The 115,343-nt window shown below is 61.6% G+C and carries 100 protein-coding genes and 1 pseudogene (2 of these 101 cut by a window edge); 57 read left to right on the plus strand and 44 right to left on the minus strand.

Going from position 1 to position 115,343, the window contains the following annotated elements; genetic code table 11:
* From HX899_RS00255 to HX899_RS00270, 4 genes are all read right to left on the minus strand, one after another.
* Positions 1–961, minus strand: the 5' portion of a protein-coding gene (locus tag HX899_RS00255) for an SIS domain-containing protein (protein WP_181291400.1). 62 nt of this gene lie to the left of the window's left edge; the window shows 961 of its 1,023 coding nt (coding positions 1–961); the start codon lies at positions 959–961; the stop codon falls past the left edge of the window.
* Positions 958–1,803, minus strand: a complete 846-nt coding sequence (locus HX899_RS00260) for a carbohydrate ABC transporter permease (protein ID WP_181291401.1) — start codon at positions 1,801–1,803, stop codon at positions 958–960. Before HX899_RS00260 ends, HX899_RS00255 begins: the two co-directional genes overlap by 4 nt.
* A complete protein-coding gene (locus HX899_RS00265; RefSeq protein ID WP_138330156.1) occupies positions 1,803–2,687 on the minus strand; it encodes a carbohydrate ABC transporter permease in 885 nt (294 codons plus the stop codon). Before HX899_RS00265 ends, HX899_RS00260 begins: the two co-directional genes overlap by 1 nt.
* Positions 2,688–2,759: 72 nt before the next feature.
* Positions 2,760–3,998 (minus strand): extracellular solute-binding protein, encoded by a 1,239-nt coding sequence (locus HX899_RS00270; protein WP_181291402.1) that lies wholly within the window; start codon positions 3,996–3,998, stop codon positions 2,760–2,762.
* Between the two features lie 223 nt (positions 3,999–4,221).
* Here HX899_RS00270 and HX899_RS00275 point away from each other — a divergent pair, with 223 nt between their 5' ends.
* From HX899_RS00275 to HX899_RS00295, 5 genes are all read left to right on the plus strand, one after another.
* On the plus strand, positions 4,222–5,427 hold the full coding sequence (locus HX899_RS00275; protein ID WP_181291403.1) for an ROK family transcriptional regulator: 1,206 nt from the start codon (positions 4,222–4,224) through the stop codon (positions 5,425–5,427).
* Positions 5,428–5,789: 362 nt separating this feature from the next.
* Entirely contained in the window at positions 5,790–7,145 is a 1,356-nt protein-coding gene (locus tag HX899_RS00280; protein ID WP_138330159.1) for an extracellular solute-binding protein, read from the plus strand.
* Between the two features lie 232 nt (positions 7,146–7,377).
* On the plus strand, positions 7,378–8,262 hold the full coding sequence (locus tag HX899_RS00285; protein ID WP_072637366.1) for a carbohydrate ABC transporter permease: 885 nt from the start codon (positions 7,378–7,380) through the stop codon (positions 8,260–8,262).
* A 10-nt stretch (positions 8,263–8,272) separates the two neighbouring features.
* Positions 8,273–9,187, plus strand: a complete 915-nt coding sequence (locus HX899_RS00290; protein ID WP_138330160.1) for an ABC transporter permease subunit — start codon at positions 8,273–8,275, stop codon at positions 9,185–9,187.
* Between the two features lie 12 nt (positions 9,188–9,199).
* Complete coding sequence (locus tag HX899_RS00295; RefSeq protein ID WP_029872477.1) at positions 9,200–10,309, plus strand: sn-glycerol-3-phosphate import ATP-binding protein UgpC; 1,110 nt, start codon at positions 9,200–9,202, stop codon at positions 10,307–10,309.
* A gap of 86 nt (positions 10,310–10,395) precedes the next feature.
* Here the strand turns inward: HX899_RS00295 and HX899_RS00300 are convergent, their stop codons facing one another.
* Positions 10,396–10,869: a cupin domain-containing protein gene (locus HX899_RS00300; protein WP_027683319.1), complete on the minus strand. Its 474-nt coding sequence runs from the start codon at positions 10,867–10,869 to the stop codon at positions 10,396–10,398.
* 129 nt (positions 10,870–10,998) lie between these two features.
* Here HX899_RS00300 and HX899_RS00305 point away from each other — a divergent pair, with 129 nt between their 5' ends.
* Positions 10,999–11,541, plus strand: coding sequence for a hypothetical protein (locus HX899_RS00305; RefSeq protein WP_138330161.1), 543 nt, complete (start codon positions 10,999–11,001; stop codon positions 11,539–11,541).
* Between the two features lie 4 nt (positions 11,542–11,545).
* Here the strand turns inward: HX899_RS00305 and HX899_RS00310 are convergent, their stop codons facing one another.
* From HX899_RS00310 to HX899_RS00345, 8 genes are all read right to left on the minus strand, one after another.
* Positions 11,546–13,648 (minus strand): beta-galactosidase, encoded by a 2,103-nt coding sequence (locus tag HX899_RS00310; protein WP_181291404.1) that lies wholly within the window; start codon positions 13,646–13,648, stop codon positions 11,546–11,548.
* Positions 13,649–13,756: 108 nt separating this feature from the next.
* Positions 13,757–14,629, minus strand: a complete 873-nt coding sequence (locus HX899_RS00315; RefSeq protein WP_181291405.1) for a 2-hydroxy-3-oxopropionate reductase — start codon at positions 14,627–14,629, stop codon at positions 13,757–13,759.
* Entirely contained in the window at positions 14,626–15,420 is a 795-nt protein-coding gene (gene otnI / locus HX899_RS00320) for a 2-oxo-tetronate isomerase (RefSeq protein WP_181291406.1), read from the minus strand. Before otnI ends, HX899_RS00315 begins: the two co-directional genes overlap by 4 nt.
* Before the next feature lie 10 nt (positions 15,421–15,430).
* On the minus strand, positions 15,431–17,158 hold the full coding sequence (locus HX899_RS00325; protein WP_181291407.1) for an ABC transporter ATP-binding protein: 1,728 nt from the start codon (positions 17,156–17,158) through the stop codon (positions 15,431–15,433).
* Positions 17,159–17,168: 10 nt separating this feature from the next.
* A complete protein-coding gene (locus HX899_RS00330) occupies positions 17,169–18,359 on the minus strand; it encodes an ABC transporter permease (RefSeq protein WP_181291408.1) in 1,191 nt (396 codons plus the stop codon).
* A gap of 10 nt (positions 18,360–18,369) precedes the next feature.
* The gene (locus HX899_RS00335) at positions 18,370–19,356 is read right to left on the minus strand and encodes an ABC transporter permease (RefSeq protein WP_130683780.1); all 987 of its coding nucleotides are present in this window, start codon (positions 19,354–19,356) and stop codon (positions 18,370–18,372) included.
* 104 nt (positions 19,357–19,460) lie between these two features.
* A complete protein-coding gene (locus HX899_RS00340) occupies positions 19,461–21,569 on the minus strand; it encodes a family 10 glycosylhydrolase (protein WP_181291409.1) in 2,109 nt (702 codons plus the stop codon).
* Positions 21,570–21,655: 86 nt separating this feature from the next.
* Positions 21,656–23,581, minus strand: a complete 1,926-nt coding sequence (locus HX899_RS00345) for an ABC transporter substrate-binding protein (protein ID WP_138330167.1) — start codon at positions 23,579–23,581, stop codon at positions 21,656–21,658.
* A gap of 177 nt (positions 23,582–23,758) precedes the next feature.
* Here HX899_RS00345 and HX899_RS00350 point away from each other — a divergent pair, with 177 nt between their 5' ends.
* Positions 23,759–24,778, plus strand: coding sequence for a LacI family DNA-binding transcriptional regulator (locus HX899_RS00350; protein ID WP_138330168.1), 1,020 nt, complete (start codon positions 23,759–23,761; stop codon positions 24,776–24,778).
* Here the strand turns inward: HX899_RS00350 and HX899_RS00355 are convergent.
* Complete coding sequence (locus tag HX899_RS00355; RefSeq protein WP_181291410.1) at positions 24,775–25,545, minus strand: TIM barrel protein; 771 nt, start codon at positions 25,543–25,545, stop codon at positions 24,775–24,777. The two genes, HX899_RS00350 and HX899_RS00355, sit on opposite strands and share 4 nt — an antisense overlap.
* A gap of 142 nt (positions 25,546–25,687) precedes the next feature.
* Here HX899_RS00355 and HX899_RS00360 point away from each other — a divergent pair, with 142 nt between their 5' ends.
* Positions 25,688–26,476, plus strand: coding sequence for an SDR family NAD(P)-dependent oxidoreductase (locus HX899_RS00360; protein ID WP_129421472.1), 789 nt, complete (start codon positions 25,688–25,690; stop codon positions 26,474–26,476).
* A gap of 176 nt (positions 26,477–26,652) precedes the next feature.
* On the plus strand, positions 26,653–27,117 hold the full coding sequence (locus HX899_RS00365) for an Rrf2 family transcriptional regulator (protein WP_033180647.1): 465 nt from the start codon (positions 26,653–26,655) through the stop codon (positions 27,115–27,117).
* Position 27,118: 1 nt separating this feature from the next.
* Here the strand turns inward: HX899_RS00365 and HX899_RS00370 are convergent, their stop codons facing one another.
* Positions 27,119–28,246: a monooxygenase gene (locus HX899_RS00370; protein ID WP_180195090.1), complete on the minus strand. Its 1,128-nt coding sequence runs from the start codon at positions 28,244–28,246 to the stop codon at positions 27,119–27,121.
* 164 nt (positions 28,247–28,410) lie between these two features.
* On the opposite strand from HX899_RS00370, the gene HX899_RS00375 reads away from it, so the two are divergent.
* Positions 28,411–29,187 (plus strand): metallophosphoesterase family protein, encoded by a 777-nt coding sequence (locus HX899_RS00375; RefSeq protein WP_173883605.1) that lies wholly within the window; start codon positions 28,411–28,413, stop codon positions 29,185–29,187.
* 30 nt (positions 29,188–29,217) lie between these two features.
* On the opposite strand, the gene HX899_RS00380 is transcribed toward HX899_RS00375, so the two are convergent.
* From HX899_RS00380 to HX899_RS00390, 3 genes are all read right to left on the minus strand, one after another.
* Positions 29,218–32,406, minus strand: coding sequence for an efflux RND transporter permease subunit (locus tag HX899_RS00380; RefSeq protein ID WP_138330171.1), 3,189 nt, complete (start codon positions 32,404–32,406; stop codon positions 29,218–29,220).
* The gene (locus HX899_RS00385) at positions 32,403–33,578 is read right to left on the minus strand and encodes an efflux RND transporter periplasmic adaptor subunit (protein ID WP_138330172.1); all 1,176 of its coding nucleotides are present in this window, start codon (positions 33,576–33,578) and stop codon (positions 32,403–32,405) included. Before HX899_RS00385 ends, HX899_RS00380 begins: the two co-directional genes overlap by 4 nt.
* Positions 33,579–33,841: 263 nt before the next feature.
* Positions 33,842–35,386 carry a sodium:proton antiporter gene (locus HX899_RS00390; RefSeq protein ID WP_181291411.1) on the minus strand — a complete coding sequence of 515 codons (1,545 nt, stop codon included), beginning with the start codon at positions 35,384–35,386 and terminating at the stop codon, positions 33,842–33,844.
* A 244-nt stretch (positions 35,387–35,630) separates the two neighbouring features.
* Here HX899_RS00390 and HX899_RS00395 point away from each other — a divergent pair, with 244 nt between their 5' ends.
* From HX899_RS00395 to HX899_RS00405, 3 genes are read left to right on the plus strand one after another with little or no spacing between them, the layout of a single operon-like run.
* The gene (locus tag HX899_RS00395; protein ID WP_003562008.1) at positions 35,631–36,095 is read left to right on the plus strand and encodes a MarR family winged helix-turn-helix transcriptional regulator; all 465 of its coding nucleotides are present in this window, start codon (positions 35,631–35,633) and stop codon (positions 36,093–36,095) included.
* A complete protein-coding gene (locus tag HX899_RS00400) occupies positions 36,088–37,317 on the plus strand; it encodes an HlyD family secretion protein (RefSeq protein ID WP_181291412.1) in 1,230 nt (409 codons plus the stop codon). Before HX899_RS00395 ends, HX899_RS00400 begins: the two co-directional genes overlap by 8 nt.
* Positions 37,310–38,851: a DHA2 family efflux MFS transporter permease subunit gene (locus HX899_RS00405; RefSeq protein WP_138330175.1), complete on the plus strand. Its 1,542-nt coding sequence runs from the start codon at positions 37,310–37,312 to the stop codon at positions 38,849–38,851. Before HX899_RS00400 ends, HX899_RS00405 begins: the two co-directional genes overlap by 8 nt.
* Before the next feature lie 61 nt (positions 38,852–38,912).
* On the opposite strand, the gene HX899_RS00410 is transcribed toward HX899_RS00405, so the two are convergent.
* Genes HX899_RS00410 through HX899_RS00420 form a run of 3 tightly spaced genes read right to left on the minus strand, consistent with a single transcriptional unit; the run spans position 38,913 to position 40,846 of the window.
* Positions 38,913–39,530 (minus strand): DNA-3-methyladenine glycosylase, encoded by a 618-nt coding sequence (locus HX899_RS00410; RefSeq protein WP_138330176.1) that lies wholly within the window; start codon positions 39,528–39,530, stop codon positions 38,913–38,915.
* A 53-nt stretch (positions 39,531–39,583) separates the two neighbouring features.
* Positions 39,584–39,898, minus strand: a complete 315-nt coding sequence (locus HX899_RS00415) for a hypothetical protein (RefSeq protein ID WP_012758722.1) — start codon at positions 39,896–39,898, stop codon at positions 39,584–39,586.
* Positions 39,899–39,937: 39 nt separating this feature from the next.
* Entirely contained in the window at positions 39,938–40,846 is a 909-nt protein-coding gene (locus HX899_RS00420; RefSeq protein WP_138386775.1) for a LysR family transcriptional regulator, read from the minus strand.
* A gap of 119 nt (positions 40,847–40,965) precedes the next feature.
* Here HX899_RS00420 and HX899_RS00425 point away from each other — a divergent pair, with 119 nt between their 5' ends.
* Positions 40,966–41,709, plus strand: coding sequence for an SDR family oxidoreductase (locus tag HX899_RS00425; RefSeq protein ID WP_181291413.1), 744 nt, complete (start codon positions 40,966–40,968; stop codon positions 41,707–41,709).
* 87 nt (positions 41,710–41,796) lie between these two features.
* Positions 41,797–42,699: an SDR family oxidoreductase gene (locus tag HX899_RS00430; RefSeq protein WP_181291414.1), complete on the plus strand. Its 903-nt coding sequence runs from the start codon at positions 41,797–41,799 to the stop codon at positions 42,697–42,699.
* Positions 42,700–42,965: 266 nt separating this feature from the next.
* On the opposite strand, the gene HX899_RS00435 is transcribed toward HX899_RS00430, so the two are convergent.
* Complete coding sequence (locus HX899_RS00435; protein ID WP_138330180.1) at positions 42,966–43,877, minus strand: LysR family transcriptional regulator; 912 nt, start codon at positions 43,875–43,877, stop codon at positions 42,966–42,968.
* 162 nt (positions 43,878–44,039) lie between these two features.
* On the opposite strand from HX899_RS00435, the gene HX899_RS00440 reads away from it, so the two are divergent.
* From HX899_RS00440 to HX899_RS00470, 7 genes are all read left to right on the plus strand, one after another.
* Complete coding sequence (locus tag HX899_RS00440; protein WP_029872452.1) at positions 44,040–44,852, plus strand: alpha/beta hydrolase fold domain-containing protein; 813 nt, start codon at positions 44,040–44,042, stop codon at positions 44,850–44,852.
* A 46-nt stretch (positions 44,853–44,898) separates the two neighbouring features.
* Complete coding sequence (locus tag HX899_RS00445) at positions 44,899–46,089, plus strand: efflux RND transporter periplasmic adaptor subunit (protein ID WP_171598546.1); 1,191 nt, start codon at positions 44,899–44,901, stop codon at positions 46,087–46,089.
* Between the two features lie 119 nt (positions 46,090–46,208).
* Positions 46,209–49,409 (plus strand): efflux RND transporter permease subunit, encoded by a 3,201-nt coding sequence (locus HX899_RS00450; RefSeq protein WP_181291415.1) that lies wholly within the window; start codon positions 46,209–46,211, stop codon positions 49,407–49,409.
* 161 nt (positions 49,410–49,570) lie between these two features.
* Complete coding sequence (locus tag HX899_RS00455) at positions 49,571–50,482, plus strand: NAD(P)-dependent oxidoreductase (protein WP_180195085.1); 912 nt, start codon at positions 49,571–49,573, stop codon at positions 50,480–50,482.
* Positions 50,479–52,263 carry an IlvD/Edd family dehydratase gene (locus HX899_RS00460; RefSeq protein ID WP_138386782.1) on the plus strand — a complete coding sequence of 595 codons (1,785 nt, stop codon included), beginning with the start codon at positions 50,479–50,481 and terminating at the stop codon, positions 52,261–52,263. The genes HX899_RS00455 and HX899_RS00460 overlap by 4 nt, the downstream gene beginning before the upstream one ends.
* 131 nt (positions 52,264–52,394) lie before the next feature.
* On the plus strand, positions 52,395–54,218 hold the full coding sequence (locus HX899_RS00465) for a bifunctional diguanylate cyclase/phosphodiesterase (RefSeq protein WP_181291416.1): 1,824 nt from the start codon (positions 52,395–52,397) through the stop codon (positions 54,216–54,218).
* A 358-nt stretch (positions 54,219–54,576) separates the two neighbouring features.
* On the plus strand, positions 54,577–55,425 hold the full coding sequence (locus HX899_RS00470) for a GNAT family N-acetyltransferase (RefSeq protein ID WP_171598542.1): 849 nt from the start codon (positions 54,577–54,579) through the stop codon (positions 55,423–55,425).
* A gap of 24 nt (positions 55,426–55,449) precedes the next feature.
* Here the strand turns inward: HX899_RS00470 and HX899_RS00475 are convergent, their stop codons facing one another.
* The gene (locus HX899_RS00475) at positions 55,450–56,367 is read right to left on the minus strand and encodes a DMT family transporter (protein WP_181291417.1); all 918 of its coding nucleotides are present in this window, start codon (positions 56,365–56,367) and stop codon (positions 55,450–55,452) included.
* Between the two features lie 191 nt (positions 56,368–56,558).
* Here HX899_RS00475 and HX899_RS00480 point away from each other — a divergent pair, with 191 nt between their 5' ends.
* Both HX899_RS00480 and HX899_RS00485 read left to right on the plus strand, forming a co-directional pair.
* Positions 56,559–57,857 carry an adenylosuccinate synthase gene (locus HX899_RS00480; RefSeq protein ID WP_128408122.1) on the plus strand — a complete coding sequence of 433 codons (1,299 nt, stop codon included), beginning with the start codon at positions 56,559–56,561 and terminating at the stop codon, positions 57,855–57,857.
* 60 nt (positions 57,858–57,917) lie between these two features.
* The gene (locus HX899_RS00485; protein WP_181291418.1) at positions 57,918–60,482 is read left to right on the plus strand and encodes a hypothetical protein; all 2,565 of its coding nucleotides are present in this window, start codon (positions 57,918–57,920) and stop codon (positions 60,480–60,482) included.
* 106 nt (positions 60,483–60,588) lie between these two features.
* On the opposite strand, the gene rpoH is transcribed toward HX899_RS00485, so the two are convergent.
* Together rpoH and HX899_RS00495 are read right to left on the minus strand one after the other, a co-directional pair.
* Positions 60,589–61,497: an RNA polymerase sigma factor RpoH gene (rpoH, locus tag HX899_RS00490; protein ID WP_003542378.1), complete on the minus strand. Its 909-nt coding sequence runs from the start codon at positions 61,495–61,497 to the stop codon at positions 60,589–60,591.
* 190 nt (positions 61,498–61,687) lie between these two features.
* The gene (locus HX899_RS00495) at positions 61,688–62,713 is read right to left on the minus strand and encodes an RluA family pseudouridine synthase (protein ID WP_180195080.1); all 1,026 of its coding nucleotides are present in this window, start codon (positions 62,711–62,713) and stop codon (positions 61,688–61,690) included.
* Between the two features lie 42 nt (positions 62,714–62,755).
* Between HX899_RS00495 and HX899_RS00500 the strand changes: the two genes are divergently transcribed.
* Both HX899_RS00500 and HX899_RS00505 read left to right on the plus strand, forming a co-directional pair.
* Complete coding sequence (locus HX899_RS00500; RefSeq protein WP_181291419.1) at positions 62,756–63,142, plus strand: hypothetical protein; 387 nt, start codon at positions 62,756–62,758, stop codon at positions 63,140–63,142.
* Positions 63,143–63,149: 7 nt separating this feature from the next.
* Complete coding sequence (locus tag HX899_RS00505) at positions 63,150–63,974, plus strand: RNA methyltransferase (protein WP_181291420.1); 825 nt, start codon at positions 63,150–63,152, stop codon at positions 63,972–63,974.
* 74 nt (positions 63,975–64,048) lie between these two features.
* Here the strand turns inward: HX899_RS00505 and HX899_RS00510 are convergent, their stop codons facing one another.
* Together HX899_RS00510 and HX899_RS00515 are read right to left on the minus strand one after the other, a co-directional pair.
* The gene (locus HX899_RS00510) at positions 64,049–65,212 is read right to left on the minus strand and encodes a hypothetical protein (protein ID WP_138330191.1); all 1,164 of its coding nucleotides are present in this window, start codon (positions 65,210–65,212) and stop codon (positions 64,049–64,051) included.
* 116 nt (positions 65,213–65,328) lie between these two features.
* Positions 65,329–65,916, minus strand: a complete 588-nt coding sequence (locus HX899_RS00515; protein ID WP_181291421.1) for a DUF1134 domain-containing protein — start codon at positions 65,914–65,916, stop codon at positions 65,329–65,331.
* A gap of 194 nt (positions 65,917–66,110) precedes the next feature.
* On the opposite strand from HX899_RS00515, the gene chpT reads away from it, so the two are divergent.
* Positions 66,111–66,758 carry a histidine phosphotransferase ChpT gene (gene chpT, locus HX899_RS00520; RefSeq protein WP_003542366.1) on the plus strand — a complete coding sequence of 216 codons (648 nt, stop codon included), beginning with the start codon at positions 66,111–66,113 and terminating at the stop codon, positions 66,756–66,758.
* Between the two features lie 121 nt (positions 66,759–66,879).
* Entirely contained in the window at positions 66,880–67,242 is a 363-nt protein-coding gene (locus tag HX899_RS00525; protein ID WP_003542364.1) for a response regulator, read from the plus strand.
* Positions 67,243–67,463: 221 nt separating this feature from the next.
* On the opposite strand, the gene ctrA is transcribed toward HX899_RS00525, so the two are convergent.
* Positions 67,464–68,165 (minus strand): response regulator transcription factor CtrA, encoded by a 702-nt coding sequence (gene ctrA / locus HX899_RS00530; protein WP_003542362.1) that lies wholly within the window; start codon positions 68,163–68,165, stop codon positions 67,464–67,466.
* A gap of 436 nt (positions 68,166–68,601) precedes the next feature.
* On the opposite strand from ctrA, the gene HX899_RS00535 reads away from it, so the two are divergent.
* A complete protein-coding gene (locus HX899_RS00535) occupies positions 68,602–68,952 on the plus strand; it encodes a hypothetical protein (protein ID WP_003542353.1) in 351 nt (116 codons plus the stop codon).
* A 169-nt stretch (positions 68,953–69,121) separates the two neighbouring features.
* On the opposite strand, the gene HX899_RS00540 is transcribed toward HX899_RS00535, so the two are convergent.
* Positions 69,122–69,400 (minus strand): GNAT family N-acetyltransferase, encoded by a 279-nt coding sequence (locus HX899_RS00540; RefSeq protein WP_003542350.1) that lies wholly within the window; start codon positions 69,398–69,400, stop codon positions 69,122–69,124.
* Positions 69,401–69,455: 55 nt separating this feature from the next.
* On the opposite strand from HX899_RS00540, the gene HX899_RS00545 reads away from it, so the two are divergent.
* Positions 69,456–70,022, plus strand: coding sequence for a paraquat-inducible protein A (locus tag HX899_RS00545; RefSeq protein WP_017961758.1), 567 nt, complete (start codon positions 69,456–69,458; stop codon positions 70,020–70,022).
* Positions 70,023–70,045: 23 nt separating this feature from the next.
* Here HX899_RS00545 and HX899_RS00550 read toward each other — a convergent pair whose 3' ends face one another.
* Positions 70,046–70,321, minus strand: coding sequence for a DUF1153 domain-containing protein (locus HX899_RS00550; protein WP_007533628.1), 276 nt, complete (start codon positions 70,319–70,321; stop codon positions 70,046–70,048).
* 398 nt (positions 70,322–70,719) lie between these two features.
* On the opposite strand from HX899_RS00550, the pseudogene HX899_RS35520 reads away from it, so the two are divergent.
* A pseudogene (locus HX899_RS35520) lies at positions 70,720–71,565 on the plus strand (LuxR C-terminal-related transcriptional regulator).
* A 214-nt stretch (positions 71,566–71,779) separates the two neighbouring features.
* Here HX899_RS35520 and HX899_RS00560 read toward each other — a convergent pair.
* Complete coding sequence (locus HX899_RS00560; RefSeq protein WP_026158830.1) at positions 71,780–72,505, minus strand: sugar transferase; 726 nt, start codon at positions 72,503–72,505, stop codon at positions 71,780–71,782.
* 651 nt (positions 72,506–73,156) lie between these two features.
* A complete protein-coding gene (cysQ, locus tag HX899_RS00565) occupies positions 73,157–73,954 on the minus strand; it encodes a 3'(2'),5'-bisphosphate nucleotidase CysQ (protein WP_181291422.1) in 798 nt (265 codons plus the stop codon).
* A gap of 543 nt (positions 73,955–74,497) precedes the next feature.
* On the opposite strand from cysQ, the gene HX899_RS00570 reads away from it, so the two are divergent.
* The 6 genes from HX899_RS00570 to HX899_RS00595 all read left to right on the plus strand — a co-directional run bounded on the left by HX899_RS00570 (position 74,498) and on the right by HX899_RS00595 (position 80,032).
* The gene (locus HX899_RS00570; protein ID WP_003542342.1) at positions 74,498–75,400 is read left to right on the plus strand and encodes a branched-chain amino acid ABC transporter permease; all 903 of its coding nucleotides are present in this window, start codon (positions 74,498–74,500) and stop codon (positions 75,398–75,400) included.
* A gap of 4 nt (positions 75,401–75,404) precedes the next feature.
* On the plus strand, positions 75,405–76,796 hold the full coding sequence (gene livM / locus HX899_RS00575; protein WP_138386792.1) for a high-affinity branched-chain amino acid ABC transporter permease LivM: 1,392 nt from the start codon (positions 75,405–75,407) through the stop codon (positions 76,794–76,796).
* Entirely contained in the window at positions 76,796–77,674 is an 879-nt protein-coding gene (locus HX899_RS00580; protein WP_027663854.1) for an ABC transporter ATP-binding protein, read from the plus strand. The genes livM and HX899_RS00580 overlap by 1 nt, the downstream gene beginning before the upstream one ends.
* Entirely contained in the window at positions 77,674–78,417 is a 744-nt protein-coding gene (locus HX899_RS00585; RefSeq protein ID WP_003542336.1) for an ABC transporter ATP-binding protein, read from the plus strand. The genes HX899_RS00580 and HX899_RS00585 overlap by 1 nt, the downstream gene beginning before the upstream one ends.
* Before the next feature lie 19 nt (positions 78,418–78,436).
* Positions 78,437–78,790, plus strand: coding sequence for a DUF6867 family protein (locus HX899_RS00590; protein ID WP_138330195.1), 354 nt, complete (start codon positions 78,437–78,439; stop codon positions 78,788–78,790).
* Positions 78,791–78,910: 120 nt separating this feature from the next.
* Positions 78,911–80,032, plus strand: a complete 1,122-nt coding sequence (locus HX899_RS00595; RefSeq protein WP_138330196.1) for a branched-chain amino acid ABC transporter substrate-binding protein — start codon at positions 78,911–78,913, stop codon at positions 80,030–80,032.
* Between the two features lie 316 nt (positions 80,033–80,348).
* Here the strand turns inward: HX899_RS00595 and HX899_RS00600 are convergent, their stop codons facing one another.
* Both HX899_RS00600 and HX899_RS00605 read right to left on the minus strand, forming a co-directional pair.
* Positions 80,349–81,266, minus strand: a complete 918-nt coding sequence (locus tag HX899_RS00600) for a DNA-binding response regulator (protein WP_138330197.1) — start codon at positions 81,264–81,266, stop codon at positions 80,349–80,351.
* Entirely contained in the window at positions 81,259–84,645 is a 3,387-nt protein-coding gene (locus HX899_RS00605) for an ATP-binding protein (protein WP_138330198.1), read from the minus strand. The genes HX899_RS00600 and HX899_RS00605 overlap by 8 nt, the downstream gene beginning before the upstream one ends.
* Before the next feature lie 179 nt (positions 84,646–84,824).
* On the opposite strand from HX899_RS00605, the gene HX899_RS00610 reads away from it, so the two are divergent.
* The 19 genes from HX899_RS00610 (at position 84,825) to ureG (ending at position 101,971) form a co-directional block, all read left to right on the plus strand.
* Positions 84,825–86,729: a phosphatase PAP2 family protein gene (locus HX899_RS00610; RefSeq protein WP_138330199.1), complete on the plus strand. Its 1,905-nt coding sequence runs from the start codon at positions 84,825–84,827 to the stop codon at positions 86,727–86,729.
* 185 nt (positions 86,730–86,914) lie between these two features.
* Positions 86,915–88,207: an urea ABC transporter substrate-binding protein gene (urtA, locus tag HX899_RS00615; RefSeq protein WP_017961750.1), complete on the plus strand. Its 1,293-nt coding sequence runs from the start codon at positions 86,915–86,917 to the stop codon at positions 88,205–88,207.
* Between the two features lie 114 nt (positions 88,208–88,321).
* Complete coding sequence (gene urtB / locus HX899_RS00620; RefSeq protein ID WP_171598536.1) at positions 88,322–89,944, plus strand: urea ABC transporter permease subunit UrtB; 1,623 nt, start codon at positions 88,322–88,324, stop codon at positions 89,942–89,944.
* Complete coding sequence (urtC, locus tag HX899_RS00625; RefSeq protein WP_138330202.1) at positions 89,941–91,104, plus strand: urea ABC transporter permease subunit UrtC; 1,164 nt, start codon at positions 89,941–89,943, stop codon at positions 91,102–91,104. Before urtB ends, urtC begins: the two co-directional genes overlap by 4 nt.
* A 5-nt stretch (positions 91,105–91,109) precedes the next feature.
* Positions 91,110–91,865 (plus strand): urea ABC transporter ATP-binding protein UrtD, encoded by a 756-nt coding sequence (gene urtD / locus HX899_RS00630; RefSeq protein ID WP_026158829.1) that lies wholly within the window; start codon positions 91,110–91,112, stop codon positions 91,863–91,865.
* A 76-nt stretch (positions 91,866–91,941) separates the two neighbouring features.
* Entirely contained in the window at positions 91,942–92,460 is a 519-nt protein-coding gene (locus tag HX899_RS00635) for a hypothetical protein (RefSeq protein WP_138330203.1), read from the plus strand.
* 18 nt (positions 92,461–92,478) lie between these two features.
* Positions 92,479–93,174, plus strand: a complete 696-nt coding sequence (gene urtE / locus HX899_RS00640; protein ID WP_138330204.1) for an urea ABC transporter ATP-binding subunit UrtE — start codon at positions 92,479–92,481, stop codon at positions 93,172–93,174.
* Between the two features lie 152 nt (positions 93,175–93,326).
* On the plus strand, positions 93,327–94,148 hold the full coding sequence (locus tag HX899_RS00645) for an urease accessory protein UreD (protein ID WP_180195073.1): 822 nt from the start codon (positions 93,327–93,329) through the stop codon (positions 94,146–94,148).
* A gap of 33 nt (positions 94,149–94,181) precedes the next feature.
* Positions 94,182–94,484, plus strand: a complete 303-nt coding sequence (locus HX899_RS00650; RefSeq protein WP_003561955.1) for an urease subunit gamma — start codon at positions 94,182–94,184, stop codon at positions 94,482–94,484.
* A 10-nt stretch (positions 94,485–94,494) separates the two neighbouring features.
* On the plus strand, positions 94,495–94,746 hold the full coding sequence (locus HX899_RS00655; protein WP_181291423.1) for a DUF1272 domain-containing protein: 252 nt from the start codon (positions 94,495–94,497) through the stop codon (positions 94,744–94,746).
* A 10-nt stretch (positions 94,747–94,756) separates the two neighbouring features.
* Positions 94,757–95,062, plus strand: coding sequence for an urease subunit beta (locus HX899_RS00660; RefSeq protein WP_003542314.1), 306 nt, complete (start codon positions 94,757–94,759; stop codon positions 95,060–95,062).
* Between the two features lie 22 nt (positions 95,063–95,084).
* Positions 95,085–95,492, plus strand: coding sequence for a lysozyme inhibitor LprI family protein (locus HX899_RS00665; protein WP_181291424.1), 408 nt, complete (start codon positions 95,085–95,087; stop codon positions 95,490–95,492).
* Between the two features lie 16 nt (positions 95,493–95,508).
* Positions 95,509–96,132, plus strand: coding sequence for a Urease operon accessory protein (locus HX899_RS00670; RefSeq protein WP_171598590.1), 624 nt, complete (start codon positions 95,509–95,511; stop codon positions 96,130–96,132).
* Positions 96,133–96,135: 3 nt separating this feature from the next.
* Complete coding sequence (gene ureC, locus HX899_RS00675; protein WP_020051336.1) at positions 96,136–97,848, plus strand: urease subunit alpha; 1,713 nt, start codon at positions 96,136–96,138, stop codon at positions 97,846–97,848.
* A 31-nt stretch (positions 97,849–97,879) separates the two neighbouring features.
* Positions 97,880–98,551 (plus strand): TIGR02117 family protein, encoded by a 672-nt coding sequence (locus HX899_RS00680; RefSeq protein WP_181291425.1) that lies wholly within the window; start codon positions 97,880–97,882, stop codon positions 98,549–98,551.
* A gap of 331 nt (positions 98,552–98,882) precedes the next feature.
* Entirely contained in the window at positions 98,883–99,746 is an 864-nt protein-coding gene (locus HX899_RS00685) for a GGDEF domain-containing protein (protein WP_181291426.1), read from the plus strand.
* Positions 99,747–99,894: 148 nt separating this feature from the next.
* Positions 99,895–100,491, plus strand: coding sequence for an urease accessory protein UreE (gene ureE, locus HX899_RS00690; RefSeq protein ID WP_171598529.1), 597 nt, complete (start codon positions 99,895–99,897; stop codon positions 100,489–100,491).
* 6 nt (positions 100,492–100,497) lie between these two features.
* On the plus strand, positions 100,498–101,169 hold the full coding sequence (locus HX899_RS00695) for an urease accessory protein UreF (RefSeq protein WP_181291427.1): 672 nt from the start codon (positions 100,498–100,500) through the stop codon (positions 101,167–101,169).
* A gap of 190 nt (positions 101,170–101,359) precedes the next feature.
* Positions 101,360–101,971, plus strand: a complete 612-nt coding sequence (gene ureG, locus HX899_RS00700) for an urease accessory protein UreG (RefSeq protein ID WP_003542294.1) — start codon at positions 101,360–101,362, stop codon at positions 101,969–101,971.
* A gap of 121 nt (positions 101,972–102,092) precedes the next feature.
* Here the strand turns inward: ureG and HX899_RS00705 are convergent, their stop codons facing one another.
* The 7 genes from HX899_RS00705 to HX899_RS00735 all read right to left on the minus strand — a co-directional run bounded on the left by HX899_RS00705 (position 102,093) and on the right by HX899_RS00735 (position 112,079).
* A complete protein-coding gene (locus tag HX899_RS00705) occupies positions 102,093–102,776 on the minus strand; it encodes a Crp/Fnr family transcriptional regulator (RefSeq protein WP_181291428.1) in 684 nt (227 codons plus the stop codon).
* Positions 102,777–102,942: 166 nt separating this feature from the next.
* A complete protein-coding gene (locus HX899_RS00710) occupies positions 102,943–106,269 on the minus strand; it encodes an efflux RND transporter permease subunit (protein ID WP_181291429.1) in 3,327 nt (1,108 codons plus the stop codon).
* A 12-nt stretch (positions 106,270–106,281) separates the two neighbouring features.
* A complete protein-coding gene (locus tag HX899_RS00715) occupies positions 106,282–107,472 on the minus strand; it encodes an efflux RND transporter periplasmic adaptor subunit (protein WP_181291430.1) in 1,191 nt (396 codons plus the stop codon).
* 505 nt (positions 107,473–107,977) lie between these two features.
* A complete protein-coding gene (locus tag HX899_RS00720; protein WP_003542286.1) occupies positions 107,978–108,949 on the minus strand; it encodes an ABC transporter substrate-binding protein in 972 nt (323 codons plus the stop codon).
* A 58-nt stretch (positions 108,950–109,007) separates the two neighbouring features.
* Positions 109,008–110,135 carry an ABC transporter permease gene (locus HX899_RS00725; protein WP_138330218.1) on the minus strand — a complete coding sequence of 376 codons (1,128 nt, stop codon included), beginning with the start codon at positions 110,133–110,135 and terminating at the stop codon, positions 109,008–109,010.
* A complete protein-coding gene (locus HX899_RS00730) occupies positions 110,132–111,061 on the minus strand; it encodes an ABC transporter permease (protein ID WP_138330670.1) in 930 nt (309 codons plus the stop codon). Before HX899_RS00730 ends, HX899_RS00725 begins: the two co-directional genes overlap by 4 nt.
* Before the next feature lie 241 nt (positions 111,062–111,302).
* Positions 111,303–112,079, minus strand: a complete 777-nt coding sequence (locus HX899_RS00735; protein ID WP_181291431.1) for an ABC transporter ATP-binding protein — start codon at positions 112,077–112,079, stop codon at positions 111,303–111,305.
* A 94-nt stretch (positions 112,080–112,173) separates the two neighbouring features.
* Here HX899_RS00735 and HX899_RS00740 point away from each other — a divergent pair, with 94 nt between their 5' ends.
* Positions 112,174–112,587 (plus strand): cupin domain-containing protein, encoded by a 414-nt coding sequence (locus HX899_RS00740; protein ID WP_003542280.1) that lies wholly within the window; start codon positions 112,174–112,176, stop codon positions 112,585–112,587.
* Between the two features lie 58 nt (positions 112,588–112,645).
* Here HX899_RS00740 and hydA read toward each other — a convergent pair whose 3' ends face one another.
* The 3 genes in view from hydA to HX899_RS00755 are tightly spaced (at most 4 nt apart) and all read right to left on the minus strand, a layout consistent with a single transcriptional unit that may run on beyond the window.
* A complete protein-coding gene (gene hydA / locus HX899_RS00745; protein WP_181291432.1) occupies positions 112,646–114,103 on the minus strand; it encodes a dihydropyrimidinase in 1,458 nt (485 codons plus the stop codon).
* 4 nt (positions 114,104–114,107) lie between these two features.
* Positions 114,108–114,566 (minus strand): hypothetical protein, encoded by a 459-nt coding sequence (locus tag HX899_RS00750; RefSeq protein WP_181291433.1) that lies wholly within the window; start codon positions 114,564–114,566, stop codon positions 114,108–114,110.
* A protein-coding gene (locus tag HX899_RS00755; RefSeq protein ID WP_181291434.1) for a Zn-dependent hydrolase crosses the window boundary here: on the minus strand, positions 114,563–115,343 show its 3' portion. The gene runs 476 nt beyond the window's last position; only the last 781 of its 1,257 coding nucleotides appear in the window; the start codon falls outside the window, past its right edge — the gene reads right to left on this strand; its stop codon occupies positions 114,563–114,565. The genes HX899_RS00750 and HX899_RS00755 overlap by 4 nt, the downstream gene beginning before the upstream one ends.

Below are 115,343 nucleotides of genomic sequence, written 5' to 3' on the forward strand. Positions count from 1 at the left end.
CGGCAAAGGCGATCATCAGCCGCTGGGCGACCGGCAGCATGGCGAAGATCGCGGCAAGACCGGTTGCAGGTGCAAAGCGGATCGTCACCGCGCCGGCGACCGGCGCTTGCCCGGATGCGTCGAACAGGATGACCGGAGCGCCGGTCTCGACGGCGGACACCGCCATTGCCGTCACCAGGCCGGCGGTTTGGTCCAGGCCGCGGAACAGCACGACGCCGATTTCCGGCCCCAGCATCTCCATCGGACCGTGGCGCAGTTGGCCGCCTTCGAGCGAGAAGCAGGGACGGCGCGACAGCTCGGTCAATCCGAGCGCGAGCGCCTCGGCGATACCCTGCAGCCGGCGGCCTGACGTGACAATGGTCGCGACGTTTTCGAGCGCCGAGAGGGCGGCGGCGATGTCATGATCTTCCGGCGCCTTGAGGGCGGCAAGGGCGGTGTCAGGATTTTCGCCGAGGGCGGAAAGGATTGCCAGATGCAGGGCGAAGGTCACCGTCAGGCTGCGGGTCGCGGCGAAGGCTAGCTCGGTGCCGCCGCTGCCCACCAGCGACGGGGCGGTTCTTGCGAGGAAGGAATTGCCTTCGAGTGTCAGGCCGAAAGTCTCTTCCGTGCCGCCGGTCTGGTTGAACCAACGCACGACCTCGGCGCTTTCGCCGGATTGCGAGGTGACGAAGATCGTCCTGCCGGCGATCGGCAGCGGCTGGCCGAGCTGTTCGGACAGCGGCAAAGCGACGGCATCGATGCCGAGCGTCCTGTAGAGCGGCTCGACGGCGCGGTTGACGGCATGCGAGCCGCCCATACCGATGAGCAGCAGGCTGCCGGTCTTCTTCAGCGAAGCGGCGGCCCTCACCGCCATCGGCTGGGCCGCTTGATAGGAGGCGATGGCATCGGCATGCTGGTGCGCCATTTCGCGGTCGATCGCCGCAAGTCCGGCGGGTCGGGTTCTTTCTTCTGTCATGTTCATCCCTTGACGCCGCCGCTGGTGAGCCCCGAAATCAGGGCACGTTGCATGAGAAGACCGATCAGTACCGGGGGCAGGGCGGCGAGCACGCCTGCCGTCGCGATCAGTCCGTAATCGGAAACGCGGCCGCCGGCGAGATCGGCAATGGCGACGGTCAGCGTCTTGGCGCGTTGGTCCGAGGTGAAGAGCAGCGCATAGAAGAATTCATCCCAGGCAAGCAGGAAGGCAAAGAGGCTCGACGTCGCGACCACCGGGGCGGCCAGCGGCAGCGTGATGATCCTGAGCGTCTGGAACAGGCCGGCGCCGTCGATCATCGCGGCGGATTCGATTTCGCGCGGGATGGAATCGAAACCCGACTTCATCAGCCAGGTGGTGAAGGGCGCAAGGATGGTGAGATAGACGAGCGCGAGGCCGAAGACGTTGTTCAGCATGCCGAGATGGGAAAGCCCCATATAGAGCGGCACGGCGAGCGCTACTGGCGGCAGCATGTAAGTGGCGATCACCATTGACAGCGACCAGCCAACGGACGGCGTGCGTGACACGGCCCAGCCGGCCGGAATGGCGAGCGCGATGGCGGCGATCGTCGCCATGCCCGCCACCTCGATGCTGTTTCGCAGCGACGAGGTGAAGGCGGCGCCGGCGCTGTTTTCGAGCGTCGAGAGCAGCATGCCGTAGCGCGAGAAGTCCGCCGTCTGCGGCCACCAGCGCAGCGGCTTTGCCGCAAGGTCGGCGGCCGGCGAGATGCTCATGATGAACAGCCAGAGGATCGGCGCCAGGATGACGGCGGCAAGCAGCAGTGCGCAGAGATGGATGAAGGCGGAAAAAAGCGGGCTCTGGCGTTCCATCAGGCAGCGCTCCCGGCGGTCTTGCGCACCAGAGCGGCGTAGCCGGCAGCAAGCAGCGTCACCAGCAGCGTGACGATCAAAGCCAGCGATGCGCCGGAGCCCGCCCGCTGGAAGGAGAAGGCTTCCTGATAGACTAGGATCGACAGCGTGCGCGTGCTGTTGGCCGGGCCGCCGCGGGTCATGACCCAGATGATGTCGAACACTTTGAAGGCCTCGATCGTGCGCAGCACCAGGGCCACCATCAATGGACCGGCGAGATAGGGCAGGATGACGAAACGGAAGCGGGCGAAAGCGCCGGCGCCGTCGACCAGCGAGGCGGCGGTGATGTCGCGCGGCACGGCCTGGAGTGCGGCCAGAGCGATCAGCGCCACCAGCGGGAAATTCTTCCAGCAATCGGCGACGATGAGGGCCGCCAGCGCCGTGCCCGGTTCGCCGAGCCAGGAGCGGTAGGCCTCCAGCAGGCCGAGTTGAGTGAGCGCGGCGTTCAGCGCGCCGTATTCCGGATTGTAGATCAGCCGCCAGAGCGTGGCGTTGACGACGGTCGGCAGCGCCCAGGGCAGGATCATCAGGGCGCGAAGCGCGGTGCGGCCGCGAAACTGCTGGTTCAGCAGCAGGGCTGCCAGAACGCCGATCACCATTTCGGCGGCGACCGAGACGATCGCGAACCATGCGGTGGTAACAAGCGTGCGCTGGAAATTCGAGCCGGAGATCATCTTCGCATAATTCTCGATGCCGACGAAGTTTCCTTCCGTGCCGACGAGCTTGGCATCGGTGAAGGAGAGGCCGACGGTATCGATCAGAGGCCAGCCAATGACTGAAATCATGACCACGAGAAGCGGCAGCATCAAAAGCCACGCGCGGGTTGTCAGCCAAGTGCCCGACATCAAGGCGACCCTTCTTCTTTATAGGTTTGGAGACCGGGCGACGGCAGACGCCGCCCGGGTCTTCATGCTTGATCAGAGGCCGCTATTGTCGGCGGCCGACTTCAGCGCGTCCTCGGGAGAGGACTGGCCGAGCAGCGATTCCTGGATCGCTTGCTGCAGCGCGGTCGAGAGCTCCTGATATTTCGGCGTCGTCGGGCGCGGATACATGGCGGCCAAGCCGATCTTGGCGGCGGAGATCAACTCTTCTTGGCCCTTGGTGACGGCTGGGTCCTCATAGGAGGAGGCCCAGATCGGCAGGCTGAGTTTGGCATAGGCATTCTGCGTCGCCTGCGAGGTCATGAAGGTAATGTATTTCCAGGCCTCATCGGGATGCTGGCTGGCCGAGGTGATGCCGAGGCCCATCGAGCCGTTGACGGCCGAAGCCTCGCTCTTGCCGGCAATACCCGGCGCCGGCACGACGCCGACCTTGCCCGCGACCTTGCTGTCCTTCGGATTGTTGGCCATGTTGTACATGTAGGTCCAGTTCAGCGCGAAGGCGGCATCGCCGTTTTCGAAGACCTTGCGGACGTCCTCTTCCAGGAATTCCTTGGAGTTCGGATTGGTGAGGCCCGAGGAATAGCTCGAAACCATGTATTTCAGCGCATCGAGGCCGCCGCCGGTCTGGAAGGCCGGCTTGCCGTCCTTGAGGAAATCGCCGCCATAGGCGCTGACGAGCGTGGTGTAATCGCAGATCGCGGCTTCGGCCTGCGACCAGCTCCAGGCGATCGGCGTGGCGAGCAGGCCCTTGTCCTTGATCGTCTTTGCCTGCTCGGTCAGCTCGTCCCAGGTTTTCGGCGGAGCCTTGATGCCGGCCTTTTCGAGGATTTCCTTGTTATAGAACAGATATTTGGTGTCGAGGATCCACGGCATGCCGTAATATTTGCCGTCATATTGCACGGTGGTCCAGGCGCCCGGCAGCACGCCCTTCTTCATCTCGTCGGTGACGCGAGAGGAGACGTCGACCAGCACCTTGTTGGTGGCGTATTCGGCCGGCCAGATGACGTCGAAGAGGACGACGTCGTAGCCGCCGCCGGAACCCTGCGCCAGCACCGTCTTGTCGTGCAGGCCTTCATAGGGAACGAATTCGAGATTGACCTTGATATCGGGGTTCGCCTTGGCGAAGGCGTCGGTCATGGCGCGCACATCGGCCTCGCTATAGGCGGCCTGCGCCATGAACAGCGCGTTCAGCGTCGTTTCGGCGAAAGCGTGCGGAGCAAAGGATGCGCCGATCAAGGCCGCACCCAGAAGCGTCTTGTTAAAGGATTTCAGCATTGCAGCCTCCAGTTTTTGACATTTACGCATTGCCGAGGGCGGTCCTCCGCCATCGGTGTTCGAGAGGGCACGCGCGGAAAGCGTGCCGGTTCGTCGTCTCGGAGCGTCGTCAGAGCCGTTGCCCGGCTCCTGCGTTCCCTGGAACTCTCCGGTTCCTTATTAAGTCAAGTGTCTTGACTTATTACTTCTTCAACATTCTATTGGAGTCAAGAGGGAATTGCACATGAATGACAGCCGCCCGATCCGGGCCAAGAGCGGCACCAATCACGAAGGCACCAGCGCGCATAACCGGCGCGTGATGATCGATGCCCTCAGGGTCAACGGTGCGCTTTCCCGCGCCGATCTGGCGCGGGCGACGCGGCTGACCAAGCAGACAGTGTCCAATATCATCGATGAACTCGAGCGCGACGGTCTCGTCAGTTCGCAAGAGGCGGTGAGGAGGGGCAGGGGCCAGCCGTCGACACCCTATCGTCTCGTGCCCGAAGGCGCCTTTGCGATCGGCCTGCAGATCGACCGGCATGTGACGCGGGCGGTCGCCGTCGATCTCGTCGGCAGTGTTCTCGTGCGTGATGAGGCCGGCCTCCCGCCCGGAGGTCCGTCGAACGGGACGAAGGTCATTCTCGACCTCGTCGCCGGCATACGCTCAAAGCTCGCCGGGATCGTCCAGCAGTCGGAAAAGCGGCTGGTCGGCCTCGGTGCCGCCATGCCCGGGCCTTTCGGAGTTGCCGGCAGCGGCGATGATCCGTGGATGATGGAGGCCTGGCAGAAATTTCCGTTGTTGGAAACGCTGACCGCCGGCACCGGGCTCGATGTCGGCCTGCAGAACGATGCGGCGGCGGCGGCGACTGCCGAACGCATGGTGGGAGCTGCCCATGGCCTCGACCATGCCGTCTGCCTCTTTGTCGGCTATGGCATCGGCGCCGGCCTCATTCTGAACGGCGAACTCTACCGCGGCACCAACGGCAATGCCGGCGAGATCGGCATGGCGCTGCTGTTTGCCGACGGCAAATCGACGCCGCTCGAACATCGCGCCTCGCTCGCCTCGCTCTATCAGCATCTATCGGTCGATCCCGCCGATCCTCATCTGCACGCACATATCAACGATCTTGCCTTGAGAGGCGATCAAAGCATCGACGTCTGGGTCGAGGCGGCCGCTGTGGACCTGCGCTGGAGCATCCATCTCATCGAGACGCTGTTCGATCCGCAGACGGTGATCCTCTGCGGCAGCGCGCCGGAAGCGCTGGTGAACAGGTTGATTGCGGCAATCGGCCCGTTGCTGCCCTCGATCGCCGAACGGCGCGGCCGGACGCTGCCGCGCCTCCAGCCGGGCATGGCCGATCCCTGGTCGGTGGCGCTCGGGGCTGCCGCCGGACCGATCAGCCGTGCATTCGATCCGCATTTTGCTGCAATTTTGAAGGATTCCCTCTAATTCAGGGGCTGAAACCGGGCGTTGCACAGCAGTGCAACAGCAGAAAAGACGGCCATTTTTGCAGGTTTCATGCAACGATTTCAGCGAATAAAGACGCGCCGCCGCAATATAGGCAAATATTAAAAATCCTTGAAAATTATATTTATTCGAATATAAATATAACAGTTCGGCAGTGCGCTGGAGTGGCTGGCGAGGCTTCTCTAAATATAGCCTCGGCCGTGGCAAATAACATCCGCATGACGGTTTTGTGACGATACGATTTCGATCGTTTCATGTCATGTAATATTCATTGGCCGCGGCAATTTGAACCAGCTAATAGGGCGTGCGCTGAAAGTGCGCGTCCTTTTACGTTCGAGGTTCTCATGCAAGCCAAGCTTCTCGGCGCCGTTGGCGCCCTTCTCGCTACAGCGTTTCTTGCCGGTCCCGCTGCCGCCGCCGATAAGACCAAGATTGACTTCTGGTTCGGCAATTCCGGTGACATCGCAAAGCGTGTCCAGGAGCAGTGCGATCGCTTCAACCAGTCGCAGGCCGACTACGAAGTCGTCTGCACCAGCCAGGGCAGCTATGACGCGTCCCTGCAGAACACCATTGCTGCCTTCCGCGCCGGCAAGCAGCCGACCATCGCCCAGGTCTCCGACGCCGGCACCCTCGACATCATGCTCTCCGGCGCCTACTACCCGGCCAACAAGCTGATGGCCGACATGGGCTACACCGTCGACTGGAAGGACTACTTCTCCGGTATCTCCGGCTACTACGCGACATCGAAGGGCGAGATGTACTCCTTCCCCTTCAACTCCTCGACCGCTCTTCTCTACTGGAACAAGGACGCCTTCGCCAAGATCGGCAAGGATCATGCTCCGGCGACCTGGAAGGAAGCAGGCGAAGACCTCAAGGCTCTGAAGGATGCAGGCTATGCTTGCCCGCTCGGCTTTGACATCTCCAACAACGAAGTCTGGCAGTACATCGAGCAGTTCGAAGCCGTCAACGGCGAAGCGATCGCCACGAAGAAGAACGGCTTTGAAGGTCTCGACGCCGAGCTGGTGTTCAACAAGAACCCGCTTCTCGTCAGCTACATCAAGGACCTCAAGTCCTGGTACGACGACAAGCTGGTCGTCATCAAGAACAAGGCTGTCGGCCAGACCTTCGTCGAAGCCTTTGCCGCTGGCGATTGCCAGGTCATACTGACCTCCGTCGGCGACCACGGCAACGTTGGCCGCACCGCCAAGCAAGGCATGAACTGGGATGTTGCCATGTTGCCGACCTACGGCGACGCAACCCGTCACAGCTCTTATGTCGGCGGCGCTTCGCTCTGGGTTCTGCAGGGTCACTCCGACGCCGAATACAAGGCTGCTGCCGCCTTCTTCAACTTCATCGCAAAGCCGGAAGAAGCTCTTACCTGGTCGACCGTTACCGGCTACATCCCGGTTCGCAACTCCGGTTTCGAATATCTGAATAAGCAGGGCTTCTACGGCAAGGCGCCTTATGCCGGCCGCGAACTCGCCATTCAGAGCCTGACCGCTTCTCCGGCTGGCGATGCGGCTCCGCAGGGCATCCGCCTCGGTGGCCTGCTGCAGGTCCGCACCGAAATCGCCAATGGTCTGCAGGCAATCTTCGTCAACAATGCCGATGTCCAGGCTTCGCTCGACAGTGCTGCCGAACGCGGCAATACACTCCTGCGTCGCTTCCAGCAGACCTACAAGAACGTTCAGCTCCCCTGATCGGCTGATATGAGCCGCACCCGGCCCGCGTTTTGCGCGCCGGGTGCGTCTTTGTAAGTTCTTTAGTCGGCCGCGGATGCGAGCTCGCCGCCCGCGCCTAAAGCGCGCCGCAATCTTTCAGGTTCGCTCCTGGCGCTTTAGATCTATATTTTTACGCATGTCGCTACAGCAAAACTGCTGCACAGTTTTGCGCGACATGCTTTAAACCAAACCAGGACGAAAACGGCCACTCATGGAAAAGCGCGTCACTTTCTCCTCGACGACGATCGGACTGCTCTTCGCATTTCCGATGCTGTTGCTGATCTTCGTCTTCTTCTACTGGCCGAGCGCGCAGGCGCTGTATTGGGCGTTCACGCTCGAGCAGCCATGGGGCGGCGGTAATGCCTGGGTCGGTTTCGACAATTTCAGACAGCTGCTCACCGATCCTGTTTATTGGGACTCGATCACCCGCAGCATGATCTTCGGCTTCAGCTCGACGGCCATTGCCATGGGTCTGGCGCTGATCCTGGCGCTTTTGACGGATCGTGAGCTGCGTGGCCACAAAGTCTACCGGTCGGTCTTCATCTGGCCTTACGCGATTGCCGCTCCCGCTCTCGGCCTCGCCTTCCGCTTCATCCTGGCGCCGGAAGCCGGCCTTCTATCCGTCATCAACCATGTCTGGCCCGGCCTCTGGAACCCGGCACTCGACGGAAAGGACGCGATGATCGCGGTCATCGTCGCCTTCTCCTGGAAATATATCGGCTACAACTTCATCTTCTTTCTCTCGGCGCTGCAAGGTATTCCGCGCTCGCTGATCGAGGCCGCCGCCATGGACGGCTCGGGGCCGATGCGCCGTATCTGGGATATCCAGCTGCCGCTGCTGACGCCGACGCTGTTCTTCCTGCTCGTCATCAACATCACCGAGAGCTTCCAGGATTCCTTCGGTATCGTCGACGTCATGACGCAGGGCGGCCCGGCGCGCGCCACCGAACTCATGGTCTACAAGATCTATTTCGACGGCTTCAGAGGTCTCGACTATTCGGGCGCTGCAGCGCAGTCCATCATCCTGATGGTGCTCGTTGTTCTTCTCACCATCTTCCAGTTCCGCTTCATCGAGCGGCGCGTGCACTACAAGTGAGGTCGCGGACATGATCGAACGCACGCCGATATTCAACTTCATCTGCTATACGCTTCTCGCGCTCGGCATGGTGATCGCGCTTCTGCCTTTCGCCATCGTCATCATCGCCTCGACGCTTGATCTGGAGACGGTCAATCGCGTGCCGCTGCCGCTGATACCGGGCTCGCATTTCTGGGAAAACGCTGAGACCGCCTGGGTTCGCGCCGATCTCGGCAACAAGCTGTTCCACAGCATCATCTTCGCCGCGACCGTCGGCGCCGGCAAGGTCATCCTTTCCTCGATGGCAGCCTTCTCGATCGTCTACTTCCGCTTTCGCGGCCGGTATGTGATTTTCTGGATCATCTTCATCACGCTGATGCTGCCGCTGGAAGTCCGCATCGTGCCGACCTATTCGATTGCGGCCAACGCGCTGCAGCCTTTCCAGACGATCCTCGACGTCACCGGGATAAGCTGGCTCGTTGCGCAGATCACCGGCGTCCAGATCAAGCTCGAATGGGGCCTGCTGAATTCCTATCCCGGTCTCGTTCTGCCGCTGGTCGCAACCGCGACCGGCACCTTCCTATACCGGCAGTTCTACCTGACGGTTCCCGACGAGCTGGCCGAGGCCTCGAAGATGGACGGATCGGGCCCGGTCCGGTTTTTCTGGGACATTCTGCTGCCGCTCTCGCGGCCAAATATGATCGCGCTCTTCACCATCATGTTCGTCTGGGCCTGGAACCAGTATCTCTGGCCGCTGCTGATCACCACCGATCCGAATTTCGGCATCGCCGTGACGCAGCTCAAGACCCTCATCCCGTCCGAATTCGGCCTGCCCGACTGGAACGTCGCCATGGCCGGAACCCTGATCATCATGTCGCCGCCATTGATCCTCGTCATTCTGATGCAGCGCTGGTTCGTACGCGGCCTTATCTCCACCGAGAAGTGAAGGAGTACTCCCTTGGCACCGATCTCCATTCGTGGCGTGAAGAAAAACTACGGCAAGACCCCCGTCGTTCACGGCGTCGATCTCGACATTCAGTCGGGCGAGTTCATCGTCATCCTTGGCCCATCCGGCTGCGGCAAGTCCACACTGCTGCGCATGATCGCTGGCCTCGAGGAAATCACCGGTGGTGAAATCGCCATTGACGGCCGCGTCGTCAACCAGCTGGAGCCGCGCGAGCGCGGCTGCGCCATGGTATTCCAGAACTATGCGCTTTATCCGCATATGAGCGTTGCCGAGAATATCGGCTACGCATTGAAGGTGGCCGGCGTCTCGAAGGCGGAGCGTCAGCGGCGTATCGGCGAGGTCGCCAAGGCGCTCAGCCTCGAGCCTTTCCTCGACCGTCGGCCCGCCGCTCTTTCCGGCGGTCAGCGCCAGCGTGTCGCCATGGGCCGCGCGATGATCCGCGAACCGAAGGTGTTTCTCTTCGACGAGCCGTTGTCGAACCTCGACGCCAAGCTGCGCATCGCCATGCGCGCCGAAATCCGCCGCCTGCACCGCCGCCTTGGCGCCACTTCGATCTTCGTCACGCATGATCAGACCGAAGCGATGACGCTGGCCGACCGGCTGGTGGTGATGAACGGCGGCAGGGTGGAGCAGGTCGGCACGCCCGAAGAGGTCTATCATCATCCGGTCTCGCGCTTCGTCGCGGGCTTCGTCGGCACGCCGGCGATGAACCTGCTCGAGGGCACGATCAATGACGAGGGCGTCTTCGTCTACGATCAAAGCCGCAAGGTCGCGCTGCCGCGCGAGCGCGCCGCACCGCTGAAAGGCAAACGCGTCGTGCTCGGCATGCGGGCCGAGGCCGCCCGGCTGGTGGCCCCGGATGCGCCGGGTGCCCTTGTCGCAACGGCCGATTTCATCGAAGAGCTCGGCGCAAGCCGCATCGTCCACGCTGATTTCGATGGGCTGCCTTTTGCCGTGGCGCTGACTGAGGCCGTGAAGGTGAAGTCGGGCGATCCGATCGGTATCGCGATCGATTACGACCAGATCCACCTTTATGCCGCCGATACCGGCCGGATCATCGAGAACCCTGTTATGAACAGCGCAGGCGCCGTCCACGCCTAAAGCGGTCTGCGACGATTCTTTGCGATGATCTTGGCAGAGCGTTCGGCGGCTGAGGATGTCAGCCGCTTACTCGAAGGTGAATTGCTCTAGCGATGGATCGGGTCGATCCACGCGACGTCCTCCGGCTTTTCGACCGGCTCGATGTCGAGGTTGACGACGACCGGTTCCTGGCCTGAGCGGACGAGAACGCATTCCAGCGTCTCGTCGCGGCTGGCGTTGATTTCCTGATGCGGCACATAGGGCGGAACATAGATGAAGTCGCCTGGGCCAGCCTCCGCGGTATATTCCAGATGCTCGCCCCAGCGCATGCGGGCCTTGCCCTTGACCACGTAGATGATGCTTTCGAGATCGCCATGGTGATGGGCGCCGGTCTTGGCGTTGGCATGGATCGTCACCGTGCCGGCCCAGATCTTTTCGGCGCCGGCGCGCGCATTGTTGATCGCGGTCGCGCGGTTCATGCCCGGCGTCTGCGCAGTGTTCGGATCGAGCGAATTACCGGGGATGACCTTGACGCCATGTTCCCGCCAGTCGACATGGTGATGCTCGTGATCGTCGCTCATGCCTTGCCTCCAGCTTCGATTTGATCAGTCTAGGCTTGAGCCGGGCGGCGGCCAAGCGGATTTGCCGCTGCGCAGCCGCATAACGTCTCGGCCCGATAGCTTCTGCGCACAAAGGAAAGAACGGACCCGATGAGCCACCTCCCGCAAATCGACTATGACACCGCTTCGGAAGAGGTTCGTGCGGCGCATGACGAGGAAGTCAGGCTGCGCGGCCGGATGACCAACATGAAGCGGACACTGCTGCACTCGCCGGCGGCTCACCGCATCTATGCCGAGTGGTTCACGCTGCGCGCCGAACTCGATCCCGCGATCAACGACCGGGCGATCTGGGTTTTCTCGCATGCGATCTCGAAGGCGGCGAAATCGAAGATCGCCATCACCTTCTTTCGCCGGGCGCTGATCAACAAGGGGTTCAATCCCGATGCGCTGGAGTTTTCAGACGAGGAAGCGCTGCTCGACGCCTTCGGCAAGGCGATCGTCGCCGATTCCAACGCTGTTCCCGCCGAACTCTGGGCGAAGCTGAAAGAGCGCTACGAGACCAAGGTGCTTGTCGATCTCGTCGCCTTTTCCGGCATCATGCTGGCGACCGCCGTCTTCAACAATGTCGTCGAGGTCGATTTCGATCCCGAGCTTGATGCCTTTGCCGAAGGCGCCAGTTCATCCGCATCCTGAAGTTTCAGCTATCGAGCGGCAGGATCAGCACATCGCGCGGCGGCACCTCGATGCCACTATTGCCGATATGGTCGATCGGCCAGACTGCCTGGCTTTGCGCAAGCGCTCCTCGGGCCAGCGTCACCTCGGTCTTCTGCGCCGTTCTCGTCGGATTGACGAGCCAGAGGAAGCTGCCTTTTTCCCCCTTGTGGATACGGGCGAAGAGTGCGGCATTCGACAACGTCACGTGGTGCTTCTTCCCACTCCATCTCAATAGCTCAGTGAAGAAAGCGCCGTTCGTCTTCCCTTGCGTGCGGTAATAGGCAACGGAGGGATTGGTGCCGATCAGCAGCGTGCGGCCCTTGCCATAGGCATTTTCGACGACGGCAAGACGGCCGTCGGTGAAGTGGCCGCGTCCCGTTCCGCCGGCCAGCCGATAAGACTGCAGGAAGCCGCCGCCGTCGACCGCCGCGCCGTCGAGATCGAAATGGATGTGGTCGCCGATATCGGGCATGAACTCGACCTCTTCCTCTCGCGCGCCGAAGACCTCGTCGAGGCCCATGTTCGGCTGCACGGTGCCGACATGGCCGCGATCGCCGAAATAGCCGGGGCATGCCTCGGCAATCAGCGTGCCGCCGTTTTCGACCCAAGCTTTCAGGCGCTTCGCCTGCTCTGATGTGAACATGATCGGATAGGGGAAATAGAGGAAATCATAGGCCGCGATGTCGTCGATATGCACCCAGTCCGGCTGCACGCCGTTTTCGAGGAAGGCGCGATAGGCGCCCCACATGGCTTCGGGATAGGGTTTCTCCTTGCGGTCGTGGTTCAGGAGGTAATCGAACTCTTGCGTTTCGCGGACGACGAGGATGCCGACTTCGCCGCGCACCGGCTTTGCCTCCCAGAGGGGAGCCTGTGCCGTGTCGTTGGCCCATTTCGCCATGGCGCTTGCCATATCGGAGCGCGGCGTGCGCGAGCCGTCCATGCCGTAGGAGCCGAAGGCGCCGAAGAGTGGACCATCGAGCAGCGGGCGCCAGCGCAGATTGATCACGCCGCGGGCGCCGCCGGCAAGTGAGGTCATGCTCCAGAGACGGATATCCTCGGGCTCGGCGACGCGGCCATCTTCCTTGTCGCGGCCGATCACCTGCGGCTGCAGCCAGAGCGGCCCGCCCTGGCGTTCGGCATGCCAAAAAGGCTTGCCGCGGGCGGCGGCACGGTTGATGTCGACGCCATACCAGTTCTTCCAGGCTTCCGACCCCTTGCGGGCCTGGATCCAGGTGAAGCCGTAAACCTCGACCTTGGAGGCGGCGAGCCAGTCGTCGCAGCCGTTGGCCGCCATGTTGGGAATTGCGCCGGATATGCCGTGGGCAACGATGGTGTTCTTCTGGTCGACGGCGCGGATCGTGTCGATGCGCCATTGCATCTGATCATAGAAATTGTCGCGTTTGAACTGCAGCCAGTCGATGCATTCGGGGTAGGGCGCCATGTGCACCGGCGGCTCGATATCGTCCCATTCGGCATAGCTGTAGCGGTACCAGGCCTTGGCCAGAACCTTCAGGCTGCCGTATTTCCTTTCCAGCCATTTGCGAAAGGCAGCCTTGGCATAGGGGCTGTAATCGACATCGGCGGAATAGTTGCACTCGTTCCAGACGTCGTAGCCATAGATCGCCGGATGATCCTTGTAGCGGGTGGCGAGCGCGGTCAGGAACTTGCCCGCGGCTTCCTTCACTTCGGGGCAGTTCAGCGTCAGGGCGCCGGCGCCGCCACCATTGTTGGAGAAGCCGCCGGTCGCCGACGACACACCCATATAGGAACCGAGTTTGGTGCCGTCGGCATTGACCTGCAATGCATGAGCGTATTTGCGCACCGCCCAGTCGGGCACGGCATGGATAAGCTCGGCGATAACGGTCTTGATGCCGTTTGCGGCGGCAAGGTCCATCTGACGGTCATATTCCTCCCAGTCGTAGACGCCGGGGGCGGTTTCGATCGCGCTCCACATGAACCAGTGGCGGAAGATGTTGAGGCCGTCTTGCCCGGCGGTCGTGTAGTCGCGCTCCCAGTCTTCGCGGGGTGGGTTCGACTTGCGGAAATAGACGGCACCGTAGGGCAGTTGGATATCTTTGTTGAGCATTGTCCTGTCCTTCTCTATCGATGTCCGGACATGGCTTCGCCGTCCGGAAAGTAGGCTCCGGCAGTCGGCAATCGAAGTGGCGTCCGGCTATTCTAAAAAAGCGTTGATCTAGCGTCCTCCGGCGAGGAGTTCCAGGGTGCGGATGAGGGCGGAATGGTCGCGTTCGCCGTCGCCATTGGCGATCGCGGCATTCATCAACTGTTGCGTGGCGGCCGTGTTCGGCAGCGACAGATCGAGCGCGCGGGCGGCATCGACGGCAAGCGTCATGTCCTTGCGGTGCAGGCGGATGCGGAAGCCGGGCTCGAAGGTCTCCTTGACCATGCGCTCGCCATGCACTTCGAGGATGCGCGAAGCGGCAAAGCCGCCCATCAGTGCTGCGCGCACCTTGGCTGGATCGGCGCCGGCCTTCCTTGCAAAGAGCAGCGCTTCGGCAACCGCCTCGATCGTCAGGCCGACGATGATCTGGTTGGCGACCTTGGCGGTCTGCCCGTCGCCGCTGCCGCCGACATGGGTGATGTTCTTGCCCATCTTTTCGAAGAACGGCTTGGCGCGTTCGAAAACCTGCTCCTTGCCTCCGACCATGATCGTCAGCGAGGCGGCCTTGGCGCCGACCTCACCGCCGGAAACGGGAGCATCGAGATAGTCGCAGCCGAGCGCCTCGATGCGTTTGGCGAAAGTCTTGGTGGCGACCGGCGAGATCGAGCTCATGTCGATAACCAGCTTGCCCTGGGAAAGGCCGGAGGCGACGCCGTCTTCGCCGAACAGCACCGCCTCGACATCTGGTGTATCCGGCAGCATCAGGATGACGATGTCGGAAGCGTGCGCCACCGCCCTTGCGCTGGCGGCGGCTTTGCCGCCCTTGTCGACAAGATGCTGCGAGGTTTCCTTCACGCGGTTCAGATGCAGCGTGTGGCCGGCGTCGATCAGGTGTTCCGCCATCGGGCGGCCCATGACGCCCAGTCCGATAAATCCGATGTTCATGCTGTCCTCGCTGTCTTCAGATAGGGTTTCATCCAGCCGAGGCCTTCGCTGGTGCCGGATTTCGGCTTGTACTCGCAGCCGACCCAGCCGTCGTAGCCGAGGCGGTCGAGCTCGGAGAGGATGAAGCCGTAATTGATCTCGCCGGTGCCGGGTTCGTTGCGGCCGGGATTGTCGGCGATCTGGACATGGGCGATCTTCTCCTTCAGCCGGATGAAGGTGGGGATCAGGTCGCCCTGCATGATCTGCATGTGGTAGAAATCATACTGGATGTAGAGATTGTCCGAGCCGACCCGGTCGAGAATGCGTTCGGCATCAGCGGTGGTCGACAGGAAGAAGCCGGGAATATCGCGCAGGTTGATCGGCTCGACCAGCAGCTTGACGCCGACGTCGGCACAACGCTTTGCAGCATATTTCAGATTGTCGACCAGCACCGTTTCCAGCGTTTGGAGGTCCGCACCCTTCGGCACCAGCCCGGAGATGACATTCACCTGTGGGCAATCGAGCGCTGCGGCATAGTCGAGCGCCTGCGCGACCCCGTTGCGGAACTCCTCTACGCGGTCCGGCAGGCAGGCAATGCCGCGCTCGCCGCCGGCCCAGTCGCCTGATGGCACGTTGAAGAGCGCCTGTTTCAGGCCACTCGCTTTCAACGTCTCGGCGACCTTCTCCTTGGGCTCGGCATAGGGGCCGAGATATTCGAGGGCGCCGAAGCCGTCCTTTGCGGCTGCCGTGAAGCGGTCGAGAAAGGGCAGGTCCTGGTAGAGGAAGGAAAGGTTGGCGGAAAATTTCGGCACGGGATCGTCCTTAGATATTGGCAGGCGCGACGAAACGATGCCGGTGCAGCATGCGCTTGTCGCGGGGGTCGGGATTGGGAACGGCTGATATGAGGCTCTTGGTATAGGCCTCCTCGGGAGCGGTGCAGATCTGTTCGGCCTCGCCAAGTTCGACGATTTTGCCGCGATGCATGACGGCGACGCGATCGCAGAAATAACGGACGACCGAAATGTCGTGGGAGATGAAGATGAAGCTCAGGTTCAGTCGTTGACGGATATCGAGTAGCAGGTCGAGGATCTGGCTGCGGATCGAGACGTCGAGTGCCGACGTCGCCTCGTCGGCGATGATGATGCGCGGATCGAGCGCAAGGGCGCGGGCGATGCCGATGCGCTGGCGCTGGCCGCCGGAGAAGGCATGCGGATAACGCTCCATGCCCATCGGATCGAGGCCGACGAGGCGCATCAGCTCGGCGACGCGGTCCTCCAGCGCCTTGCCCTTGGCCAGCCCATTGACAACAAGCGGATCACCGATCACCTCCTTGACGGTCATGCGCGGATTGAGCGACGCGAAAGGATCCTGGAAGACCAGGCGGACTTCGCGGTGGAAGGTGCGGAGTTCGCGCTTGGTGAGTTTCGTGACGTCGATCTCGCTACCGTCCTTGCCGCGATAGCTGATGCTGCCCGATGTCGGCTCGACGGTGCGCAGGATGAGCCGGCCGAGCGTCGTCTTGCCGGAGCCGCTTTCGCCGACGATGCCGAGGTTTTCGCCGGGATAAAGATCGAAGCTGGCGTCGTCGACGGCGCGCAGCGTGTTTGATTTGCCGTGCCAGCCGTAGATCTTGCCGAGGTTGCGGACGGACAGGATCGGCTGCGGCGCCTCCGGCGATAGTGCCACGGCGGGCAGCCTGCCTTCGACATGGTGGGTGAGCTTGACCGTCGAGGCCAGCAACTGCCGGGTATAGGGATGCTCGGCGGCATGGTAGATCGCATCCACCGGTCCGCGCTCGACGATGCGGCCGAAGCGCATGACGGCGACATCATCGGCCACTTCGGCGACGATCCCCATGTCATGGGTGATGAGCAGCATGGCCATGCCGCGTTCGACCTGCAACCGCTTGATCAGGTCAAGGATTTCGGCCTGGGTGGTGACGTCGAGCGCCGTCGTCGGTTCGTCGGCGATGAGAATATCGGGATTGCCGGCAAGCGCCATGGCGATCATGGCGCGCTGGCGCATGCCGCCGGAGAACTCGAAGGTGTAGCGGTCGGCCATCTTGTCCGGGTTCGGGATCTCGACCTGGCGCAGCAGTTCGACGGTCCTTTCGCGGGCGGCGCGATGATCGAGATTGCTGTGCAGGCGCACCGCCTCGATGATCTGCGAACCAATGGTGTGAACCGGCGACAGCGAGCTCATCGGCTCCTGGAAGATCAGGCCGATGCGGCGGCCGCGTATGGCGCGCATCGCCCGGTCGGACGGCTTCAAGGCGGCAATGTCGATGACCCCGTTACCCCCGGTGACCCCGTCGCCATTGCTGAGCAGGATGCGGCCGGAAACGATGCTGCCGGGGCTGTCGACGATCTGCAGCAGCGAACGGGCGGTGACGCTTTTGCCGGAGCCGCTTTCGCCGACGAGGCAGAGCGTCTCACCGCGCTTCAGCTCGAAGCTGACATTTTCGACGGCGTGCAGGATGTGGGTGCGCAGCCTGAAATCGATCGAGAGGTTTTCGACGGAGAGAACGACGTCTTTTGAAAGATCGGCCATGGTTTCCTCCTCAATTGTCGTAAGGGTCGGCGGCATCGCGCAGGCCGTCGCCGAAGAAATTGAAGGACAGGACGGCGACGACGACTGCGAGCGACGGCCAGATCAGGAGCCACGGCGCGGTGGCGACGGTGCGGATGTTCTGGGCGTCCTGCAGCAGCACGCCCCAGCTGACGACCGGCGGCTTGAGGCCGATGCCGAGGAAGGACAGCGAAGTCTCGGCGACGATCATGGTCGGCACGGCCAGCGTCACGACCGCAAGGATGTGGCTCGTCAGTGACGGCAGGATGTGGCGGAAGATCAGCCGCGCTTCGCTCGATCCGTCGAGCCGGGCGGCGACGACGAAATCCTCGCTGCGCAGCGCCAGGAACCGGCCGCGCACCTCCCGCGCCAGGCTGGTCCAACCGAGCAGCGAGACGATGATCGTTATGACGAAATAGACATTGACCGGCGACCATGTCAGTGGGATCGCCGCCGCCAGGCCGAGCCACAGCGGGATGGTCGGCATGGCGCTGACGACCTCGATGACGCGCTGGATCAGCGTATCGACCCAGCCGCCATAGAAGCCGGAGATCGAGCCGAGTACGACGCCCAATATCAGCGACATGGCGACGCCGACGAGGCCGATCGACATGGATACACGGGTGCCGTAGACGAGGCGCGAGAAGACGTCGCGGCCGAGCCGGTCGGCGCCGAGCAGATACATCGGGTCGTTCTGGTCGAGGGGGCCGATCAGGTGGCGGTTCATCGGGATCAGGCCCCAGAGATCGTAGGCCGCGCCTTTGACGAAGAAGCCGATTGGGACAACCTTGGTGTCGTCGACAACGAAGGTGCGGCGCAGTGCCACCTTGTCGATCTCGACCTTGTAGCCCTTCACGTGAAAATTGAACTCCGAACTGCCGTCCCGTTTTTCGACGAAGAAGCTGAGGCCCTGCGGCGGGGCATAGGTATATTGCGGCCGCGAGGTCATCGGCAAAGCCGGCGCCAGGAATTCGGCGAAGAGGCCAACCAGATAGAGGAAGAGGATGATGGCGCCGGCCACCATCGCCACCTTCTGGCGGATCAGTTTGCCGGCAACCAGCCGCCAGGGGCCGATCGCAGCGGTCGAGACGGTCTTGCCCTGTTTCAGCGGGCTGATCGAGGGACCATCGGCAACAGTGTGAAGCGGACCAGCGTGGTTTCCGAAGGTTTCGTGCGTGCTCATCGCATTCCCCTCAATTGAACCGGATGCGCGGATCGAGCAGCGCCAGCAGCAGATCCGACAGCAGCATGCCGACAAGGGTCAGCGCGCTCAATAGCAGGATGAAGCTGCCGGCGAGATACATGTCCTGCGAGATCAGCGCGCGGAAAAGCAGGGGACCTGCGGTCGGAAGGTTCAGCACGATGGCGGTGATCGTCACGCCCGAGACGAGATGCGGCAGCACCCAGCCGATCGCCGAGACGAAGGGATTGAGCGCGATTCTGACCGGATATTTGAGGATCACCTTGTATTCCGGCAGTCCCTTGGCGCGGGCGGTGACGACATAGGGCTTGTGCAGCTCGTCGGTCAGGTTGGCGCGCAGGATGCGAATCATCGCTGCCGTTCCGGATGCGCCGATGATGATGATCGGGATCCAGAGATGGGCGAGGAAATCGCCGACCTTTGCGAGGCTCCAGGGGGCCTCGGCATATTCCGGCGAGATCAGCCCGCCGACGCTCTGGCCGAGATATTTATAGGCGACATACATCAGCGTCAGCGCCAGGATGAAGTTCGGCACCGCAAGGCCGATGAAGCCGAGGAAGGTGAATACATGGTCGCCGACGGAGTGGCGGCGGACGGCGGAATAGATGCCTATCGGCAAAGCCACGATCCAGACGAAGAGCAGGCTCAAGAGCGAGATCACCAGCGTCGAGCCCATACGCGCCCATATCAGCCCGGAGACGGGCTGGCCCCACTCGAAGGAGTAGCCGAAGTCGCCGCGGCTGACGATGCCCCAGATCCATTTCAGATATTGGACATAGAAGGGGTCGTCGAAGCCGTAGATTTCCTTCAGCCGCTCGATCTGCGCGGGATCGACGGTCTGGCCGCTGTCGCTCATGGTGGCGATCATCGACGTCAGATAGTCACCTGGCGGCAACTGGATGATCAGGAACGAGATCAGCGACATGCCGAACAAGGTCGGGATCATGTAGAGCACGCGCTTGAAGATATAGCCAAGCATCGAAACGTTTCTCCTCCCGTCGGGAACGCTGTGACGCGCTTCCCCCGGATCTTCCCCCGCCTTCGGCCCTCCAGGCCGAAAGCGCTCCTTCGTCGCGTGTCACCTCATTTCCAGGTGAGATGCAGGACTTCCAGCCGATCGATACCAGGCACCTCCACCTGCGCGCGGCCATTCCCGAAGCTGAAGCTTGCGGCGCGGTCGGCAACGACGAGCCACGCCTTCGCCACCGATCGACCCTCCGGAATCTCCACCGAAACGGTCTGCGCTGCCAGAGGGTAATTGTCGCGGATCGGGCCTTTCATCATCATCGGGTTGGTGAGGTTGAAGATGCTGAGCGCCAGGCCCTCACCGTTTTCACGCAGCGCCAGATCGACGACGCCCTTGCCTTTGACGGTGACACGCGGCGTCTTGCCGAGTGCCCAATGGACGGTGTTGGTGATGAGCCGGGCGTGGTCGACGGCAAAGACCTCCCAGAAGATCTCGCCGATATTCCAGGGGATGTAAACCGTGCGTCCGCCCTTGCCGGTCTCGCGGGCGATGACGGCAGCACCTTTCGGGGCCTCGCGCGGGTAGACCTCTTCCATCGGCAGATCGGGAAAATCCGGGACATAGAGGAAGGGCGTCTTCGCATCGGTCGACGGTTCGGCATGGATCAGGCGGGTTCCGCCCATGATGCGTTCGGCGCCGTCGAAACCCTGATTGATCGGGTGATCGCTGGAAAGGGCGACATAGGTGTTCTTGACGATGCCGCGCGGGCCGGAGACGTATCTGGCGCCGAGCACGTCGGCCAGGCCGAATTCGTCACGCTTCTTGCCGAATTCGTCACGCAGCGACGTCTCGTAGGAGGCAATGACGCTGCCGCCGCGATCGACATAGGCGCGGATCGCCGCGTTCTGCGCATCCGAAAGGCAGGAAGCGTTGGCAAGGATGATCAGCTTGAAGCGGTCGAGGTTTTCCTCGGTCAGCACCTGGTCCGAGAGCAGCTCGAAGGGCAGTCGAGCTTCGACGAGGGCGTGATAGAGACCGAGATCGTGCTTCTCGGCGGAATGCCGCTCTTCCGGCGCCCAATGGCGCAGCGTCGTCGAGGGATCGATGACGGCGATTTCGGCGGTCGGCTTCATGCTTTCGAGCACCGGCTCGACGGCTGCCTGCAGGCCGAATGCGTCGGCCACCGGCTCGACCCAGCGTTTGTCGGGCACGACACCGTTGAACTTGGTGAACCAGGCGTAGAGGCCGTGGGCGGTGCCGTCGTTGATCCAGAGCTGCATCTCCTCACCCGAGGTGACGGCATCCTTCCAGCGATATTCCTCCTCCGGGCCGATCGAGGTGATCAGTACGACCGGGCGGTCGGGGAAGGTGGCGCGGATGCGCTTGCCGTTGCGGCCAGCCGACCAGCCGAGCTCGAGGCCCTTGCGGCCCTGATGGTCGACGACGAGAAAGGGGCAGTGCCTGGCGATGACCGAGAGGTCGAATTCCATCAGCGACGCGCCGCCCATGTTCGGAATGAAGCTCGCATGCGGGCGGATCGCTTTGACGGCATCGTCCCATTGGGCGATCATGTCGGTAAGCACGCTGCGGCGCCATTGTACCCAGGCCTGCCAGGCGGGATCCTCGGCATCGGGTTTTACGGGCAGGGCGTGGCCGGACATGTCCTTGAAGCGGCGGGCGCTGTCTTCGCTATAATCGACGCCGTGGCCCTGCCAGCGATTGGCGAAGACCGCATCGATATCGTATTTGCGGACGATCTCCTTGACCACCTCAGGCATGAAGACGCTGTTGTAGTCGCCATAGGCATTGGTCACCCAGGCATCGGGATAGGCCCAGTGGCGGCGCGGCGTGCCGTCGGCGTTGATCATCACCCATTCCGGATGGGCTTCGGCGGCATCGTCATGGATCGCATGCGGGTCGACGCGGGCCATGACATGCATGTCGAGTTTGCGGGCGGCGTCGACGAGCGCGCCGAAGATATCCTTGTCGCCGAGATATTTGCTCACATAGTGGTAAGGCACTTCGCTCGGATAATAGGCGATATAGCCGCCGGCACTGAGGCAGACCGCGTTCGATTTTGTGCGTTTGAAGACATCGATCCAGAAGGCCGGGTCGTATTTCTCCGGGTCGTCTTCCACGAAGGTCAGCTGGGTCCAGCGGGTCGCGGTCTTGAACCAGTCCGCCGTCCTCAGCGTGTGGGTGTTCTGTTTTCTGGCATCGAGCATCGTCTTCATCCAATCATTGGCAAAAGAAGGTCCCCGGCGCCAACCGGCGGGGCCGGCGCCTAACTAGGCTCCTGGGATAAAGGTCTTCAGACCTTGTAGAACTGCTCCGGCATGGTCGGAGCGGGCGTCGGCCAGCCGAAAGAGTTCGGCATGATCTTCGTGACGTTTTTCATGTTGTTCTTGACGACGCCGTATCCATCGGGCGGCAGCGAGATGCCGAAGACATAAAAATTGTCGGCGGCGCCTTGCAGGATCTGCTTCATGACCTCGCGTTGGCCTGATGCGTCGGAGGTCGCCTTCAGCTTGTCGTAGAGCGCAAGCTGGTTCTTCGTGCTTTCCGGCGGTTCCTCAGCATTGGCATTGGCGCGGTCGCGATACCAGAGCTGCCAAGCCGGGGCATACATGGCGTTGGCATCGGTCGGCACGTAATAGCGCGGGTCGAGCATGGCGGCGACGCCGCCATTTGCGCCGAACTGGTGGGCGGTCGCATCGAAATCACGGCCTTGACGGACGCGCGTTTCCCAGAGCGAACGGTCCATCGAGCGCATCTGTGCATCGATGCCGACCGCCTGGAACATCGGGATCACCAGCTGGAAGAGATCGAGGAAGACGGCGCGCGCCTGGTCGATCTCGAAGATGATCGTCAGGCGGCGGCCCTTTTCGTCGAGGCGGAAGTTCTGGTCGTCGCGCTTCGGCACGAGCTGGTCGAGCATGGCATTCGCCTTGTCGACGTCATAGGCCGTGAACTGCGTGGCGAGCTGCTCGTTGTAGAGCGGGTCCTCCTTCTTGACCGACGGCTGGGCAGGCGCGCCCTGGCCGACGAGCACCGCATCGATCAGCGACTGCCGGTCGAGTGCTGTCGAGAGTGCCGCACGGAAATCCTTGTTCCGGAAGAGCTTCCGCTTGGTCTCGTCGTTGTGGTTCAGGTTGAAGATGAAATTCATCACATTGGCTTCGGTCGAAGTCAGCGTGTAGAAATCATAGCCGCCCTGCTCACGCGCATCGTAGAGAACCGACTTGTTGTTCGGCGTGGCGATATACTGGTCCATCAGGTCGACTTCGCCCTGCATGGCCTTCAGCAACAGAACCTGAGGGTCGGCGACCATCTGGTAGACGATGCGGTCCATATAGGGCAACTGGTTGCCCTCGGTGTCGACCTTCCAATAGTAGGGATTGCGTTCGGCAACGGCGCGTTCGGTGTTTTCTCCGGGCGCTATCGTGAACATCCAGGCATGCACGCAGGGCTTCTTCGAGGAGTTCAGGAAGAAGGCGTTGTCGTCCTGGAAACCGGCGGCCGCCTGGAAGGAGGCGATCCAGCTTTCAAAGCCGCGTTGCTTGGCGAGTTCATCGGCCTTCGGATTGAAGTCGATGTGGAACTGCTCGAGATAATGTTTCGGTGTGCGCGTCGTCTGGTCGTTGTTTGCCCAGGCGACCTGCAGCGGGAAGAGGCCGTTCGGCTTGTCGAAGGTGACCTTGAAGGTCTGCTCATCGACGATCTCCAGCTTGGCCGGCTTGCCGCCGGACTTCCAATGATCCTGGCCGACGAAGGCGACGCGCTTGTCGGTGAAAACGGTGTCGTACCAGAACTTGATGTCGGCGGTGGTGTAGGGATGGCCGTCCGACCATTTCATGCCCTTGCGCAGGCGGATCGTATAGACCTTGGAGTCGGCGTCGCCCTCGAAGGACTCAGCGACATTCAGCGTCACGCCAGACCAGTCGGGCGTATAGCGCAACAGCGGCTCGTAGGCCTGGTAGCGGAACAGCATCGACAGCGACCCGCCGCCGACCAGCGCCATGTTCCAGTCGCCGCCGTACTTGCCGACGCTTTCGACCGGTTTGACGACGAGCGGATTTTCAGGAAGCCGCTCCTTCAGACCCGGCAGGGCGCCGCTCGACACTTTCGCTTTCAGGATATCCGCTTCCTTGAAGTCAGCGGCGAAAACCGGCAGGGCCGGCAATATCAGGGCGGCCGACGTCCCGGCCAGAAACGCACGTCGTTTCAGCTTGATCATAGGAATCTCCTCCAAAAATCCGGCCCTTATCATTATTTTTGCTGTGGGCTGGGATGAGGGAAAGATTACATTTGGATATTGTTAGGTAAAGCGTTATGTTTCTGTTAGTGCGAAAATTTGCCTTACCGGCGCGGTTGATATAGCCAGCGTCGCATCAATCGAACGGCGAGGTGCCACGTGGGAAGCAGGGGCCGGGTTACATTGCAGACGATCGCGCGGGAGGTCGGCCTGTCAAAATACGCCGTGTCGCGCTCGCTTGCCGGCAAGAGCGGCGTCAGCGAAGAAACGCGCGCGCTGATCCGCGAGACGGCGCAGCGCCTCGGCTATACCAAGCCCGCCGGGCAGGGTACTGCCGGCGAGGTCGCGGTCGTCTTTCACGATCTCGATGCCATCAACAGTGAGCTCTATATGCAGGTGCAGAACGGTGTGCAGCGCGAGGCTCATCGGCTTGGCATGACGCTGCGCGTACGCTGGACCCATGATTCCGGCCAGTTGGAAGAGCTGGCGCGCACTTGCGACGGGCTGATGCTCGTCGGCCCGCATGCCCGTGAGGCCGTGGCGGCGGTGAGTGCCACCGGCGTTCCAATCGTGCGTTTCGGCTGGGTCGATGCGCTCGAACAGATCGACCATGTCGGCGGCACCGACCATGAGGCAGGGCAGGCGGTGCTGGAGTATCTGGTCGGGCTCGGCCATCGGTCCATCGTTTACGTCTATGGCATGCCGGGCCTGCGGGGGCGCCAGGAGCGGCATTACGGTGCCCGAGAAATCGCCGAACGTTATCCTGACGTTGCGCTTCATGTTATGCAGTTTGACGAAGAGAATGGCTTCAGCGCAGCCTTCCGGGCACTCGTGGAAAAAGGCATCCGGCCGACGGCCTTTTTCTGCGCCCATGACGGGCTGGCCCTGACCGTGGTTTCCGAGTTGCTCGGTCAGGGATACCGCATTCCCGACGATATTTCAGTCGTTGGTTTCGGCGACTACTCGCCGGCGACGCAGATCTCGCCGGCGCTGACGACGGTGAGGATGGAGGGGCAGGAATGCGGGGCGGTCGGGCTGCGGCTTTTGCTCGAGCGCATCGAAAATCCACGCCTGCCGGGCATGCCGGCGCGGCGCATCATGATCGCCTCGCGCATTATCGAGCGCCGCTCGGCCGGACCCTGCAAGGCGGCGGCAAGCGTCGATGCCGCCGAGGTTTAACCGCCGAGCGAAGCAATCGCGGCCTTGACTGCGTCCGCGCCGGGCCCAGTCGGTCGGTATTCCAGACCGACGGCGCCGGCGTAACCGTTGGCGAAGATCCAGTCGAGACGTCGGGCAAGGTCGATATCGCCGGAGCCTGGTTCGTTGCGGCCAGGGTGATCGGCGACGTGGACGTGGATGATACGGTCGAGACGGCCGTTCAGCACCTCCTCGGTGCGCTCGTCCATCACGGCAGAATGGTAGATGTCGTAGACGATGCCGATCTCGGGGCGAGCGACGTCATCGATGATGTCGAGGCCTTCGCGGGTCGAATCGAGGAAATAGCCGACATGGTCGATGCGGATGTTGAGCGGCTCGACGCCGAGGCGGACACCGCTGCCTTTGAGGATATCGGCGCCGGCTCTCAACGTTTCGGTCAGCGCCCGGCGCTGTTCTTGGCGAGTCAAGCCCGGGAGATCGTCGCCCGCCTGGGCAATCAGCACCGGCGCGCCGAGACGTTCCGCGACAGTGACGGATTCGGCAAGGCCTTTCAGCCAGGCCTGCCGGTTGGCGGTGTCGGTCAGCGCGATCATCGGTTCGGCGACGAGGCTGGAGACAGCAAGGCCGGTTTCCTTCAGCGCCGCCTCGATCGCATCCAGATCCTTGCCGGTCCAGCGCCAGAATTCGATCGTCGTCAGGCCGGCCGCACGGGCGCGGCGGATGCGATCGGGAAAGCTGTCGCCCTCTTCGGCAAACAGCCATTCTATGCAGGCTGAATAACGTCGCATGAAAACTCCTCCCATCTGTTGATGCAGGCATGCGACAGATCGGCGCTTGCCGCAAGAGGTGTTCGGGCGCTTGACGCCCGGGTTCATTGGCGAAACACTTGGCACATCAGGCCGGAATCTCCGGCCGTTTGCGGAGGAAGACATGGATCTCGGATTGAAGGGTAAGACTGCCGTCATAACAGGTGCGTCGGTCGGCATCGGGCTGGCGATCGCTGAGGGGCTGGCGGCTGAGGGCGCCGACCTCGTGCTGGCAGCACGCGGCGGCGAACGGCTCGAGGCGGAAGCCGCCCGTATTGCCGAGAAGTACGGCGTCAGCGCCGCCGCTGTCGCGGCCGATGTGGCGACGGTTGCGGGAACCGAGGCGATCATCGCGGCGGCGGCCGAAAAAGGCGGCGCCGATATCCTCATCAACAATGCCGGCACCGGATCGAACGAGACGGTGATGGAGGCGCCCGACGAGAAGTGGCAGGACTATTGGGACCTGCATGTGATGGCCGCCGTGCGGCTGGCGCGCGGCATTGCGCCGCAGATGAAGGAACGCGGCGGCGGGGTAATCCTGCACAATGCCTCGATCTGCGCCGTCCAGCCGCTCTGGTACGAGCCGATCTACAATGTCAGCAAGTCGGCGCTGATGATGTTTTCGAAGACGCTCTCGACCGAGCTCATCAAGGACAATATCCGCGTCAACTGCGTCAATGCCGGCCTGATCCTGACGCCCGACTGGATCAAGACCGCCAAGCAATTGACGGCTGAAACCGGCGGCAACTGGGAAGGTTATCTGCAGAGCGTCGCCAACGAGCACGCCGCCTCCAAACGCTTCGGCACGCCCGAGGAGCTGGCCAACGTCTTCGTCTTCCTGAGTTCGGAGCGTGCGAGCTATTGCATCGGCTCGACCTATTTCGTCGATGGCGGTATGCTGAAGACGATCTGACCGAGACTCCCGGCAGGGCGCGCGGCGGCCGGTCTTTCTCGAGGCTGCCGGGCGTTTCTGTGGACGTTGCCGATACAAGCTATAAATAATAGCTATTTTGTTGTATGTTCACGCTTTTGACGCTATTTGCCTGCTATTGGCAGGATAAATACTGCGACTTCTACAAGGCGACGACGATGCTGACGAAAAAGGGAAAATACGGGCTGAAGGCGCTGGTCGATCTGGCGCGGCTGGCGCCGGGTGAGACCGCCTTCATCAATGACATCGCGGCCCGCAACAATATCCCGAAGAAGTTTCTCGATACCATCCTGCTCGAACTGCGGAATGTCGGCATCCTGCGCTCGAAGAAGGGACCGGGCGGCGGCTATTCCCTGTCGCGGCCGGCAACCGAAATCCGCATCGGCCATGTCATCCGCACGCTCGACGGGCCGTTGGCGCCGATCCGCTGCGCCAGCCGTACGGCTTACGAGGCCTGCGACGACTGTGCCGATCCGGAAACCTGTCAGGTGCGGCGCTCGATGACCGATGTTCGGGACGCGATCGCCGCCATTCTCGACAATATGACCCTCGAGCAATTCGTCGCCGATGGCGGCAGCATCGACGGCGCCAAGGAAGAATTCCCGATCTCCGCCGCCAGCTGATTTAGACCCTGCCGGGCTCCGACATATATTCGCCTGCGGTATGCACCAGCTTATCCCGCGGCAGCGATAGCGCGTGAATGCGGGCGTTGCGCCAATGGCGGTCGAGATTGAGGCCGATACCGGCCGATGTTTCTCCTGCAAGTTCGAACAGCGCGTTTGCTGTGTCGAGCGCCGTTTCCCCGGCAAGGATTGCGGCCGCCGAGGCGGAAAAATGCGCGTCCGCCATCGCTGCCTCCACAGGATTGACCTGGGCAATGTCGAGTTTGCGGCCAGCCCGTTCCAAGGCTGCCGCCGTCGCTTCGATGCGGATGGCGCGTTCGCCGATCTGGGGAAGGACGGTCGTGCTGCGATCGCCAATTGCAGTCATTAGGTCGCTCCATGCGGCCCGGGCGATGCCCAGGCTGACGCCCGCCTTGAGCAGCAGGCCGAGCGAGATGCCGGTTGAATATCCGGAGGAGGGAGCAGGCGCAATCGCATCGGCATTGACATGAAGCGTTCCGACGATCGCCGTCGCCGATCCATTGGTGCGCTGGCCGAAGCCGTCCCAATCGTCGACCACCTGCACGCCTTCTTCACCGGGTGCGAGGTAGAGTGTCACCGGGCGGCTGGGCGGAGCGGTGGCGGCAGCGGCGATCCAGTCGGCGAATAGAATACCGGGCGCCTGACGCGTGCGCCCGCTCAGGCGGTAGCCCGGGCCTTCGGCGGTCAGTTCGGTCCCGTCGGTGAAGGCGGCGCCCGCGAAGCGGTCGCCGAGCAGCACACGGGCAAACAGCGATGCCTTCAAATCCTCGGCAGCCTGGGTGCGGAGCGTTTCCAGTACGCAAAAGTGATTTTCCAGCGCCTCGCCGATCGAGGCATCGCCCTCGGCGATGATTGCAACGATTTCGGCGAGCAGGGCGTTCGACACGTCGAGCCCTTCATGGTCAGGCGGAACAGTGATTGCCGTCAGCCCTGATACCGACAGCGCGTCAAGCTCGGAAAAGGGCAGGATGCGGTTGATATCACGTTCGCTCGCCTGATGCCGGAATGAGGCGGCGAGGTCGCGGGCCGTGGATATCGCCTCCTCTTCGCTTTCGATGCGATGCGCGGGAGGCCTCAGGCTCTCATGAAACTGCGATACCGTTCCCATCGGTCACTCTTTCCTCGACGGTTACAGGAGTGAGGGATTGCCCCTCGAATGATAAGGCCGGTTTTTCTACAAAAGCCGTGTGCTTTGAATTTTCTTACCAGCTTGATTGCCTTGTCCTTTACTCTACTTACGGTGAAGTGGGGCTTTCTTGATCGAGAAATATGATGAGCGACTCTCGTGCTCGCAACAGCGAGGTTTCGAAAATGGCGCGCCAGCCGAGACCGCGTCTGACGCTGGATATTGCCGCTATGCCAACCTATGCGATCGGCGACATTCACGGTCGGTACGATCTGCTTGTGAAAGCCGAGGCGGCGATCCTGCGCGATGGCGCGCAGTTGCCCGGGCGTAAGCTGATCGTCACGCTCGGCGACTATATCGACCGCGGCCCGGAATCGTCACAGGTCATCACCCATCTCATGGAGCCACCGCCTGATGGGTTCGACCGCATCTGCCTTGCCGGCAATCACGAAATCGCCATGCTCGACTATATCGACGGCTGGATCTCCTATGACGATTGGATGCAGATGGGGTCGGCGGAGTCGCTCAAATCCTATGGCCTCGATCCGGAGCATCTGCCGCTGGTCTTCCCCACCGGCGCGAAGCTCGATGTCTTCATCCGCCAGTCGCTGCCGCGTACGCATATCGATTTCATGCGGGCGATGCCTGTCCTGCTGGAAACCCCAAGCGTGATTTTCGTGCATGCCGGCATCAATCCGAAACTGCCGCTCGACAGGCAGACGGACGAGGATCTGGTCCTCATCCGCCAGCGGTTTCTCGAAAGCCGGGTGCCGTTACCAAAACTCGTCGTTCACGGCCATACACCGAACGACAAACCCGACATACGGCCGAGGCGGCTCAATATCGATACGCGCGCCTATCGCAGCGGCAAACTCACCGTCGCCCGCTTGTGGCAGGGCAAGGTGCATCTGTTTTCGACCTGACTTCCGTTTCCTCAGCCGGGTGGGATCGTCTCAGACGACCCCTTCCTCGACCGGCTCTGTCCTCGCTGGTTCTACAGTGGCCGGCCGGTTACGGCGCCAGCCGCGCAGCACGACGTAGAAGACCGGCGTCAGGAACAGGCCGAAGATCGTCACACCGAGCATGCCCGAGAAGACGGCGGTGCCGAGCGACTGGCGCATTTCGGCGCCGGGGCCGGTGGCGATGGCAAGCGGCAGAACGCCGAAGATAAAGGCGAATGCCGTCATCAGGATCGGGCGCAGGCGAAGATGGCTGGCCTCGATAGCCGCCTCCACCGGCGACTTGCCCTCGTCTTCCGCCTGCCTGGCGAACTCGACGATCAGAATAGCGTTCTTGGCCGCAAGGCCGATCAGAACAATCAGGCCGATCTGCGTCAGGACATTGTTGTCCATTCCCCTCAGCGAGACCCCGATCAGCGCCGCGAGCACCGCAAGCGGGACGATGAGAATGATCGCGAGCGGCAGAACCCAGCTTTCATATTGCGCCGCCAGCGCCAGGAAGACGAAGACGACGGACAGGGCGAAGATGTAGATGGCGGTGTTGCCGGTGTGGGTTTCCTGATAGGCGAGTTCCGTCCATTCGAAGGTCGTCCCCTGCGGCAGGATCTTCGCTGCTAAGGCCTCCATCTTGGCGATGGCATCGCCCGTCGACGTGCCCGGCGTCGGATTGCCCTGAAGCGGCACCGAGACGTACATGTTGTAGCGCTGGACAAGCGCCGGGCCGCTGGCATCCTGGATGTCCATCAAGGTTCCAAGCGGAACCAGTGCGCCGGTCGCCGAGCGGACCTTCAGGGCAAGGATGTCTTCCCGGTCCATGCGGTATTGCCGGTCGGCTTGGGCTCGAACTTGGTAGACGCGGCCGAACGCATTGAAATCGTTGACGTAGGAGACGCCGAGATTGATGGAAAGGGCGTTGAAGATATTGGGGATCGGCACATTCAGGAAACGTGCCTTGTCGCGGTCGATCGCCAGGAAATATTGCGGGCTTGCATCGGAGAATGTCGTAAAGACGCCGGTCAGCCCCTCGGTCGTTGCCGCCGCACCCATCATCTGCCGGGCGAGGCCGAGGACGCGCGTCATGTCGGCGTTTTCGAGATCGGAAATCTGCATCTTGAAGCCGCCGGAATTGCCGACGCCACGCACGGATGGCGGCGGGATGGCGATGATGAAGGCTTCCTGGATGCTTTGCAGCTTTCCGTAAAGCTCGCCGATGATCTTGTTGGCGTTCTCTCCGCCTTCTTCACGTTCGGCAAAGGATTTGAACGGGACGAAGACGACGCCGGCATTCGAGGCATTGGTGAATGTCGCCCCGCTGAAGCCGGCAAATTGAACGGCATTGCCGACGCCGGGCACGGTGCGGGCGATATCGCCCACCTGTTTGACGACGGCATCGGTACGCGCGAGCGAGGCGCCGTCAGGTAGCTGTATGACGATGATGGCGTAACCCTGGTCCATGGTCGGGATAAAGCCCGCGGGAACTTTCGTGCCCATATACCAGGTCGCTCCGAGCAGGCAGACGAAGGTGACCATCGCGGCTGTCAACCCTACCCAGCTGCTGACCAGATGCCGAACGGTCCATGAATAGCCGGAACTCAGCCGATCGAATCCATGATTGAAGCCGTCCGCAAGCCCTCTTCCCAGACGGGATGCGACATTCGTGCGCTTGGTTTCATGGTCATGGGTTTTCAGTAATATGCCTGCGAGCGCGGGCGACAGTGTGAGCGAATTCAATGCAGAAATTGCAGTGGTGACGGAGATCGTGACCGCGAACTGCCTGTAGAACTGGCCAGAGATGCCTGGAATGAAGGCTGTCGGCACGAACACGGCGATCAACACCAGCGAGATGGCGACGACGGCGGTTCCGACTTCGTCCATCGTGACATGGGACGCCTGCTTCGGCGTCATCCCGCGCGCCAGATTGCGCTCGACGTTTTCCACCACCACGATCGCGTCGTCGACGACGATACCGATCGCGAGGACGAGGCCGAACAGCGTGAGCATGTTGAGCGAGAAGCCGAAGGCGAGCAGGACGGCGAAGGTGCCGATCAGCGATACCGGGATGGCAATGATCGGAATGATCGCGGTTCGCCAGGATTGCAGGAAGACGAGAACGACGATTGCCACCAGGATGGCCGCTTCGGCGATGGTTCTATAGACCTCGTTGATGGAATCCGAGATGAATTCGGTCGTGTCGTAGACGATACGATATTCTAGGCCCGGCGGGAAATTCTGGGAGATGTCCTTCATGAGCGTCTGGACCTGATGCGCAGTGTCCAGGGCGTTGGTTCCCGGCCGGGCGAAGATGCCGAGAGCAACTGCGGGGTCATTGTTGAGATAACTGTTGGTGACGTAATCCTGTGCGCCGAGTTCGATACGGGCGACGTCCTGCAACTGGACGAGCCGGCCTGATGTCGTCGATTTCACGATGACATATCGGAACTCGCGCACGTCGGAGAAGCGGCCGTCCGTTCGCACCGTATATTCGAAAGCATTCTTGCCGGTGACGGGTGGGGCACCGATCTTGCCGCCCGACACCTGGACGTTCTGATCTCTCAACGCGGAGACGACGTCATCGGATGTCATCCCGTAAGCGGAGAGCTTTTCCGGATCCAGCCAGATTCGCATCGAATACTGGCGCTCGCCAAAGATCTGCACGTCGCCGACGCCGTCAAGTCGCACGAGAACGTCGCGGATGCGGTTGCGGGCGTAGTTCGAGACGTAAAGCTGGTCATAGCGGTGCGACGGCGACAGCAGGTGCACCACCATCATCAGATCCGGCGAGCTTTTGTCGGTGGTCACGCCAAGCCGCTGGACTTCCTCGGGAAGACGGGGAAGGGCGATGGAAACGCGGTTCTGGACGAGCACCTGGACCTTGTCGAGATCGGTGCCGAGCTTGAAGGTGATCGTCAGCGACATGGCGCCGTCGGCGCTGGAGTAAGAAGACATATAAAGCATGTCTTCGACGCCGTTGATCTGTTGTTCGAGCGGTGTCGAAACAGTATCGGCGATCGTCTGCGGGTCGGCGCCCGGATAAGAGGTGCGCACGACGATGGTCGGCGGCGCTATCTCCGGATACTGCGATACCGGCAATTGCGTGTAGGCAATGCTGCCGACGACGAGAAAAAGGATCGAGATGACGGCCGCAAAGATCGGCCGGTCCACGAAAAAATGAGCAAATCTCATTGTCCGCTCTCCGCGCCGGCAGTTTCCGGCGGAGCGTCCTGCCGCTCCTGCGGCAGTTCGGTCATCTGAGGCGTGATCTTTGCGCCCGGCCGGGCGCGCATCAGGCCGTTGACGATGATCGTCTCGGTGCCGTCAAGGCCCTCGCGTATGACGCGGTAGCCGTAGAGGCGCGGTCCGGGCCTTACGGGCTTGGTCGAAACCGTGCCGTCTTCGGCGACGACATAAACGACGCGCTCATTCTGGTCCGAGCCGATGGCCTCGTCGGGGACGAGAATGGCCTGGTAGGTGTTGGAGGCTTCGACCTGTATGCGACCGAACAGGCCGGGCTGAAGGACGAGATCAGGATTGGGGAAGCGGGCACGCAGACGAATGGTGCCACTCTCATTGTCGACCCGGTTCTCGGCGAAATCGAGCTTTCCCTTGAACGGTTTGGCACTGGGATCCGAGATCGTGACGGACACATCCAGTCCGCCACCGCCCTGCTGGAGATCCTTGCCCAGTTTGCGCGCCGTGTCGGCGAAATTCAGCAGCCGGCGCTCGTCGACGTCGAAATAGAAATCGATCGGATCGAGCGAAACGATCGTCGTCAGCACAGTCTGGTCGGTCTGCACAAGGTTGCCGGCCGAGATCAGCCGGCGGTCGATGCGGCCGCTGAGCGGCGCCTTGATCTCGGTATATTCCATGTCGAGAGAGGCGCGGTCGGCTGCGGCCTGTGCGCCGCGGACATTGGCCTCGGCCGAATCGAATTCGCGGCGGCGATCATCCAGCGTCTGCGCTGACTGGCTGCCGCTCGAAGTTAGCGATTGCGTGCGCTTATATTGCGCATCGGCAAAGACCAGGGCGGATTGCGCCGATTCGAGTGTGGCCTTTGCCTGATTGAGCGCGGTTACGAACGGCCGCTGATCGATGACGAAGAGCAGATCGCCCTGCTTGACCAATGCGCCGTCCTGGAAATGAATTTCCTGCAGGTAACCACCGACGCGCGATCGAACCGAGACCTCGTCGACCGGCTCGAAGCGGCCGATGAATTCGTCGCTGTCGACGACATCGCGAACGACCGGCTTGGCGACGGTGACGGGCGGGGGCGGCGGGGCGCTCTGGGCCAGCACGGGGAGGGGCATGAATGCGGCGATACAGCCAAGCACCACCATCTGTCGAAGCGCGTAAGTCATACCGGTCCCCCAATCTCGACGGTCGATTTCACTGCCGCCAAACCTAAGATGAAGTGATGCTGTACATGTCTTGCTGCTTTGACCGAGGGTCTCTGCCCCCGTGATTTCCCCGGCGTTCAATCCCTTGGAAAAGGAAGGCCGGCACGCAATGCACATCCGAAAAATCGTAACCCTATGGAATTGGACTATAAACGGCAGCGGCGAAAAATTGCAAATGCCAATTGGTAACGATTCCGGAATCCATCAAAACGTCACAGAGGGTATCAGCTCTCGACGATTTCGTCTTTGCCGGGCGGCAGGGCGGCGAGTTCGGCCCAGTCGAGCTCCTGTTCCAGCATGTGAAAAACATCGTCGTCGATCTCGTCGGCGCGCCGCATCGCCGCCAGTCTGCGGCGTTTGGCGACGATGACGTTGCGGCGCTGCTTGTCGAGCCTGCTGACCTCGCGCGGGTGTTTCCCATCAGCGGTGATTTCGCGCTCGGAGGTGTAGACGTCGCGCAGGATGCGGGTGGATTTGTCCTCGCCGCCGGCGAGTTCGGCAAGGGCCGCATCGATCAACGTGACGCGGGCCTTGGCGAGGTCGCGATCCAGGGAGGTGTCCGGGTCGAATTTCAGGAAACGGATCAGCGGCCCGAGCGTCAGCCCCTGGACGATGAGCGTGCCGAGAACGACGGCCAGCGCGCTGAGCAGGATGATATCGCGATCGGGGAAGTCGATCGGCAGAGCGAGCGCGGTCGCCAGCGTGACGAGGCCGCGCATGCCGCACCAGCCGGCAAGCAGGCTGGTCGCGAAAGTCGGAACGGCTTGTGTCGTGCGTCCGCGCGCGGCGAGAAAGTTGATGACGCGGTTATAGATGAGCACCCAGGCCAGGCGGACGACGATGACGGTGACGAAGACCATGGCGGCGAAGGTGATCGCGAAATTCAGGCGGCCGGGATCGAGGTCGAGGACAATCTGACGGGCCTGCAGACCCATCAGCAGGAAAGCGAGCACGTTGAGCAGAAAGACCGCGGCTTCCCAGACCGAATAGGAATGAATGCGGTGGCGGGCCGTCTGCCGCTCGGGCATGTAGCGGGCGATCACCATCGCATAGACGACGATGGCCAGAATTGCCGAAAGGTGCAGCCGCTCGGCGATGATCCAGGTGCCGAAGGTGGCGACGAATTCGAGCAGGGTGCCGCCGAGCGTGCCGGCAAGCCTCAGGCCGACGACCATATAGAGACGGCCCATGAGATAGCCGAGGATGAGGCCGCCAGGCACGGCAGCCGCCAACTCCGCCAGGGCGCCGGCGAAGAAGGCGGGACTTGCGGCGGCTGCCACCGCAGCGCTGAAGATCAGCAGCGCGACTGCGTCGTTCAGGAGGCTTTCACCCTTCAGGATCACATAGGTCTGGCGCGGCAGGGTGAAGCGGTCGAGCATGGCGGTCGCGGCGGCCGCATCCGGCGGGGCGACGATGGCGCCGAGTGCGACAGCTGCGGCAAGCGGCAGGCCGGCCATCGTCACGCTGACGGTGGCGACGGCTGCGGCCGTCAGGATCACGGCGATGGCGGCGAGCGAGAACAGCGGCAGCCAGTTGCGTCTCAATGTCCTCGGCGGCAGATCATAGGCGGCGTCGAAAAGTACGGGCGCAATCAGCAGCGCTAGCGCAAGCTCGGGATCGATCGCGACCTCGGGCGCCCAGGGCACGGCCGCGACGATGACGCCGGCGATCGCCAGCATTGTCGGATAGGGAATCCGGAATTTCCTGGAGAATTGCAGAAAGACGATCGCCACCAGCAGCAGCGTCAGCATGCTTTCGAAGAACGCCATCGAGCTCCCCAATGCGCGCCTCCGGCGGAGGCTGTTCCTGCCACAGAATTAGGGCGGAGCTGGGCTGCGGCTACCGTCTGGTGCTTGTAAACGGCGAAAGGAGAAACTGCAGGATATGCTTGACCCGGTCTGCGGCATTTTAGCCGCCATTGCTGAATCTGCCGTCCATGCCCTTGTGCAGTGCACATGCTCAATATATCTACCGATATTATAAGGATGCTTATAAATAACGGTCACAGGTTTCATGAACGCCACTCCGACCCTCGGTTTCCTTCTCCACGACGTCGCACGGCTGCTGCGCAAGCGGTTCGAGCAGCGCGCGAAGTGCCTTGGGCTGACACGGTCGCAATGGCAGACGCTTGCCTATCTCTCGAACAATGAAGGCATCCATCAGGGCGGCCTTGCCGAAATCCTGGAAGTCGAGCCGATCACGCTGGTGCGCATTCTCGACAAGCTCGCCGAACGCGGGCTGATCGAGCGCCGCCAGCACCCGACCGACCGGCGCATCTGGCTGCTCTATATGCGCGACGAGGCGCACCCGTTGCTCGCCGAAATGCGCGAGCTCGGCGACACCACCCGCGCAGAAGCGTTGCAAGGCGTTTCGCCAGAGCAGCGCGAGCTGCTTTTCCACATCCTATCCGTAATGAAGACGAACCTGGTTCAGGCATGCCGGAGCCCGGTTGACGAGAACGAGACGAACGATGGCTGATCAATCCTCCCTCCGCGTCGTTGCCGACGCCAATGCCAAGACCGAGACTCCTGTCGAAGACAACGAAGCGAAACAGCAGGAAACGGTAGCCGAAGCGCCTTCATCCAGTTCAGCGCCGGCTGCCGCCGTGGCTGCGCCTGGCGGCAACAAGGTCCGCCGCCGGCGCAGTCTCACGCGGCCGATCCTGTTTGCCCTGCTGCCGGTGGCGCTCGTCGTCGGCGGTTATTATTACGTCAATGGCGGCCAGGTGATGTCGACCGACAACGCCTATATCCAGGCCGACATGGTCGGACTTACCACCGACGTCTCGGGCATCGTCGACCAGATCAACGTACATGAGAACGAGGCGGTCAAGGCGGGGCAGGTGCTCTTCAGCCTGCGGTCGGATTCTTTCAAGATCGCGCTTGATGGCGCCAAGGCGCAGCTCGGCGCGCAGCGCAACCAGATCATGAATCTCAAGGCCAGCTATCAGCAGTCGCTTGCCGAGATCACGCAGGCGCAAGCCGATCTGCCCTATTATCAGGATCAGTTTGACCGGCAGCAAAACCTCGTCAACAACGGTAGCGCGACGCAATCGGCCTATGACGAAGCCAAGCACAATCTGGAAGCCGCGCAGCAGAAGGTGACCGTCGCCAAGGCGGAAGCCGCAACGACGCTCGCCCAGCTTGGCGGCAATGCCGACCAGCCGGTGGAGGAAAACCCGCTCTATCTGCAGGCCAAGTCGCAGGTCGATAATGCCCAGCGCGAACTCGACCACAGCGTCGTCAAGGCACCGTTCGACGGCATCGTCACCAATGTCAACGCGCTGCAGGTCGGCTCCTACCTGCAGGCTTCGCAACAGGCCTTCTCGCTTGTTGCCACCGACCATCTGTGGATCGCCGCCAGCCCGAAGGAAACCGAGCTTACCTATGTCAAGCCCGGTCAGACGGCCGATATCTATGTCGACACCTATCCCGGCGTGACATGGAAGGGCAAGATCGAGAGCATCAGCCCGGCCTCCGGCTCCAGCTTCTCGCTGCTGCCGGCGCAAAATACTACGGGCAACTGGGTGAAGGTCGTCCAGCGTATTCCGATGCGCGTCAGCATCGAGGACACCGACGGCAAGCCGCCGCTACGTGTCGGCATGAGCACGGTGGTCGATGTCGAGACCGGTCATGCCCGCGGCCTGCCTGATTTCGTCAACAAGCTTCTGGGCCGGCCTCAGGGCAAGGATCATGAGTAACGCTGCTGCTTCTCCGGCGACGCCGATTGCCAATCGCGGCGCGATCACGGCCTGCGTCATTCTCGCCGTCATCATGCAGGCGCTGGACACGACGATCGCCAACGTGGCGCTGCCCTATATCCAAGGCAGCGTGTCGGCCTCTGCCGACCAGATCAACTGGGTGCTGACCTCCTATATCGTCGCGGCGGCCATCATGACGCCGCCGTCGGGCTTTCTCGCCGCCAAGTTCGGCCGCAAACGCGTGCTGCTCGTCGCCATTGCCGGCTTCGTGGCGGCCTCCGTTCTCTGCGGCCTGGCGCAATCGCTGAACCAGATCGTCGCGTTTCGCCTGCTGCAGGGCCTGTTTGGGGCATCGCTGGTGCCGCTTTCCCAGGGCATCCTCCTCGACATCTACACGGTCGAGGAGCGCGGCTCGGCGATGGCCCTTTTCGGCGTCTCGGTCATGGTCGGGCCGGTGCTTGGGCCCGTCATCGGCGGCTGGTTGACCGACAATATCAGCTGGCGCTGGGTGTTTTATATCAATGTGCCGATCGGCGCGCTGGCCTTCATGGGCATTGTCGTCTACGTCACCGAGACCAAGAGGGATCTGCTCGCCAAACTGGACTGGTTCGGCTTCGGGATGATGAGCCTCGGCATCGCCGCGCTGCAGCTCTTCCTCGACCGCGGCGAGCAGCTCGACTGGTTCTCTTCCGGTGAGATCATGCTCGAGGCGTTGATCTGCGCCTCAGCCTTCTATCTGCTGATCGTGCATACGCTGACGGCGGAGAAATCCTTCGTGAACCCGAAGCTGTTCCTCGATCAAAATTTCTCGATCAGCATGATCTTCATCTTCGTGGTCGGCATTACCTATCTCGCCTCACTGGCACTGATGACGCCCTATCTGCAGACGCTGATGGGCTATCCCGTCATCACCGCCGGCATCGTCATGGGGCCGCGCGGGCTCGGCACCATGCTCTGCATGTTCATCGTCGGGCGGCTGGTCGGCAAGGTCGATACGCGCGCGTTGCTGGCGCTCGGCTTGGGGCTCACCGCATGGGCGATGTACGACATGACCGGCTGGACACCCGACGTCTCGCAATGGACGATCGTCTCGGTCGGCTTCATCCAGGGCGCCGGCCTCGGCTTTCTGTTCGTGCCGCTGACGACGATCGCTTTTTCCACGCTGCCCGCCCATATGCGCGGCGACGGCACCGGTCTCTACAATTTGTCGCGAAACATCGGCTCGGCGGTCGGCATCTCGATCGTCTCGGCGCTGATCGTCGAAAACACGCAGAGCAATCATGAATCGATCGCCGCCTATGTGACGCCGTTTAACCACGCCTTCAATGCGGTGGCTGCGCAGGGGCTCAGCCCGGTGACGGCGGCCGGCCGTGCTTCGCTCAACGAGATCATCACGCTGCAAGCGACGATCATCGCCTATATGGACGATTTCAAGCTGCTGATGCTGATGTCGCTTGCGGTCATTCCGCTGGTTCTGCTGTTGCGCAAGCCGAAGGCAGCACCCGCCGTCGACCACAGCGCCGTCATGGAATGAACTCCAGGCGTTGCCGCAATTCCGGACGGAAAAACCGCTTCGCACTTTTCCTGGAATTGCTTTAGCGAAACGGCTTGCTGAGATATCGAGATCCCTGAATGCCGAAGCGCCATGGTGCTTCGGCATTTTTCGTGATGCCGATGCGTTTTCCCGAGACGATCGGCACCGGGGCCGACGGCGCGATCGCATAGGGCGGGCGATCGAGCAGCCTGTCATTGATCTCGATGTCGATGCCGAGCGCCTGGCAGAGCTTGCCGGGGCCGCTGCAGAGCGACGTCAGCATATCGGTGCCGCGCCGCTCCATCATTAGAGGGATTCCCGTTTCCGGCTCCAGGGCGCGGATGAGTGCAGCCGAGCCAGGATGGCAGACGAAATTCAGGCACCAGTACATGCCGTAGATGCGGTAGATATAGACATTGCCCGGCTTGCCATACATGGCGCCGTTGCGCTTGGTCGGGCCGCGGAAGCTGTGCGAGGCCTCGTCATCGGGGAAATAGGCTTCGGTCTCGGTGATGCGCCCGCCGACGCCGTCCACGGTCAGATGGCAGCCGAGCAGGTCGCGGGAGACGGCGATCGCATCGCGCTCGAAAAATTCCCTGAGGCTTTCGCCGGTGAGCGTGCCGGCGCCGATCGCGCCTGATATCGTTCCACCATCGGTCATATCAGACGCAGATAACATTCAGCGCGCTCGCCGTCATCCCGAAACCGCTTCATGTTTTTCGGCCAGAGACATCAGCGGCCCGCATTCGGATCGCGCATCGGGATCGAGGATGATGTGACCGAGACCGGGTCGCTCGCCGGGAAGGAATCTTCCAGGCCCTCTTCCAGCTCTTCTTCGAGCAAAGCAGGATCCTTGCTGCGCGCGCCGTCGCCATGGGCAGGTTCGATTGCTGCGGCAAGCAGGGCCTTGGCCCGCAAGACGGCATTTTCCGACGTTAGCTCAGGCGTGCTGCGCAGCGTCACGGCAATGCTGTCTTCGCCTTCGCCGCCGAATTCGACGACGAAGCCGTCTTCCGTCTGGTAGACGGTGATATCGTTGAGTGCCATGGCCGTTCTCCGAGGGCGCTCATATTAGCAAGGCGCAATTTAGTGAAGCGCGTTTTCGGAATTTTGTCGAGCGAAGACCTTTACCAGCCAGTCGATGAAGACGCGCACGCGCGGCGAAAGCTGGCGGTTGCGGGGGTAAAGCAAGGAAACCGGTGTCGGGGTCAGCGGAAAGTCCTGCAGTATCTGGACCAGCGTTCCCGCGGCAAGATCTCCTTCGGCGTGATAGCGTGGGATCTGGATCATGCCGAGGCCCATCCTCGCCGCTGAGATATAGCTTTCGGCGGCGTTGACCGCGATGGTGGCGGGAATGGTGATGTTACGCACCGTGCCGTCGACGGTGAATTCGAGCGGCAGCAGGCTGCCGGTGCCGCTGGAGTGGAAGCCGACCATGCGATGGCCGGCAAGCCGATCGGGATGCTGCGGCAGGCCGTTGCGGGCAATGTAGGCAGGAGAGGCGAGTGTCACCTCATCGAGCATGGCGACGCGCCGGGCGACCATGTCGCTGTCTTGCGGCGTGCCGACGCGCAACACGCAATCGATGCCCTCACGCACCAGATCGATCAGCCGATCGCCCTCACTCATGTAGAATTCGATCTCCGGATAGGTCTCCAGGAAGGACGGCAGGCTCGGCAGTACGAAATGGCGGGCGAGCGTGCCGTGCACGTCGACACGCAGCATGCCCTTCGGCTTGGCGCCGGCAAAGGCTCCTTCGGCTTCCTCGATATCGGCAAGGATCGACAGGCAGCGTTGGTAATAGGCTTCGCCATCAAGCGTCGGACTGACGTGGCGCGTCGTGCGCTGGAGCAGGCGCACGCCGAGGCGGGCTTCCAGCCCCTTGACCGCATCGGTGACAGTCGAGCGTGGCAGACCGGTGTCATCGGCGGCAAGCGTGAAGCTGCGGCGTTCCACGATACGGCAAAACACGCGCATGGCGTCAAATCTGTCCATCTGTTTGTTCGTTATTCTCGGATAGTGATGCCGAAGAATGCCAGATTATCCGCAAAAGGAAAAGGCGCATCTTCTCCTCATCGAAAACGCGCTGCGGCGCAGAATGAAGGAGAAGGACAATGGCTTCCCACGAAAACAGCAAGGTCGCACTGGTGACCGGCGCTTCCCGCGGCATCGGCGCAGCAGTCGCCGAGCGCCTCGCCAAGGACGGTTTCACCGTCGTCATCAATTACTCCGGCAATGCCGCTCCGGCCGAGGAACTGGCAAAGAAGATCGAGCAGGCCGGCGGCAAGGCGCTGACGGCGAAGGCCGATGTCAGCGATGCGGATGCCGTCCGCCGCATGTTCGATGCCGCGGAAACCGCTTTCGGCGGCGTCGACGTGCTCGTCAACAATGCCGGCATCATGATGCTCTCTTCGCTTGCCGAGGCCGATGACGCCAATTTCGATCGCCAGATCAGTGTCAACCTCAAGGGCACCTTCAATACGCTGCGCGAGGCAGCCAGGCGTCTGCGCGACGGCGGCCGGGTCGTCAACTTCTCGACATCCGTCGTCGGCCTGAAGCTCGAAACCTACGGCGTCTATGCCGCTACCAAGGCTGCGGTGGAAACGCTGACGGCGATCATGGCCAAGGAGATGCGTGGCCGCAACATCACCGTCAACGCCGTCGCGCCCGGTCCTGTCGCCACCGAGCTTTTCCTTAACGGCAAGTCGGACGAACTCATCGCCCGCACGGCGAAAATGAACCCGCTGGAACGCCTCGGCACACCGGAAGACATCGCTTCTGCGGTTGCCTTCCTCGCCGGCCCGGACGGCGGCTGGATCAACGGACAGACGCTGCGCGCCAATGGCGGCGTGATCTGACGAAAGACCGGCGGCGGTCTCCAGGCTGCCGCCAACTCAAAGTTTCCACTTCAAGCAATCCCAATCGAACCCAGAAGGAATAGGATCATGAGCAAGCAAGTCATCGTCACAACAGGCGCTTCCAGTGGTTTCGGCGCGCTTACCGCCCGCGCTCTCGCTAAGGCCGGCCACACCGTCTATGCCGGCATGCGCGCCACGGAAAGCCGCAACGCTCCCGCCGTCGCCGATGCGGCTGAATTCGCCAAGGAGAACAATGTCGATCTGCGCTCGGTCGAACTCGATGTCGCCTCCGACGCGTCGGTTGTATCAGGTATCGCCAGGATCATCGCCGATGCGGGTCGCCTTGATGTCATCATCCACAATGCCGGCCATATGTCCTTCGGCCCAGCCGAAGCCTTCACGCCGGAACAGTTCGCCGAACTCTTCGACATCAACGTGCTCTCCACCCAGCGCGTCAACCGCGCGGCACTCCCCTATCTGCGCAAGCAGGGCAAGGGCCTGGTGGTCTGGGTATCGTCGTCGAGCAGCCGCGGCGGCACGCCTCCCTACCTCTCGCCCTATTTCGCCGCCAAGGCGGCGATGGATTCACTTGCCGTCTCCTATGCCGGCGAGCTTACCCGCTGGGGCATCGAGACCTCGATCATCGTGCCCGGCGCCTTCACCAAGGGCACCAACCATTTCGCCCATTCCGGCTCGCCCGCCGATACGGCCCGCGCCGCCGAATACAATGAAGGGCCCTACAAGGGCGTGCCGGAACAGGCGCTGCAGGGCCTGGCAGCGCTCGAACCTGCCGACGCCGATGCCGGCGCGGTTGCCGTCGCCATCGTCGATGTCGTTGGTAAGCCGTTTGGCACCCGGCCGTTCCGCGTCCATATCGATCCGTCCGAGGACGGCGCGGAGATCGTCAACGGCGTCGCCGATCGTGTCCGGGCGGAATTGTTCCGCCGCATCGGTCTCGAGGACCTACTGAAGCCGGCGGCCGGGAATTGAAACCCGGTCCGCCACCGCGCGGGGGAACAAGGAGCCAGCCATCATCGCAATTATGTGAACGTGATTGCGGAATTTTTCCTTACAATCCTGTGGGGAGTGCGTATATCTGCTTTATCGCGAGAGAGTGGAATTCCCTGCCGTTCTCTTTGCGAACCTCCAGAGTCTGCCGCGCCCTTGCTACGGTGCGACAGGCTTGATGTTCAAAGTTGTAGATTGCGGCCCGTCGAAGGTTTCCCCTGCCTTCCGGGCCGTATTTGTTTTGGCGCTCAACCGTCGTTCAGTTTTGCCTCGACCAGAAGTTTCACCAGCCAGTCGACGAAGACGCGGACCTTGTTGCTGAGGTGGCGGTTCGGCGGATAGACGACATAGAGCGGCAGCGGATCGCGGCGCCAGTCCGGCAGCACGCGGACGAGTTCGCCCCTTGCCATCGGCTCGCGCGCCATGAAGATCGGCACCTGCGCGATGCCGAGGCCGGTCAGCGCCGCCGTCAGATAGGTGCGGCTATCGTTGACCGAGGCGATGTAACGCGGGCTGGTCTCGATCACCTCGTTGTGCCGGCGGAATTCGAACGGCAGCGTCCGGTTGTTTTGGGCGCGGAAATAGTTGACGGTGTAATGATCCGCCTCCAGATCCTCGGGCCGCTCGGGCATGCCGAATTTCTGGATGTAGCCCGGAGAAGCGCAGGTGATCATCTCGACTTCGGAGACGCGCCGCGCAATCAGCGACTGGTCGGCCGGCGTGCCGGCGCGCAGCGCGCAATCGACGTTTTCTGCAAGATAATCGACCGTGCGGTCGCCGACACCGAGGTCGATACGGATATCGGGATAACGCTGATAGAAATCGCAAAGTGCCGGAACGACAATCCAATCGGCGAAAGCGCCGGCCATCTCGACACGCAGCCGTCCGCTCGGCAAGCTCTGCGAATTGGAGAGGCTGCCATCGAGTTCTTCCAGTTCCGAAATGATCTGGGCGGCGCGTTCGTAATAAAGCGCACCGTCCGTGGTCACCATGACCCGGCGCGTGGTCCGATTCAAAAGCTTGGTGCGCAGATGCGCTTCCAGGCCCTGGATGAGATTGGTCACCGTCGCCTTGGGCATGGCGAGCATGTCGGCGGCGCGGGTGAAATTGCCCGTCTCCACGACACGAATGAAGACGCGCATTGCCGAGAGCTGATCCATCGGTTTCAAATCCGCAGTTTGCGTTGCACCATTGTTCGAGATCTGGAACAGTGTTATCGCGTTATAGCTTCTTATTCCCTGGTTGGAATAACAATATCTTTTTTGTAGAAAATGCAAGCGGCGGACGTTGTCTGCTTGTGGCCGACAAAAGAGACCGGAAGCATGACGGTGGAATGGAAAGATATGATGCTGGATAAGGTGGCCATCGGCCCCGTTTCCGCACGCATCTACCAGGGCGCCGATTACGGCAAGGGTCCGCCGATCGTGCTTTACCTGCATGGCGGCGCGTTTCTGGATAGCGACAAACACGTCGACCGGCCGGTGGCGATGAGCCTCGCCAAGGCCGGCGCCATCGTCGTTGCCGCCGATTACAGCAGCCTTTCCGGCAACCTGTTTCCAAAGGCGCTGGAAGTCTCCTTCTCCGTTTTCACCTATCTCGCCAACAAACGCGCCGGTCTCGGCGACCGCAAGTCGCTGCTCTTCGTCGCCGGCGAGGAGGCGGGCGGCAATGTCGCCGCCGGCGTGGCGCTGAAGGCGCGCGACCAGATGCCGGACGCGCTCGACGGCCAGGTTCTGATTTCGCCGCTGCTCGATCCCTTCATGGGCACTTCCTCGATCCGCAAGGCTGAAGCCATCGGCATGCGCCAGCGCTGGACGGAAGGTTGGAGCCACTATCTGAGCGGCGGCGGTTGCCATCCTTATGCGGCGCCTTGCCTCTGTTCGCGTATTTCAGGCGTCGCGCCGGCGCTGATATTCACCGCGGAGGATGATCCTCTGCACGACGAAACGATTGGTTACGGTGTCCGCCTGAAACAGGCCGGCGTCGGTGTGCGCCAGCATGTCCTTCCCGCCGGGACGGGCTGGCCCTCGATTTATGGTGGGAAATCCGACGGAGCGCCCGACTGGCAGGAAAACGTCAGCCGCCATTTTGGAAGCTTTCTTCGGGAGGTAAGCGTCCAACCGCAATTGCATTGAAGAAGACCTGATATTTCGGCGGCTTAGAGCCGCAAGGAGAGTACTAATGACGTCCAGAAGTAAGCGCTGGGCCCTGATGGGCGCCGGCATAGGGCTTGTTGCGTCCATTTCCGGCGCTGCATTGTTTTTCGAATTGCCGATGAGCACGACCGCTACAGCTGCTTCCGCCCCCGCGGAGACTCCCGCTGTGCCGGTGACGGTTGCCGTCGTCGCGGCGCGCGACGTGACGGCCTGGGAAAGTTTCTCCGGCCGTCTCGAAGCGGTCGACCGGGTGCAGGTGCGTTCCCGTGTCGCCGGCGCCATCCTTTCGGTGGCCTTCCGCGAAGGGGCGCTGGTCAAGCAGGGCGACCTGCTCTTCACCATCGACCCGGCTCCCTACCAGGCGAGCGTGGCGCAGGCGCAAGGCCAGGTCGCTTCGGCCGAGGCCAAGGTCAGCCTGGCGCAGACCGAACTCGATCGCGGCCGCAGGCTTTCCGACAACCGCACCATCTCCCAGAGCGATCTCGATCAGCGCCAGAGTTCGCTGGCTGAGGCTCAGGCGGGGCTGCGTTCGGCGCAAGCTGCCCTGCAGTCTGCGCAGCTCGATCTCGATTACACTCAAGTGCGGGCTCCGGTTTCCGGCCGCATCGGCAAGATCGAGGTGACTGCCGGTAACCTCGTCGCGGCCGGTTCGACCTCGCCGGCGCTGACGACGCTCGTTTCGGTCGATCCGATCTATGCGAGCTTCAATGCCAGCGAAGAGATGGTGACGCGGGCGCTCGCCCAGCTTCCGCAGACGGACAGCGCCCTGCCTCCCGTCGAGCAGATCCCGGTCGAAGTCGGCACGCTGACCGACAGCGGCACGCCGATCAAGGGCAAGCTGCAACTGATCGACAACGAGGTCGATGCATCAAGCGGCACGATCGGCGTTCGCGCCGTCTTCGATAATCCGGGCGGGCGTCTCATCCCCGGCCAGTTCGTGCGGGTGCGCATGGGCCAGCCGAAGGCCGAGAACAAGATCGTCATCAGTGACCGCGCCGTCGGCACCGACCAGGACAAGAAGTTCGTCTTCGTCGTCGATGGCGAGAACAAGGTCGCCTATCGGCAGGTCCAGCTCGGCACAGTGGCTGACGGTCAGCGGGTGGTCGAAGGCGGCCTGAACGTCGGCGAGAAGATCGTCGTCAACGGTCTGCAGCGCATCCGTCCAGGCGCAGTCGTCGCGCCTCAGATGGAAGAGAAGGTCGCGACCGCGCAGTAAAGACTTTCGCCTTCCCCTGAGGGGGAGGGCCAATACTCGAAATGATACGACCCGCCGGCGGCTCCCAAACCGCCGGAGAGGGACTTTGCATCCATGTTCACCCCGGAGAGGGCTTTGATATGAACATCTCCAGATTCTTTGTCGACCGCCCGGTCTTTGCCGGCGTTCTTTCGGTCCTCATCCTGGTTGCCGGCCTGATCGGCCTGCGCGCGCTGCCGATTTCCGAATATCCAGAGGTCGTGCCGCCGTCGATCGTCGTGCGCGCTACCTATCCCGGCGCCAACCCAAGCGTCATCGCCGAAACGGTGGCGACGCCGCTCGAAGAGCAGATCAACGGTGTCGAAGGCATGCTCTATATGGCCAGCCAGGCGACATCGGACGGCGTGCTCAACGTCACCGTTACCTTCAAGCTCGGCACCGACCCCGACAAGGCGCAGCAGCTCGTGCAGAACCGCGTTTCACAGGCCGAACCGCGCCTGCCGGCGGAAGTCCGTTCGCTCGGCATCACGACAGTCAAGAGCTCACCCAACTTCATCATGGTCGTCAACCTCGTCTCCGACGGGAACAATCACGACATCACCTATCTTCGCAATTACGCGACCCTCAACGTCAAGGATCGGCTCGCCCGCATCGCAGGCGTCGGTCAGGTGCAGGTTTTCGGCGCCGGCGACTATTCCATGCGTGTCTGGATCGACCCGCAGAAGGCCGCCGAGCACAATCTTGCCGCCAGCGACATCAGCAGCGCGATCAGTTCCCAGAACATCCAGGCCGCCGCCGGTATCATCGGCGCATCGCCGAGCCAGCCCGGTGTGGACCTGCAGCTCAACGTCAATGCCCAGGGCCGCCTGCGCACGCCCGAGGAGTTCGGCAACATCATCGTCAAGACGGGCGCCAATGGCGAGATCACCCGCCTTCGCGATGTCGCCCGCATCGAGCTCGGTGCTGCGGACTACACGCTGCGTTCGCTGCTCGACGGTAAGCCGGCCGTCGCCGTCGCCGTTCTTCAGGCGCCGGGTTCGAACGCGATCGAGATTGCGGACAATGTGAACGCGACCATGGATCAGTTGCAGCTCGCCATGCCTGAGGGCGTCAAATACGAGATCGTCTACGATACGACGAAATTCGTGCGGGCCTCGATCGAGAAGGTCATCGACACGCTGCTCGAAGCCATCGCGCTCGTCGTCCTCGTCGTCATCCTGTTCCTGCAGACGTGGCGCGCCTCGATCATCCCGCTGATCGCCGTTCCTGTCTCGATCATCGGCACTTTCGCGGTCATGTATGTCTTCGGCTTCTCGATCAACGCGCTCAGTCTGTTCGGACTGGTGCTTGCGATCGGTATCGTCGTCGACGACGCGATCGTGGTGGTCGAAAACGTCGAGCGCAATATCGAGGAAGGCCTGTCGCCGCGGGCTGCCACCTACAAGGCGATGAGGGAAGTCTCCGGTCCGATCGTCGCGATCGCGCTGGTGCTCGTCGCGGTGTTCGTGCCGCTTGCTTTCATCTCCGGTCTGTCGGGTCAGTTCTACCGCCAGTTCGCGCTGACGATCGCGATTTCGACCGTCATCTCGGCCTTCAACTCGCTCACGCTGTCTCCGGCGCTGGCAGCTCTTCTCCTGAAGAGCCATGATCAGCCGAAGGACTGGCTGACGCGGTTCATGGACGCTATCTTCGGCTGGTTCTTCCGCGGCTTCAATCGTGTCTTCGGAGCGGGCTCGAATGCCTACGGCAAGGGCGTTGGCGGGCTGTTGTCGCGCAAGAGCATCGTCATGGTGATCTACCTGGCGCTGGTCGGTGCGACCTACAGCCTGTTCAGCACGGTCCCCGGCGGCTTCGTGCCGTCGCAGGACAAGCAGTATCTGATCGGCTTCGCCCAGTTGCCGGATGCCGCAAGCCTGGACCGCACGGAAGACGTCATCAAGCGCATGACCGACATCGCGCTGGCGCAGCCGGGCGTTGCCAATGCGATTGCCTTTCCGGGCCTGTCGATCAACGGCTTCACCAACTCCTCGAATGCCGGCATCGTCTTCGTGACGCTGAAGGACTTCGAAGAGCGCAAGACGCCTGATCTCTCGGGCGGTGCAATCGCCATGGCGCTGAACCAGAAGTTCGGCGTCATCCAGGATGCCTTCATCGCCATGTTCCCGCCGCCGCCGGTCAATGGTCTCGGCACGACGGGCGGTTTCAAGCTGCAGATCGAGGATCGTGCCGGCCTCGGCAACCAGGCGCTCGACGAGGCGACCAAGGCCGTGCTTGCAAAAGCCTACCAGGCGCCTGAGCTCGCCGGGCTGTTCTCCAGCTTCCAGATCAACGTGCCGCAGCTCTATGCCGATCTCGACCGTGCCAAGGCCGAGCAGCTCGGGGTTTCCGTCACCGACGTCTTCCAGACGCTGCAGATCTATCTCGGTTCGCTCTACGTGAACGACTTCAACGCCTTCGGCCGCACCTACAGCGTCCGTGTGCAGGCCGATGCGAAATTCCGCGCCCAGCCGGAAGATATCGGCCAGTTGAAGGTCCGGTCGGCATCGGGTGAGATGATCCCGCTTTCTGCCCTCTTGAAGGTGGAACCGAGCACCGGTCCGGAACGCGCGAACCGCTACAACGGCTTCCTTGCCGCCGATATCAACGGCGGTCCGGCACCGGGCTTCTCGTCGGGTCAGGCGCAGGCGGCAATCGAGAAGATCCTTCACGACACCCTGCCTGCGGGCATCGACTTCGAATGGACGGATCTGACCTATCAGCAGATCCTGGCCGGCAATTCGAGCATCGTCGTCTTCCCCCTGGCACTGTTGCTCGTCTTCCTGGTGCTGGCCGCCCAGTATGAAAGCCTGACGCTGCCGCTTGCGATCATCATGATCGTGCCGATGGGCGTGCTGGCCGCGCTGACCGGCGTCTGGCTCACCGGTGGAGACAACAACATCTTCACCCAGATCGGTCTTGTGGTGCTTGTCGGTCTATCGGCGAAGAACGCGATCCTTATCGTGGAATTCGCCCGCGAACTGGAGTTCGAGGGAAGAACGCCGCGGGAGGCCGCGATCGAGGCCAGCCGCCTTCGCCTTCGCCCGATCCTCATGACCTCCCTCGCCTTCATCATGGGCGTCGTGCCGCTCGTCGTCTCCACGGGCGCCGGCGCGGAAATGCGTGCGGCCATGGGTGTCGCGGTCTTCTCGGGCATGATCGGCGTGACCTTCTTCGGCATCTTCATGACGCCGGTGTTCTATGTGCTGCTGCGGCGGCTGACGGGCAACCGTCCGCTCATCCAGCACAAGCCGGACGAACACAAGGAAGAAGAGGCGGAGGTCATCCGGCTCGCGGCGGAATAAACGGAATTCAACCTTCCTTTGTCGAGTAAATCGGGCGGGAACTTCGGTTCTCGCCCGTATCGTTTTCAGGGTGTTCCACAAAAATGCGTTACGTCCGTCAAAACGGTTTGCAACGATGGGCGAGGGGACTATCAAAGACGGACAACAGTTGGGAGGACTGAATGACGAGTTCGAGAGAAGGTCATGACGGCAGGCGGATCGCCTTTCTCGGCACCGGCCTGATGGGCGCGCCGATGGCTCGCCGGCTGCTTGGCGCGGGCTTTGCCGTCACCGTCTGGAATCGCGATCCCGGCAAGGCCGAGCCGCTTGCGGGAGACGGCGCGATCTGCGCTAAAACACCTGATGATGCCGTCTCGGGTGCCGACGTCGTCATCACTATGCTCACCAACGCCGAGGCGGTGAAGGACGTGTTGTTCGACCGCGGAGCGGCCGATGCGATGACGCCTGGCACAACCGTCATCGACATGAGTTCGATCGCCCCGCATTTCGCCCGCGACCATTCGGCGAGGCTTGCCGACCGCGACATCCATCATGTCGATGCGCCGGTATCAGGCGGTGTCGTCGGGGCGGCAGCGGGTACGCTCGCGATCATGGCGGGCGGTGACAAGGACGTGGTCGACGGGCTTGCAGATGTCTTTGCGCCGATGGGGCGCGTGACCCGCGTCGGTCCAAGCGGGGCGGGCCAGCTCGCCAAGCTTGCCAACCAGCAGATCGTTGCGGTGACGATCGGCGCCGTCGCCGAAGCGATGATGCTGATCGAAGCGGGCGGCGGCTCGCAGGCGGCCTTCCGGGACGCCATTCGCGGCGGCTTTGCAGAGAGCCGTATCCTTGAACTGCACGGCAAGCGCATGGTCGAGCGGCAGTTTACGCCAGGCGGTTCGTCCAGCAACCAGTTGAAGGATCTGAACGCCGCCATGGAGACAGCCAATGCCCTGTCATTGACACTGCCGCTGACTGCGGCGGTGCATGCCGAATTCAGCGAATTCGTCGCTAATGGCAATGGCGAAAAGGATCACAGCGGCCTGCTCCTCCATCTCGAAGAGAAGAATGCCCGGCCGGGAGGAAAGAAGTGACGGACAACCATTCGCCGAAGCGGCGCCTACGTTCGCAGGACTGGTTCGACAATCCCGATCATATCGACATGGCAGCGCTCTATCTCGAGCGCTTCATGAATTACGGCATCACGCCGGAAGAGCTGCGCTCCGGCAAGCCGATCATCGGAATTGCCCAGAGCGGCAGCGATCTTACGCCTTGCAACAGGGTGCATGTCGAGCTTGCCAAGCGCGTGCGCGACGGCATTCGCGATGCCGGCGGCATTCCGATCGAGTTTCCGACACATCCGATCTTCGAGAATTGCAAACGCCCGACAGCCGCACTCGACCGCAATCTCGCCTATCTCGGCCTCGTCGAAATCCTCTACGGCTATCCACTTGACGGTGTCGTGCTGACCACCGGCTGCGACAAGACCACGCCTTCGGCGATCATGGCGGCTTCGACGGTCGATATCCCGGCGATCGTGCTCTCCGGCGGCCCGATGCTCGACGGCTGGCACGAGGGGGAGCTGGCGGGCTCCGGCACGGTGATCTGGCGGATGCGGCGGAAATATGCGGCAGGCGAGATTGATCGGGAGGAATTCCTGCAGGCGGCGCTCGATTCTGCGCCTTCCGTCGGCCACTGCAATACGATGGGCACCGCTTCGACGATGAATGCGCTGGCCGAGGCGCTCGGCCTTTCGCTGACCGGCTGTGGCGCCATTCCGGCGGCTTACCGCGAACGCGGCCAGATGGCCTACCGCACCGGGCGACGCGCCGTCGAAATCGTGTTCGAGGATCTGAAGCCATCGGATATCCTGACGCGCGAGGCTTTCCTCAATGCGATCCGCACCAATTCGGCGATCGGCGGCTCGACCAACGCGCAGCCGCATTTGGCCGCGATGGCGAAGCACGCTGGCGTCGAACTCTATCCCGACGACTGGCAGGTGCATGGCTTCGATATCCCGCTGCTGGCCAATGTCCAGCCGGCGGGCGCCTATCTCGGCGAGCGCTTTCATCGTGCCGGCGGCACGCCGGCGATCATGTGGGAACTGCTGCAGGCCGGAAAGCTCGACGGCAACTGTCGCACGGTGACGGGCAGGACGATGGCCGAGAACCTAGAGGGCAAGGAAGCGCGCGACCGCGAGGTTATCAAGCCGTTCGCCGAGCCGCTGAAAGAGCGGGCGGGCTTCCTCGTTCTCAAAGGCAATCTCTTCGATTTCGCGATCATGAAGATGAGCGTGGTCTCGGAGGATTTTCGCCGGCGCTACCTTGAGGAACCCGGGCACGAAGGTGTCTTCGAGGGCAAAGCGGTGGTTTTCGACGGTTCCGAGGACTATCACAAGCGCATCAACGATCCCGAACTCGGTATCGACGAAAATACCATCCTCGCCATCCGCGGCGCCGGGCCGATCGGCTGGCCGGGTTCGGCTGAGGTCGTCAACATGCAGCCGCCGGATCATCTCCTGAAGCGCGGCATCCGCAGCCTGCCGACGATCGGCGACGGCCGCCAGTCGGGCACGGCGGACAGTCCCTCGATCCTCAATGCCTCGCCGGAAAGTGCCGCCGGAGGCGGCCTCGCCTGGCTTCGTACCGGCGATATCATCCGCATCGACTTCAACCACGGGCGCTGCGACATGCTGGTCGAGGACGCCGAGATCGAACGGCGCAAGGGCGACGGCATCCCGCCAGTGCCGGCGGATGCGACGCCATGGCAGCAGATCTACCGCCGCTCGGTGACGCAATTGTCGGACGGAGCGGTGCTGGAGGGAGCGGCGGAATTCCGCCAGATCGCAAAAACCCCGCCGCGGCACAACCACTGATCTTGAAGGTGCTGCAGACTGCAAGTCCTTTGATCCAAAAGGGGAAAGTCGTAACGAACAGTTCACCTAGTCATTAGTTCGGTCGTCAGGACAAGGCTTCATTAATGCCGGCTTGAGACCATATTGCCGTAATGCAAGCTTCTAAGGCTGGGACCGCGTTGCCAGAGAAAAAAGCCACACGATCCGAACACGAGTTTCAGGATCTTCTGCGTCGGCTCGAACTCGCTCTCGATGCATCCCGGATCGGTGTCTGGGAGCACAGCATCGAGCAGGACGGGATCTTGTGGGATGCGCAGATGCATCGTCTCTACGAGACCGGCGAAACCTGCCGGCTGGTGCCGGCATCGCTTTGGTCGAATGCCATCCATCCCGATGATCGCGAGCGGGCCGAACGCGACTTCGAGCAGGCGATAACGACACGCGGCGCCTATAATTCACAATTTCGGATCGTGCTGCCGAGCGGTGAAATCCGCCATTTGCGTTCGCGCGCGCATTTCTATGTCGATGGGGAGGGTCTGCCCTCCTTCATCGGCGCCGAATGGGATGTTACGGCCGACGTCCTGCTCAACGCGGAACTCGCGCGGCAAAAGGTGGTGGCCGAGGCGAGGGCGCTGGCGCTGGAAGAAAGCAATGCTCGCATCGAGCATGTCGCCGATCATGACTATCTCACCGGCTTGCCGAACCGGCGCCTTCTCGACAAGCGGCTGGCGGAGTTGCCGGCCGACAAGAGCATCACGACGCTTGGCGTGCTACATCTCGACCTCGACCAGTTCAAGCAGATCAACGACAGCCACGGTCATGCGGCAGGCGACGCCGTTCTCAGGGCCGCAGCACTTCGAATCACCGCCGCCATTCCTGCAAATGGCGTGGTCGCCCGCGTCGGTGGCGATGAATTCGTCATCGTGCTGGTCAATTTCACCGATCTCACTGAGCTGAAGCTGATCACCGAAGACCTCCAGCGTCGGCTGCGGAAGAAGATCCGCTTCGGCCAGGAGATGCTGCAATCCGGCGCCTCGATCGGCGTTTCCTGGAGCGGCGATCGGCGGGCGCGCAACCTGCTTGCCGAATCCGATTTGGCGCTTTACCAGGCCAAGAAGCTCGGGCGCAGCCGTGTCGAATTCTTCACGCGGCAATTGCAGGAGGATCTGCGCTCCAAGCGTCGCCTCGCCGAAGAGCTGAAGCTCGGGCTGGAGCGCGGTGAGATACTTCCCTATTATCAGGTGCAGCTCGACGCCCGGACCCGGGAGGTCATCGGCTTCGAGGCGCTGGCGCGCTGGAAACACCCCGAAAAGGGCGTGCTTGCTCCGGGGGTATTCCTGAAGATCGCCGACGAGCACGGGCTTGCGGCGGAGATCGACGCGGCGATCCTCAAAAGCGTTCTCGAAGACCGGTTGTTCTGGCTGTTGCGCGGCCTTGCGGTTCCGCGCATCGCCGTCAATATCTCGGCGTCCCGCCTTGCCGATCCGGCGTTGCTCGACAAGCTGAGGAAACTCGATATCCCGCCCGGCGCGATCGTCTTCGAACTGGTTGAGACGATTTTCCTCGACGACAGCGACGAAAAACTGCTCGATCATATCGGCGATATCAAACAGATGGGCATCGACATCGAGATCGACGACTTCGGATCGGGCCATGCTTCGCTCATCGGTCTCGTCAAGCTGCGGCCGAAGCGGCTGAAGATCGACCGGCAGCTCGTCACCGAGGTCGTCAGCTCCGCCGAGCAGCGGCGCGTGGTGGGGTCGATCGTGGAAATCGCCAAGGCACTCGATGTCGAGGTGATCGCCGAGGGCATCGAGACCGAGGCGCATGCCGTCGTGCTGGCGCAGCTCGGCTGCGACGGTCTGCAGGGTTATGCGTTCGGTTATCCCGCACCGGCGGCCGAGACAGAGCGTCTTTTCTCATCGCCGACGAGCCGAATCGAAAAGCAGAAGACCGCGATGCTGAACGGCCGGTGATCCTTCCGCGGGCGACGGTCGTCGCTCCCGGTTTTTTGCCGCGTTGCGGAGGTGATTTCGGACGAATGCTTCTCTCGTCTTTCAAATTGGCAGGCGGTATCTTTTCGACGCGGCTTTTTATTCGCACCGGCTGGAAGATAATTGAGGCGCAAGTAATTTTCTTGAGCTTGCAACGGCATTGTTTCATGGTAATGCGGAAACGAAGCTTTCTGTATTGCATCGAAAAATGATTATACGCGTCGTCAAGTCGATGAGCGCGGCTCTCCATCGTTCGCAGGTGCAATCGGGGGCTGGGGCCTGACAATTGCTTTGCCGTTGCCGGGATGGACTTGCGGGACATTCAATCTGGGAAAGTTGCATGAATTCGGAATTTGCCGTTCGTTCGATGCGGCCCGGCGAACTGGAACTCGTGCTCGAATGGGCGCGTCAGGAGGGCTGGAACCCTGGCCTCGACGATTCGCTTGCATTCAACGAGGCCGATCCGTCGGGATTTTTCGTCGGCTCCATCGGTGAAGTCCCCGTCGGCTCGATCTCGGTCGTCAAATATGGCGACACTTTTGCCTTCCTTGGCCTCTACATTGTCCATCCCGATTTTCGCGGCAAGGGTTACGGCAAGGCGATCTGGGCGACGGGCATCGCCAGCGCGGGAGACCGCACGATCGGTCTCGACGGCGTCGCCGCACAGCAGGACAACTACCGCAAGGCCGGCTTCGAACCCGCCTATTCCACTGTTCGTTACGGCGGTGTTGCTACTTCCTTGCCTGTCTCGACGCTTGTCGCGCAATCGGTGCTGGATTCACGCCTCGAAGGCCTGCAGCGATATGATTCGGCGATCTTTCCGCAGCCGCGGGATGCCTTCCTTGCCGCCTGGTGTACCGGCCGCAAGGGCCGTCGTTCGGCGGTGGTGCGGAAGAGCCACAAGATCCGCGGTTACGGCACGATCCGCCGCTGCTACGAGGGCTACAAGATCGGCCCGCTCTTTGCCAACGATGCCGACAGCGCCGCGGCGCTGCTTGCCGAATTGATCCCCGAGGCGAAAGGGGCCGCGGTCTTCATCGACATTCCCGCAGAGAACCACGAGGCGGTCGCGCTTGCCGAAGGTATCGGCCTTCAACCGGTATTCGAGACGACACGCATGTATCGCGGGCCGGCGCCGACCATTCCGCTGAAGCACGTCTTCGGCGTGACGACGCTGGAACTCGGTTAAAGCCTTTCCTGACCAGGAAAGGCTTTAATCCAAGGGTGAGGCGGGCACGGTTTGTGCCGAAGCTTTCGGACGGCCCTTTTCGGCGATCGCGATGCCGCCCAAGGTCAGCACCAGCGCGATCACATGGAACGACTGCAGCTGCTCGCCGATCAGTGCGACGGAGAGCAGCGTTCCGAACACCGGCACGAGATTGATGAAGAGGCCGGCCCGGTTGGCGCCGATTGCGACGACGCCCTTGATATAGAGGATCTGCGCCACCAGCGAGGGGAAGATCGCCGTGTAGAGAGTGATGACCCAGCCGGCCTGGTCCGGCCATTGCGCGGCACCGCGGCCCGCCTCCCAGAGGAGCAGCGGCAGCGAGGTCAGCATGGCGCCGAGCGCCGGGACCGCCATCAGCGTGCGCCAGTCGAGCGGCGGCTTCCAGCGCAGGAAGATCGTGTAGACCGAATAGGCGGCAATGGCGATCAGCATCAGCCCGTCGCCGCGGTTGAGGCTTAATTGCAGCAGCGTTGCGAGGTCGCCATGTGCAGCGGTCAGAGCGACGCCGATCAGCGTCATGCCGAAGCCGAGACATTGCGCCAGCGAGATGCCGGTACGGAAGAACATGAAATTCAGCAGGAAGATCAGCATCGGGATGCCGGCCTGCTCGATGGCGACGTTGATCGCCGTCGTATATTGCACGGCCGAATAAAGCATGGCGTTGAAAAGGGTGTAGCCGATGACGCCGTAGAAGAGGAGCAGCGGCAGGTTCTTCCTCACCACCGGCCAGTCCTTCCGCAGTTGCGGCACTGAAATCAAGGCGATCATCGCCACGGCGAGGAACCAGCGCAGGAAGGTCAGCATCATCGGGCTGATATGTCCGAGCGCGAGTTTGCCGGCGACGGAGTTGCCGCCCCAGCAGAGGGTGGCGATAACGAGACAGATATAGGCCGTGGCTTGCAAGAGCGTTCTTCCCGTCTTTCCGCGATCGCCGAGCGGCGTTTTGTGACGGGAAATAGCCTGTCGGCTGCTGATTTGTCACGTAAAAAGCCCAATCTGCTGTGACAACAGGGTCGCTTTCCAAAAAACAAAGCTTTATAGATGCGCGGGTTTGAGCAGGTGCGCGGTTCCGCGCCGGTAACAGGAAGAGTTGGATGACGAACGTAGTCGTGGTCGGTTCGCAATGGGGTGACGAAGGCAAGGGCAAGATTGTCGACTGGCTTTCGGAGCGTGCGGATATCGTTGTGCGCTATCAGGGCGGACACAATGCCGGCCATACGCTCGTCATCGACGGCACGAGCTATAAGCTCTCGCTGCTGCCGTCCGGCGTCGTGCGCCCGGGCAAGATGGCCGTCATCGGCAACGGCGTCGTCGTCGATCCGCATGCGCTAATCGCCGAGATCGGCCGGCTGGAAGCGCAGGGCGTGACGGTCACGCCTGACAATCTGCGCATTGCCGACAATGCGACGCTCATCCTGTCGCTGCACCGCGAGCTCGACGCGATGCGCGAGGATGCGGCGTCGAACAGCGGCACCAAGATCGGCACGACGCGCCGCGGCATCGGCCCGGCCTATGAAGACAAGGTCGGCCGCCGCGCCATCCGCGTCATGGATCTTGCCGATCTCGAGAGTCTTTCCGGCAAGGTCGACCGTATCCTGACGCATCACAATGCGCTTCGCCGCGGCCTTGGCGTTGCCGAAGTCAGCCACCAGGCGATCATGGACGAACTGACCTCGATCGCCGATCGGGTACTGCCTTTCCGCGATACGGTCTGGCTTTTCCTCGATAAGGAGCGCCGCAAGGGCGCCCGCATCCTTTTCGAAGGTGCACAGGGCAGCCTGCTCGATATCGATCACGGCACCTATCCCTTCGTGACCTCGTCCAACACAGTCGCCGGCCAGGCCGCTGCCGGTTCGGGCATGGGTCCGGGTTCTCTCGGCTATATCCTCGGCATTACCAAGGCCTATACGACGCGTGTCGGCGAAGGCCCGTTCCCGACCGAACTGACGGATGAAATCGGTCAGTTCCTTGGCGAGAAGGGTCATGAATTCGGCACGGTGACGGGCCGTAAGCGCCGTTGCGGCTGGTTCGACGCGGCACTCGTACGCCAGTCGGTCGCCACCAACGGCATCACGGGCATCGCGCTCACCAAGCTCGACGTGCTCGACGGTCTCGAGGAATTGAAAATCTGCGTCGGCTACATGCTCGACGGCGAACAGATTGATCATCTTCCCGCAAGCCAGGGAGCGCAAGCTAGAGTCGAACCGATCTACATCACGTTGGAGGGATGGAAGGAATCGACCGTCGGCGCCCGCAGTTGGGCGGATCTGCCGGCACAGGCGATCAAATATGTTCGCCAGGTCGAAGAGCTGATCGGGGCACCCGTCGCGCTCCTTTCCACCAGCCCGGAGCGGGATGACACGATACTTGTGACCGATCCGTTTGAGGATTAAGCTCACGGGTCACTGTGGAGGATGGTTCGGTAGAGTACCGGACTTCTTGAGAAAGTACTGATGGCGGATTTTATTGCAGTCATTCGGCGGGCCGTCGACGGCCTGGCTGAAAATACCCCCGAGATGCGGGTGAAAGTCTACGAACGTGCCCGCGGCGCAGTGCAGCGGCAGCTCGAGAACATGAAGCCGCGTCCGCCGGAAGCCATGCTGCAACGCCAGCTCGAAAAGCTCGAGGCTGCCATCCGCGAGGTGGAGGGCGAACACTCCGAGGCGATGCCGCTCGATGAGCCGGTTGCGGCCGCCGTCATCGCGTCGGAATCCTTCGAAGAACAAGCGGTTCCCGACGAAAGCGAACCGGCGTCGGCGCCGGAGACGACTGCCGAGGAGCCGGTCTACGAAGCCTATGTGGAACCGCAGGCGGCCGAGGCCGTAGACGAGCCCGATCACGTGGAGGCCGCCGCACCGGAGGAGGCTGAGGAAGAGGTCGCTGCCGAGGAGCCTCTTTCCCCTGAAGCATCCGTTTCCGCGGAAAACCCTGTTCCCGCGGAAACCCCTGTTCCGGCGGAAACCCCTGTTCCCGCGGAGACATCGGTTTCGCCGGAAACATCCGGTCCGGCCGAGACATACTGGCATCCCTCCCAGGAGGAGGAAGCGCCGGCCGAGGAATGGCATGCCAGCGAGGCGCGCAACGTCGCTGCCGAAGACGTGCCGGCCGAACATGACGGCTGGGAAGCGCCACCTGCCGAGCATCGCGACGAGCAAGCCGACGAACAGCATGCCGACGAGCAGCATCCCCTGGAAGCCGACGAGATCGCGGACGAACCTGCGGCGGTGGAAAGCGAGGAGCCTGAGGCTGAGGGGGCTTACGAGCCCGTCGAGCCGTTGCAGCCGATCACCCGCGGCATAGACCACGCATCCAACCGCCTGGTGGAGCCGGTCGCCGATTTCGATCGTCCGCAGGAGTTCGTCGAGCACAGCCGCGAGGAGCCGTTGCAGGCCGAAGTTGCGGCGCATTTCGACCCCGTCTGGACCGAGCCCGTTGCCGAAACCCCGGCTCCGGCGCCCAAGGATGCGGAGACCGAATGGGCGGAAGAGGAACTCCGGCAATATTCGGAGACGGCGCCGGCGCCGATTACCGCCGATGCCTCGGCGCGCGCCTTCGAGGAGGTGATATCGAGCCTCGAAAAAGTGGCACCCGCCGCCGTCATGCCGGCCGCCAAGGAAAGTTTTTCCTGGGAGACGGCTGCCTTCGACGATCTGCCGCCGATCGAGGCCGGCAACAATAAGAAGACGCCGGTTGCCTCTCATTTCGATGATGTCGATATCTTCGCCGAAGTACACAACGGCAAGCCGGCGCCTACTAGCGGCGCGCCGAGCGAGGACTGGCGAGAGGCGAAGGCGCTGCGCGGCTACGACCGCCGCGGCTCTGTCGCCGCTGATGACGATGACGCCAATCCGTCGATGGATATCGATCAGATTGTCGCCTCCAAGCTGCAGGGCAAGAGCTTCCGTATGGAGCCGAAGCGCCGCCGCTTCGGCATCGGCACCGTGATCACGCTCATCTTCGCACTCATCCTGATCGGTGGCGGCGCCTATGCCGGCTGGACGAACAGAGAGGCGCTGGTGGCGATGGTCGACGGGCTCGTCAGCTCGGCACCGTCGCAGGCGACCAGGAACGAGGCGGCAACCCCACCGGACGGCTCGACGACGACGCCTGCCCAGCCGAGCGCGGTGACGCCAGCCCAGCCAACCACACCAGGAGCGCAGAATACTCCAGCGGCGCCGGCGCAGCCGAACCCGAACCCGCAAGTAGCGTCAGTGAACAATGACGGCGCTGCGGCCAATTCGAAATTCACCCAGCGGCTGCTGACCGATGGAACCGAGGTCGACAGCGGACCGGCGACGGTGCCGGGAACGCCGACCGCGGAAGGAAAATCGGTCGCCGAACAGAATGTTGCGGCAGCCGATACGCCGCCTGCCAGCGCGCAGGGCGATGCGGCACCCGCCGACACGCGGACGCCGAACGGCCCGGTGGCATCGCCGCCGCAGACCGCGCCCGTCGGTTCGTCGCAAAAGATGTTCCTTTATGAGGAGCGCATCGGCCAGAGCTCGCCGACGGCGATCGAGGGATCAGTCGTCTGGAGCGTGCAGCACGAGGCCGGCCAGGATGGCCGGCAGGAGGCGACGGTGCAGGGCAATGTCACGGTTCCCGAGCGCAATCTCTCGGCTCTCGTGACCTTCAAGCGCAATTCCGATCCGTCGCTGCCGGCAAGCCATCTCGTCGAGATCGTCTTCTCAGTGCCGCCGAATTTCGAAGGCGGCAGCATCGACAGCGTCCAGCGCATCTCGATGAAGCGCACGGAGCAGGACCGCGGTGACGCGCTGATCGCGGTTCCGGCCAAGATCACCGACGATTTCCACATGATCGCGCTCAACGACTACCCCGATGCGCGCAAGGCCAATCTCGATCTGATGTCGACCCGCAACTGGATCGATATACCGATCACCTACCGCAACGGCCGCCGCGCGCTGCTGACGATGGAAAAGGGCGGTACGGGAACGGACGCCTTTAATACCGCGATCAAGGAATGGACTGCGCTCGGAGATGTGTCGACGAGCCAGTGACGGTTTCCCGATCTTGGCGCGGTGCCGAGGCTGCAGACAAAGATGAATGAAAAACAAAAGGCGGGCCGCAAGGACCCGCCTTCTTCAACTGTATCACGCGAGGGGTCTATGCCGTGGCTTCGACGACCCGGACGGCCTTGGCGCGTTCCAGGGCTTCCTTGCGGACGGCGTCCTGCACCTTTTCGAAGGCGCGGACCTCGATCTGGCGAACGCGTTCGCGGCTGATATCGAATTCAGTCGAAAGGTCTTCCAGGGTCACTGGATCCTCGGCAAGGCGGCGAGCCTCGAAGATGCGACGTTCGCGCTCGTTCAGCACGCTCATCGCTTTCGCCAGCATGCGCCGGCGGGTGTCGAGCTCGTCCTGTTCGATCAGCACGTCTTCCTGGCTGTCATGGTCATCCACCAGCCAATCCTGCCATTGGCCGCCGTCACCTTCGGCTGCCTTGATCGGCGCGTTCAGCGAGGCGTCGCCAGAGAGGCGGCGGTTCATCGAAATGACCTCCTCCTCCGAGACGTTCAGCTTGGTGGCGATCTCCGAGACGTGCTCCGGCTTCAGGTCGCCGTCATCGATTGCCTGGATCCGGCCTTTCAGCCGGCGCAGGTTGAAGAACAGCCGCTTCTGGTTGGCGGTCGTGCCCATCTTCACCAGCGACCACGAACGCAGGATATATTCCTGGATCGAGGCCTTGATCCACCACATGGCGTAGGTTGCGAGGCGGAAGCCGCGCTCGGCATCGAACTTCTTGACGGCCTGCATCAGGCCGACATTGCCTTCGGAGACGACTTCGCCGATCGGCAGGCCGTAGCCGCGATAACCCATCGCGATCTTCGCAACGAGGCGAAGGTGGCTGGTGACGAGCTTGTGGGCGGCATCGCGGTCACCATGCTCGGCATAACGCTTGGCGAGCATGTATTCCTGCTGCGGCTCCAGCATCGGGAACTTGCGGATTTCGTCGAGGTAACGATTGAGACCGGCTTCACCGGCGGTAATGGACGGCAAGGTATTTCGGGCCATAGTGCACCCTCCTAAAGTGAATTCCGGTTCCCGATGGAAACGCATCCTCGCGTTAAAAAAGGCAAACCGGGACGTGCGGCTCTACTGCGAGCCCGCACTAAGTCAATATACAGATAAGTGTGGCGAAACGGCGGTTCAAGGTGCCGCTCACGCAGGTGTGAGTTGGGTAGGCGGCATTCGGAGCCCGGCTTTATCGCCGCAGCGCGTCGACCAGTTCGACCATATCATCCGGCAGCGGCACCTCGAAATGCATGATTTCGCCGGTGCGAGGATGCTCGAATTGCAGCATGAAGGCATGCAGCGCCTGCCGGCCGAAACCGTTGACGACATTGCGGATCTCTTCGGGGAGGAGATTGGCCTTGGTCTTGAAGCCGGCGCCGTAAACCGTGTCGCCGAGCAGCGGATGGCCGATATGGGCCATGTGGACACGGATCTGGTGGGTGCGCCCGGTTTCGAGGTGGCACTCGACCAGCGAGGCGAACGCGGTCGCGTCCGGCTTCTCATGGAAGCGCTCAATCACCTGGTAGTGCGTGATCGCCTCGTCGGCGTCCTGACTGTCGGGGCGTTTGACGGCGCGGCGCGTGCGGTCGCCGGTGGCGCGGCCAAGCGGCGCGTCGACCGTGCCCGACAGCGTGCGGGGCCGGCCCCAGACGATTGCCTGATAGGCCCGCTCCAGCGGCATGGTGCGGCCATGGTCGGCAAATTGCAGCGACAGGTGGCGATGGGCAATGTCGTTCTTGGCGACGACCATGACGCCCGTCGTATCCTTGTCGAGACGGTGGACGATGCCGGGGCGGCGCACGCCGCCGATGCCGGAGAGCGTATCGCTGCAATGGTGGATCAGCGCGTTGACCAGCGTCCCCGTCCAGTTGCCGGCGCCGGGATGGACGACGAGACCGGAAGGCTTGGAGATGACGATGACGTCGTCGTCCTCATGGAGGATATCCAGCGGGATATCCTCGCCCTGCGGCGTCGGGTCTTCCGGCTCGGGCAGCGTGAGTTCGAAACTGTCGCCGGTGCGCACCTTGCGCTGCGGGTCGGTGACGGGTTCGCCGCGCAGAAAAACCTGGCCGTCCTTGATCAGCGCCTTGATGCGGCTGCGCGAAAATTCCTCGCCGACCTGCGCCGTCAGCCAGGAGTCCAGCCGGCCTTCGGCAGTTTCATCGGCGGTCAGGACTTTTCTATTGCCGGCTGCTTGTTTAAAGGGGTCGCTCAAGACGCTTCTTCTCCGACGTATTTTTTAGAACAGGACGCACAGATGACAGCAATCGAGCCAGACGACCAGGAAGAGAAGCCCCTTGATCCGGCGATGGAAAGTGTCCGGCGCAAGATGGTCCGCCTGCAGATCGTCTCCGGCGCCATCATGTTCGTGAGCCTTATGGCGGTCTTCGGCGCGGTTGTCTACAAGGTGATGCACAGCGAGCCGAAGGAGACGGCGTCCGCTGTTACCGCCTCCGGCGTACCTTCGGATGCGCCGCTTGCGGCAACCGTTTCCCTGCCGCTCGGCTTCAAGGTGCAGTCCACTTCGTTTTCAACTGGGCAGCTTCTGTTCTACGGCGAAACGGTCGAGGGCAAGAACAAGGCGCTGGTCTACGATCTCAGGACCGGCCGCACCGTCGCCGACGTCACTGTTACGGGCAATTGAGGCCGGCATGGCCGCCGTCCCGATCGACATCGACAGCGCCGACGATCCGCGCGTCGCTGAATTCCGCGAGATCCGCGAGCGCGACCTGACGGGGCGAGAGAGCCGCTTCATCGCCGAGGGCACCGTCGTGCTGCGCATGCTCGCCGAGGCGCATGCGGCAGGCCGCGGCTTTTTCGCCGAGAAGATCCTGCTGCTGCGCAACCGCGTCGAGGGCGTGCTGCCCATCCTGGAGCGGTTTCCGGCCGATGTGCCGGTCTATGTCGCCGGGGCGGATGTGCTCGACGGCGTCGTCGGTTTCCATCTGCATCGCGGCGTTCTCGCGCTTGGCCGGCGACAGGATCGCGGGGAGGCGGCACTTCTCGACGCACTGCCGGAACGGGCGCTGGTGCTCGTCGGCTGCGGCATTTCCAATCATGACAATGCCGGCTCGATGTTCCGCAATGCGGCCGCCTTCCGGGCGGATGCAGTGCTGCTCGACGAAACCTCCTGTGATCCACTCTACCGCAAGGCGCTGCGCGTCTCGGTCGGTTCGGTGCTGAGCGTTCCGCACCGCCGCGGCGGCAAGGCGCTGGATGTGCTCCTGGCGCTTGCCGAACGGGGCTTTGCCATCTGGACGCTTTCACCGCACGGCAAGACCGATATCCGCGCCATTCCGGCCTCGACGCGCATGGCGCTCGTCGTCGGGACCGAGGGCGAGGGGTTGCCGGAGGCGCTGCTTGCGCGATTCCAGAGCGCGCGCATTCCACAGTCGGAGGAACTCGACAGCCTCAATGCTGCGACGGCGACGGGGATCGCGCTGTTTTCCATGGCCTCGGCGATGGGCCGGGTCTAACGCATATCCCTCTCAAATCGGAATCGATTTTCTAGGTTCTGTGTCAATTCAAACATAATGGCGCGCCGCGCGTCCTATCGGACGCTCGGGGGATCGGCGAGGATCGCGGTTGCCCTGTCGGCAAGGCTGACACGATCGTTCGGGTTCTTTTCCGCAGCTTCGACGAGGAGCGTGCGGATCGGCGAGGAGGGACCCTCGTTCAGGGCGGTCAGCGCCACCATATTGGCGGCGATCGAGGCGATCTCCTCGCGGATCGCACCATCGCGTCCGGCTACGGCCTTTGCCTTTTGCAGGCGCTCGGCCAGGGCGGCGCTGCGTTTGCGGACATCCTCGCCCATCTCAGCCGTGACGACAGCGGTGTCGAGCGCGGACGCTGTCGTGTCTTCCGTAATTTCCGCCGGCAGCTCCGCGGCCATCCCGGCAAGGCCGGCGTCGCGCAGCACCCGGTTGACCTTACGGATCTCGGCGTTGGCGGCCTTCAACTGCTCCTTCAACCTGGCGATCTCCTGCTGGCGGCGAGCGACCAGGTTTTCCTTTTCGGTGGCGGAAGCGCTATCGCGAGCGGCCTTGTCCTCCAGGCGGATGACCATATGCTGCTGCTGCGTCAGTTTCTGTTCGGCATCCTTGGCGCGCTTCTGCAGCAGGCTGACGTCCTGGCGCAGCGTGTCGCGTTCGTCGCGCAGCGCGTTGACGCGGAATTTCAGGCTCTCCGCCTCGGTCTCGCGTGCGGCCAGGTCTATTCTCAGCCCATCGGCCTGTTCACCGAGCTTGCTCAGCCGCGTCCGCATCGTCGCCAGTTCGCTCTCCTTGTTGGCAGCGGACTGCTCGGCAATATGCAGATTGGTCTTCAACTGGCTGATATAGTTCTCGTCCTTGCGCAGATGCGAGCGCTGGTCGGCCGCCTCGACATGCATCTCGCCGATCTGGGCCTGCAATTCGCCGATCTCGGCGGCAAGCCTGCCGGCATCGACGGCGAGGGCGTCGTGGCGAAGCTGGAACGACAGGGATTTCTCGCGCTCACGCAGAAGGTCCTGGGTGGTGCGGGCGTTTTCGGCGGCATAGAGCGCGCGCACCATGTCTTTCTGGGCGCGGACCTCCTGCGGGCTCAGCGGCATCGTCGCTTTCAGCCGGTTCTCGGTATACCAGACGATGCGGCGGTGAACGGCGGGCGAGACCAGAAAGACGAGGAAGGCCGCGGTCAGGAAGCCCAATCCGAACAAGAGAGCATATTCGATCACGGCGCGGCCATCGGTAAGAAGGTTGATACGAGGTCAGCCGCGATGATTAAGCACGCGTGACGCGCATGGCAAGGCCGCCGGTGGGGACGGCGGCAGATTCCAGCGGCTTTGAGGCCTCAGAAGGGATTCCAGGTCGGCGCCTGGGTGATCTTGAGATAGCCGACATTGACGCCGAGGCGAGCACCGACGCCGGTGCGGATCGGCACGACCAGCACGTCGTTGTTCTTGAGCAGCGTCATGCCGAAGCCGGCGATCACATAGGCCGAGCCGCTGACACCGCCGAAGCGGGCATAGATGCCGTTGACGGAGGGCAGGTCGTAGACCAGCATCATCACGCGCGAGCCCTGGCCGCCGTAATCGAGGCCGAGCGAGGGGCCTTGCCAGTAGAGATTATGTTCGCCGGCGTTCTTGGTGTTCAGCTGGCCTTCGCCATAGGTAAGGCCGGCGATGAAGGCGCCGCCGCCTTCCTGTCCGAGGATATAGCCGTTCGGCAGGCCGTATTTCTGGAAGGCACTCTCGACCACTTTGGCAAGTCCGCCGCTGGCGGAGCCGAAGAAGGAGTGGCCGGCGTCGACGATTTCCTGCATCGTGTACTGGCCGTTGTCCTGGGCGGCAGCCGGCCAGGCAACCATCAGCGAGGAGAAGATGAGGGCCGAAAGTAACCTGCAGAAGCCGATGAATCGGTGCGGAAATTGAGGGCGCATGGTGTCATCCGTTCGTCGTTTGGCTAAGAGCGGGCAACCGCTCGCGGCGATTGGTGCATTTTGCGCCGATGATCTTAACAATCGGTTTACCAAATATGGTGTCATTATGGCACCGAGTACGATCGCAAACTTCGCGCAATTTTGATGAAGCATATTCCGGGCGCAATGAAATTGCCGCCCATCAGGAGACAATGATGTCCAAGAACCCCAATCTCACCCTGTCCGGCCCGGATCTGGCCGCGCTTCTTTGCAGCCGCGTTTGCCACGATGTCATCTCGCCGGTCGGCGCGATCAATAACGGGCTGGAGCTCCTGGATGAAGGCGGCGCCGATGCCGATGCGATGGACCTGATCCGCACCAGCGCGCTCAATGCTTCCGTCCGCCTGAAATTCGCACGTCTCGCCTTCGGCGCGTCGGGCTCCGTCGGCGCCTCGATCGACACCGGCGAGGCCGAGCGTGCAGCCAAGGATTTCGCCGTCGCCGAAAAAAAGACCGAGGTGATCTGGAACGGACCGCGCGCCATCGTCGCCAAGAACCGTGTCAAGCTGCTGCTCAACCTCTTCCTCGTTGCCTATTCCGCCATTCCGCGCGGCGGCGTGCTCGAGGTAACGCTCGAAAATCCCGAGTTCGATGCGAAGTTCAAGCTCACGTCCAAAGGCAAACTGATGCGCCTGCCGCCGAAGTTCGTCGAGATATCGACCGGCACTATCGAGGAGGCGATCGACGCTCATTCGATCCAGCCCTATTACACCGTGCTTCTGGCGCAGGAGTGCGGAATGACGCTTGATCACAGCGCCAGCGCCGACGAACTGGTGTTCACGGCAGTGGCTGCGGCAGCCTGATTTCGGGGCGCGGACGTGTGTCGGCGCCCCGTCCGGTAACGATTCTTTAGCCTGATGGACCTATTCTCCAGGGTTGTAAGAGGCCTCTTGCTGCGACGAATGCGGGGGCAAAGGAGCGACCATGCAAAGGTTCATGATCACCGATAATTCGGACATCGTCCGCAAGGTTGGCAAGCGCATTCTCTCCGAACTCGACTTTCTCGTCAGCGAGGCCTCCAACGCCGGCGAGGCGCTGCAGCGCTGCCAGGCGGAGCTGCCGGAATATCTGATCGTCGATTCCGGCATGGAAGGCGCCCTCGACCTCATCGCTGCCATCCGTGCCATGGAGGGCGGCAAAGAGGTCAAGATCTATTACTGCGTCGTCGAGGCGGATCTGAAGAAACTGATGGCAGGCAAACGGGCCGGTGCCACCGACTTCCTGCTGAAGCCGTTCGATCGCAAGATCCTGACCGCCGTTTTCGGAAATCGCGCGATCGCCGCCTGACGGGCAGATCTCTTTCCGCCGATATCGGCACCACCGAAGCATGATGCCGCGTGCAAGCGGTTTCGGCCGCCCCACGCTATTTCCTAGATCGAAAGAACAGAGGATTTCAGGTCGATCCGGCCTGAGGTGAGGGCGGATTCTTATTGCGCAGGCAGAAACGAAAAATCCCGCCGAAAAGGCGGGATCTTCGTTTATCCGATAAGGGGGATCGGAAAAAAATATCAGGCGGTTTCGGCGTATTCGGCACCGTCCGGCTCGCGAAGAACGTAACCACGGCCCCAGACGGTCTCGATGTAGTTGGCGCCGCCGGCAGCGTTGGCGAGCTTCTTGCGGAGCTTGCAGATGAAGACGTCGATGATCTTCAGTTCCGGCTCGTCCATGCCGCCATAGAGGTGGTTCAGGAACATTTCCTTGGTGAGGGTGGTGCCCTTGCGGAGCGAAAGCAGCTCCAGCATCTGATATTCCTTGCCCGTCAGGTGGACGCGCTGGCCGCCGACTTCGACCGTCTTGGCATCGAGGTTGACGATCAACTCGCCGGTCATGATGACCGACTGGGCGTGTCCCTTGGAGCGGCGGACGATGGCGTGGATGCGGGCGACGAGCTCGTCCTTGTGGAACGGCTTGGTCATGTAGTCGTCAGCGCCGAAACCGAGGCCGCGAACCTTGTCTTCGATGCCGGCCATGCCCGACAGAATAAGGATGGGCGTCTTGACCTTGGACAGCCGGAGAGTGCGAAGCACTTCATATCCGGACATGTCGGGCAGGTTCAGATCGAGAAGGATGATATCATAATCATACAGCTTGCCCAGATCGACGCCTTCTTCACCGAGATCGGTGGTATAAACATTAAAACTCTCTGATTTAAGCATCAGCTCGATGCTCTGCGCTGTCGCGCTGTCATCCTCGATTAGAAGTACCCGCATAATTATCCCCTTTACCGCCGCCGAAAGGTGGTCTGGCCCCCTACACGATACCGAACACGCTACGTGATTTGAAAGCTGCCACGAAATGGTTAACAAATTCTAATTCACTCTGGCAAGGAGTATCGAATTTATTAAACAATTTTTCCATTTCTCTGTTTTCCAATAAGAATCTCAAAAAGGTGTTCCTCAACTTTAACATTAGGAAACAGCGCTAAGTGATTCATCCGAATCGCCAATGAAAAGGTTCGAACTTCATGCCTCGGCATTTACCGACCCTTAAATCATCGGGCCTATCATTAACGATGCCCGTAAACGAAAGGTTACCAGCGGTAGGTATTTGTTAATATCGCGGGAAATTTTTTAGCAAACCGTGTCAAAGCGGCGCGCAGGGCGGTTTCAAGTTGAGCCGGGGTCTCGCATCACGGGAGTAATGCGTATGAAGTCGCGAGAAAGTCTCGTTCGCCTGAAGGAATTTCAGGTGAACGAAAAACGACGTCAGTTGCAGCAGTTGCAGATGATGATGTCCGAATTCGAACGGATGACGAAGGATCTGGAGAGCCAGATCGTCGTCGAGGAAAAGAAGTCCGGTATTTCCGACCCGAATCACTTTGCTTATCCGACCTTCGCCAAGGCCGCGCGTCAGCGGGCCGACAACCTGCAGGTTTCGATCAAGGAACTGAAGATGCAGGAAGAGACGCTGGAAATGGCGCTCGAGGAGATGCAGGCGGAATATGCAAGGGCCACAGCGCTGGAAGAGCGTGACGGCGGCGCCAGAGCAAGGGCGTAACAGAAACGGCTGGGTGCCGGCTTCGGCGCCCTGGGATCGCCACTGAGAAGCCATGTATGATGGGCGCGCTGTCCGTTATACATGGCTTTTGGTGTTTGCCTTATGGCGTCGCTTTGTCTTATGCATGTCCTTGTCCCAAAACCCGCTGTGCGTTTTTGGGCGACATGCACTAATTCACGACATCCTTCCATTCCGGATGGCGTTGAGCCTGCGCCTTGAAAAATGGGCAGAGCGGGAAGATCTTCCAGCCGCCGGTGCGGGCTGCCTCTACGGCGTGGAGCGCCAGTGCCTGGCCGACGCCTTTGCCGCGCAGCGCATCGGGAACGGCCGTGTGATCGATGATGACCAGCTTCGGCGATGTGCGTGAATAGGTCATCTCCGCCTCGTGCCCTTCGACCTCGGCCGCATAGCGGCCGCCGGAGACGCCTTCCTCACTTCGAATGTCCATTGTCTTTCCTCATAACCGATATTGTCGTAGCGGACCGTGACATGGCGGCGCGGTCGTGCCAAGCCGTGGAGGCAATACGGGCAGGAGACAGAGTGTTCATGCAAAATGTCGGATCGATGAGAGGTTCAGGGCAATGAGTGCGCTTTCGATGGCTCGCCCCGTGCTTCTCGTGGCTGCGCCGTTCTTCCTGGCGCTCGGCCTCGTCTTGCCGCTGGTCCGTTTCGAGACGCTGTATTTCTTCGACGAAACGCCGTCGCTCATCGAAATCATCGTCTCGCTTTGGCAAGGCGGGGACGGGCTGCTGGCGGCAATCGTCGCCCTGGTTTCGATCCTGCTCCCGTTTCTGAAGATGATCGGCATCACCGTGGAGGCGATGGGGATCACCGCAGAAGCGACGGCCGCCGGGGGTGGGGCCGGCAGCCTGTTCTATCGTCGCGTCGTACCGCATCTGTCCAAGTGGTCGATGATGGATGTGCTGCTCGTCGCGATCGTCATTGCGGCGGCGAAGACGACGGGGCTGGCGGATGCCTTCACGCAGCCCGGCCTCTGGTGCTACGCGGCCTCGTCAATGATTTCGGGCCTTCTTCATTCCCTCATGGGAGATGCGTCCGGCCCGAAATAAATGTCGTCAATGCTGGGGTGTGATCAGTGACGATATTGCTGAATGCGCGTGGTGCGCAGGCCGGCAAGACCGTGGCTGTTGATCGACGACTGCCAGGACAGGAATTCTTCGACCGTGAGCGTGTAACGCTCGCAGGCCTCTTCCAAGCTCAACAAGCCACCGCGGACAGCCGCGACAACCTCTGCCTTCCGGCGAATCACCCAGCGCCGCGTATTGGGCGGCGGAAGATCCGCGATCGTCAGGGGGCTGCCATCGGGGCCGATGACATATTTTACTCGGGGACGTATCATTTCGGTCATTGGACTCTCTACACAACGCAAGACCACGAGCCCCACTCTAGCCTGCCACATTTAAAAATTGCCTAAACCCATCGTAAGACTTTGATAACAAATTTAGACGCCCGCCCTGGCCGGTGATGGGGGCGGCTGCCTGCCGCTACGTCAATTTGTAGCGCCTGCATGGGAGCCATGGGGAATAAATATTAGCTGATTTCCCGGGACGATTTTATAAGGGCTGCAACATAAGAATGAGCGCAAGACTTCGTCTCCGTTCTTCCCGCTGTATCAGTCCAGTCCGTGTTTTTGATGCTTCGTATCCTCGGGATGCGGGCAGAAACCGACTTTGCTGATGCCCCGGCGCGAACGTTTCGCCGCCCGCAGCGAGGCCGAGCCGAAGCTGGCCGTACGAGGATATGAAGTTGAAAAGACGTGAGCGCGCAGTCGGCGACTGCGCTGAGGATGCTGCATTTTCGCCTTCGCAGGCCGATGGCACCGGGGTTTCGGCCGACGACGGCAAGGAACGGCTCGACGCGATGGCGAAGCTTGCGGGTTTCGATTTCTATCTACTCTCGGCTTTCCCGCGGGGCGACCGCATGGCTTTCACCGAAAACCGGTTGATCAGCAATTGGCCGCAAAGCCTTGTCGGCTTTTAAGAGGCTGCCGATCTCTTCTATTGCAGCAGACTGGTGACCGCGATGAAGCGGACGATCGTGCCGATCTTCTGCGAGGAGGGGTGGTTTGCGGGCAGCGCCGCCAAGCAGGAAAACCGCAAACTCAACGTGCTCTTTCAGATGCATGGGCTGAAAAATAGCTTCGCCTTCACGCTGCACGACGCTGACCTGAAACAATACATCTTCGCCTTCTCTGGCGGCTGTCCTATGCCCACCCGAGAGCAGGCGATGGCGCTGCTCTACGGCTGCATGGAGCTTCTGGACAAGGTTTCGCGTAGCAGGAGCGTGGAGGATGGCCCGTTGGAGACGCTCACCCGGCGCGAAACCGAATGCCTGCGACGCTGCCCGATTCCTTAAATCGGAATCGATTTAAGGAATCGGGCAGCAATTCAAAGTGCTACAGCGTCCTTTGCGCGTCTAAAAAGACGCGCGGCGCTGTAGTCCGCGGCCGGCAAAAGCAGCGACGAGATCGCGATCATTCTCGATCTCTCGTCGCATACGGTGGTGGGTTATCTGAAGAGCGCGATGCGCAAGCTCGATTCGGTCAGCCGCATGCAGGTGGTCGCCAGAGCATTCCGGTACCGGCTGCTCTAAAGCGCGTCGCATCGCGCTTTAGGTCTTTGTTTTATGCATGTCGGTTTCCCAAAACCGCTGCACACTTTTGGGCGACATGCATAGGGCAGCCGGCCCTTTCTCACAAAGCTAAAGCTGGGAAGCATGTCGCACAAAATGTGCATCGCTTTTTGTGCGATATGCGCAAAAACAAAGACTAAAGCGCGAGGAGCGAATCTGAAGATCGCGACGCGCTTTAGAAGCCTTTTCCGCGGGTCAGCTCCGACACGACGGTTCCGAAAATGATGCGCATGTCCATCAAGATCGAAAAATTCCCGACGTAGTAGAGATCGCTGGCGATGCGGGCGCGCGCCTTGGCCGGACGATCGGTCGGACCGCGCAGGCCGCGCATCTGGGCAAGACCCGTCATGCCGGGGCGCATCGCATGGCGCTGATGGTATTCCGGTACGAGCTCTTCGTAGAGCACGCCGCCGGCGCGCATGCCGATCGCATGGCAGCGCGGGCCGACGACCGACATGTGGCCCAGCAGTACGTTCAGCAGCTGCGGCAACTCATCGACATTCGTGCGGCGCAGAATGGCGCCGACGCGAGTGACGCGCGGATCATTCATCACCGTCTGGGCAACGCCGGAGACGTCGCAGAGGTCGGTGCGCATGGAACGGAACTTGTAGACCTTGATGGCCTTGCAGTTCTTGCCCCAGCGGGTCTGCTTGAAGAGCACCGGCCCTGGGCTGTCGATCTTGATCAGCAGGGCGACGAACAGAAGGAAAGGGGCGAGGACGAGGAGGGCGCTCAACGACGAAACAATGTCGAACGCCCGCTTCAGGACCAGATCCACCAACGGCGCCTGCGGCGCATCGCTGTGGATAACAGGGGTCTGGATCTTCAGGCTCGGCTGCTGGCGGCGGCTCGGCCGGAAGGACTCTGTCGAAATGCTGTTGTTTAATTCCGTGATGCTCAAGGATCGTACTCTGTTGTCTTCGAGGGGGCGCGGCGGCAATAGGCGATCAATGGTTAACCCTGTCACCAGGGCTGCACTTAGGTCTTGGTAACCCTACTAAAACGGAAAAATGCGACAATTGTGTAATGGTGTCCAGAGAAATATCGCATCGCAGCAAATCTTTCGCATCTGCGTTAAGTTGAGGCAAGCTCATGATATTTCGTTAATAATTGAAATTTTGTCAAAGTTTCTAGGCCTTTGGAGGGGTTCGCCGAGGGCTGGCGACGTGCCGTTTCGACACTTGGCCCATGGCTCTTAACCGTATTTCTTAACGGCAGACGAGGCGAAATTTTTCTGATGAGGATATCGATCGGTGTCGAAGCCGTGTCAGAATGTGACAAAATCAAGGCGGGTTGGGTGGCGGTATAGCGTCCGGAAACGATGCAGAGCGACGAGTTTCCGGCCAGAATCACCTGGTGAGGCCCGATCGCGCGAATCACTCACAGCTGGAAATGGGATCGTGGACCGCTTCCGGACCCGCAGGGGGAGGATGTTGGCGGGTAAGGGGGGCGGGCCGCAGGTCGATCGCGGATCGTCGCGGCACGCCTGTACGCGTGGCGGCGATGCAAAGGATTGCGCCGCCTGCCGGTATTCAGCGATTCCCGCGGGTGATCACGCCGGTTCGAGGACGCGTTTCCTGCCACCCCAGGAGATGAAGTTCGGGTTGGCGAAGTCGAAATCGGCCGCCGTCCCCGTCTTGCCATAGGTCAGCGGCGTCCCGTCCAGCGTCACCGTCGAACCGCCAGCGGCGCGCAGCACCGCATCGCCGGCCGCGGTGTCCCATTCCATCGTGCGGGTGAAACGCGGATAAACGTCGGCCTTGCCTTCGGCGAGCAGGCAGAACTTCAGAGAGGAACCGATATTGGTGCATTTGAAGATCGCGTGATCGGCGAGGAAGCTTCCGGTCTCCGGGCTGTTGTGACGAAGGCTTGCAAGCGCCAGCCTGTCGTCCGACTGTTCGCGCACCGTGATTGCGCTGCGTGCGCCAACCGTGAAATCGTCCATGACGACGAGCCTTTCGGCCTGGCCGCGTTCTCCCGAGAAGGCAAGCCCCAGCGCCGGCGCATAAACGATGCCGGCCACCGGGGCGCCGTTCTCGATATAGGCGATGTTGACGGTGAATTCCTGTCGTCCGTCGACGAATTCACGGGTGCCGTCGAGAGGGTCGACCAGGAAGAAGCCTCGCCCGGCAATGTCGGGCACTTTTCCGGCGGCGACCGATTCTTCCGCCACGACGGGTATTTCGGGATAATCTCTGGCGAGATGAGCGAGGATGATACGTTCGGCCTCCTCGTCGGCGACCGTGACCGGACTTGCATCCGCCTTCATGGCTACGGGGAAGCCTTCGCGCAAGACCGTGATGATGGCCTTGCCGGCTTCGAGCGCCGCCTTTTCAAATGTCCTCAGCATTGTCCTTTTGCCGTTCGCCACGCGGCGAGCACCCCGCTGACGCTCGTCCGCAAACCATCCCTGTCACAACCAGATACGCAAGTTAATATGGTGTTCCCCGTCGTGCTCCGCATCCCTCAATACGCAGCCTGATGATGCTACCATAAGTTTTCAGCCTTGTCAGACGAAGATGCGGCATCGCTGGTGAAATGGCATTCGTCAAAGGGGCTGCCTTGGGGTCTGAATTTGCTCCATCTTCCAATTCTGTGGAATAGCTTACGCAGCAAGCGGCGCAGGAAATCGACGGCGATATCTCCGGATGGTTAACCCAGTGGCCGTTTCTGGCTAAAAATAGGCCCTACTCTGCCGTTTTTCTGTGGATTTTGGTTCAAAATGCGCCAGTTAACCCTGTTTCCGCAAGAATCTGTCGGAGTAAATCCTTTTTGTCTTCACATTTTCGATGAAACCGCTATGCATTCGGCCTATGAGGTTCCCTGAAACGGGGAACCAAAGAACCAAAAAGAGATGCAGCATGTTTCGCTCGCATCCAGGGGAAAACGACATATGGAGTATTTCGTCCAGCAGCTCTTAAACGGGCTGACGCTCGGATCCATCTATGGCCTTGTGGCTATTGGCTATACGATGGTTTACGGCATTATCGGCATGATCAATTTCGCCCATGGCGACATCTTCATGCTCGGTGGTTTCGCCGCTCTTATCGTCTTCCTCGTCCTCACATCCATCTTCGCAGGTCTCCCGGTGGCCGTTCTGCTGCTGGTGATGCTTGTCGTTGCGATGCTGATGACGAGTTTGTGGAATTGGACGATCGAGCGCGTCGCATACCGGCCCCTGCGCGGGTCCTTCCGCTTGGCGCCGCTGATTACCGCGATCGGCATGTCGATCACGCTGTCCAACTTCATCCAGGTGACGCAGGGTCCACGCAACAAGCCGATCCCGCCGATGGTGAGCTCGGTCTACCAGTTCGGCAACATCTCGGTGTCGCTGAAGCAGATCATCATCATCGTGATCACCGCAGTGCTGCTGACGATCTTCTGGTACATCGTCAATCGCACGGCACTCGGCCGTGCCCAGCGCGCCACTGAGCAGGATCGCAAGATGGCGGCGCTGCTCGGCGTCAACGTCGACCAGACGATCTCGATCACTTTCGTTATGGGTGCGGCACTCGCGGCCGTGGCCGGCACGATGTACCTGATGTATTATGGCGTCGCCTCGTTTAACGACGGCTTCACGCCTGGTGTGAAGGCCTTCACGGCAGCCGTTCTCGGCGGCATCGGCTCGTTGCCCGGCGCCGTCTTCGGCGGCCTGCTTATCGGCCTTATCGAGTCGCTGTGGTCGGCATACTTCACCATCGCCTACAAGGACGTCGCGACCTTTGCGATCCTGGCTTTCGTGTTGATCTTCAAGCCGACCGGCATCCTCGGGCGGCCGGAAGTCGAGAAGGTATAACGTCATGGCAAACATCGAAAATTCTGCAGGCAAGCCCGATGCCGGACTTGTCCGCAAAGGCCTTACCGAAGCTCTTTTCGCCGCCGTCCTGTCGTTCGGCATGTTCGTTCTCTATGTCGGCCTCAAGACCGACCAGAACATCAGCAACGAGTTGATCATTGTCCAGCGCTGGGGCCTGCTTGCGATCTTCGTCGCGGTCGCCGCCATCGGCCGCTTCGCCATGGTCGTTTTCATCAGGCCGAATATCGACCGCCGCAAGCTCAGCAAGGCGCGCGAGGGCGAGCTCGCCATCTCGACCGAGAAGAGCTTCTTCCACCGGCATTTCCTGAAGATCGCGCTGATCGCGCTGCTGCTTTATCCCATGGTGGTGGTGGCGATCAGAGGCCCTCAGGGCTCGCTGACATATGTCGACAATTTCGGCATCCAGATCCTGATCTATGTGATGCTCGCCTGGGGGCTGAACATCGTCGTCGGCCTCGCCGGCCTGCTCGACCTCGGCTATGTCGCCTTCTATGCCGTCGGCGCTTATTCCTACGCGCTGCTTTCGAGCTATTTCGGCCTGTCCTTCTGGGTGCTGCTGCCGCTTTCGGGCATCTTCGCGGCACTCTGGGGCGTCATTCTCGGCTTCCCGGTGCTGCGCCTGCGCGGCGATTACCTTGCCATCGTGACGCTCGCCTTCGGTGAGATTATTCGTCTCGTCCTCATCAACTGGACTGAAGTGACGAAAGGCACCTTCGGTATCTCGAGCATCCCGAAGGCAACACTCTTCGGCATTCCCTTCGATGCGACGGCCGGCGGCTTTGCCAAGCTCTTTAACCTGCCGATCTCCTCGGCCTACTACAAAATCTTCCTGTTCTATTTGATCCTGGCGCTCTGCATGCTGACGGCCTATGTCACCATCCGGCTGCGCCGCATGCCGATTGGACGCGCCTGGGAAGCTTTGCGTGAAGACGAGATCGCCTGCCGTTCGCTCGGCATCAACACGGTGACGACCAAGCTCACCGCTTTTGCGACGGGCGCGATGTTTGCCGGTTTCGCCGGCTCGTTCTTCGCCGCCCGCCAGGGCTTCGTCTCGCCGGAATCCTTCGTCTTCCTGGAATCGGCCGTCATTCTCGCCATTGTTGTCCTTGGCGGCATGGGGTCGTTGACCGGCATCGCGATCGCCGCCATCGTCATGGTCGGCGGCACCGAGTTGCTGCGCGAGATGAGCTTCCTAAAACTCATCTTCGGACCAGATTTTACGCCGGAACTCTACCGCATGTTGATCTTCGGCCTCGCCATGGTCGTCGTCATGCTGTTCAAGCCGCGCGGCTTCGTCGGCTCGCGTGAGCCGACAGCCTTCCTCAGAGAGCGCAAGGCGATATCCGGAAGCTTCATCAAGGAGGGCCATGGTTGATGAGCCCCGTAACGACGAATACGATGTCTGACGACACTCTTCTCAAGGTCGAACACCTGTCGATGAAGTTCGGCGGCCTGATGGCCATCAACGACTTCTCCTTCGAAGCCAAGCGTGGCGATATCACCGCGCTGATCGGGCCGAACGGCGCCGGCAAGACCACTGTCTTCAACTGCATCACCGGCTTCTACAAGCCGACGATGGGCATGATCACGTTCAACCAGAAGAGTGGCAAGCAATACCTGCTGGAGCGCCTGCCGGACTTTCGCATCACCAGGGAAGCCAAGGTCGCACGCACCTTCCAGAACATCCGGCTGTTCTCCGGCCTGACCGTTCTCGAAAACCTGCTGGTTGCCCAGCACAACAAGCTGATGAAGGCATCGGGTTATACGATCCTCGGCCTTATCGGTGTCGGCCCCTATAGGCGGGAAGCGGCTGCTGCAATCGAGCTCGCCCGTTTCTGGCTCGAGAAGGCCGACCTGATCGACCGCGCCGACGACCCCGCCGGCGACCTGCCCTACGGCGCCCAGCGGCGTCTCGAAATCGCCCGCGCCATGTGCACCGGCCCGGAGCTGCTTTGCCTGGATGAACCGGCTGCCGGCCTCAACCCACGGGAATCGGCAACGCTCAACGCGCTGCTGAAGAGCATTCGCGCCGAAACCGGAACGTCGATCCTCCTGATCGAGCACGACATGTCTGTGGTCATGGAAATCTCCGACCACGTCGTCGTCCTCGAATATGGTCAGAAGATTTCCGATGGCACACCGGATCACGTGAAGAACGATCCGCGGGTCATCGCGGCCTATCTTGGCGTCGAGGATGAAGAAGTGGAAGAGGTGATCGCAGCCGTCGAGCAGCTCGAAGGAGGCGCAAACTGATGGGCGATGAAGTAATGACGGGTCAACCGCTCCTTCAGGTGAATGGCGTCGAAACCTATTACGGCAATATCCGGGCGCTGGCCGGCGTCGATGTCCACGTCAACAAGGGCGAGATCGTCAGCCTGATCGGCGCCAACGGCGCCGGCAAGTCGACACTGATGATGACGATCTGCGGCAGCCCGCAGGCCCGCACCGGTTCGGTGGTCTTCGAGGGCCGCGACATCACCCGCATGCCGACGCATGAAATCGCCCGTTTGCGCATTGCACAGTCGCCGGAAGGCCGCCGCATCTTCCCGCGCATGACGGTTCTGGAAAATCTTCAGATGGGTGCCGGCCTCGATAATCTGAAACACTTCGCCGAAGACGTCGAGAAGATCTTCACGCTCTTCCCGCGTCTCAAGGAACGTCACGCCCAGCGGGGTGGAACACTTTCGGGCGGCGAGCAGCAGATGCTGTCGATCGGCCGCGCGCTGATGGCGCGCCCGAAGCTGCTGCTTCTCGACGAACCCTCGCTCGGTCTTGCGCCGCTGATCGTCAAGGGCATCTTCGAGGCGATCAGGAAGCTCAACGAGGCGGAGGGGCTGACCGTTTTCCTCGTCGAGCAGAACGCGTTCGCCGCCCTCAGGCTTTCTCACCGCGCCTACGTGATGGTGAACGGCAAGGTGACGATGAGCGGCTCCGGCAAGGAGCTTCTTGCCAATCCCGAGGTCCGCGCCGCCTATCTCGAAGGCGGAAGACACTAGGTCGAAAGGAGAGTTTGACATGCAGGGACTTTTCTTCGAAGCGGATGCCGGCCCCCTTGTGGCGATCCGTGTCATCGTCTTGCTCTTAGGCTTCTGGACGGCCTGGCGCGCCGGCAAAGCGGTTGCCGAGGGCTGGAGCGACTATCCGCTGGTCATCGTCTATACATTTCTGCTCGCCTGGGCGATGCAGTTCCTGCATCATGCCCTGTTCAACGGGCCGATGCTCAACACCTTCTACTATATCCTCGACTTCGTAACGCTGCTGGTGTTCTCGACGGCCGGCTTCCGCTACCGCCGCACCAATCAGATGGTTAACAACTATTACTGGCTGTACGAAAAAACTTCCGCGTTTTCGTGGAAGGACAAACATTGACAGTCCGTTGAAACTAGGCATGAATTGCCTTCCGAGTGGAACAGCTTTCCTGGCGCAGTCAATGGTGGGTAGTGCGCTGGGCCTTGGACCGGAACCCGCCCAAAAATTGGGAGTAATAATATGAAGAAGTCTCTTCTGTCGGCAGTGGCTCTGACGGCGATGGTCGCCTTCAGCGGCAACGCGTGGGCCGACGTTCTCATCGCTGTCGCCGGTCCGCTGACTGGCCCGAACGCCGCGTTCGGCGCTCAGCTCCAGAAGGGTGCCGAACAGGCAGCCGCCGACATCAACGCGGCTGGCGGCATCAACGGCGAGCAGATCAAGATCGAGCTCGGCGACGACGTCTCCGACCCGAAGCAGGGCATTTCGGTCGCAAACAAGTTCGCTGCTGACGGCGTCAAGTTTGTCATCGGCCACTTCAACTCGGGCGTTTCGATCCCGGCTTCGGAAGTCTATGCCGAAAACGGCATCCTCGAAATCACCCCGGCCGCGACGAACCCGACCTTCACGGAGCGGGGCCTCTGGAACACGTTCCGCACCTGCGGCCGTGACGACCAGCAGGGTGCCATCGCCGGCAAATATCTTGCCGATCATTTCAAGGACGCCAAGATCGCTGTCGTTCACGACAAGACCCCCTACGGTCAGGGCCTTGCCGACGAAACCAAGAAGGCTATGAATGCCGCTGGCGTCACGGAAGTCATTTACGAAGGCATCAACGTCGGCGACAAGGACTTCTCGGCCCTCATCGCCAAGATGAAGGAAGCCGGCGTCTCGATCATCTATTGGGGTGGTCTGCACACCGAAGCCGGTCTCATTATCCGCCAGGCGGCCGACCAGGGCCTGAAGGCGACGCTGGTTTCGGGTGACGGTATCGTTTCGAACGAACTGGCCTCGATCGCTGGCGACGCCGTCGCCGGTACGCTGAACACCTTCGGCCCCGATCCGGCGGCGAACCCTGCGAACAAGGAACTCGTCGAAAAGTTCAAGGCCGCTGGTTTCAATCCGGAAGCCTACACGCTCTATTCCTACGCTGCGATGCAGACGATCGCTGGGGCCGCCAAGGCTGCCGGTTCGCTGGATCCTGAGGCCGTTGCCAAGGCCATGAAGGAAAAGGGCCCGTTCCCGACCGTTCTCGGCGACATTTCGTTCGACGAAAAGGGCGACCCGAAGATTCCTGGCTACATCATGTACGAATGGAAGAAGGGTCCGGACGGCAAGTACAGCTACTTCCCGCAGGGCATGTAAGCCTCGCTTCCCTTTATGGGACACGATTATCGAAGCCCGGTTCCGACCGGGCTTCTTTCTTTTGGCGGGTGTTTCAATTCCGGCCTGGCTACCGTGCCGCAATCGCTCATCGATCGATCCCACGAAGACGGCGCGTTATGGCGCCCGGCAGCTCGCTTCACTGGGGGGTTGCTGACGGCGAAAAACGGTACGATCCGGGGGGTGGGCTTGACGTTTACGAGGCGGAACCTGATGTGCCGAGGCGCTTCGGCGAATGGAGACCGTCATGGTCCCACGGCATCTCGGCAGCGCCACGGAACCAGCCTCCATCACCCTCTTACATCTCGTACAGCACGTGCGTGGCTTTCACGGCGGCCGAGGCGCGGTTCTCGACGCCGAGCTTCACGTAAATCTGTTCGAGGTGTTTGTTCACCGTCCGCGCTGACAATCCCAATATTTCACCGATGTCGCGGTTGGCCTTGCCCTTGGCGATCCAGAGCAGCACTTCGGATTCGCGCTGGGTGAGCGAGAAGCGCTGGCGTAGCACCTCGTCGTCGCTCCGCTGATTGGCGGCGGTGAGGCGGAAGAGATATTCGTCAGGGCCGATTGCGCCGAGGAAGGCGAGCTGCAGCGCCGCCTGGCCGGCATGGGCGATCGAGATGATGCCGTCGCGCACCGCGGCGACGCGGTCGCGCATCCAGCCGGCGATATGGCGGACGACGATTTCCATGCCGTCATCGCTGCCCATGGCGGCATTGACCAGGCGTGTCGCTTGCGGCGTTGACCAGTGGATGGCGCCGTCGCCCTTGACTGCCAGCAGATGGCGGCCGGCTGCGTCGAGCGCCACGCGGGCGCTCTGGGCCGAGCGGGCATTGCGCAGATGGACGCGGATGCGGGCGCGCAGTTCGTCGATATTGATCGGCTTGCTGAGATAATCGACGCCGCCGGATTCCAGCGCGTGCACGACATGCTCGGTCTCGGTCAGGCCGGTCATGAAGATGACGGGCACCTGCGCCACCGCGGCATTCGCCTTCAGCCGGCGGCAGGTCTCGAAGCCGTCCATGCTGGGCATGACGGCGTCGAGCAGGATGAGATCGGGCGTGATGCGCTCGACGATACCAAGTGCCGCCGTGCCCGATGTGGCGATCAGCACGGAGAAGCCGGATTGTTCGAGCGCGTCGGTCATGAAGCCGAGTGCTTCGGCCGAGTCGTCGACGAGCAGAACGATGTCGCGGGGGAGGGCCGGCTCAGCCAATGGATTCCACCTTTTCGTCGAAGTCGTGCAGGAAGGTCATGAAGCCGGCGAGATCGAAGGCGGCGACATAGGCGCGAAGTTCCTCCGTGAATGGCTGATTTGCCTCCACCTTGGCAAGGTCCGAAAGCTTGGCTTCGATGCCTCTGATATAGCCGATCTCGCCGAGCCGCAGCAATTCCTGCACATGGGCAGCACCTGGGCTCAGCATCGGCGCTTCGATCTTGACAGGAACGGCTGGCGTGGCATCGGCATAGATCCATGTCAGGCCAAGATGCAGGGCGAGCTTGTCGCGCAGCTGGCGGATGTCGACCGGCTTGCCGATCGCATCATTGTGGCTGTCGTCACTGTCGCTGAGAACGGCCGCGTCACCGATATTGGCCGAGAGCATCAGCACCGGTGCCGTCTGGCCGGCCTCGCGCAGACGCGAGACGAGCTGCCAGCCGTTCATGCCGGGCATCAGGATATCGACGAGGAAAAGGTCCGGCATGATGCCCTCGATCAGCGTCAGGCATTCGCCGCCGCCTGCCGCCGTCAACACGATGAAATCGAGCGGCGCCAGGATCTCGCGCATCATCTCGCGGTGGTCCTCGTTGTCGTCGACGACGACGACCGTGCGGCGCGGGCCGTCATAACCGACGATGCGCTTCTCCTGCGGCGCTGCGGCCACGGCGCGCGTGACGGCAGACAGCATCAGCCGGACGCGGAAGGTCGAGCCTTCGTCCTTCGCGCTTGAAACCGAGATCTCGCCCCCGAGCGTATTGGTCAGAAGCCGGGTGATGGTGAGGCCGAGGCCGAGCCCCGGCATCGGCCGCACGCTTTCGGCCTCACCGCGCTGGAAGGGTTCGTAAATACGGGGCAGGTCTTTCTCCGTGATGCCTCGGCCGGTATCGGCAACGGTAAAGGTCGCGACCTGGCTGCGATAGCCGACATCGAAGGTGACGCTGCCTTCGTCAGTGAACTTGATGGCATTGGAGAGCAGGTTGACGAGGATCTGGCGCAGGCGCTTTTCGTCGGTGCGGACGAATTGCGGCAAGGCCGGCGCGCGCTCATGGATGAAGGCAAGCCCCTTTGCCTGCGCCTGCGGGCGGAACATATCGACGATCTGGTCGAGAAAATCCTGGATGTTGATCTCGTTGGAATAGACCTGCAGGCGGCCGGCCTCGATCTTCGAAATATCCAGCAGGCCGTCGATCAGGCCGGAGAGGTGTTCGGCGCTACGGCGGATGACCTTGATCGAGGATTGGCGCGGCGCCGGGATGGTCTCGTCGCGTTCGAGGATCTGGGCGTAGCCGAGCACGGCGTTCAGCGGCGTGCGTAATTCATGGCTGAGCCCGACGACGTAGCGGCTCTTGGCGCGGTTGGCGGCCTCGGCCGTCTCCTTGGCGTTTTGCAGGGCGGCGTCGGTCTTCTTGTGGGCGGCGATTTCCTTCAGCAGCAGCGTGTTCTGGCGTGAGGATTCCTCCTCGGCAACGACGCGGCTGTCATGGGCGAGCACATAGAACCAGCAGACGACGCCTGAGATCACCGAGAAGACGAAGAAGACGATGAGGATGGTGCGATTGACGACCTCACCCGTCTCGGGCGAGGCGGAGGCGACCTGATGGGCGATCATCGCCAGGATTGCGCCGATGGCGGTCAATGCCAGCACGACGGCGATGCCGTAGCGGCCAAGGCGCGTCGCCAGCTTCCCCAGAATGGCTTCCGGCAGCAACGCCTTGGCGACGGTGCCGACCTGCGCGTTGAAACGGGCAGCCGGCTTGCACATGTCGTGGCAGCGACTGTCGAGCGAGCAGCAGAGCGAGCAGATCGGCGCGGCATAGGCCGGGCACCAGGCCATGTCCTCCGGCTCGAACGGATGCTCGCAGACCGAGCAGGTGATGTTCGCCAGGTTCTTCCAGCTCTGGCGCGGCTTGCGGGCGAGATAGAACTTGCCTTTCGTTGCCCAGGCGATGACAGGCGAGGCGACCAGCGCAATGACCAGCGTAATATAGGGAGCGAGCGAGGCGGCGATCTCCCCGAAGGCGCCGAAATGGGCAATCAGCGACACCGTCGCCGACAGCGTCATGGCGCCGAGGCCGACCGGGTTGATGTCGTAGAGGTGGGCACGCTTGAACTCGATGCCGGGAGGAGCCAGCCCCAGCGGCTTGTTGATGAAGAGATCGGCGGAGATCGTGCAGAGCCAGGCCATGGCGATGATCGAGAAGATGCCGAGCGTCTCCTCCAGCAGCCGGTAGATGCCGAGTTCCATCAAAAGCAGGGCGATTGCGACGTTGAAGACCAGCCAGATGACGCGGCCGGGATGGCTGTGGGTCAGCCGCGAGAAGAAGTTCGACCAGGCGAGCGAACCGGCATAGGCGTTCATCACATTGATCTTCAGCTGCGAGACGACGACGAAGGCGGCCATCAACAGCAGCGCGCCATTATGCCAGGGGACCATGTAGCCGAAGGCGGTCAGATACATCTGCGCCGGGTCGGCGGCGCGATCGAGGGGGACGCCCGAGGTGAAGGTCAGCACGACCAGGAAGGAGCCGGCAAGCAACTTCGGCGCGCCGATGATGACCCAGCCGGGCCCGGCGAGAAAGATCGCCAGGCGGTGGCGCCACTTGCGCTGCGGGTCCGGCGGCAGGAAGCGCAGGAAGTCGGCCTGTTCGCCGATCTGCGACATCAGCGCCAGGATGACGGCGGAGGCCGCGCCGAACTCCACCAGATCGAATTCGGCGATGGTGCCGGGCGGACCGGAGGCATGGCGGATGCCGGCGAAGGCGCGCCAGAGATCGAATTTTTCCCAGTCCAACAGGGCGATGAAGATGAAGGGCAGGATATTCAGCACGATCCAGAAGGGCTGGGTCATCAGCTGGAACTTGCTGATCAGCCGTACGCCGTGCGTCACCAGCGGGATCACCATGACGGCGCTGATGATGTAGCCGATCCAGAGCGGGATGCCGAGGGTGAGCTCCAGCGCCCCGGACATGATCGATGCCTCGATCGCAAACAGCATGAAGGTGAAGCTCGCATAGATCAGCGAGGTGATAGTCGAGCCGATATAGCCGAAGCCCGCGCCACGCGTCAGAAGATCGATGTCGACGCCGTGGCGGATGGCGTAGCGGCTGATCGGCAGGCCGATCGCCAGCATGGCGATCGAGGCGACGATGATGGCGTAAAAGGCGTTGGTGGTGCCGTAGGAGAGGGTGATTGCGCCGCCGATCGCCTCCAGCGCCAGGAAGGAGATCGCGCCGATCGCGGTCTGCGAGATGCGCTGCGAGGAGAAATGCCGGGCGCTCTTGGCAGTGAAGCGCAGCGCGTAATCTTCCAGCGTCTGGTTGGCGACCCAGCGATTATATTCGCGTCTTACCGGAATGATGCGTTGGCGCGCTGCCATGTCTTCCTTTCCGGCATTCCGGTTGGGCTCATCGTCTCTCCGGCAGTTTTGGCGGGATGGTTGGGAAAGGCAAGAGGCAGGCACCGGCTGGTTCACAGAATGGCAATATTTTTGCAATTGAACTGTCACATAAGAACTCTAACTCTCCCGGCGTTCGTTCAACCATTTCGGGTATCACCATGTCTGTTTTAAGCCTTTGCCGTCTGAGCACTGCCCTCGTCTGCCTTCTTTCGATCGTGCCATCGCTTGCCAGCGCCGAGCAGGTAACAGTGGCGAAAGCTGCTTATGCGGAAGCCGGAAACACCAACAAGCGCGGTGACGCCTGCTTCTCGACGGTGGACACCAACGCCGCCGTTCACCTCCTCTCCGGCTTCCTCGAAATCTGGACCCCGCGCACGCCTTTCGTCGATGCGGGTGTCGAAGCCCCGGCCAAGGATAATTGCCCGGCGGTCGCCAAGACGGATTGGGATGGTATTCCCGCCAGCAAGACCGACGGCCATATCGTCAACCAGGCCGTCCATGACGCCAACATCGGCTATGTCGTCAATGCGACACGGGCGCGGACGGCCGATCAGGCGGTCGCTGCCTATCTCGATGATCGGCGGGGCAAGAATGCCAGCATCGTCGATGGCCTCGGTCCGCTGACGGATGCCTGGAAGGCCGGCTCCAAGCAGACCACTACGATCACCGAGGTGGCGGCCGACGCGACGACGGTCAAATATGACGACAAGGGCAACAATCGCGGTGCCGGCAGCAAGCCGGACGCGGAAAACAAGACTGATGCCAACCCCGACATGGGCCTTGCAATCGACTTCATCATTGCTGCAAGCGGTGACGGCTCGACGGAGCCTGCCAAGCGCTATTTCAAATATGGCCGTCCCTACCGCTGGAGCCAGGACGTGTCGGTGGTGCCGACGCTGCAGCCCGCCAAGAGCGGCAAGCCGGTCGAGGACGGCGGTTTCCCGAGCGGGCATACGGCGGAAGCCTGGCGGGATGCGCTCGCCATGGCGTATCTCGTGCCGCAGCGCTTTCAGGAAATGATCACGCGCGCCAGCGAGCTGGGTGAAGACCGCATCCTCGCCGGCATGCATTCTCCTCTCGACGTGATGGGCGGTCGGATGCTCGGAACGGCCACGGTCGTTTACAATCTGAACAAGGCCGACAATGCCGCGCTGAAGAGCGATGCCTACGCCCAAGCGCAGTCATGGCTCGTCGCCAAATCAGGCGTTGCGGATGCGGGCGCGCTCGAGGTTGCCGCCCAGGCGGCACCGCTGGCTACAGACCGTTTCGCCGATCATGACGCCAATCGCACCTACGTGCTGCAGCGCCTGAGCTATGGCCTGCCGACGATCCATGCGACCGATCAGCCGGCGCGCGTGCCGCAGGGCGCTGAAGCGCTTCTCGAAACGCGTCTGCCCTATCTGGACGGCGAGCAGCGCCGCGCCGTGTTGAAGACGACGGAGATCGCCTCCGGCTACCCGCTCCTTGACGATGCGGAAGGTTACGGCCGTCTTAATCTGTTTGCCGCCGCCGACGGTTACGGTGCGTTCGAACAGGACGTGACCGTGACGATGGACGCGGCAAAGGGCGGCTTCAATTCGATCGATACCTGGCGGAACGACATCACTGGCAAGGGCAGGCTGGTGAAGCGCGGCCAAGGCATCCTCGGGCTGTCAGGCGCCAACAGCTATGCCGGTGGCACCGTTCTGGAAGAGGGCGCGCTGGTGGCCGGCTCACCCTCGGCCTTCGGTACCGGCGGGCTGACGGTTAACGGTGGTTCGCTCGTTCTGGCGGCCGAAAAACCGTTGACCGTGAGTGGTGATTATCAGCAGTTCGCCAATGCCACGACGAAGCCGGCGCTGGGCGAAAACGGCGCGGGCACGCTGGTCGTCGAGGGCAAGGCGGCGCTGGCCGGCGACCTCGAGGTGACGCTTGCCGATGGTTATGCCCCGACGCCCGGAACCAAGATCGAAATCCTGAAGGCGAGTGCCGTGACCGGCACCTTCGGCAAGGTCACGGTCTCCGGCCACAAGGCGAGCCTCTCCTACGGCCCGACGTCAGTCACTTTGACGATCGACGGATAATTTCCGCCATCGAGACGGGGCATCCTGCTGCAGGGATGCCCTTCCTTCTCTGGCCTGCCTGTTTGACCCCCGCGCCTACGTCAATCGACGTATGTGTTTTCGCGCTGCAGCACCCGATAGTCCCTTAAGCAACAGTTAATCTCCGTTTCCGGCCTGTTGCGGAACAAGAAGAGGGGCTCAACCAGATGAATCTCAGAACTACTATTGCGGGCGCTGCACTCGGCGCCGTCATGGCGGCCTCGGCTGCCTTCAGCGGTGCGGTTGCCGCCGATGATACGATCAAGGTCGGCATTCTGCACTCGCTCTCCGGCACCATGGCCATCTCCGAGACCACGCTCAAGGACGCCATGCTGATGCTCATCGACGAGCAGAACAAGAAGGGCGGCCTTCTCGGCAAGAAGCTCGAGGCCGTCGTCGTCGACCCGGCTTCCGACTGGCCGCTGTTTGCCGAAAAGGCACGTGAGCTGATCCAGAAGGACAAGGTTGCCGCCGTATTCGGTTGCTGGACGTCCTCGTCGCGCAAGTCCGTTCTGCCGGTTTTCGAAGAGACCAACTCGATCCTCTTCTACCCGGTCCAGTATGAAGGCGAAGAGTCCTCGCGCAACATCTTCTACACCGGTGCTGCTCCGAACCAGCAGGCTATTCCTGCTGTCGACTACCTGATGGAAAAAGAAGGCGTCAAGCGCTTCGTTCTCGAAGGTACGGACTACGTCTATCCGCGCACGACCAACAAGATTCTCGAGGCATACCTGATTTCGAAGGGTATTCCGAAAGAAGACATCATGACCAACTACACGCCGTTCGGCTTCTCCGATTGGCAGACCGAAGTTTCCAAGATCAAGGAATTCGGTTCGGCTGGCAAGAAGACCGCCGTCGTCTCTACGATCAACGGCGATGCCAACGTTCCGTTCTACAAGGAACTGGGTAACAAGGGCATCAAGGCAACCGACATCCCCGTCGTCGCCTTCTCGGTTGGCGAAGAAGAGCTTGCCGGCCTCGACACCAAGCCGCTCGTCGGCCATCTCGCTGCCTGGAACTACTTCGAATCGGTCGAAAGCTCGGCCAACAAGAAGTTCATCAAGGACTGGCACGCTTTCACCAAGAACGACAAGCGCGTGACGAACGACCCGATGGAAGCTGCGTATATCGGCTTCAACGCATGGGTTAAGGCCGTCCAGGCTGCCGGCACGACCGATACCGACAAGGTTCTCGACACCATCATCGGCGTTAGCGTTCCGAACCTCTCCGGCGGTTATGCGACCGTGATGCCGAACCACCACATCACCAAGCCGGTGCTGATCGGTGAAATCCAGGCCGACGGCCAGTTCGAAATCGTCCAGCAGACACCTGCCGTCGTCGGCGACGAATGGTCAGATTTCCTGCCTGACTCCAAGGATCTGATCTCCGATTGGCGCAAGCCGATGTCCTGCGGCAACTTCAACGTCGCTACGGGCAAGTGCGGTGGCAAGGGCTCCTGAGCACGCCTCGATCCGATGATTGCATGAAGGCTTCCGTCCGGGTTTGATCCCGGGCGGAAGCTCCGTCCCAGCGATTGCGCCGCGAGGCCAACACTATCAAGGGCGAGAAAGCCGATGTATCGCGCCATAAAGATTTTCCTCATCACGGTTTGCCTGACATTTTCGGGCGTGATGATCTCGAGCGAAGTCCAGGCCCAGGACGATATCCACGTGCTCATCGACGCGCTCGGCGTCGGCGATTTCCCGGAACGCGAAGTGGCCATCAAGGCGCTGGTCGCTTCCAAGGACCAGCATGTCAGCCAGATCCTGCAGCAGTTGAGCGACGGCCTTCTCTACGTCAATTCAGATGGCGGCCCGGTTCTCCTCCAGGGTGGTACCGATGACGAACCAACCTATTCCGATCCGATCACCGGCGAAGCCGCTGCCGATGTCGATCCGGATCTGATGACGAAGGTCAAGATCAACAACGCGCTACGCGGCGTCATCGGCGCCGCCACGAGCCAGCTGACGCTGATGAGCCCGGACCGTTCCGCGCGACTTGCCGCGGCGCAGGGCCTTCTGAAAGATGCCGATCCCGCCAATCTCGACCTGCTGAACACGGCGCTTGCGGCCGAAAAAGACGCTGAGATCAAGAATACGATGGAAGCGGCGCGCGCAGTGCTGCTGCTCAAGACGGATGCGAGCGTCGAAGACAAGAAGGCTGCGATCGATACGATCGCGGCGCGCGGCAATCGCGATGCGCTGACCATCCTCACGACCACACTCGAAACCGCGCCGGACGACCTGAAGCCGGCGATCCAGGCGGATATCAGCTCCATCAATCGCAGCCTGGCGCTGTGGGATATCGTCCAGAACATCTGGTACGGATTGTCTCTCGGCTCGGTACTGCTGCTTGCCGCGATCGGCCTTGCCATCACCTTCGGCGTCATGGGCGTCATCAACATGGCGCATGGCGAAATGGTGATGATCGGCGCCTACACCACCTATGTGGTGCAGGAATACATTACCTCCGCCTTTCCTGAACTTGCCGATTATTCGCTGGCCTTTGCCGTGCCTGCGGCCTTCGTCTTTACCGGCTTCGTCGGTCTGGTGATCGAGCGCGCCGTCATCCGCTATCTCTACGGCCGGCCGCTCGAAACGCTGCTCGCCACCTGGGGCGTGTCGCTCATCCTGCAGCAGGCGGTGCGCAGCATCTTCGGCCCGACCAACCGCGAGGTCCGCAATCCGACCTGGATGTCCGGCGTCTTCGATCTCGGCGGGCTCTCCATCACCTGGAACCGACTGTGGATCATCGTCTTTTCGATGGTGGTCTTTGTGGCGCTGCTCCTGCTGCTCAAGCGGTCCGCCTTCGGCCTGCAGATGCGTGCCGTTACGCAGAACCGGCGCATGGCGTCGTCGATGGGCATCCGCACCGGCTGGGTCGATGCCTTCACCTTCGCGCTCGGCTCGGGCATTGCCGGCATCGCCGGCGTGGCGCTCAGCCAGATCGACAATGTCTCGCCGAACCTCGGTCAATCCTACATCATCGACAGCTTCATGGTCGTCGTCTTCGGCGGTGTCGGCAATCTCTGGGGTACACTGGTCGGTGCACTGTCGCTCGGCGTCGTCAACAAGTTCCTCGAGCCCTTCGCCGGCGCCGTGCTCGGCAAGATCCTGGTGCTCGTCCTCATCATTCTCTTCATCCAGAAGCGTCCCCGCGGGCTCTTCGCACTCAAAGGAAGGGCGGTGGAAGCATGATAACGGCCTTCCTTCTCCGATCACTCGATCGCAAGATCGTCATTGCCATCGCCCTCCTGCTTCTGGTCGCCGTCCTTGTGCCGGTCCTGAACCTGATGACGGGGCCGACCAATCCGCTGCACGTGCCGACTTATATCATGTCGCTGTTCGGCAAGTATCTGACCTATGCGCTGCTGGCGCTGGCGCTCGATCTCGTCTGGGGCTTCTGCGGCATCCTCTCGCTCGGCCACGGTGCCTTCTTTGCGCTCGGCGGCTATGCGATGGGCATGTATCTGATGCGCCAGATCGGCACGCGTGGCAGCTATGGAGACCCTGTTCTGCCCGACTTCATGGTGTTTCTGAACTGGAAGGATTTGCCCTGGTTCTGGTACGGCTTCAACCATTTCTGGTTTGCGGCGCTGATGGTGCTCGTCGTGCCCGGCCTGCTGGCCTTCGTCTTCGGCTGGTTTGCCTTCCGCTCACGCGTCAACGGCGTCTATCTCTCGATCATCACCCAGGCGATGACCTACGCGCTGCTACTGGCCTTCTTCCGCAACGACATGGGCTTCGGCGGCAATAACGGCCTTACCGATTTCAAGGACATTATCGGTTTCAACGTCCAGGCTGACGGCACGCGTGCAGTCCTCTTTGCGGCAACTGCGATCTTCCTTGCTCTATCGCTGCTGCTCGCCTCGGCGATCGTGCGCTCGAAGTTCGGCAAGGTACTGGTCGGCGTGCGCGATGCGGAAAGCCGCACACGCTTCCTCGGTTACCGCGTCGAGCACTTCAAGCTCTTCACCTTCGTCGTCTCGGCGATGATGGCTGGTATTGCCGGTGCGCTCTACGTGCCGCAGGTCGGCATTATCAATCCCGGCGAATTCGCGCCTGCCAATTCGATCGAAGTCGTCATCTGGACGGCGGTGGGCGGGCGGGCGACGCTGATCGGCCCGATCATCGGCGCGATCCTCGTCAACGGCGGCAAGACGATCTTCACCGGCCTCTTCCCGGAGTTCTGGCTGTTTGCGCTGGGCGGTCTCTTCGTCGCCGTCACGCTGTTCCTGCCCAAGGGTGTCGTCGGCACGATTGCGCAATATCTCGGCAAGCGGAAGGTCGTCTCCAAGGCTGCTCCGCCGGCAGCTGAGGAAGACGGTATCCAGCCGAAAATCCAGGCAGCGGAGTGAGCGCCATGATCCCCGACGTCAAACCCACCAGCGTGCTTTATCTCAACGGCGTCTCGGTTTCCTTCGATGGCTTCAAGGCACTGAATTCGCTGTCGATTGTCATCGAACCCGGCGAACTTCGCGCCATCATCGGCCCGAACGGCGCCGGCAAGACGACGATGATGGATATCATCACCGGCAAGACCAGGCCCGATGAGGGCGAGGTGTTCTTCAACGGCACGATCGATCTCACCAAGAAGGATGAAGCCGATATCGCCCAGCTCGGCATCGGCCGCAAATTCCAGAAGCCGACCGTCTTCGAAAGCCATACGGTGTGGGACAATCTGGAGCTGGCGCTGAACCGTCGTCGCGGCGTGTTCTCGACGCTGTTCTACCGGCTTTCGGGCGAGGACAAGGCGCGCATCGAGGAGATCCTCGAAACGGTGCGGCTGACGCATCGCCGTGACGAATTCGCTGCCAATCTCTCGCACGGGCAGAAGCAATGGCTGGAGATCGGCATGCTCTTGGCGCAGGAGCCGAAGCTGCTGCTGGTCGACGAACCGGTGGCCGGCATGACGGATGCGGAGACGGCGGAAACGGCGATCCTGCTCAAGGATATCGCCAAGACGCGCTCGGTCGTCGTCGTGGAACATGACATGGGCTTCATCCGAGACCTCGGCGTCAAGGTGACCTGCCTTGCTGAGGGATCGGTGCTGGCCGAAGGGTCGATCGATTTTGTGAGTTCGGATCCGAAGGTCATCGAGAACTATTTGGGGCGGTGATGAATGCAACTTACAGGCTTGAACCTGACAAAAGAACGAGCTCTAAAACGAGCGGGTTTTATTGTGGGGTTTCATCATGGCTTTTCTCGGTATTCTGGTCGTGGCGATCAGCGGCGCGGTCGTCTGGTATTGGCGTTTGAAAATGGTGCGTGAGGCGGGAAACGAGATCATCGATTCCGTCGAGCGTATGCGGGGCGCTTATAAGCGCGGAAAGTTCCGCAAGCAGGCCGAGGCAGCGCCGCTGGCCTCGATCGCCGATCCGGCGATTGCGGCGGTGGCCTTCCTCTTCTGCCTTGCCAAGGAAAAGCCGATCTATTTCGACGCTGCGAAGGATGTCGTTCGCAATCGCATGAAAGGCATCATCCGGCCGGGCGATATGCAAGAGGTGCTGGTTTTCGGCGAGTGGGCGTCTAAGAACGTCACCAGTCCCGAAGATCCGATCCGACGGTTCCGGCCTCTTTGGATAGAGGCGCTCGACATGCAAGAGCGTCAGCAATTGATCGGCATTGCCGAGGAAGTGGCCGAGGTCGGTGGTGAGAGAACGAAGGAACAGGAGCACGCCCTGCAAATGCTGAGGCGCATGCTGATGAACTGATGGGGAATGGGTGAACGCATGCTGACAGTCGAAAACGCAAACCTGCATTATGGTGCCGCTCAGGCGCTGCGCGGCATCTCGATCACAGCGGAGATGGGCAAGATCACCTGCGTGCTGGGGCGTAACGGCGTGGGGAAGAGTTCTCTTCTGCGCGCCGTTACCGGCCAGCATCCGCTGTCGGCGGGTACCGTCACCTTCAACGATACAAAGCTCAACGGCCTGCCGCCCTTTGCCCGTGCCAAGCAGGGCATCGGCTATGTGCCGCAGGGGCGCGAAATCTTCCCGCTACTGACAGTCAAGGAAAATCTCGAAACCGGCTTTGCTCCGCTTGGCCGCCGCGACCGCAACATCCCCGATGACATCTTCAGTCTCTTCCCGGTGCTGAAGTCGATGTTGTCACGTCGCGGCGGCGATCTTTCCGGCGGGCAGCAGCAGCAACTGGCGATCGGGCGCGCCATGGTGACGCGGCCGAGGATTCTCGTGCTCGACGAGCCGACCGAGGGCATTCAGCCATCGATTATCAAGGATATCGGCCGGGCGATCCGCTATCTGCGTGACTCCACAGGCATGGCGATCCTGCTCGTCGAGCAATATCTCGATTTCTGCCGTGAGCTTGCCGACTATGTCTACATCATGGACCGCGGCGAAATCGTGCATGAAGGGCTTGCCGAGACGCTGGATACGCCGGAGGCCCGCCGCCACCTGACTGTCTGACCGGCAGATGCCGCATATTGCAGCAGAGGGCGCGGCGCCTGGAAAACCTTCCGCCGCCGCCAGAGGTCTGCTCGGGGCGGCATAGGAATTGCTTGCTTTCCGCTATCTGCGCGCTTGAATGAAAACCGGGGGGCGCGACCGAAAGGGACGATATGACGATTGCGGCGGCAGGCACGAGACCGCAAAGAGCGGAAGGGCGCGGGCATCTGGCGGCAAAGCTGTTCGATGGCCGCACGCGCATCCGTGAACTCTATCAGGAGGGGGCGGCGAAGATCCGCCTGCCCGATACCTTCGACGCCTCCATGGAAGCCGTCATCATCAATACCGCTGGCGGGCTGACGGGCGGCGATCGGATGAATTGGAGCGTGGATGCCGGCGCCGGCACGCGCATCGACGTCACCACTCAGGCTTGCGAGAAGATCTACAAGGCATCGGCCGGCATCGCCGAGGTGGCGACCAGCATCAAGGTTGGAGCCCAAGCCCGCGTCGACTGGCTGCCGCAGGAAACGATCCTCTTCGACCGGGCCGCACTTTTCCGCCGGCTGGATGTCGATCTTGACGAGAGCGCCGAATTTCTGGCTGTCGAAGCCGTGCTGCTCGGCCGCAAGGCGATGGGTGAGGCGGTGGTATCGGGGCTGTTCCGCGATCGCTGGCGCATCCGCCGCTCGGGTCAACTGATCCACGCCGAAGAACTCAGACTTTCCGAAGGTGTGGCGGCACTGGCGGCGCGACAGGCCGTGCTCGGCGGACAGGTGGCCTTTGCGACACTGCTTTATGCCGGGCCGCTTTCAGAAGCCTATCTTGGCAAAGTCCGGCCGCTCGTCGAAGGATCGATGGGCGGTGCGAGCGCTTGGAATGGCAAGCTCGTCGTCCGCCTTGCCGCAGCCGACGGCTTCTCACTCAGAAAAATCCTGATCCCGGTCATTTCCGCCTTGCGCAATGGTGCGCCTGTGCCGAAAGTCTGGAATCTATGAACTTCAGCATTCGATCAAGCAGATGGACAAGCGATGAACCTCACTCCGAGAGAAAAAGACAAGCTGTTGATTTCGATGGCGGCGATGGTGGCGCGGCGGCGGCTGGAGCGCGGCGTCAAGCTGAACTATCCCGAAGCGATCGCGCTGATCAGCGACTTCGTCGTCGAAGGCGCCCGCGACGGCCGTCCGGTTGCCGAACTGATGGAAGCCGGTGCCCATGTGATCGGCCGCGACCAGGTGATGGAGGGCATTGCCGAGATGATCCATGACGTGCAGGTGGAGGCAACGTTTCCCGATGGCACCAAGCTCGTCACCGTGCACGAACCAATCCGGTGAGGAGATAGGAATGTTGGAGCTCAGGCCCAATTGCGAATGCTGCGACAAAGATCTGTCGCCTGACAGCGCAGAGGCACGGATCTGCACCTATGAATGCACCTTCTGCGCCGATTGCGTGGACGCCGTGTTGAAGGGTGTCTGCCCGAACTGCAGTGGCAATCTCGTCGCGAGGCCTATTCGGCCGGTGGCGATGCTCGCCAAAAATCCGGCGTCGACGAAGCGTGTGCTGAAAGCCGAGGGCTGCGTGCCCAAGGCGGCTTAAGGAGGACGAGATGATTCCAGGCGAAATCATTGCCGCAAGCGGCGACATCGAACTGAATGCCGGCGCGCCGACGGTGACGCTGGAGGTTTCCAATACCGGCGACCGGCCGGTGCAGGTCGGCAGCCACTATCATTTCGCCGAGACCAATGCCGGGCTTTCCTTCGATCGCGCGGCAGCACATGGCAAGCGGCTCGATATTCCGGCGGGGACGGCGGTGCGCTTCGAACCGGGGCAGACGCGCTCGGTGACGCTGATCCCGCTTTCCGGCAAGCGCGAGGTCTACGGATTCCGTCAGCTGGTGATGGGCAAGCTTTAAGAACAATAGTCTGGAGAAACGCATGCGCTTGAATATCTGCCTCGTCGGGGCGGCGATGCTGCTGACGGCAGGTGCTGTCTCTGCTGAGGATATCGATTGCAACAGTCCCAAGACGCAATCGGACATGACTGCCTGCGAGTCGGGGCGCCATGAGGCCGCCGACAATGCGTTGAATGCGCAATATAAGAAGACCCGCGCCGCCCTGGCGGCGATCGACAAGGACCTGGATGGCGACAGGAAGGGCGCAGAGCAGGCGCTGGTCAAGGCGCAGCGCGCCTGGATCGATTATCGCGACGCCGAATGCGACGCCTTCGGCTTTCAGGCCCGCGGCGGCACGATGGAGCCGATGCTGGTCGCCGGGTGTCTCGCCAACATTACGGACAAACGCACGAAAGAGCTGAGAGAGCTCGAAGATACGATGAGCAACTAGGGTGATCAGGAAAATCATGATCGTCGGCAATGGCGACATTGAGCAGGGCGGGGCTGGCATCATCGATGCCGCCGATTTCGTCATCCGCTTCAATGATTGCCGCTCCTATGGCGCCGGCGGTAGCCGCACGGATGCCGTCGCGGTCTGCAATACCGGCAGGCCGGCAAAGGCGATGCTCGGTTCGCGTGAGTGGCGCGCCCATCCGGGCGTGGTGTCGGCTAGCGAAATCTGGAGTGTGCGCGACCCGGAAAAATTCGCTGCGATGCGGGCGCCGCTTGCCGTCTCGCATCCGGAACTCGACGATTTCTGTGACAACTATACGGGCGAGTTCAGTGTCTTCTGCGCCGATACCGGCAAGAAGCACGTCGTCATCGGCAAGGCGGTTCACGAGTCCGTGGATGCCTCGCTTTCGGCGTTTTCTCCGTCGCCCTATGTCGTGCCGAGCAGCGGTATGATCGTCATTGCCGAGGTGCTGAACACATACGCCGAGGCCGAGGTGACGCTTGCCGGCTTCGGCCACGTCGGCTGGGAATTGCACCCATTTGCGGCCGAACGACAGCTTGTCGATAGCCATATTGCCGCTGGCCGCCTCGCGCGGCTCGGCGGAGAAACACTCGTCTCTTCCTCCCAAGGAGCCTGATAGATGCCCTACAAGATCTCGCGCGCCGCCTATGCCGGCATGTTCGGACCGACCACCGGCGACAAGGTGCGCCTTGCCGATACGGAGCTCTTCATCGAGATCGAGAAGGATTTCACCACCTATGGCGAGGAGGTGAAGTTCGGCGGCGGCAAGGTGATCCGCGACGGCATGGGCCAGAGCCAGGTAACGCGGGCGGATGGTGCGGTCGATACCGTCATCACCAATGCGGTGATCGTTGATCATTCGGGCATCTACAAGGCCGATATCGGGCTCAAGGACGGGCGTATCGTCGCGATCGGCAAGGCCGGTAATCCCGACATGCAGCCGGGTGTAAACATCATCGTCGGTCCCGGCACGGAGGCGATCGCCGCCGAAGGCAAGATCGTCACCGCTGGAGGCATGGACAGCCATATCCATTTCATCGCGCCGCAGCAGATCGAGGAAGCGCTGATGAGCGGCATGACCTGCATGCTCGGCGGTGGCACGGGACCGGCGCACGGCACGCTCGCCACCACTTGCACGCCCGGTCCCTGGCACCTCGCGCGGATGATCGAAGCGGCCGACGCCTTTCCGATGAATCTTGCCTTTGCCGGCAAGGGCAATGCCTCGCTGCCGGGGGCGCTGACCGAAATGGTGCTGGCCGGCGCCACCTCGCTGAAGCTGCACGAGGATTGGGGCACGACACCAGGCGCCATCGACTGCTGCCTGTCGGTTGCCGATGAATACGACGTGCAGGTGATGATCCACACCGATACGCTGAACGAAAGCGGCTTCGTCGAGGATACGATCGGCGCCATCAAGGGCCGCACCATCCATGCCTTCCACACGGAAGGGGCGGGCGGCGGGCATGCGCCTGATATCATCAAGATCTGCGGCCAGCCGAATGTCATTCCGTCGTCGACCAATCCGACGCGTCCCTATACGGTCAACACGATCGCCGAGCATCTCGACATGCTGATGGTCTGCCACCATCTGTCGCCGTCGATCCCCGAAGATATCGCCTTTGCCGAAAGCCGGATCCGCAAGGAGACTATCGCCGCCGAAGACATCCTGCACGATATCGGCGCCTTCTCGATCATCTCGTCCGACAGCCAGGCCATGGGCCGCGTCGGCGAGGTGGCGATCCGCACCTGGCAGACGGCCGACAAGATGAAGCGCCAGCGCGGCCGACTGAAGGAGGAAAAAGGCGACAACGACAATTTCCGTGTCCGCCGCTATATCGCCAAATATACGATCAACCCGGCAATCGCCCATGGTCTCAGCCGTGAGATCGGCTCGGTCGAAGTCGGCAAGCGCGCCGACCTCGTGCTGTGGAACCCGGCCTTCTTCGGCGTGAAGCCCGATATGGTGCTGCTCGGAGGCTCGATCGCCGCCGCCCCGATGGGCGATCCGAACGCCTCGATCCCGACGCCGCAGCCGGTGCACTACCGGCCGATGTTTGCCTCCTATGGCAAGAGCCTCACCAATTCCTCCGTTACCTTCGTCAGCCAGGCCGCCCTCGACGGCGGCCTGAAGGGTCGGCTCGGTGTCGCCAAGGAACTGGTCGCGGTGAAGAATACGCGCGGCGGCATCTCCAAGGCATCGATGATCCACAACGACCTGACACCCGAGATCGAGGTCGATCCGGAGACCTATGAGGTCAGGGCGAACGGCGAATTGCTGACATGCGAGCCGGCGACGGTGCTGCCGATGGCGCAGCGCTATTTTCTGTTCTAGGCCTACGTCCGATGCGTGATGGACGGTTGCGATGAGGACAGGCATCCGCTGGTTGTTGCGGATCGTATTCCTGCTCGTGCTTTCGGCGGCCTGCGGGACCCTTATTCCCCGGCCGCTGATTGCGCCGGTCAAGGCGTCGTCTGCCGCAGTGACGCATCGGATCCTGCTGCTGTCGGGCCCGATCCATACCGATATTGCCATTCCGCTCGACGCGGAAACGCGGGCTGCCTTTTCCTTCCTTGACGATACCGGTTTTCCGCTCGGCCATCCGAATGCGGAGTGGCTCATTATCGGCTGGGGCGGTCGTGCCTTCTATCTGGAAACTCCCACTTGGGCGGAACTGAAGCCGCTGCCGATGTTGCGCGCGCTGACGATCGACCGTTCAGTGCTGCATGTGGACCTTGCCGGTCATATCACCGAGCCGCAGCCGACTGTTGCGGCATTCAATGTCAGTGACGATCAATTAGCGCAGCTGCGCAATTTTATCTCGGACAGCTTCGTGCGCGACGCGGGCGCGGTGGTGCCGATTCCGGATGCCGGTTACGGCGAGATCGACCGTTTCTTCGAGGCCAGGGGATACTTCAACGCTCTCTTCGGCTGCAACACCTGGAGCGCCGCCGCCCTGCGCTCGGCTGGGCTTCGAACCGGCTTATGGAGCCCGATTCCACAAGCATTGCGATTGTCAGTTTCTGTCTACAATTGAAGCAGCCCTAGAGCCAGTCCGCTCTTAAAGCGAATTGTGAATAGCGCTCTCCATATGGTTGTAAAAATCGATGGAAAAGCCGATGTTTTTCCCAGCTAAACCATTCTGGAACAGCTTCCCCGCACGGATCAATAAATCTCTTTTATATCAGTAATTTAAGTGTCTCTCTGCGCTGTTCGATTCAGAGATTGGAAAACTGCATCCCCTGCTAGAAAAGTTCTATCCACCGATTCGTCCGAAACCGTTCGAATCTTAACGAGTCGATTAAGACACCCGCAGCAATTGGACTCTTATCAATGCCTGGAAACGCCGAGCAGGAAGGTTGATTCTGATGAGAAACTGGATTTCGCTGCAGGCCGATTTTAGCGATCTTCAATACCGCAAGAACGTCTATGTCTTCGCCCTGAAGATGGCTTTTCTCGCCGTTATTCTCTCGGGAGTCATTATCGCATTGACGATGCCGTCGCTCGATCTTCTCGGGCTCCTGCCGGTGACGCTCGCCCATGCAATCGGCTTCGGCGCAATCTTTTCCTGGCTGATCGGCGGTACGGTTTCCGGCATGCTGTCGCTGTTTGCCGGCTTTGCCATGCGCGATCTCGCGCTCTCGCGGGCGGAATTCGAAAAGCTCAGCCGCACGGATACGCTTTCCGGACTGCTCAACCGGCGCGCCTTTACCGAGGCGCTTGAGAATACCGATGGCAACGCGTCGCTGGTGATTTTTGACGTCGACCGTTTCAAGACGATCAATGACCGCTTCGGCCATGGGTGTGGCGATGCCGTTATCATTGCCGTTTCGGCCATGCTCACATCCGCCTTCGATGAGATGTCCGTCGTCGCACGGCTGGGTGGGGAGGAGTTCGGCGTCATCGTCTCCGGGGAGCCGCTGGAGGCGCGGATGGAGCGCATCGAAGGTGTCCGGGCTCGGATCGCCGGCGGCGCCATCAGGGCCGAGGGGCACGATATCCGCATCACCGTTTCCGGCGGCGTTGCCGATCTGGTCGCCGAGCGCAACAAGCAGGCGGTCTATGCTTCCGCCGACCGGGCGCTCTATCTCGCCAAGGCGCTTGGGCGCAATCGCGTCGTACACGAACGGGAAGGTCTGCATCACGCCTGGCACGGGCTCGTCGATAACGGCGTCGATGGCGAGAACAAAGGACCGGAGAGCGACAATGTGATGCAGGCTTACGGAATATAAAAGCCAGGTCTGGAGCATGATGCCGAAAAGTGTTTGCGGTTTTCGGACGACATCATGTTCTATTTTTTGATTTAGACGAAAGGCCATTGGTGCTTGCATCGGGAAGAGCTATTTTGCATGGTCGTCCTCTCAGAAAAACGGACATGTCATGCAGCGCGTCACCTCCTATCTTCCCGCCGGAACCCCTTCCTCCCACCCAATCGCCCAGGTCAAGCTGCCGCATGATCTGCGCCATCTGCGCCGCAAGCTGCTGCATCTGGAAAATGGCGAGATGGTCATGCTCGATCTCAAGGATCCGGTGCTTTTCGCCAATGGCGACCTGCTGGTGCGCGACGACGGCGAACTGATCGAGATCCTCGCCGCCGACGAGAAGCTCTTCGAGGTTCGCGGACGCGACCGCACGCATCTGGTAGAGCTCGCCTGGCATCTCGGCAACCGGCATCTTGCCGCACAGATCGAGGAAGACCGAATCGTCATCCTCCGCGACCATGTCATCCGCACCATGCTGCAGGGCCTCGGCGCCGTCGTCCTCGAGATCGACGAGCCGTTCCAGCCGGCGCGCGGCGCCTATCATTCCCAAGGCGGGCATTCGCATGGGCATGATCACGATCACAATCATGACCACGGGCATGACCACGGGCATGATCATAATCACGGCCATGACCATGATCACGAACATGGCTACGAGCATGAGCATGAGCACCGCCACGATCGCGGTCATGATCATGACCACAAGCACGACTGAGCCTTGATGAACAGGGATCGTGAGCTGCAGGCATTGCTGCGCCTGACGGCATGGCTCTCACCGGCCTTTCCAATCGGTAGCTTTGCCTATTCGGGCGGGCTGGAGCGGGCGGTTGCCGACGGGCTTGTCACAGATGCTACCTCGCTTGTCGCCTGGACAGGCACGCTGATCGGCAACGGTTCGGTCTGGAACGATGCGGTGCTTCTGGCTGAAAGCCACAGGCGCCAAGCGGAAGCGGTGCGCCTTGCCGAGATGGCCGCGCTCGCCGAGGCGCTTGCCGGATCACGCGAGCGCCATCAGGAAACGATGCTGCTCGGCGAGGCTTTCCTCGCAGCGGCGCGGGCCTGGCCGGACGGGGTGTTCGAGCGGCTACCCGACAAGGTCGCTTATCCCATTGCGGTCGGGGCGGTAACGGGCGCCCATGGCATAGAGCCCGAGAAGGCACTCGCCGCGTTCCTGCATGCCTATGTCTCACAAGCGGTTTCATCAGGCATCCGCCTCGGTGTCGCCGGGCAGAGGGATGGCGTTACCGTGCTTGCCGGTCTCGAAGACCATATCACGGAGGTCGCCCGGCGGGCGGCAGCCTCGACGCTTGACGATCTGGGTTCGGCGACGGTGCAGGCCGATATTGCCAGCCTGCGCCACGAGACGCAGGCGACGCGGCTGTTCCGTTCGTGATCGTCCGAAATTATCGCTGCGGTCAGAGCAATTCCAGCAAAAGTGCGCAGCGGTTTTGCGTCCGGAATTGCGTGAAAACCAAGAGATAGAGCGCTTCCGTGATTCGAAGAAAAACAGGCGCTCTAAGTCATTTGACGGTGGCGCGGGCGGGTGGCTTCGTTATCATCGGGGTTCGATTGGAGTAAGGCATATGAAATCAAGAAACGGACCTTTGCGTGTCGGCATCGGCGGGCCGGTCGGCTCGGGCAAGACGGCGCTGACCGAAAAGCTCTGCAAGGCGATGCGCGACGACTATTCCGTCGCCGTTGTCACCAACGATATCTACACGACAGAGGATGCCGAGGCGCTGGTGCGGATGCAGGCATTGACTTCGGACCGCATCGTCGGCGTCGAGACGGGCGGCTGCCCGCATACCGCCATCCGCGAGGATGCTACGATCAATTTGCAGGCGATTGCTGGCCTCAACCAACGGATCCCTGATCTCGACGTCGTCTTCATCGAATCCGGTGGCGACAATCTGGCGGCGACCTTTTCGCCTGATCTTGCCGATATCACCATCTATGTCATCTCGGTTTGCCAGGGCGAGGAAATCCCGCGCAAGGGAGGCCCCGGCATCACTCGATCGGACCTGCTTGTCATCAACAAGAAGGATCTGGCGCCCTATGTCGGCGCTGATCTCGAGGTGATGGACCGGGATGCGACGCGCATGCGTGCTAGCCGCCCCTTCGTCTTCTCCGACATGAAGCGCGGCGACGGCGTCAGTTCGATCGTCAGCTTCCTCAGGGAGCAGGGCGGGCTCTAGAGCATTTCCGTTTTTCTCCGAATCACGGAAATGCTCTATCTCTTTGTTTTCACGCAATTCCGGACGCAAAACCGCTCCGCACTTTTGCTGGAATTGCTCTAAAGCGGGATGATTTTTGCGGTCAGACCTGCCGCAGCAGGTTGACGTCGCTGATGGCGATCGCCCGGCCGCGCACCGTGACACCTTTCATCTTCAGCGTCGAGAAGGCGCGCGAAAGCGCCTCCGGCGCGAGACCGAGCTTCCGGGCGAGCAGATTTTTCGGAAAGGGCAGCCGCAGCGAAGCGGTCGCGCCGTTCTCAACGCAATGGGTCAGCAGATAGTGCGCCACGCGCTGCGGCGCCGTCTGCATGCGGTCGCTTGCCAGGCATTCCATCGTGGAGATCAGATGCAGTGACAGGCTGCGCATGATCGCCTTGCCGATCCGCGGCCGTTCCTCGAGCAACAGACGAACCTCGGGAATGTGGAAGCATGCCAGCACGGCATGATCCATCGCCTGCGCGCCGGTGCGATAGGTTTCGTCGGCGTGGATCAGGCATTCGGCGAAGCTGTCACCGGGCTCGCAGATGCGGATATCGGCGTGCCTGCCGTCGCCGTTGTGGCGATAGAGCCTGACATAACCGCTGAGCACGCAATAGAAATAGGCCGCCTTGTCGCCCTCCTCGAAGAGAACGTCGTGCGGGTCGCAGAGGAGAATGGTGGCGCAGGCGCGCAGGACTTCAGTCTCGTCGTGGTCGAGCCCGGCCATGAAGTCAGCCTTGGCGAGGACAGCGGCCTCATGGCCGTTGAATGTCAGCGTTCTGTTCATCTCCCGGTCTCCTGATATGGCCGGTCTTTCAATTCCTTGTGGCTGCCGGGCAAAATACGGGAAGGAGACGATGGCGGAATTGATTTCGGTCAACGCTAAGAAATGAACAGCAAAAACGAAACGGGCCGGGAGATCGCTCCCGGCCCGTTCATTTCCTGGGTTTTGCTTATTCCGCCGCGAAGGGCGGCAGCCGCAGCACGTTGGTGTCGTTGCCCTTGGCGTTCTTGCGTTTGCTTTCCGGCTTTTCGATTGCGGTCAGGCGCTCCTCCAACGAATCGATCTCGCTGCGGTTCTCCCGGGTGACACGGGTGAGATCCTCGCGCGACAGCGGCAGTTCCTCGTTGTCCTTCCTGCCGACCAGGCGACCGAAAGCCCAACCAAGCAGGCGGGACAGATCGTCCATGATCAGGAAGAAGGAGGGCACGACGACGAGCGAGAGCACAGTCGAGACGATGATGCCGCCGATCACCGCGATCGCCATCGGCGCGCGGAACGAGCCGCCTTCGCCGACACCGAGCGCGGAAGGCAGCATGCCCGCCGACATGGCGATCGAGGTCATGATGATCGGCCGGGCGCGTTTGCGGCCGGCTTCGACCATGGCCTCGACGCGAGGCATGCCTTGATGACGCATCTCGATTGCGAAATCGACGAGCAGGATGGCGTTCTTGGTGACGACACCCATCAGCATCAGGATGCCGATCATGACAGGCATCGACAGCGGATTGCTGGTGAGGATCAGGCCGGCTGCGACGCCGCCAATGGCGAGCGGCAGTGAGAACAGGATGGTGAAGGGCTGGATCACGTCCTTGAAGAGCAGGATCAGCACCGTCAGCACCAGCAGCAGGCCCATCAACATGGCGTTGACGAAACTCTGCTGCATCTCGCTCTGCACCTTGGTGTCGCCGCTTTCGGCAAGGTGCACTGTGGCCGGGATATTGGCGTCATTGACGATCTGACGGAAGCGGGCCGAAGCCGTGTCGAGTGCTATGCCCTGCGGCAGGTCGGAACCGATCGAGACGACGCGGTAGCGGTTGTTGCGCTTGATCGAGCTTACCCCTTCCGAATAGTCGATATTGGCGACGCTCGCGAGCGGAACGGTGCCGCCGCTGGCGGTCTGGATCTTCAATGTCCGGATGGCCGCGAGATCGCGACGCATGTCGAGTGCGGCCTGAACGCGGATCGGGATCTGGCGATCGTCGAGCGAGATCTTGGCAAGGGCGGCATCGACATCGCCGATGGTGGCGACGCGGATCGTCTCGGAGATCTGCTGCGGCGTAATGCCGAGGCGGGCCGCCTCATCCATGCGCGGGTGAACCTGCAGTTCCGGGCGGGGAAGGGAGCCGTCGGCGCTGACATTGGCAAGCAACGGATCGGCGCGCAGCTTGGATTCCAGAATGCCGACGGCGTCGTTCAGGTCCTTGTCGCTCTTGGAAAGGAAGTTGAAGGAGAGGTCGCGTTCGCCGCGGTCATTGAGCTTCAGGATCCGGACGTCGGGAATATCGCGCAGCTTGGCGAAGACTTCCTTTTCGATATCCCACTGCGGGCGTTCTCGGCCGTGGACCTCCACCTTCGGCAGTTTCGGGCCAATGACGGGGATACGGCCGATCACGTCGTTGACCATCTTCTTGACCAGCGATTGGTCGAGCTTATCGAGTGCCAGCGTGATGGTCGCACGGCGCAGTTCGAGATCGCCCTTCGGCGATGCGCCACCGAGGACGAAGACGCTATCGACGCCGTTGATGTCCTTGACCCTGTCATAGATCGCATCCGTCGTCTTCTCGGTGTCGTCAAGGCGTGCATTGGGCGGCAGCTCGACGGAAAGAACGATGCGTGAGGCATCTTCCGGCGGCAGGAAGCTGCCGGGAACCTGCATCAGCAACAAAACGGAGCCGACCAGGAAAGCGAACGCGACAATCAGCGTCGCATAACGCGTGTACCAGCGTCCAGTCGTGCCACGGATGAGACGGGTGTATCCCCGCATCAGCAGGCCATCATTGTCGTGATGGTCTTCCATGGCGTCTTCGGCGCGCATCAGATAAGCGGCCATCATCGGGGTGATCAGTCGCGCGACCATCAGCGAGAAGAAGACGGAGAAGGCGACGGTCAGACCGAACTGGATGAAGTACTGGCCCGGAATGCCCGGCATGAAGGAAACGGGCACGAAAACGGCGATGATCGTGAAGGTGGTGGCGATGACGGCAAGGCCGATTTCATCAGCCGCCTCGATCGCCGCTCGATAGGGCGTCTTGCCCATCTTGATGTGGCGGGCGATGTTTTCGATTTCGACGATCGCATCGTCTACAAGGATACCGGTGGCGAGCGTCAGAGCGAGGAAGCTGACGAGGTTCAGTGAGAAACCCATCATGTCCATGATCCAGAAGGTCGGGATCGCGGACAAGGGGAGGGCGATTGCCGAAATCAGCGTCGCGCGCCAGTTCCTCAGGAACAGGAAGACGACGATGACGGCGAGCAGCGCGCCTTCGAGGAGCGTATGGATGGCGGCTTCGTAGTTGCCGTAGGTGAAATAGACCGAATCGTCGATCAGTTCGATCTTCACATTCGGATTTTCGGTCCGCACCTTGTCGAGGTTCTGCGCCACGGTTTCGGCGACGCTGACCTCGCTGGCGCCCTTGGAGCGGAAAACGCCGAAGGTAACGACTGGCGTATCGTTGAAGCGCGAGAAGGATTTCGGCTCCTCATAGGTGTCCTTGATGACGCCGAGATCGGATAGTTTGACGAAGCGGCCGTTCGGCAGGCCGATCGTCGTGTTGGCGAGGTCGGCGACGTTGCGGGCGTCGCCGAGAACACGGATCGCCTGTTCGCTTCCGGCCACCTGGCCGCGGCCTGACCCGAGGTCGATGTTGGTGCCGCGCAGCTGCTGGTTCACGCTCGCGGCGGTGATGCCGTAGGCATTGAGTTTGTCAGGGGTGAGTTCGATCCGCACTTCGCGCTCGGCGCCGCCGTAACGGTCGACACGGCCGATGCCGGCTTGGCCCTGCAGCGAACGCTTGATCGTATCGTCGACGAACCACGAAAGTTCTTCCAGCGACATGGCAGGCGAGGAAACGGCGAAGGTCTGGATCGCCTGTCCCTCGACATCGACCTTGGAGACGATTGGTGCTTCGGCCGTAGTCGGCAGATCGCTGCGGATGCGGTCGATAGCATCCTTGGTGTCCTGCACGGCTTGTTCGGTCGGCACTTCCATCCGGAACATGACGACGGTCTGCGAGCTGCCGTCGGTCACCGTCGACTGGATTTCGTCGATGCCGGTGATGGAGGCCACCGCGTCTTCGATCTCCTTCGTCACCTGCATTTCGAGCTCGGCCGGCGAAGCGCCGCTCTGCGTCACGTTGATCGAAACGAGCGGCACGTCGATGTTCGGAAAGCGCGTGATCGGCAGCGCGTTGAAGGACTGCATGCCGATGAACACCAACAGGCAGAAGGCCAGCAGTGGTGCAATGGGATTTCGGATGGACCAGGCTGAAAAATTCATCGGATGGTCTCTTTAGTTGGAAGCCGGGGGCTGTTCACGCACCGGCGTGATGTGGTCGCCGTCGCGAACGTAAGCGCCCGCCTTGGCCACGACCTCGTCGCCGGTCTTCAATCCATCGATGACCTCGACATAGGCGCCGTCCTGGATGCCGGTCTCGATCTTGGCGAATTTCACCACGCCGTCCTCGACTTTGCGGGCGGAGGAGCCTTCATTGCCGGTGAGCACCGCGGTCAGGGGAAGCGCTACGCCTTCAGTCTCGCGCACGATGATCTCGGCGCTGCCATACATGCCGGAACGCGCCTTGCTGTCATCGTCGATGGAGATATGGACGAGGCCAAGGCGGGTGACCGGATCGACGGTGGGCGAAACCAGGCGTACGGCACCGGAAAGCTTCTCACGGCTGCCGGAAAGCGAAATCGCTGCCTTTTGGCCGGCCATGATCCTGACGACATCGCTTTCGGCGACCTCAGCGACAAGCTCGATATCGCCGTCGCGGATGATGGTGAACAGCGGATCGCCATTGCCGGCGGCAATGGCGCCGACCTTGGCGTTCTTCGCCGAGACCGTGCCGGCGACCGGTGTCTTCACATCGGTGCGCGCCAGCTTCAAATCCGCATCGGCGATCTGGCTGTCGAAGACCTTGAGATCGGCTTCGGACACCTCGATCGCCTGTTCGGCGGAGACAACGCGGGCATTGGCTGCGGCGGCAGTCGCATCGGCCTGTTCGACCTGGGCGGTGGAAACCGTGCCCTTCTTGACCATTTCCTGGGCGCGGGCCTGCTGCTGCCTTGCCTGTTCGGCATTGGCCTGCGCCTCGATGAGCTGGGCGCGCAGCTGGGCGAGGCTTGCCTCGCCCTTGGCCTTCGTCGCCATCATCTGGCTCTTTTCCAGGACCACTGCGTCATCGTTGAGCGTCGCCAGCGTGCTCTCGGCCTGAACCTTGTCGCCGATATCGGCTTTCAACGTGCGGATAGAGAGGCCCTCGACCTGAGGCTGGATATAGACTTCCTCGACGGGCTTGACCGTTCCGGTGCCGATGACACGGTCGACGAGGGTGCGGCTCACCGCCGTGGTGACGACGATCGCCGGCAGGTTCTGCTGCGGTTTTGCGACCGGCGTTTCCTGCGAAAATGCGGTGGATGCAGCAAGTGCCGCTGCAAAAAGAGTAGAGGCGCCTAGAATTCCAATCGGCTTGCGTGCCATGCGTCGTCGTCCAATCTTATGATAAGGTTGGCCGAACTCGAGCGTCTGCCACTCAGCGCGCGATCAGGCCACTGCCCTTCCTGCATTCTCAGAGGTATCCGCCGATCCTTTGCCGTCTTCATCCCTCGCCGGCAAATTCGGCTTGTAGGTGGTATCGATTTGCTCGATCTACAAGTCCGGCAGAAAACAATTCCCCTTTAGGCAATAATAATTACCATTCCGACGTCAATCAATCACCGCAAGGTTATGTCAACATTACGAAGATTGATCGCGCTCATCCCTAAGACGTTTGACGCCCGATAAATGCGACAGTTGCAAGGCATTTTTTTCGGTTGCTGGATGCAGATGATTTAGGCCGACTGACTGGAAATCTGAATCAGCATCCAAATCAAATAGATAGAGAATGTCGTCCGAATACCGCGGACAGTTTTTGGCATCATGCTCTAGAAAAAGACGAAACGCGCGGGAAATCTCCCGCGCGTTTCGCTTCGCAATCCTGCCGAAACTACTTGGAAGCGGCGTCGGTGATATCATGCGTCCAGGCGCCCGACGGCTCCTTGCTGATGATCTTCTGGTCGAGCAGCGCCTTTGCCGTGCGAGCATAAAGCGCCTCGTCCAGCTTGCCGGAGCTGTCGCCGACCAGCTTGGCGACTTCGCCCATCATGCGCTTCTGATGGTTGTCGTCCTGGCCGCCATTGTCCATGACGATCTCGGCGGCTTCGTCGGGATTCTCGGTGGCATATTTCCAGCCCTTCATCGAAGCGCGGACGAACTTGACCATCTTCTCCTTGAAGGCCGGGTCTTTCAGCTTGTCTTCCATCGCATAGAGGCCGTCTTCGAGAAGGTCGTTGCCCATTTCCGTGTAGTTGAAGACCGTCAGTTCTTCCGGCTTGAAGCCGGCATCGATCGCCTGCCAGTATTCGTTATAGGTCATGACAGAGATGCAGTCGGCCTGCTTCTGGACAAGCGGCTGCACATCGAAGCTCTGCTTCAACACGGTGACGCCGTTCGGACCGCCTTCTGTGGATAGGCCGAGCTTGTTCATCCAGGCGAAGAAGGGATACTCGTTGCCGAAGAACCAGACGCCGAGCGTGTGGCCCTTGAAGTCGGCTTCGGTCTTGATCGGGCCGTCCTTGCGGCAGACCATTTCCAGGCCCGCTTTCTGGTAGGGCTGGGCGATGTTGACGAGCGGAACGCCCTTTTCGCGGGCAACCAGGGCGCCACCCATCCAGTCGACGATGACATCGGCGCCGCCGCCGGCGATCACCTGCTCGGGGGCGATATCGGGGCCGCCCGGCTTGATCTCGACGTCGAGGCCTTCTTCCTTATAGAAGCCCTTGTCCTTGGCGACGTAATAACCGCCGAACTGGCTCTGCGTGACCCATTTCAGCTGCAGCACCACCTTGTCGGCGGCCATCGCATGGGCCGATGCAAGCGACATCGCGCTCGCCATCATTGCAACCATCAACTTTCTCATTTTCTTATCCTTACCCTCTGAAGTTATGCCCGGACCCGTTTCTGGAGCCCGCGCGCGCCTAGCCACCACGGATAGACGGATGCCAGAACGTCACCGCCCGTTCGGTCAGGGCGATGATGCCATAGAAGATCGAGCCGGCCAGCGCCGCGACGGCGATTTCCGCCCAGACCATGTCGACATTCATGCGGCCGATCTCGGTGGAGATACGGAAGCCCATGCCGACGATCGGCGTCCCGAAGAATTCCGCAACGATGGCACCAATCAGCGCCAGCGTCGAGTTGATCTTCAGTGCATTGAAAATGAAGGGCATTGCCGCGGGAAGCCTGAGTTTCAGCAGCGTCTGCCAATAGCCGGAGGCATAGGTGCGCATCAGGTCGCGCTCCATGCTGCCGGAGGCGGCAAGGCCGGCGACGGTATTCACCAGCATCGGGAAGAAGGTCATGATGATGACGACGGCGGCCTTCGACGGCCAGTCGAAGCCGAACCACATGACCATGACAGGGGCGACGCCGATGATTGGCAGGGCCGAAACCATGTTGCCGATCGGCAGAAGGCCGCGGCGCAGGAAGGCGATGCGGTCGGCGAGCACCGCGACGACGAAGCCACTGAGGCAGCCGACGGTATAACCGATCAGCACCGCCTTGAAGATCGTCTGCCTGACGTCCGCGCCGAGGATGGGCAGCGACGCCATGAACCGCGCGCCGATGGCGCTCGGCGGCGGCAGCAGGATGAAGGGGACGCCAGCGCCGCGCGTGACCGCTTCCCAGAGAATGAGGATCCAGGCGCCGAAGATCGCCGGGATCAGGAGCTGGAGTACCGACTTGCCGAAAGTCGTGACGGGCTGCAGTTTCGACAGTTCGCTGACGCATCGCCAGGCAAGCAGCCAGCAGGCAAAGAGCAGCAGGAAGAAAGCCCGCGTCGCCGTGCCCTCGTTGCCGGAAAGAGCCGAAAGCAGCATCCAGGCGGCGCCATGCGCGCCGATAAACAGCACGGTGGCCCGATAGGCCGGCGGCTGCGGTGCGAATGACAGCAGGGCAGCCGCGATGACGATGGTGAAAATGAGGCTTGCCGTGCCGTCGGTGAGGGCGCGCGCCGCGCCCTCGGCCAGGAGCGGCAGGGCCGTCAGCGCCCCGACGCAGAGGAGGAGGGCGACCACACCTTGCCAGGAGAAGGTCAGATGTCTCATGCCGGCCTCCCGCCCATGGCGCGATCGACGATCTTCGCCGCAACGCCGACGATCGCAACCAGGATGCCCGCCAGCAGCGATCCGGCGACGAGGGCGGCCCAGATATCGATAGTCTGGCTGTAATAGGAGCCGGCGAGTAGCTTCGAGCCGATGCCGGCGACAGCACCCGTCGGCAGCTCGCCGACGATGGCGCCGACAAGGCTGGCTGCGATCGCGACCTTCATCGAGGTGAAGAGGAAAGGGATCGAGGCTGGAACGCGCAGCTTCCAGAACGTCTGCATCGGGCTGGCATAATAGGTGCGCATCAGGTCGAGATGCATGATTTCGGGCGAACGCAGCCCCTTCACCATGCCGACGGCGACCGGAAAGAAGGAGAGGTAGGTGGAGATCAGCGCCTTGGAGACGAGGCGGGAGGCGTCGGAATCGAGGTTCAACAGATGCGCAACGGCATTGTCGCCGGTCAGTACGTTGTAGGAGATGATGACGATCATCGGCGCGATGGCGAGGATCGGTATGGTCTGGCTCGCCACCAGCCAGGGCATCAGCGAGCGGTCCATGGCGCGGTTGTGGACGATCAGCACGGCGAGGAGGATGCCGAGCAGCATACCGAAGCCGAAGCCGAGCAGGGTGGAGGAGAGCGTTACCCAGCTGTGATAGACGAGGCTGCGATTGCTCGAAAGGCTGCGCAGAAAGGTGTTCTCGTAGACGTTCTGCGCCACCTGATGCGGCGCCGGCAGGATCGGCTTCGGCTGCGCCAGCGTCTTGCCGATGAATTCGAAGGTCGTAGGTGTAACGCCGGCGCGGCCGTCCATGTCGCGCTGGAACGGCGCGTTCATCAGGATGGCGGCGATATACCAGATGACGACGAGGGCGAGCAGGATTGTGGTGACGGGGACGATCTTGTCCTTGAAGGTGTCGGGTATCACTGCGACTGCCCCCATTTGTTGGCGTCGAACGCGCGGCAACCCCCCTCTGCCCTGCCGGGCATCTCCCCCACAAGGGGGGAGATCGGCAGGAGGATAGCGCCTCGCTCCCAGTTGGCTCTATAGCGAACGGAACGGCGATGCTTGTTTGGGGAAGCCGGCGCGGCATATCGATCTCCCCCCTTGTGGGAGAGATGCCCGGCAGGGCAGAGGGGGGTGCTCCCAGGGTGCACGCTCCCGCTCCTCATGCGTGCCCCGTCCTCAGCCCGTCGCGGACGCGATGGGCGATTTCCAGGAACTCGGGGGTTTCGCGGATGTCGAGCGGGCGTTCGGCCGGCAGGGTCGAGTCGATCACATCGGTCACGCGGCCCGGGCGGGGAGACATCACCACGATCTTGGTCGAGAGGTAGACTGCCTCGGGGATGGAATGGGTGACGAAGCAGATCGTCTTGTTGGTGCGGGTCCAGAGTTTCAGCAGCTCTTCGTTCAGATGGTCGCGGACGATCTCGTCCAGGGCGCCGAAGGGCTCATCCATCAGCAGCAGGTCGGCGTCGAAGGCGAGCGCACGGGCGATCGAGGCGCGCTGCTGCATGCCGCCGGAAAGCTGCCAGGGGAATTTCTTCTCGAAGCCCGAAAGACTGACGAGATCGAGCGCTTCGGCGATGCGCCGCGTCCGCTCGGCGCCGGAATAGCCCATGATCTCCAAGGGCAGGGCGATGTTGTTTTCGATGGTGCGCCAGGGATAGAGCGCCGGCGCCTGGAAGACATAGCCGTAGGCGCGGGCCTTGCGAGCCTCTTCCGGTGTCATGCCATTGATCGAGATCTCGCCTGAGGTGCTCTTCTCGAGATCGGCGATGACACGCAGGAAAGTGGTCTTGCCGCAGCCCGACGGGCCGATGAAAGAGACGAAATCGCCCTTGCGGACATCGAGATTGACATTGCTCAGTGCACTCACCGGGCCGTCATTCGCCTGGTAGGTGAGACAGAGATCCTTGGCGGATACGACGGAGGGTGCTTGCATCAATGCGACCAGTCTTGTTTTCGCCGCGGGAACGCGGTTTGCGTGCTATCATTACCGCCGGTTTTATCGACGACACACTCCATGGAGGATGAGGATGGACGTGACATCAAAGCCCACCTGCCACATCGTTCGCCCCAATCATGCCTATGACGGCAAGCAGGGGCTCAGCTATTTCCAAGGGGTCGCGGCCGAGACGGTCGGCGCCAAGGGCATCTGCATGCACCTCCTGACGATCCCGCCGGGCGTACGCGCCAAGGCGCATCTGCACGAGGCGCACGAGACGGCGATCTACATGCTCTCCGGCGAGGCCCACACATGGTACGGAGATCGGCTCGAGCATCACGTCATCGTCCATGCCGGCGAACTTTTCTATATCCCGGCCGGCGTGCCGCACTTGCCGGCAAACCTCAGCAGCACGCCGTGCACGGCGATCATCGCCCGCACCGATCCGAACGAGCAGGAAAGCGTCGTGCTTCTGCCGGAGTTGGACGCTTTGGTGCCGGCGTGAGGTCATTGGCATAGAGGCAGCGGTCTCCGGTTGATGGCCGTATCGTCATGCGCCATCGTCATACGCCGCTTGCCGGAATGCCGCTCCGCGTCACCTTGCGCGGCGCGGTGATATCCTTCCACTGGGAAAGCGCCTTGCTGACAGCCGTGACCGGCTCGCGCCTGACGAATTCGCCGTGGCCCTCGCGGGTCTTGATCGCGCCTTCCTCGATTGCCACGACGCCGCGTGTCAGCGTGTAGCGGGGCAGGCCGATCACTTCCTTGCCTTCGAAGACGTTGTAGTCGATCGCCGACTGCTGGGCCCTGGACGAGATGGTCTTGGAACGTTGCGGGTCCCAGACGACGATGTCGGCATCAGCGCCGACAAGGATCGCGCCCTTCTTCGGATAGATGTTGAGGATCTTGGCGATGTTGGTCGAGGTGACGGCGACGAATTCGTTCATCGTCAGCCGCCCGGTATTGACGCCATGGGTCCAGAGCATCGGCATACGGTCTTCGAGGCCGCCGGTGCCGTTCGGGATCTTGGTGAAATCACTGATACCAAAACGCTTCTGCGCCGTGGTGAAGGCGCAATGGTCAGTGGCGACGACCTGCAGCGAGCCGGAGGCAAGGCCCGCCCAGAGTGAGTCCTGATGCTGCTTGTTGCGGAAGGGCGGCGACATCACCCGGCGGGCGGCATGATCCCAGTCGGGATTGGAATATTCGCTTTCGTCGAGCGTCAGGTGCTGGATCAGCGGTTCGCCATAGACGCGCATGCCCTTGGCACGGGCGCGGCGGATCGCTTCGTGCGCCTGTTCGCAGGAGGTGTGGACGATATAGACCGGGCAGCCGGCCATGTCGGCGATCATGATGGCGCGATTGGTGGCCTCGCCCTCCACCTCGGCCGGGCGGGAATAGGCGTGCGCCTCGGGGCCGTTATTGCCCTCGGCCAACAGCTTTGCCGACATCGAGGCGACGACGTCGCCGTTTTCGGCGTGCACCAGCGGCAGGGCGCCGAGGTCGGCGCAGCGCTGGAAGGAGGCGAACATTTCGTCATCGTCGACCATCAGCGCGCCTTTATAGGCCATGAAGTGCTTGAAGGTGTTGATGCCCTTGTCACGGACGATGGTCTCCATCTCCTTGAAGACCTGCTCGCTCCACCAGGTGACCGCCATGTGGAAGGAATAATCGCAATTGGCGCGGGTCGATTTGTTGTCCCACATGGTCAGCGCCTCGAGCAGCGACTGGCCAGGGGCGGGCAGGGCGAAATCGACCACCATCGTCGTGCCGCCGGAAAGGGCGGCGCGTGTGCCGCTCTCGAAATCGTCGGAAGAATAGGTGCCCATGAAAGGCATTTCGAGATGGGTGTGCGGATCGATGCCGCCCGGCATGACATAACAGCCGGTCGCATCCAGCGTCTCGTCGCCCGAGAGGTTCGGACCAATCTCGATGATCTTGCCGCCGTCGGTTTTCACGTCAGCCTTATAGGTCAGGTCGGCGGTGACGATGGTGCCGTTCTTGATGACTGTGGTATTCATAATCCTAGTCCTTCCTAAAGTCGAAATCTGGTTGACCATCAGGACGCTTAATAATGTGAAGGCCTCTCAGAGTTATACCTTTGACTTTCCACGTTTGTAACGTGAGACAATCCCGGTTTAGGCTTTCGATGATGAACATGTTCAATTTCTGAACGGCGTCCCTCGTGTGCCATACCTCGCTGTTGTCCTGAAGAATAACTGTAACGGAGTCGCCTTCACGCGTAATTGTGGCTGGTGTCAATGATCTTGAGTTTGGCACCACCGGATTGGCTATCATCAGCTCCAATGTTTGGTTGCGTGTACAAAAGTCAGCTGGCGCAATGTGAACTTCCTGATTTTCTTTCACATTTCTAAGCTGTCTTGCATCCGCATCGTTGCTCGTTGCGCCAAAGACGTCAGATACACCCACTAACGCAGCCCAAGCGAAGACTGCATAAGCGAGATACGGCGGCCGAAGGTTCATTCGGTGACAATCTCCGCCGTCTCGACCACCGCATGGAACAGCACATCGGCGCCCGCGGCCGCCCATTCCTTGGAGATTTCCTCAGCCTCGTTGTGCGAGAGCCCGCCGACACAGGGGCACATGACCATCGTTGCAGGTGCGACCTTGGCGGCCCAGCAGGCGTCGTGGCCGGCGCCGGAGATGATGTTCATGTGGCTGTAGCCGAGCCGCTCGGCAGCGTCGCGCACCGACGTGACCAGTTTCGGATCGAAGGTGATCGGCTCGAAGTGGCCGATCGCCTCGATGGAACAGCCGACGCCGAGTGCATCGGTGATCTCAGGCGCTTTCGCCTCGATCTTTGCCCGCATGCGGTCGAGCTTCTCCTTGTCGGGCGAGCGGATGTCGACGGTGAAGACAACCTTGCCCGGCAGCACGTTGCGGGAGTTTGGCGAGAAGAACACCTGGCCGACGCCGCCGACGGCGCCCGGCTGTTCGCTCATCGCCACGCCCTGGACCATCTCCAGGATGCGGGCCATGGCGAGGCCGGCATTGACGCGCAGGTTCATCGGCGTCGAGCCGGTATGGGCTTCCTTGCCGGTCAGCGTGAATTCCAGCCACCAGAGGCCCTGGCAATGGGTGACGACGCCGATCTGCTTTTCCTCGGCTTCGAGGATCGGTCCCTGCTCGATGTGATATTCGAAATAGGCGTGCATCTTGCGGGCGCCGACTTCTTCGTCGCCGACCCAGCCGATACGTTTCAGTTCGTCGCCGAACAGATTGCCCTCGGGGTCCCTGCGA

This window comes from Rhizobium sp. WYCCWR 11146 (assembly GCF_013591995.1).
Classification (GTDB): Bacteria; Pseudomonadota; Alphaproteobacteria; order Rhizobiales; family Rhizobiaceae; genus Rhizobium; species Rhizobium indicum.

What these genes read in the sequence shown, in the direction of transcription:
- HX899_RS00720 (WP_003542286.1), bottom strand. Translation starts at nt 108,949, where the DNA reads ATGAGAAAGTTGATGGTTGCAATGATGGCGAGCGCGATGTCGCTTGCA.
- HX899_RS00485 (WP_181291418.1), top strand. Translation starts at nt 57,918, where the DNA reads ATGGCGGATTTTATTGCAGTCATTCGGCGGGCCGTCGACGGCCTGGCT.
- urtD (WP_026158829.1), top strand. Translation starts at nt 91,110, where the DNA reads ATGATCCCCGACGTCAAACCCACCAGCGTGCTTTATCTCAACGGCGTC.
- HX899_RS00400 (WP_181291412.1), top strand. Translation starts at nt 36,088, where the DNA reads ATGGCTGATCAATCCTCCCTCCGCGTCGTTGCCGACGCCAATGCCAAG.
- chpT (WP_003542366.1), top strand. Translation starts at nt 66,111, where the DNA reads ATGTCCAAGAACCCCAATCTCACCCTGTCCGGCCCGGATCTGGCCGCG.
- HX899_RS00500 (WP_181291419.1), top strand. Translation starts at nt 62,756, where the DNA reads ATGACAGCAATCGAGCCAGACGACCAGGAAGAGAAGCCCCTTGATCCG.
- ctrA (WP_003542362.1), bottom strand. Translation starts at nt 68,165, where the DNA reads ATGCGGGTACTTCTAATCGAGGATGACAGCGCGACAGCGCAGAGCATC.
- HX899_RS00645 (WP_180195073.1), top strand. Translation starts at nt 93,327, where the DNA reads ATGACGATTGCGGCGGCAGGCACGAGACCGCAAAGAGCGGAAGGGCGC.
- HX899_RS00740 (WP_003542280.1), top strand. Translation starts at nt 112,174, where the DNA reads ATGGACGTGACATCAAAGCCCACCTGCCACATCGTTCGCCCCAATCAT.
- HX899_RS00715 (WP_181291430.1), bottom strand. Translation starts at nt 107,472, where the DNA reads ATGGCACGCAAGCCGATTGGAATTCTAGGCGCCTCTACTCTTTTTGCA.
- HX899_RS00300 (WP_027683319.1), bottom strand. Translation starts at nt 10,869, where the DNA reads ATGAGCGACGATCACGAGCATCACCATGTCGACTGGCGGGAACATGGC.
- HX899_RS00660 (WP_003542314.1), top strand. Translation starts at nt 94,757, where the DNA reads ATGATTCCAGGCGAAATCATTGCCGCAAGCGGCGACATCGAACTGAAT.
- HX899_RS00335 (WP_130683780.1), bottom strand. Translation starts at nt 19,356, where the DNA reads ATGCTTGGCTATATCTTCAAGCGCGTGCTCTACATGATCCCGACCTTG.
- HX899_RS00685 (WP_181291426.1), top strand. Translation starts at nt 98,883, where the DNA reads ATGAGAAACTGGATTTCGCTGCAGGCCGATTTTAGCGATCTTCAATAC.
- HX899_RS00290 (WP_138330160.1), top strand. Translation starts at nt 8,273, where the DNA reads ATGATCGAACGCACGCCGATATTCAACTTCATCTGCTATACGCTTCTC.
- HX899_RS00445 (WP_171598546.1), top strand. Translation starts at nt 44,899, where the DNA reads ATGACGTCCAGAAGTAAGCGCTGGGCCCTGATGGGCGCCGGCATAGGG.
- HX899_RS00330 (WP_181291408.1), bottom strand. Translation starts at nt 18,359, where the DNA reads ATGAGCACGCACGAAACCTTCGGAAACCACGCTGGTCCGCTTCACACT.
- HX899_RS00585 (WP_003542336.1), top strand. Translation starts at nt 77,674, where the DNA reads ATGGGCGATGAAGTAATGACGGGTCAACCGCTCCTTCAGGTGAATGGC.
- HX899_RS00650 (WP_003561955.1), top strand. Translation starts at nt 94,182, where the DNA reads ATGAACCTCACTCCGAGAGAAAAAGACAAGCTGTTGATTTCGATGGCG.
- HX899_RS00580 (WP_027663854.1), top strand. Translation starts at nt 76,796, where the DNA reads ATGAGCCCCGTAACGACGAATACGATGTCTGACGACACTCTTCTCAAG.
- cysQ (WP_181291422.1), bottom strand. Translation starts at nt 73,954, where the DNA reads ATGCTGAGGACATTTGAAAAGGCGGCGCTCGAAGCCGGCAAGGCCATC.
- HX899_RS00385 (WP_138330172.1), bottom strand. Translation starts at nt 33,578, where the DNA reads ATGACTTACGCGCTTCGACAGATGGTGGTGCTTGGCTGTATCGCCGCA.
- HX899_RS00360 (WP_129421472.1), top strand. Translation starts at nt 25,688, where the DNA reads ATGGATCTCGGATTGAAGGGTAAGACTGCCGTCATAACAGGTGCGTCG.
- HX899_RS00735 (WP_181291431.1), bottom strand. Translation starts at nt 112,079, where the DNA reads ATGCAAGCACCCTCCGTCGTATCCGCCAAGGATCTCTGTCTCACCTAC.
- HX899_RS00710 (WP_181291429.1), bottom strand. Translation starts at nt 106,269, where the DNA reads ATGAATTTTTCAGCCTGGTCCATCCGAAATCCCATTGCACCACTGCTG.
- HX899_RS00540 (WP_003542350.1), bottom strand. Translation starts at nt 69,400, where the DNA reads ATGGACATTCGAAGTGAGGAAGGCGTCTCCGGCGGCCGCTATGCGGCC.
- HX899_RS00525 (WP_003542364.1), top strand. Translation starts at nt 66,880, where the DNA reads ATGCAAAGGTTCATGATCACCGATAATTCGGACATCGTCCGCAAGGTT.
- ureC (WP_020051336.1), top strand. Translation starts at nt 96,136, where the DNA reads ATGCCCTACAAGATCTCGCGCGCCGCCTATGCCGGCATGTTCGGACCG.
- HX899_RS00325 (WP_181291407.1), bottom strand. Translation starts at nt 17,158, where the DNA reads ATGGCCGATCTTTCAAAAGACGTCGTTCTCTCCGTCGAAAACCTCTCG.
- HX899_RS00380 (WP_138330171.1), bottom strand. Translation starts at nt 32,406, where the DNA reads ATGAGATTTGCTCATTTTTTCGTGGACCGGCCGATCTTTGCGGCCGTC.
- HX899_RS00270 (WP_181291402.1), bottom strand. Translation starts at nt 3,998, where the DNA reads ATGCTGAAATCCTTTAACAAGACGCTTCTGGGTGCGGCCTTGATCGGC.
- ureG (WP_003542294.1), top strand. Translation starts at nt 101,360, where the DNA reads ATGAAATCAAGAAACGGACCTTTGCGTGTCGGCATCGGCGGGCCGGTC.
- HX899_RS00280 (WP_138330159.1), top strand. Translation starts at nt 5,790, where the DNA reads ATGCAAGCCAAGCTTCTCGGCGCCGTTGGCGCCCTTCTCGCTACAGCG.
- ureE (WP_171598529.1), top strand. Translation starts at nt 99,895, where the DNA reads ATGCAGCGCGTCACCTCCTATCTTCCCGCCGGAACCCCTTCCTCCCAC.
- urtA (WP_017961750.1), top strand. Translation starts at nt 86,915, where the DNA reads ATGAATCTCAGAACTACTATTGCGGGCGCTGCACTCGGCGCCGTCATG.
- HX899_RS00430 (WP_181291414.1), top strand. Translation starts at nt 41,797, where the DNA reads ATGAGCAAGCAAGTCATCGTCACAACAGGCGCTTCCAGTGGTTTCGGC.
- HX899_RS00655 (WP_181291423.1), top strand. Translation starts at nt 94,495, where the DNA reads ATGTTGGAGCTCAGGCCCAATTGCGAATGCTGCGACAAAGATCTGTCG.
- HX899_RS00285 (WP_072637366.1), top strand. Translation starts at nt 7,378, where the DNA reads ATGGAAAAGCGCGTCACTTTCTCCTCGACGACGATCGGACTGCTCTTC.
- HX899_RS00605 (WP_138330198.1), bottom strand. Translation starts at nt 84,645, where the DNA reads ATGGCAGCGCGCCAACGCATCATTCCGGTAAGACGCGAATATAATCGC.
- HX899_RS00610 (WP_138330199.1), top strand. Translation starts at nt 84,825, where the DNA reads ATGTCTGTTTTAAGCCTTTGCCGTCTGAGCACTGCCCTCGTCTGCCTT.
- HX899_RS00340 (WP_181291409.1), bottom strand. Translation starts at nt 21,569, where the DNA reads ATGCTCGATGCCAGAAAACAGAACACCCACACGCTGAGGACGGCGGAC.
- HX899_RS00365 (WP_033180647.1), top strand. Translation starts at nt 26,653, where the DNA reads ATGCTGACGAAAAAGGGAAAATACGGGCTGAAGGCGCTGGTCGATCTG.
- rpoH (WP_003542378.1), bottom strand. Translation starts at nt 61,497, where the DNA reads ATGGCCCGAAATACCTTGCCGTCCATTACCGCCGGTGAAGCCGGTCTC.
- HX899_RS00260 (WP_181291401.1), bottom strand. Translation starts at nt 1,803, where the DNA reads ATGGAACGCCAGAGCCCGCTTTTTTCCGCCTTCATCCATCTCTGCGCA.
- HX899_RS00515 (WP_181291421.1), bottom strand. Translation starts at nt 65,916, where the DNA reads ATGCGCCCTCAATTTCCGCACCGATTCATCGGCTTCTGCAGGTTACTT.
- HX899_RS00470 (WP_171598542.1), top strand. Translation starts at nt 54,577, where the DNA reads ATGAATTCGGAATTTGCCGTTCGTTCGATGCGGCCCGGCGAACTGGAA.
- hydA (WP_181291432.1), bottom strand. Translation starts at nt 114,103, where the DNA reads ATGAATACCACAGTCATCAAGAACGGCACCATCGTCACCGCCGACCTG.
- HX899_RS00390 (WP_181291411.1), bottom strand. Translation starts at nt 35,386, where the DNA reads ATGGCGTTCTTCGAAAGCATGCTGACGCTGCTGCTGGTGGCGATCGTC.
- HX899_RS00595 (WP_138330196.1), top strand. Translation starts at nt 78,911, where the DNA reads ATGAAGAAGTCTCTTCTGTCGGCAGTGGCTCTGACGGCGATGGTCGCC.
- HX899_RS00405 (WP_138330175.1), top strand. Translation starts at nt 37,310, where the DNA reads ATGAGTAACGCTGCTGCTTCTCCGGCGACGCCGATTGCCAATCGCGGC.
- urtE (WP_138330204.1), top strand. Translation starts at nt 92,479, where the DNA reads ATGCTGACAGTCGAAAACGCAAACCTGCATTATGGTGCCGCTCAGGCG.
- HX899_RS00590 (WP_138330195.1), top strand. Translation starts at nt 78,437, where the DNA reads ATGCAGGGACTTTTCTTCGAAGCGGATGCCGGCCCCCTTGTGGCGATC.
- HX899_RS00535 (WP_003542353.1), top strand. Translation starts at nt 68,602, where the DNA reads ATGAAGTCGCGAGAAAGTCTCGTTCGCCTGAAGGAATTTCAGGTGAAC.
- HX899_RS00670 (WP_171598590.1), top strand. Translation starts at nt 95,509, where the DNA reads ATGATCGTCGGCAATGGCGACATTGAGCAGGGCGGGGCTGGCATCATC.
- HX899_RS00345 (WP_138330167.1), bottom strand. Translation starts at nt 23,581, where the DNA reads ATGATCAAGCTGAAACGACGTGCGTTTCTGGCCGGGACGTCGGCCGCC.
- HX899_RS00420 (WP_138386775.1), bottom strand. Translation starts at nt 40,846, where the DNA reads ATGGACAGATTTGACGCCATGCGCGTGTTTTGCCGTATCGTGGAACGC.
- HX899_RS00480 (WP_128408122.1), top strand. Translation starts at nt 56,559, where the DNA reads ATGACGAACGTAGTCGTGGTCGGTTCGCAATGGGGTGACGAAGGCAAG.
- HX899_RS00465 (WP_181291416.1), top strand. Translation starts at nt 52,395, where the DNA reads ATGCAAGCTTCTAAGGCTGGGACCGCGTTGCCAGAGAAAAAAGCCACA.
- HX899_RS00410 (WP_138330176.1), bottom strand. Translation starts at nt 39,530, where the DNA reads ATGTTATCTGCGTCTGATATGACCGATGGTGGAACGATATCAGGCGCG.
- livM (WP_138386792.1), top strand. Translation starts at nt 75,405, where the DNA reads ATGGCAAACATCGAAAATTCTGCAGGCAAGCCCGATGCCGGACTTGTC.
- HX899_RS00415 (WP_012758722.1), bottom strand. Translation starts at nt 39,898, where the DNA reads ATGGCACTCAACGATATCACCGTCTACCAGACGGAAGACGGCTTCGTC.
- urtB (WP_171598536.1), top strand. Translation starts at nt 88,322, where the DNA reads ATGTATCGCGCCATAAAGATTTTCCTCATCACGGTTTGCCTGACATTT.
- HX899_RS00505 (WP_181291420.1), top strand. Translation starts at nt 63,150, where the DNA reads ATGGCCGCCGTCCCGATCGACATCGACAGCGCCGACGATCCGCGCGTC.
- HX899_RS00395 (WP_003562008.1), top strand. Translation starts at nt 35,631, where the DNA reads ATGAACGCCACTCCGACCCTCGGTTTCCTTCTCCACGACGTCGCACGG.
- HX899_RS00455 (WP_180195085.1), top strand. Translation starts at nt 49,571, where the DNA reads ATGACGAGTTCGAGAGAAGGTCATGACGGCAGGCGGATCGCCTTTCTC.
- HX899_RS00375 (WP_173883605.1), top strand. Translation starts at nt 28,411, where the DNA reads ATGAGCGACTCTCGTGCTCGCAACAGCGAGGTTTCGAAAATGGCGCGC.
- HX899_RS00275 (WP_181291403.1), top strand. Translation starts at nt 4,222, where the DNA reads ATGAATGACAGCCGCCCGATCCGGGCCAAGAGCGGCACCAATCACGAA.
- urtC (WP_138330202.1), top strand. Translation starts at nt 89,941, where the DNA reads ATGATAACGGCCTTCCTTCTCCGATCACTCGATCGCAAGATCGTCATT.
- HX899_RS00305 (WP_138330161.1), top strand. Translation starts at nt 10,999, where the DNA reads ATGAGCCACCTCCCGCAAATCGACTATGACACCGCTTCGGAAGAGGTT.
- HX899_RS00635 (WP_138330203.1), top strand. Translation starts at nt 91,942, where the DNA reads ATGGCTTTTCTCGGTATTCTGGTCGTGGCGATCAGCGGCGCGGTCGTC.
- HX899_RS00355 (WP_181291410.1), bottom strand. Translation starts at nt 25,545, where the DNA reads ATGCGACGTTATTCAGCCTGCATAGAATGGCTGTTTGCCGAAGAGGGC.
- HX899_RS00450 (WP_181291415.1), top strand. Translation starts at nt 46,209, where the DNA reads ATGAACATCTCCAGATTCTTTGTCGACCGCCCGGTCTTTGCCGGCGTT.
- HX899_RS00570 (WP_003542342.1), top strand. Translation starts at nt 74,498, where the DNA reads ATGGAGTATTTCGTCCAGCAGCTCTTAAACGGGCTGACGCTCGGATCC.
- HX899_RS00265 (WP_138330156.1), bottom strand. Translation starts at nt 2,687, where the DNA reads ATGTCGGGCACTTGGCTGACAACCCGCGCGTGGCTTTTGATGCTGCCG.
- HX899_RS00680 (WP_181291425.1), top strand. Translation starts at nt 97,880, where the DNA reads ATGAGGACAGGCATCCGCTGGTTGTTGCGGATCGTATTCCTGCTCGTG.
- HX899_RS00425 (WP_181291413.1), top strand. Translation starts at nt 40,966, where the DNA reads ATGGCTTCCCACGAAAACAGCAAGGTCGCACTGGTGACCGGCGCTTCC.
- HX899_RS00665 (WP_181291424.1), top strand. Translation starts at nt 95,085, where the DNA reads ATGCGCTTGAATATCTGCCTCGTCGGGGCGGCGATGCTGCTGACGGCA.
- HX899_RS00550 (WP_007533628.1), bottom strand. Translation starts at nt 70,321, where the DNA reads ATGACCGAAATGATACGTCCCCGAGTAAAATATGTCATCGGCCCCGAT.
- HX899_RS00440 (WP_029872452.1), top strand. Translation starts at nt 44,040, where the DNA reads ATGACGGTGGAATGGAAAGATATGATGCTGGATAAGGTGGCCATCGGC.
- HX899_RS00370 (WP_180195090.1), bottom strand. Translation starts at nt 28,246, where the DNA reads ATGGGAACGGTATCGCAGTTTCATGAGAGCCTGAGGCCTCCCGCGCAT.
- HX899_RS00435 (WP_138330180.1), bottom strand. Translation starts at nt 43,877, where the DNA reads ATGGATCAGCTCTCGGCAATGCGCGTCTTCATTCGTGTCGTGGAGACG.
- HX899_RS00695 (WP_181291427.1), top strand. Translation starts at nt 100,498, where the DNA reads ATGAACAGGGATCGTGAGCTGCAGGCATTGCTGCGCCTGACGGCATGG.
- HX899_RS00725 (WP_138330218.1), bottom strand. Translation starts at nt 110,135, where the DNA reads ATGAGACATCTGACCTTCTCCTGGCAAGGTGTGGTCGCCCTCCTCCTC.
- HX899_RS00705 (WP_181291428.1), bottom strand. Translation starts at nt 102,776, where the DNA reads ATGAACAGAACGCTGACATTCAACGGCCATGAGGCCGCTGTCCTCGCC.
- HX899_RS00750 (WP_181291433.1), bottom strand. Translation starts at nt 114,566, where the DNA reads ATGAACCTTCGGCCGCCGTATCTCGCTTATGCAGTCTTCGCTTGGGCT.
- HX899_RS00310 (WP_181291404.1), bottom strand. Translation starts at nt 13,648, where the DNA reads ATGCTCAACAAAGATATCCAACTGCCCTACGGTGCCGTCTATTTCCGC.
- HX899_RS00315 (WP_181291405.1), bottom strand. Translation starts at nt 14,629, where the DNA reads ATGAACATCGGATTTATCGGACTGGGCGTCATGGGCCGCCCGATGGCG.